This window comes from Exiguobacterium indicum HHS 31, assembly GCF_001939065.1.
Lineage (GTDB): Bacteria > Bacillota > Bacilli > Exiguobacteriales > Exiguobacteriaceae > Exiguobacterium_A > Exiguobacterium_A indicum.
In genome coordinates, this window is record NZ_MPSZ01000003.1 from 1 (window position 1) to 115,343 (window position 115,343).

General features: G+C 47.0%; 116 protein-coding genes, 1 tRNA gene, 1 other RNA gene, 1 pseudogene and 1 other annotated feature (1 of these 120 running past the window's edge). Of the genes and pseudogenes, 25 read left to right on the forward strand and 94 right to left on the reverse strand.

Features of this window, described 5'->3' with window-relative positions:
• Window positions 1–159: 159 nt before the first annotated feature.
• From ssrA to N179_RS09810, 13 genes are all read right to left on the reverse strand, one after another.
• Window positions 160–518: a transfer-messenger RNA gene (gene ssrA / locus N179_RS09745) on the reverse strand.
• A 58-nt stretch (window positions 519–576) separates the two neighbouring features.
• Window positions 577–1,047, reverse strand: a complete 471-nt coding sequence (gene smpB / locus N179_RS09750) for an SsrA-binding protein SmpB (RefSeq protein ID WP_075642801.1) — start codon at window positions 1,045–1,047, stop codon at window positions 577–579.
• A 32-nt stretch (window positions 1,048–1,079) separates the two neighbouring features.
• Complete coding sequence (rnr, locus tag N179_RS09755) at window positions 1,080–3,440, reverse strand: ribonuclease R (RefSeq protein WP_075642802.1); 2,361 nt, start codon at window positions 3,438–3,440, stop codon at window positions 1,080–1,082.
• Window positions 3,441–3,454: 14 nt separating this feature from the next.
• Entirely contained in the window at window positions 3,455–4,195 is a 741-nt protein-coding gene (locus tag N179_RS09760) for an alpha/beta hydrolase (protein ID WP_023469200.1), read from the reverse strand.
• A 101-nt stretch (window positions 4,196–4,296) separates the two neighbouring features.
• Window positions 4,297–4,530 (reverse strand): preprotein translocase subunit SecG, encoded by a 234-nt coding sequence (secG, locus tag N179_RS09765; RefSeq protein WP_023469201.1) that lies wholly within the window; start codon window positions 4,528–4,530, stop codon window positions 4,297–4,299.
• Between the two features lie 147 nt (window positions 4,531–4,677).
• Entirely contained in the window at window positions 4,678–5,595 is a 918-nt protein-coding gene (rbsB, locus tag N179_RS09770; RefSeq protein ID WP_058264676.1) for a ribose ABC transporter substrate-binding protein RbsB, read from the reverse strand.
• Between the two features lie 27 nt (window positions 5,596–5,622).
• A complete protein-coding gene (rbsC, locus tag N179_RS09775; protein WP_050678685.1) occupies window positions 5,623–6,591 on the reverse strand; it encodes a ribose ABC transporter permease in 969 nt (322 codons plus the stop codon).
• A gap of 1 nt (window position 6,592) precedes the next feature.
• Window positions 6,593–8,071 (reverse strand): sugar ABC transporter ATP-binding protein, encoded by a 1,479-nt coding sequence (locus N179_RS09780; RefSeq protein WP_075642803.1) that lies wholly within the window; start codon window positions 8,069–8,071, stop codon window positions 6,593–6,595.
• A gap of 12 nt (window positions 8,072–8,083) precedes the next feature.
• Window positions 8,084–8,473, reverse strand: a complete 390-nt coding sequence (gene rbsD, locus N179_RS09785; RefSeq protein WP_075642804.1) for a D-ribose pyranase — start codon at window positions 8,471–8,473, stop codon at window positions 8,084–8,086.
• Window positions 8,470–9,348, reverse strand: coding sequence for a ribokinase (rbsK, locus tag N179_RS09790; RefSeq protein WP_075642805.1), 879 nt, complete (start codon window positions 9,346–9,348; stop codon window positions 8,470–8,472). The genes rbsD and rbsK overlap by 4 nt, the downstream gene beginning before the upstream one ends.
• The gene (locus N179_RS09795) at window positions 9,345–10,325 is read right to left on the reverse strand and encodes a LacI family DNA-binding transcriptional regulator (protein WP_075642806.1); all 981 of its coding nucleotides are present in this window, start codon (window positions 10,323–10,325) and stop codon (window positions 9,345–9,347) included. The genes rbsK and N179_RS09795 overlap by 4 nt, the downstream gene beginning before the upstream one ends.
• A 198-nt stretch (window positions 10,326–10,523) precedes the next feature.
• Window positions 10,524–10,763: a hypothetical protein gene (locus tag N179_RS09800; RefSeq protein WP_075642807.1), complete on the reverse strand. Its 240-nt coding sequence runs from the start codon at window positions 10,761–10,763 to the stop codon at window positions 10,524–10,526.
• A 323-nt stretch (window positions 10,764–11,086) separates the two neighbouring features.
• Window positions 11,087–11,440: a hypothetical protein gene (locus N179_RS09810; protein WP_058264670.1), complete on the reverse strand. Its 354-nt coding sequence runs from the start codon at window positions 11,438–11,440 to the stop codon at window positions 11,087–11,089.
• Window positions 11,441–11,575: 135 nt separating this feature from the next.
• Here N179_RS09810 and N179_RS09815 point away from each other — a divergent pair, with 135 nt between their 5' ends.
• Window positions 11,576–11,896, forward strand: a complete 321-nt coding sequence (locus tag N179_RS09815) for a hypothetical protein (RefSeq protein WP_023469210.1) — start codon at window positions 11,576–11,578, stop codon at window positions 11,894–11,896.
• Between the two features lie 138 nt (window positions 11,897–12,034).
• Here the strand turns inward: N179_RS09815 and N179_RS09820 are convergent, their stop codons facing one another.
• The 10 genes from N179_RS09820 to N179_RS09865 all read right to left on the reverse strand — a co-directional run bounded on the left by N179_RS09820 (window position 12,035) and on the right by N179_RS09865 (window position 22,061).
• The gene (locus tag N179_RS09820; protein WP_230088506.1) at window positions 12,035–12,283 is read right to left on the reverse strand and encodes a hypothetical protein; all 249 of its coding nucleotides are present in this window, start codon (window positions 12,281–12,283) and stop codon (window positions 12,035–12,037) included.
• Window positions 12,284–12,295: 12 nt separating this feature from the next.
• Window positions 12,296–13,207, reverse strand: coding sequence for an acyl-ACP desaturase (locus N179_RS09825; protein WP_035396308.1), 912 nt, complete (start codon window positions 13,205–13,207; stop codon window positions 12,296–12,298).
• Between the two features lie 269 nt (window positions 13,208–13,476).
• On the reverse strand, window positions 13,477–14,769 hold the full coding sequence (gene eno, locus N179_RS09830; protein ID WP_023469213.1) for a phosphopyruvate hydratase: 1,293 nt from the start codon (window positions 14,767–14,769) through the stop codon (window positions 13,477–13,479).
• Between the two features lie 59 nt (window positions 14,770–14,828).
• Window positions 14,829–16,376, reverse strand: coding sequence for a 2,3-bisphosphoglycerate-independent phosphoglycerate mutase (gpmI, locus tag N179_RS09835; protein ID WP_075642809.1), 1,548 nt, complete (start codon window positions 16,374–16,376; stop codon window positions 14,829–14,831).
• Window positions 16,377–17,129: a triose-phosphate isomerase gene (gene tpiA / locus N179_RS09840; protein WP_075642810.1), complete on the reverse strand. Its 753-nt coding sequence runs from the start codon at window positions 17,127–17,129 to the stop codon at window positions 16,377–16,379.
• A gap of 27 nt (window positions 17,130–17,156) precedes the next feature.
• Entirely contained in the window at window positions 17,157–18,341 is a 1,185-nt protein-coding gene (locus N179_RS09845) for a phosphoglycerate kinase (protein ID WP_035396304.1), read from the reverse strand.
• A 121-nt stretch (window positions 18,342–18,462) separates the two neighbouring features.
• Window positions 18,463–19,470: a type I glyceraldehyde-3-phosphate dehydrogenase gene (gene gap, locus N179_RS09850; protein WP_023469217.1), complete on the reverse strand. Its 1,008-nt coding sequence runs from the start codon at window positions 19,468–19,470 to the stop codon at window positions 18,463–18,465.
• A 53-nt stretch (window positions 19,471–19,523) separates the two neighbouring features.
• Window positions 19,524–20,552: a sugar-binding transcriptional regulator gene (locus N179_RS09855; RefSeq protein WP_023469218.1), complete on the reverse strand. Its 1,029-nt coding sequence runs from the start codon at window positions 20,550–20,552 to the stop codon at window positions 19,524–19,526.
• A 115-nt stretch (window positions 20,553–20,667) separates the two neighbouring features.
• Window positions 20,668–20,928, reverse strand: coding sequence for a glutaredoxin family protein (locus N179_RS09860; RefSeq protein WP_023469219.1), 261 nt, complete (start codon window positions 20,926–20,928; stop codon window positions 20,668–20,670).
• The gene (locus N179_RS09865) at window positions 20,919–22,061 is read right to left on the reverse strand and encodes an RNA polymerase factor sigma-54 (protein WP_075642811.1); all 1,143 of its coding nucleotides are present in this window, start codon (window positions 22,059–22,061) and stop codon (window positions 20,919–20,921) included. Before N179_RS09865 ends, N179_RS09860 begins: the two co-directional genes overlap by 10 nt.
• Before the next feature lie 153 nt (window positions 22,062–22,214).
• Here N179_RS09865 and N179_RS09870 point away from each other — a divergent pair.
• A tRNA-Arg gene (locus tag N179_RS09870) sits at window positions 22,215–22,290 on the forward strand.
• Window positions 22,291–22,472: 182 nt separating this feature from the next.
• A pseudogene (clpP, locus tag N179_RS09875) lies at window positions 22,473–23,057 on the forward strand (ATP-dependent Clp endopeptidase proteolytic subunit ClpP); the annotation flags it as partial.
• Window positions 23,058–23,179: 122 nt separating this feature from the next.
• Here clpP and N179_RS09880 read toward each other — a convergent pair.
• The 11 genes from N179_RS09880 to hprK form a co-directional block, all read right to left on the reverse strand.
• The gene (locus N179_RS09880; RefSeq protein ID WP_023469221.1) at window positions 23,180–23,416 is read right to left on the reverse strand and encodes a hypothetical protein; all 237 of its coding nucleotides are present in this window, start codon (window positions 23,414–23,416) and stop codon (window positions 23,180–23,182) included.
• Window positions 23,417–23,498: 82 nt separating this feature from the next.
• Window positions 23,499–24,455, reverse strand: a complete 957-nt coding sequence (gene whiA / locus N179_RS09885) for a DNA-binding protein WhiA (RefSeq protein WP_023469222.1) — start codon at window positions 24,453–24,455, stop codon at window positions 23,499–23,501.
• Window positions 24,452–25,450, reverse strand: coding sequence for a gluconeogenesis factor YvcK family protein (locus N179_RS09890; protein WP_055968917.1), 999 nt, complete (start codon window positions 25,448–25,450; stop codon window positions 24,452–24,454). The genes whiA and N179_RS09890 overlap by 4 nt, the downstream gene beginning before the upstream one ends.
• Window positions 25,450–26,319 (reverse strand): RNase adapter RapZ, encoded by an 870-nt coding sequence (rapZ, locus tag N179_RS09895; protein ID WP_055968920.1) that lies wholly within the window; start codon window positions 26,317–26,319, stop codon window positions 25,450–25,452. The genes N179_RS09890 and rapZ overlap by 1 nt, the downstream gene beginning before the upstream one ends.
• Before the next feature lie 111 nt (window positions 26,320–26,430).
• A complete protein-coding gene (trxB, locus tag N179_RS09900) occupies window positions 26,431–27,393 on the reverse strand; it encodes a thioredoxin-disulfide reductase (RefSeq protein WP_023469225.1) in 963 nt (320 codons plus the stop codon).
• Window positions 27,394–27,454: 61 nt separating this feature from the next.
• Entirely contained in the window at window positions 27,455–28,939 is a 1,485-nt protein-coding gene (locus tag N179_RS09905) for a tetratricopeptide repeat protein (protein WP_035396300.1), read from the reverse strand.
• Between the two features lie 96 nt (window positions 28,940–29,035).
• The gene (kapB, locus tag N179_RS09910; protein WP_023469227.1) at window positions 29,036–29,416 is read right to left on the reverse strand and encodes a sporulation phosphorelay system protein KapB; all 381 of its coding nucleotides are present in this window, start codon (window positions 29,414–29,416) and stop codon (window positions 29,036–29,038) included.
• Window positions 29,417–29,446: 30 nt separating this feature from the next.
• Window positions 29,447–29,929 (reverse strand): acyltransferase, encoded by a 483-nt coding sequence (locus N179_RS09915; protein WP_035396297.1) that lies wholly within the window; start codon window positions 29,927–29,929, stop codon window positions 29,447–29,449.
• The gene (gene ppaX, locus N179_RS09920) at window positions 29,913–30,569 is read right to left on the reverse strand and encodes a pyrophosphatase PpaX (protein ID WP_035396294.1); all 657 of its coding nucleotides are present in this window, start codon (window positions 30,567–30,569) and stop codon (window positions 29,913–29,915) included. The genes N179_RS09915 and ppaX overlap by 17 nt, the downstream gene beginning before the upstream one ends.
• Before the next feature lie 3 nt (window positions 30,570–30,572).
• The gene (gene lgt, locus N179_RS09925) at window positions 30,573–31,406 is read right to left on the reverse strand and encodes a prolipoprotein diacylglyceryl transferase (RefSeq protein ID WP_023469230.1); all 834 of its coding nucleotides are present in this window, start codon (window positions 31,404–31,406) and stop codon (window positions 30,573–30,575) included.
• Complete coding sequence (gene hprK / locus N179_RS09930) at window positions 31,406–32,341, reverse strand: HPr(Ser) kinase/phosphatase (RefSeq protein ID WP_058713327.1); 936 nt, start codon at window positions 32,339–32,341, stop codon at window positions 31,406–31,408. The genes lgt and hprK overlap by 1 nt, the downstream gene beginning before the upstream one ends.
• A gap of 126 nt (window positions 32,342–32,467) precedes the next feature.
• Between hprK and N179_RS09935 the strand changes: the two genes are divergently transcribed.
• Window positions 32,468–32,851, forward strand: a complete 384-nt coding sequence (locus N179_RS09935; protein WP_023469232.1) for a hypothetical protein — start codon at window positions 32,468–32,470, stop codon at window positions 32,849–32,851.
• Window positions 32,852–33,087: 236 nt separating this feature from the next.
• Here the strand turns inward: N179_RS09935 and N179_RS09940 are convergent, their stop codons facing one another.
• The 16 genes from N179_RS09940 to N179_RS10020 form a co-directional block, all read right to left on the reverse strand.
• Window positions 33,088–34,197: a DUF4097 family beta strand repeat-containing protein gene (locus N179_RS09940; protein WP_075642812.1), complete on the reverse strand. Its 1,110-nt coding sequence runs from the start codon at window positions 34,195–34,197 to the stop codon at window positions 33,088–33,090.
• Between the two features lie 100 nt (window positions 34,198–34,297).
• Window positions 34,298–37,153 (reverse strand): excinuclease ABC subunit UvrA, encoded by a 2,856-nt coding sequence (gene uvrA / locus N179_RS09945; RefSeq protein WP_075642813.1) that lies wholly within the window; start codon window positions 37,151–37,153, stop codon window positions 34,298–34,300.
• Between the two features lies 1 nt (window position 37,154).
• On the reverse strand, window positions 37,155–39,122 hold the full coding sequence (gene uvrB, locus N179_RS09950; protein ID WP_075642814.1) for an excinuclease ABC subunit UvrB: 1,968 nt from the start codon (window positions 39,120–39,122) through the stop codon (window positions 37,155–37,157).
• A gap of 205 nt (window positions 39,123–39,327) precedes the next feature.
• Window positions 39,328–40,491, reverse strand: a complete 1,164-nt coding sequence (locus tag N179_RS09955; RefSeq protein WP_075642815.1) for a PDZ domain-containing protein — start codon at window positions 40,489–40,491, stop codon at window positions 39,328–39,330.
• A 22-nt stretch (window positions 40,492–40,513) separates the two neighbouring features.
• Window positions 40,514–41,938, reverse strand: a complete 1,425-nt coding sequence (locus tag N179_RS09960) for a S41 family peptidase (protein ID WP_075642816.1) — start codon at window positions 41,936–41,938, stop codon at window positions 40,514–40,516.
• Between the two features lie 94 nt (window positions 41,939–42,032).
• Window positions 42,033–43,418 (reverse strand): M23 family metallopeptidase, encoded by a 1,386-nt coding sequence (locus N179_RS09965; protein WP_075642817.1) that lies wholly within the window; start codon window positions 43,416–43,418, stop codon window positions 42,033–42,035.
• Between the two features lie 40 nt (window positions 43,419–43,458).
• The gene (ftsX, locus tag N179_RS09970) at window positions 43,459–44,358 is read right to left on the reverse strand and encodes a permease-like cell division protein FtsX (protein ID WP_055968941.1); all 900 of its coding nucleotides are present in this window, start codon (window positions 44,356–44,358) and stop codon (window positions 43,459–43,461) included.
• Window positions 44,348–45,034 carry a cell division ATP-binding protein FtsE gene (gene ftsE / locus N179_RS09975; RefSeq protein WP_023469240.1) on the reverse strand — a complete coding sequence of 229 codons (687 nt, stop codon included), beginning with the start codon at window positions 45,032–45,034 and terminating at the stop codon, window positions 44,348–44,350. Before ftsE ends, ftsX begins: the two co-directional genes overlap by 11 nt.
• A gap of 195 nt (window positions 45,035–45,229) precedes the next feature.
• Entirely contained in the window at window positions 45,230–45,601 is a 372-nt protein-coding gene (gene cccB / locus N179_RS09980) for a cytochrome c551 (RefSeq protein ID WP_023469241.1), read from the reverse strand.
• A 115-nt stretch (window positions 45,602–45,716) separates the two neighbouring features.
• Window positions 45,717–46,586 (reverse strand): YitT family protein, encoded by an 870-nt coding sequence (locus N179_RS09985; RefSeq protein WP_023469242.1) that lies wholly within the window; start codon window positions 46,584–46,586, stop codon window positions 45,717–45,719.
• A gap of 97 nt (window positions 46,587–46,683) precedes the next feature.
• Window positions 46,684–47,187, reverse strand: coding sequence for a GNAT family N-acetyltransferase (locus N179_RS09990; protein ID WP_075642818.1), 504 nt, complete (start codon window positions 47,185–47,187; stop codon window positions 46,684–46,686).
• Window positions 47,187–47,954 carry a class I SAM-dependent methyltransferase gene (locus N179_RS09995; RefSeq protein ID WP_075642819.1) on the reverse strand — a complete coding sequence of 256 codons (768 nt, stop codon included), beginning with the start codon at window positions 47,952–47,954 and terminating at the stop codon, window positions 47,187–47,189. Before N179_RS09995 ends, N179_RS09990 begins: the two co-directional genes overlap by 1 nt.
• A 60-nt stretch (window positions 47,955–48,014) precedes the next feature.
• Entirely contained in the window at window positions 48,015–49,115 is a 1,101-nt protein-coding gene (gene prfB, locus N179_RS10000; protein WP_023469245.1) for a peptide chain release factor 2, read from the reverse strand.
• 68 nt (window positions 49,116–49,183) lie between these two features.
• Window positions 49,184–51,703 carry a preprotein translocase subunit SecA gene (gene secA, locus N179_RS10005; RefSeq protein WP_023469246.1) on the reverse strand — a complete coding sequence of 840 codons (2,520 nt, stop codon included), beginning with the start codon at window positions 51,701–51,703 and terminating at the stop codon, window positions 49,184–49,186.
• A 216-nt stretch (window positions 51,704–51,919) separates the two neighbouring features.
• Window positions 51,920–52,483: a ribosome hibernation-promoting factor, HPF/YfiA family gene (gene hpf, locus N179_RS10010; RefSeq protein ID WP_023469247.1), complete on the reverse strand. Its 564-nt coding sequence runs from the start codon at window positions 52,481–52,483 to the stop codon at window positions 51,920–51,922.
• A gap of 279 nt (window positions 52,484–52,762) precedes the next feature.
• Window positions 52,763–52,963 (reverse strand): cold shock domain-containing protein, encoded by a 201-nt coding sequence (locus N179_RS10020; RefSeq protein WP_023469248.1) that lies wholly within the window; start codon window positions 52,961–52,963, stop codon window positions 52,763–52,765.
• 252 nt (window positions 52,964–53,215) lie between these two features.
• Between N179_RS10020 and N179_RS10025 the strand changes: the two genes are divergently transcribed.
• The 8 genes from N179_RS10025 to N179_RS10060 all read left to right on the forward strand — a co-directional run bounded on the left by N179_RS10025 (window position 53,216) and on the right by N179_RS10060 (window position 60,145).
• Window positions 53,216–53,722, forward strand: a complete 507-nt coding sequence (locus tag N179_RS10025; RefSeq protein WP_023469249.1) for a competence protein ComK — start codon at window positions 53,216–53,218, stop codon at window positions 53,720–53,722.
• 94 nt (window positions 53,723–53,816) lie between these two features.
• A complete protein-coding gene (locus N179_RS10030) occupies window positions 53,817–55,658 on the forward strand; it encodes a hypothetical protein (RefSeq protein WP_075642820.1) in 1,842 nt (613 codons plus the stop codon).
• A gap of 11 nt (window positions 55,659–55,669) precedes the next feature.
• On the forward strand, window positions 55,670–55,960 hold the full coding sequence (locus tag N179_RS10035) for an EscU/YscU/HrcU family type III secretion system export apparatus switch protein (protein WP_053454192.1): 291 nt from the start codon (window positions 55,670–55,672) through the stop codon (window positions 55,958–55,960).
• On the forward strand, window positions 55,957–56,349 hold the full coding sequence (locus N179_RS10040; RefSeq protein WP_023469252.1) for a flagellar export chaperone FliS: 393 nt from the start codon (window positions 55,957–55,959) through the stop codon (window positions 56,347–56,349). Before N179_RS10035 ends, N179_RS10040 begins: the two co-directional genes overlap by 4 nt.
• Window positions 56,346–57,233 (forward strand): flagellin N-terminal helical domain-containing protein, encoded by an 888-nt coding sequence (locus tag N179_RS10045; protein WP_023469253.1) that lies wholly within the window; start codon window positions 56,346–56,348, stop codon window positions 57,231–57,233. The genes N179_RS10040 and N179_RS10045 overlap by 4 nt, the downstream gene beginning before the upstream one ends.
• A 16-nt stretch (window positions 57,234–57,249) precedes the next feature.
• Window positions 57,250–57,690 carry a YaaR family protein gene (locus N179_RS10050; protein ID WP_023469254.1) on the forward strand — a complete coding sequence of 147 codons (441 nt, stop codon included), beginning with the start codon at window positions 57,250–57,252 and terminating at the stop codon, window positions 57,688–57,690.
• Between the two features lie 24 nt (window positions 57,691–57,714).
• Window positions 57,715–58,383 (forward strand): DUF2225 domain-containing protein, encoded by a 669-nt coding sequence (locus tag N179_RS10055; RefSeq protein WP_023469255.1) that lies wholly within the window; start codon window positions 57,715–57,717, stop codon window positions 58,381–58,383.
• A gap of 28 nt (window positions 58,384–58,411) precedes the next feature.
• Window positions 58,412–60,145: a GGDEF domain-containing protein gene (locus N179_RS10060; protein WP_023469256.1), complete on the forward strand. Its 1,734-nt coding sequence runs from the start codon at window positions 58,412–58,414 to the stop codon at window positions 60,143–60,145.
• Between the two features lie 38 nt (window positions 60,146–60,183).
• Here N179_RS10060 and N179_RS17050 read toward each other — a convergent pair whose 3' ends face one another.
• The 17 genes from N179_RS17050 to N179_RS10140 all read right to left on the reverse strand — a co-directional run bounded on the left by N179_RS17050 (window position 60,184) and on the right by N179_RS10140 (window position 77,247).
• Entirely contained in the window at window positions 60,184–60,360 is a 177-nt protein-coding gene (locus tag N179_RS17050; protein ID WP_023469257.1) for a hypothetical protein, read from the reverse strand.
• 27 nt (window positions 60,361–60,387) lie between these two features.
• Window positions 60,388–60,774, reverse strand: a complete 387-nt coding sequence (locus N179_RS10065; RefSeq protein ID WP_235515938.1) for a hypothetical protein — start codon at window positions 60,772–60,774, stop codon at window positions 60,388–60,390.
• On the reverse strand, window positions 60,738–61,106 hold the full coding sequence (fliS, locus tag N179_RS10070) for a flagellar export chaperone FliS (protein WP_023469259.1): 369 nt from the start codon (window positions 61,104–61,106) through the stop codon (window positions 60,738–60,740). The genes N179_RS10065 and fliS overlap by 37 nt, the downstream gene beginning before the upstream one ends.
• A 12-nt stretch (window positions 61,107–61,118) precedes the next feature.
• On the reverse strand, window positions 61,119–62,771 hold the full coding sequence (gene fliD, locus N179_RS10075; protein WP_055968961.1) for a flagellar filament capping protein FliD: 1,653 nt from the start codon (window positions 62,769–62,771) through the stop codon (window positions 61,119–61,121).
• 21 nt (window positions 62,772–62,792) lie between these two features.
• Window positions 62,793–63,149 (reverse strand): flagellar protein FlaG, encoded by a 357-nt coding sequence (locus tag N179_RS10080; RefSeq protein ID WP_055968964.1) that lies wholly within the window; start codon window positions 63,147–63,149, stop codon window positions 62,793–62,795.
• A gap of 136 nt (window positions 63,150–63,285) precedes the next feature.
• Entirely contained in the window at window positions 63,286–64,320 is a 1,035-nt protein-coding gene (gene pseI / locus N179_RS10085; RefSeq protein WP_055968968.1) for a pseudaminic acid synthase, read from the reverse strand.
• A 5-nt stretch (window positions 64,321–64,325) separates the two neighbouring features.
• The gene (locus N179_RS10090) at window positions 64,326–65,774 is read right to left on the reverse strand and encodes a bifunctional UDP-2,4-diacetamido-2,4,6-trideoxy-beta-L-altropyranose hydrolase/GNAT family N-acetyltransferase (protein ID WP_055968971.1); all 1,449 of its coding nucleotides are present in this window, start codon (window positions 65,772–65,774) and stop codon (window positions 64,326–64,328) included.
• 7 nt (window positions 65,775–65,781) lie between these two features.
• The gene (locus N179_RS10095; protein WP_055968974.1) at window positions 65,782–66,525 is read right to left on the reverse strand and encodes a cytidylyltransferase domain-containing protein; all 744 of its coding nucleotides are present in this window, start codon (window positions 66,523–66,525) and stop codon (window positions 65,782–65,784) included.
• 9 nt (window positions 66,526–66,534) lie between these two features.
• The gene (gene pseC, locus N179_RS10100) at window positions 66,535–67,716 is read right to left on the reverse strand and encodes a UDP-4-amino-4,6-dideoxy-N-acetyl-beta-L-altrosamine transaminase (RefSeq protein ID WP_055968977.1); all 1,182 of its coding nucleotides are present in this window, start codon (window positions 67,714–67,716) and stop codon (window positions 66,535–66,537) included.
• A 16-nt stretch (window positions 67,717–67,732) separates the two neighbouring features.
• On the reverse strand, window positions 67,733–68,701 hold the full coding sequence (gene pseB / locus N179_RS10105; RefSeq protein WP_055968980.1) for a UDP-N-acetylglucosamine 4,6-dehydratase (inverting): 969 nt from the start codon (window positions 68,699–68,701) through the stop codon (window positions 67,733–67,735).
• 50 nt (window positions 68,702–68,751) lie between these two features.
• Window positions 68,752–70,662, reverse strand: a complete 1,911-nt coding sequence (locus N179_RS10110; protein WP_055968983.1) for a motility associated factor glycosyltransferase family protein — start codon at window positions 70,660–70,662, stop codon at window positions 68,752–68,754.
• Between the two features lie 144 nt (window positions 70,663–70,806).
• Window positions 70,807–71,625, reverse strand: coding sequence for a flagellin N-terminal helical domain-containing protein (locus N179_RS10115; protein WP_055968986.1), 819 nt, complete (start codon window positions 71,623–71,625; stop codon window positions 70,807–70,809).
• 215 nt (window positions 71,626–71,840) lie between these two features.
• Complete coding sequence (locus N179_RS10120; RefSeq protein ID WP_055968989.1) at window positions 71,841–73,124, reverse strand: methyl-accepting chemotaxis protein; 1,284 nt, start codon at window positions 73,122–73,124, stop codon at window positions 71,841–71,843.
• A 163-nt stretch (window positions 73,125–73,287) separates the two neighbouring features.
• Window positions 73,288–74,796: a peptide ABC transporter substrate-binding protein gene (locus tag N179_RS10125; RefSeq protein ID WP_075642821.1), complete on the reverse strand. Its 1,509-nt coding sequence runs from the start codon at window positions 74,794–74,796 to the stop codon at window positions 73,288–73,290.
• Between the two features lie 94 nt (window positions 74,797–74,890).
• Window positions 74,891–75,128: a binding site (T-box leader), on the reverse strand.
• 62 nt (window positions 75,129–75,190) lie between these two features.
• The gene (locus N179_RS10130; protein WP_035396226.1) at window positions 75,191–75,583 is read right to left on the reverse strand and encodes a hypothetical protein; all 393 of its coding nucleotides are present in this window, start codon (window positions 75,581–75,583) and stop codon (window positions 75,191–75,193) included.
• Window positions 75,584–75,870: 287 nt separating this feature from the next.
• Window positions 75,871–76,701 carry a GNAT family N-acetyltransferase gene (locus N179_RS10135; RefSeq protein ID WP_075642822.1) on the reverse strand — a complete coding sequence of 277 codons (831 nt, stop codon included), beginning with the start codon at window positions 76,699–76,701 and terminating at the stop codon, window positions 75,871–75,873.
• Window positions 76,702–76,764: 63 nt separating this feature from the next.
• Complete coding sequence (locus N179_RS10140) at window positions 76,765–77,247, reverse strand: hypothetical protein (RefSeq protein WP_023469277.1); 483 nt, start codon at window positions 77,245–77,247, stop codon at window positions 76,765–76,767.
• 136 nt (window positions 77,248–77,383) lie between these two features.
• Between N179_RS10140 and N179_RS10145 the strand changes: the two genes are divergently transcribed.
• A complete protein-coding gene (locus N179_RS10145) occupies window positions 77,384–77,887 on the forward strand; it encodes a hypothetical protein (protein ID WP_023469278.1) in 504 nt (167 codons plus the stop codon).
• Between the two features lie 79 nt (window positions 77,888–77,966).
• Here N179_RS10145 and N179_RS10150 read toward each other — a convergent pair whose 3' ends face one another.
• Window positions 77,967–79,232: a HAMP domain-containing sensor histidine kinase gene (locus N179_RS10150; protein ID WP_075642823.1), complete on the reverse strand. Its 1,266-nt coding sequence runs from the start codon at window positions 79,230–79,232 to the stop codon at window positions 77,967–77,969.
• Entirely contained in the window at window positions 79,229–79,885 is a 657-nt protein-coding gene (locus N179_RS10155; protein WP_075642824.1) for a response regulator transcription factor, read from the reverse strand. Before N179_RS10155 ends, N179_RS10150 begins: the two co-directional genes overlap by 4 nt.
• Before the next feature lie 130 nt (window positions 79,886–80,015).
• Here N179_RS10155 and N179_RS10160 point away from each other — a divergent pair, with 130 nt between their 5' ends.
• The 5 genes from N179_RS10160 (at window position 80,016) to N179_RS16950 (ending at window position 86,260) form a co-directional block, all read left to right on the forward strand.
• Window positions 80,016–81,167 (forward strand): hypothetical protein, encoded by a 1,152-nt coding sequence (locus N179_RS10160; RefSeq protein ID WP_075642825.1) that lies wholly within the window; start codon window positions 80,016–80,018, stop codon window positions 81,165–81,167.
• A gap of 199 nt (window positions 81,168–81,366) precedes the next feature.
• Window positions 81,367–84,189 (forward strand): sensor domain-containing protein, encoded by a 2,823-nt coding sequence (locus N179_RS10165; RefSeq protein ID WP_075642826.1) that lies wholly within the window; start codon window positions 81,367–81,369, stop codon window positions 84,187–84,189.
• Between the two features lie 86 nt (window positions 84,190–84,275).
• Window positions 84,276–85,157 carry a YitT family protein gene (locus tag N179_RS10170; protein ID WP_035396207.1) on the forward strand — a complete coding sequence of 294 codons (882 nt, stop codon included), beginning with the start codon at window positions 84,276–84,278 and terminating at the stop codon, window positions 85,155–85,157.
• Window positions 85,158–85,180: 23 nt separating this feature from the next.
• The gene (locus tag N179_RS10175; protein ID WP_023469284.1) at window positions 85,181–86,077 is read left to right on the forward strand and encodes an alpha/beta hydrolase; all 897 of its coding nucleotides are present in this window, start codon (window positions 85,181–85,183) and stop codon (window positions 86,075–86,077) included.
• Window positions 86,078–86,092: 15 nt separating this feature from the next.
• Window positions 86,093–86,260, forward strand: coding sequence for a hypothetical protein (locus tag N179_RS16950; RefSeq protein ID WP_158024760.1), 168 nt, complete (start codon window positions 86,093–86,095; stop codon window positions 86,258–86,260).
• Window positions 86,261–86,317: 57 nt separating this feature from the next.
• Here N179_RS16950 and N179_RS10180 read toward each other — a convergent pair whose 3' ends face one another.
• The 14 genes from N179_RS10180 to N179_RS10245 form a co-directional block, all read right to left on the reverse strand.
• Window positions 86,318–87,142 carry a squalene/phytoene synthase family protein gene (locus N179_RS10180; protein WP_023469286.1) on the reverse strand — a complete coding sequence of 275 codons (825 nt, stop codon included), beginning with the start codon at window positions 87,140–87,142 and terminating at the stop codon, window positions 86,318–86,320.
• Between the two features lie 196 nt (window positions 87,143–87,338).
• Window positions 87,339–87,563 carry a carbon storage regulator CsrA gene (gene csrA / locus N179_RS10185; RefSeq protein WP_023469287.1) on the reverse strand — a complete coding sequence of 75 codons (225 nt, stop codon included), beginning with the start codon at window positions 87,561–87,563 and terminating at the stop codon, window positions 87,339–87,341.
• Window positions 87,563–88,003 carry a flagellar assembly protein FliW gene (gene fliW / locus N179_RS10190; protein WP_035396203.1) on the reverse strand — a complete coding sequence of 147 codons (441 nt, stop codon included), beginning with the start codon at window positions 88,001–88,003 and terminating at the stop codon, window positions 87,563–87,565. The genes csrA and fliW overlap by 1 nt, the downstream gene beginning before the upstream one ends.
• A 4-nt stretch (window positions 88,004–88,007) precedes the next feature.
• Window positions 88,008–88,586 (reverse strand): DUF6470 family protein, encoded by a 579-nt coding sequence (locus tag N179_RS10195; protein ID WP_023469289.1) that lies wholly within the window; start codon window positions 88,584–88,586, stop codon window positions 88,008–88,010.
• A gap of 13 nt (window positions 88,587–88,599) precedes the next feature.
• On the reverse strand, window positions 88,600–89,577 hold the full coding sequence (gene flgL / locus N179_RS10200) for a flagellar hook-associated protein FlgL (RefSeq protein WP_035396201.1): 978 nt from the start codon (window positions 89,575–89,577) through the stop codon (window positions 88,600–88,602).
• A gap of 18 nt (window positions 89,578–89,595) precedes the next feature.
• Window positions 89,596–91,149: a flagellar hook-associated protein FlgK gene (gene flgK, locus N179_RS10205; RefSeq protein WP_055969021.1), complete on the reverse strand. Its 1,554-nt coding sequence runs from the start codon at window positions 91,147–91,149 to the stop codon at window positions 89,596–89,598.
• 12 nt (window positions 91,150–91,161) lie between these two features.
• The gene (locus N179_RS10210; RefSeq protein ID WP_055969024.1) at window positions 91,162–91,569 is read right to left on the reverse strand and encodes a flagellar protein FlgN; all 408 of its coding nucleotides are present in this window, start codon (window positions 91,567–91,569) and stop codon (window positions 91,162–91,164) included.
• A gap of 121 nt (window positions 91,570–91,690) precedes the next feature.
• Window positions 91,691–91,939 (reverse strand): flagellar biosynthesis anti-sigma factor FlgM, encoded by a 249-nt coding sequence (gene flgM / locus N179_RS10215; protein ID WP_023469293.1) that lies wholly within the window; start codon window positions 91,937–91,939, stop codon window positions 91,691–91,693.
• Between the two features lie 36 nt (window positions 91,940–91,975).
• Window positions 91,976–92,317 (reverse strand): hypothetical protein, encoded by a 342-nt coding sequence (locus tag N179_RS10220; protein WP_083639939.1) that lies wholly within the window; start codon window positions 92,315–92,317, stop codon window positions 91,976–91,978.
• An 81-nt stretch (window positions 92,318–92,398) separates the two neighbouring features.
• Window positions 92,399–92,803, reverse strand: coding sequence for a ComF family protein (locus tag N179_RS17150; protein WP_241492574.1), 405 nt, complete (start codon window positions 92,801–92,803; stop codon window positions 92,399–92,401).
• Window positions 92,804–93,033: 230 nt separating this feature from the next.
• The gene (locus N179_RS10230) at window positions 93,034–94,245 is read right to left on the reverse strand and encodes a helicase-related protein (protein WP_158024761.1); all 1,212 of its coding nucleotides are present in this window, start codon (window positions 94,243–94,245) and stop codon (window positions 93,034–93,036) included.
• Between the two features lie 183 nt (window positions 94,246–94,428).
• Window positions 94,429–95,271 carry a DegV family protein gene (locus N179_RS10235; RefSeq protein WP_023469297.1) on the reverse strand — a complete coding sequence of 281 codons (843 nt, stop codon included), beginning with the start codon at window positions 95,269–95,271 and terminating at the stop codon, window positions 94,429–94,431.
• 130 nt (window positions 95,272–95,401) lie between these two features.
• Window positions 95,402–96,097: a response regulator gene (locus N179_RS10240; RefSeq protein WP_023469298.1), complete on the reverse strand. Its 696-nt coding sequence runs from the start codon at window positions 96,095–96,097 to the stop codon at window positions 95,402–95,404.
• On the reverse strand, window positions 96,094–97,266 hold the full coding sequence (locus N179_RS10245) for a sensor histidine kinase (protein ID WP_023469299.1): 1,173 nt from the start codon (window positions 97,264–97,266) through the stop codon (window positions 96,094–96,096). Before N179_RS10245 ends, N179_RS10240 begins: the two co-directional genes overlap by 4 nt.
• Window positions 97,267–97,363: 97 nt before the next feature.
• Between N179_RS10245 and N179_RS10250 the strand changes: the two genes are divergently transcribed.
• The 3 genes from N179_RS10250 (at window position 97,364) to N179_RS10260 (ending at window position 99,493) form a co-directional block, all read left to right on the forward strand.
• Window positions 97,364–98,005, forward strand: coding sequence for a YigZ family protein (locus N179_RS10250; RefSeq protein WP_023469300.1), 642 nt, complete (start codon window positions 97,364–97,366; stop codon window positions 98,003–98,005).
• Between the two features lie 71 nt (window positions 98,006–98,076).
• Window positions 98,077–99,102: an LCP family protein gene (locus N179_RS10255; protein ID WP_244150229.1), complete on the forward strand. Its 1,026-nt coding sequence runs from the start codon at window positions 98,077–98,079 to the stop codon at window positions 99,100–99,102.
• Window positions 99,077–99,493 (forward strand): GNAT family N-acetyltransferase, encoded by a 417-nt coding sequence (locus tag N179_RS10260; protein ID WP_075642828.1) that lies wholly within the window; start codon window positions 99,077–99,079, stop codon window positions 99,491–99,493. The genes N179_RS10255 and N179_RS10260 overlap by 26 nt, the downstream gene beginning before the upstream one ends.
• A gap of 60 nt (window positions 99,494–99,553) precedes the next feature.
• Here N179_RS10260 and chrA read toward each other — a convergent pair whose 3' ends face one another.
• The 6 genes from chrA to N179_RS10290 form a co-directional block, all read right to left on the reverse strand.
• Complete coding sequence (chrA, locus tag N179_RS10265) at window positions 99,554–100,705, reverse strand: chromate efflux transporter (RefSeq protein ID WP_075642829.1); 1,152 nt, start codon at window positions 100,703–100,705, stop codon at window positions 99,554–99,556.
• Window positions 100,706–100,757: 52 nt separating this feature from the next.
• Complete coding sequence (locus N179_RS10270) at window positions 100,758–101,864, reverse strand: DUF418 domain-containing protein (protein WP_075642830.1); 1,107 nt, start codon at window positions 101,862–101,864, stop codon at window positions 100,758–100,760.
• Between the two features lie 54 nt (window positions 101,865–101,918).
• Window positions 101,919–102,962, reverse strand: coding sequence for a glycosyltransferase family 4 protein (locus tag N179_RS10275; RefSeq protein ID WP_023469304.1), 1,044 nt, complete (start codon window positions 102,960–102,962; stop codon window positions 101,919–101,921).
• Between the two features lie 85 nt (window positions 102,963–103,047).
• Complete coding sequence (locus N179_RS10280; RefSeq protein WP_075642831.1) at window positions 103,048–103,857, reverse strand: SLAP domain-containing protein; 810 nt, start codon at window positions 103,855–103,857, stop codon at window positions 103,048–103,050.
• Window positions 103,850–106,225 carry an accessory Sec system translocase SecA2 gene (secA2, locus tag N179_RS10285; RefSeq protein ID WP_075642832.1) on the reverse strand — a complete coding sequence of 792 codons (2,376 nt, stop codon included), beginning with the start codon at window positions 106,223–106,225 and terminating at the stop codon, window positions 103,850–103,852. Before secA2 ends, N179_RS10280 begins: the two co-directional genes overlap by 8 nt.
• A 212-nt stretch (window positions 106,226–106,437) precedes the next feature.
• Entirely contained in the window at window positions 106,438–106,839 is a 402-nt protein-coding gene (locus N179_RS10290) for a Rok-like winged helix domain-containing protein (RefSeq protein WP_023469307.1), read from the reverse strand.
• Between the two features lie 301 nt (window positions 106,840–107,140).
• Between N179_RS10290 and N179_RS10295 the strand changes: the two genes are divergently transcribed.
• On the forward strand, window positions 107,141–108,667 hold the full coding sequence (locus N179_RS10295) for an N-acetylmuramoyl-L-alanine amidase (protein WP_041255198.1): 1,527 nt from the start codon (window positions 107,141–107,143) through the stop codon (window positions 108,665–108,667).
• 149 nt (window positions 108,668–108,816) lie between these two features.
• Here the strand turns inward: N179_RS10295 and pgmB are convergent, their stop codons facing one another.
• The 3 genes from pgmB to N179_RS10310 all read right to left on the reverse strand — a co-directional run bounded on the left by pgmB (window position 108,817) and on the right by N179_RS10310 (window position 111,114).
• Window positions 108,817–109,479, reverse strand: coding sequence for a beta-phosphoglucomutase (pgmB, locus tag N179_RS10300; protein ID WP_023469308.1), 663 nt, complete (start codon window positions 109,477–109,479; stop codon window positions 108,817–108,819).
• Between the two features lie 183 nt (window positions 109,480–109,662).
• The gene (locus N179_RS10305; protein ID WP_035396186.1) at window positions 109,663–109,995 is read right to left on the reverse strand and encodes an Asp23/Gls24 family envelope stress response protein; all 333 of its coding nucleotides are present in this window, start codon (window positions 109,993–109,995) and stop codon (window positions 109,663–109,665) included.
• Between the two features lie 57 nt (window positions 109,996–110,052).
• Window positions 110,053–111,114: an acyltransferase family protein gene (locus N179_RS10310; RefSeq protein ID WP_075642833.1), complete on the reverse strand. Its 1,062-nt coding sequence runs from the start codon at window positions 111,112–111,114 to the stop codon at window positions 110,053–110,055.
• Window positions 111,115–111,156: 42 nt separating this feature from the next.
• Between N179_RS10310 and N179_RS10315 the strand changes: the two genes are divergently transcribed.
• Together N179_RS10315 and N179_RS10320 are read left to right on the forward strand one after the other, a co-directional pair.
• Window positions 111,157–111,897 (forward strand): SGNH/GDSL hydrolase family protein, encoded by a 741-nt coding sequence (locus tag N179_RS10315; protein ID WP_023469311.1) that lies wholly within the window; start codon window positions 111,157–111,159, stop codon window positions 111,895–111,897.
• A gap of 344 nt (window positions 111,898–112,241) precedes the next feature.
• On the forward strand, window positions 112,242–112,709 hold the full coding sequence (locus N179_RS10320) for a hypothetical protein (protein WP_023469313.1): 468 nt from the start codon (window positions 112,242–112,244) through the stop codon (window positions 112,707–112,709).
• A 59-nt stretch (window positions 112,710–112,768) separates the two neighbouring features.
• On the opposite strand, the gene N179_RS10325 is transcribed toward N179_RS10320, so the two are convergent.
• Both N179_RS10325 and N179_RS10330 read right to left on the reverse strand, forming a co-directional pair.
• Complete coding sequence (locus N179_RS10325) at window positions 112,769–113,365, reverse strand: alpha/beta hydrolase (RefSeq protein ID WP_075642834.1); 597 nt, start codon at window positions 113,363–113,365, stop codon at window positions 112,769–112,771.
• Window positions 113,362–114,300 carry a VOC family protein gene (locus N179_RS10330; protein WP_058264638.1) on the reverse strand — a complete coding sequence of 313 codons (939 nt, stop codon included), beginning with the start codon at window positions 114,298–114,300 and terminating at the stop codon, window positions 113,362–113,364. The genes N179_RS10325 and N179_RS10330 overlap by 4 nt, the downstream gene beginning before the upstream one ends.
• A gap of 176 nt (window positions 114,301–114,476) precedes the next feature.
• On the opposite strand from N179_RS10330, the gene N179_RS10335 reads away from it, so the two are divergent.
• On the forward strand, window positions 114,477–115,343 hold the 5' portion of the coding sequence (locus tag N179_RS10335; RefSeq protein WP_047393127.1) for an ABC transporter ATP-binding protein. 27 nt of this gene lie beyond the right edge of the window; 867 of the gene's 894 nt are visible here — the first part of the coding sequence; it begins with the start codon at window positions 114,477–114,479; its stop codon lies beyond the right edge, outside the window.

A 115,343-nucleotide genomic window follows, 5' to 3' on the forward strand; every position in this document is an offset into this window, starting at 1 on the left:
CTAAATTAATAACTACTAACTAACTTAACTAGTATAGACTATACTAGTATTACTAATTAATTAAAGTTATAATACAACTAAATTATTTAATTAAACGTAACTAAAACTAAACTAGTATTAGTAGTTTGTTTTGACTTTTTGAAATCCTAAGACTTCAGGGTATGGAGACGGTGGGAGTCGAACCCACGTCCGAAGGCATCGTATACTTAAGCTTCTACGTGTGTAGTCAATTTATTGGGATCTCGTCGTCAGGCTGCCAATTGACAGGCGTCCGTCCGACCAGTCTGATTCCATCTCTTCTCTTTCCCTCCAGACGGAAAGGTCCAAGCGTAGCCTGTTTAAAGTGAGACCCTAGAAATCAGCCGACCAGGCGACAGCTGCTAGGATCCGCAGTTGCTATTACGCTGCTGCGAGTTGTGTGTTAGTTTTGCCAGTTATGGCTGGTGCGTTTTAACGAGGCCGACCCCTCGACACGCCACAGAAGACCGAACTACCCCCGTCGAATCCGTAACGTCCCCAAGATAATAAATTGGGGCTTTCCGAATACTAATATTCTAGCAGAAAAGTGTTACGGGTTCAATACTTTTGCTTATCACGAAGTGCCCGCTCGATATCACGCTTCGCATCCTTCTTCTTCAGGTCTTCGCGTTTATCGAATTTTTTCTTCCCGCGTCCGAGTCCGATCAAGCATTTCGCGTACCCGTTCTTGATGTAGACTTTGAGCGGTACGATCGTATAACCGTCCCGTGAGACCGCACCGATCAAGTTCGCGATCTGTTTCTTGTGCAGCAACAGTTTTCGTGGGCGGAGCTGTTCATGGTTGTACCGGTTCCCCTGTTCGAAGTGGGCGATGTTCGAGTTCCAAAGAATCGCTTCTCCCCCGTCGAACCGGACGAATGCATCCCCGATACTGATCTTTCCTTTACGGACCGATTTGATTTCCGTTCCCGTCAAGACGAGACCGGCTTCAATCGTATCCTCGATCGCATAATCGAACGAGGCTCGTTTGTTGTTTGCTAAGACTTTCGAATCTGTTCCCTTTGGCATGTTCGTTCACCACATTTCCGATGCGGAAGCGCTTATTTGCGCTTCCGTTTCTTATTCGAGACCGCCTTATGGAACGGCGGTTTATCCTTTTTATCTTTCAGCGCGAAGCCTTTGCCTTTTGACTGGTCCTTCGACTTGCCTGGACGTTTTGACTTGCCACGACGATCATCTTTCTTCTTGTCGTCACGTTTTTGTCCCGGACGTCCACCGCTTGAGCGGATCGTCTTCGACTCGAACCGTTTCTTCGGTTGCCGTTCTGGCATCCCGACGACGCTGAAGTCGATCGTTCGTTCATCGATGTTGACGTTCGTGACCTTGATCTCGACGACATCCCCAATCCGGAACTGTTGCTTCGTCCGCTCACCGATCAGCTGATAGTTCGCTTCATCGTAGCGATAGAAGTCATCCGTCATCGCTTGGATGTGGACGAGTCCTTCGATCGTGTTCGGCAATTCGACGAACATTCCGAAGTTCGTCACGCCGCTGACGACGCCTTCAAACGTCTCACCGATGTGTTGCTCCATATATTCTGCTTTCTTCAACGCATTCGTTTCTCGCTCGGCGTCAACGGCACGACGCTCGCGTTTTGACGAATGATCGGCGATTTCCGGTAAGATTTCCGAGTAACGATCTTGCGTCTTTTGTGACTTGTCGTTATATATGACATATTCACGGAGCAGACGGTGAACCATTAAGTCTGGGTAACGACGAATCGGTGACGTGAAGTGCGTATAGTAGTCTGTCGACAGACCGAAGTGACCGATCGGTTCGATGTCGTATTTCGCTTGTTGGAGCGAACGGAGCATAACCGTACTGACGACCGCTTCTTCTGGCTCCCCTTCGACAGCGTTGAGGATCGATTGCAACGTTTTCGGTGCAACTGACTCACCCTTGCGTTCGACGTTGATCCCGAAGTTACCGATGAACTTGAAGAACGTATCAAGACGTTCAGCTTTTGGCTCATCGTGAATCCGGTACATGAACGGCAGTTTTTGACGCTGAATGTGCTCCGCGACCGTTTCGTTCGCTGCGAGCATGAACTCTTCGATCAGCTTCTCGGCGACCGACCGTTCACGAAGAATGATTTCACTTGTTTTGCCTTCTTCGTTGACGAGAACCTTCGCTTCTGGGAAGTCGAAGTTGATCGCTCCGCGACGTGAGCGACGTTCGCGCAGGATTGCTGCGAGTTCCGCCATCTTATCGAAGTATTCGACGAGATCTTGGTACTTCGCAATCACTTCTTCATCTTCGCGTTCGATGATTTTCCGGACGTCCGTGTATGTCATCCGTTCCGTCGTCTTGATGACACTCTGGAAGATCTCATGGTTGACGACAGCTCCGTTCGCATCGATTTCCATGATACAGCTGAGCGTCAAACGATCGACGTGCGGGTTGAGCGAACAGATTCCGTTCGATAGACGGTGCGGAATCATCGGGATGACGCGGTCGACGAGATAAACACTCGTTCCGCGCTCACGCGCTTCTTCGTCGAGTGCTGAATCTTCTTTGACGTAATGCGAGACGTCGGCGATGTGGACACCAAGCTCGAAGTTGCCGTTCGCTAACTTTTTTACGTGAACCGCATCATCGAGGTCTTTTGCGTCTGCCCCGTCGATCGTCACCGTCAATTCGTTTCGTAGATCGACACGTCCGACTAGATCCTTCTCATCGATCTGATCCGGTACGGCGTTCGCCTCAGCGATCGCTTCCGGTGAGAAGTCGACATTGATGCCGTGCTTATGGACGATCGACAAAATATCGACGCCTGGGTCATTCTTGTGACCAATGATTTTCAAGACTTTTGCCGTTCCGGCGTAGCGACCGTCCGGATACTTCGTGATCCGGGCGAGGACTTTATGACCATCGACGGCACCAAGTGTATCGTCGTTCGCGACGACCGGTAAGAACGTTAGCTTCGTATCATCCGGTTCGATATAAGCGATCGATTCGATCCGTCCTTTGGGACTGACGAACGTTCCGACGAAATCAGCTGGTCCGCGTGAGAGAATCTTGAGCAGTTTCCCTTCACGACGGTCACCGCCGTTTGACTCGGCAAACACTTTGACGAGGACACGGTCGCCGTTATAGACGTTCTTCAGTTCCGGTGCCGGTAAGAAGATATCGCCTTCTGAGCCGTCTTCCGGTGAGACGAAACCGAACCCGCGTTGGTGGACGGAAATCTTCCCTGCGACTTGACCGATTTGCGCGAGCGTTCCGTATTTGTTCGAGCGTGTCCGGGCGATCAACGCTTCGTCTTCCATCGCGTTCAGCGTTCGGATCAATTCCTTGAATGCTTCCGTATCCGCTAGTTCTAGTTTTTTCGTTAATTGATCAATCGACAACGGACGTTCTTCCGTCGTGATGACCGTTAGTATTCGTTCACGTAATTCCAACGTGACACCTCCAGTTACTTGCTCCAGTTCAATGACTCCAGGAAGTCCAAGATGTCAGAGTGGAGCTGGTCTTTTTCTTTGTCGAGCGTAATGACGTGACCTGAGTTCTCATACCAGATCAGCTCTTTTTGGAAGGCACTGACTCCATCATGGATGATGTTCGCGGAGTCGGTGTTGATCATGTGATCATTGCGCGCTTGGACGACGAGCGTCGGTGCGTAGACGTCCTCGAGCGAATCGCGTGTCTCGCGCAGCAGTTCCTGTAAGTCCTTCAAGGTCGGCATCGGTTCGAAGGACGCCATCTCGTGGTCGATCTCTTCTTGCGATTTGCCTTCTCGCTTCTTGAATTCTCGTGCGTACTCGGTGACTCCTGCATACATGACTTCTTCACTTTTGATGTAGGCGGGTGCACACATCGGGATGACCGCTTTGACCGGACGGTTCATCGATAACTTCAACGACATGACGCCACCGAGCGACAGTCCGCAAACGGCGATTTCGTCATAACCTTTATCGACAAGTTCCTGATATCCGGCAAGGACATCCTGCCACCAGTCGGCTGGCCCGGTCTTCGTCAGCTCTTCGGGTGGGGCAGCGTGCCCTTTATATTGTGGTGCGAGGGACGTATAGCCCTGCTTCTGTAAATAGCGACCGAGGATGCGGACATCCGCGCTCGATCCCGTGAATCCGTGTAATAGTAAAACGGCACGTGGGCCGGCTTCGAAAAAGAATGGTTTTGGTAAAGTGATTTTCATAAAATGATTCCCCCTCTAACTCTATACCCCATATCCGGAAAAAATGAATATCGAGAAATACAAAAAACGACAGCGCGATCATACGGCTGTCGTTTCAATGCTCACTTATAAAAAGCGACGAGTAACGCCAAGATGAAGAGTAATGCTCCTAAGATAGACGCCACACGATTTAGGACCGCATCCAAGCCACGAGCTTTTTGGCGACCAAATAATTGTTCTGCTCCACCCGTCAATGCTCCGAGTCCGGTCGTACGACCCGACATCAATAGAACGACGATGATGAGAAGAACGGAAACGACGATGAGGCCGACAAGAGCCACGTTATGAATGATCATCGATGATCCTCCTTCAGTAATATACGCTTCTTTCATTATAGAGAAAAACAAGTACGGGAACAAGGAATAGATTTAGGAACTTTTACCTGCCTGCTCCCCCTGACGAAAAAGAGACACCTGAATCGTCGACTCAGGTGTCCTGTCTTCTTATTGTTTAATCAATTCGAGGTCGACTGGGATGTTCTTCTCGACTGTTTCACCTTTGAGGTGCTTGATCGCTGTCTCGACACCCATCTTCCCGATCTCAGTCGGTTTTTGAGCGATTGTTCCTGCCATTTTTCCGTCTTTGACAGCTTTGACGGCATCATCCGTCGCATCGAAGCCGATGACTTTGACATCGTTCAGACCCGCTGCTTTTAATGCTTCAACCGCACCGAGTGCCATCTCATCATTGTGTGCGAAGACGGCTTTGATGTCTTTGTTGTTCTGGAGGATGTTCTCCATGACCGACAAGCCTTTTGCCCGGTCGAAGTTTGCTGCTTGTTTTGCGACGACGTCAAGTTTACCGTCGACTGCTTCATGGAACCCTTTACCACGGTCGCGTGTTGCGGATGCTCCTGGAATCCCTTCGAGCTCTACGACTTTTGCTTTGTCGCCGACGAGTTCGATCATATATTCACCTGCTTGTTTCCCACCCGCGACGTTATCTGACGCGATGTGTGCGACGACGTCGCCTGCTTCTGCATTCCGGTCAACTGTGATGACGGGGATGTTCGCATCGTTCGCTGTTTGGACGGCTGCACCGACTGCTGCTGAATCCGTTGGGTTGATCAAGATGAGATCGACTTTCTTTTGAACCATGTCTTCGATGTCGCTTGCTTGTTTTGCCGCATCATCTTGTGCATCTGCGACTTGAAGAGTTGCACCTTGTGCTTTTGCTTCTTGTTCTGCCCCTTCTTTTAACGAGACGAAGAATGGGTTATTGAGGGTTGAAATCGAAAGACCGATCTTGAAGTCCTTCGTCTTCTTCTTCGCATCACCATTGTTGCTGCCTGGCTGTTCCGTCGAACAGGCGGCTGCGAAGACCATTAGTGCCATCATGACGACTGCAAGTAGTTTTTTCATCTGTAGATCCTCCTTTTTGAGTGTGGGTTACGCTGCTTGTTTCCGGTCCGCGAGTACCGCGAACAAAATGACTAAACCTTTGACGACGAGTTGGAAGAACGAGGAGACACCAAGCAAGTTGAGTCCATTGTTCAGTGTTCCGATGATCAAGGCACCAATCAAGGTACCGACAATCCAGCCACGACCACCTGACAGGCTCGTCCCACCAAGGACGACCGCTGCGATGGCGTCGAGTTCATACGATGTCCCCGCCGTCGGTTGTGCCGAGTTCAGACGGGACGTCAGGATGATGCCGGCAAGTGCTGCCATCAACCCTGAGAGTGAGTAGATCATGATTTTGACTTTATTGACTTGAATCCCCATTAACTTCGCTGCTTCTTCGTTGCCACCGATCGCATACGTATAACGACCGAACGTCGTCTTCTTCAAGATGAAGTAGAGGACCGCGAAGGCGATCAACATCGTCAGGACCGGTACCGGGAAGATCCAGAAGTAACCGCGTCCGAACAATTCGAACCAGCCACCTTGGCTCAGACCAGTGATTGGTTTCCCGTCCGTATAGACGAGCGTCAATCCGCGGAAGATCGTCATCGTCGCGAGTGTCGCGATGAATGGTGCGACTTTTCCGAGTGAGATGACCATCCCGTTCAAGGCACCCATGACGGCTCCGACGATCAGACCAGCCAGAACAGCAATCAACGCTGACGTTCCGTCCGTCATCAGACCCGCGACGAAGGCGGACGAGAGCGCGAGAATCGATCCGACTGATAGATCAATCCCACCCGTCAGAATGACGAACGTCATCCCGAAGGCAATCAAGGCATTGATCGAGACTTGCCGTAAGATGTTAAATAAATTATTCAGTGTTAAAAAGTCCGGTTCCATGATCGAGACGACGAGGACGATCGCGAACAATCCTGCGAGTGGTCCAAGCTTTTGTCCGATCCCAAGACGTCTCGGTTTTGCTTCCGTTACCTTGCCTTGCATCAATTCCATATCATTGTCCTCCTGTCGCAAGTGTCATGATGCTTTCTTGCGTCGCTTCCTGTCGTGTCAACATGCCGCTCATCTTGCCCTCTCGCATGACGTAGACCCGGTCGCTCATCCCGAGAATCTCCGGGAGGTCCGAGCTGACCATGATGATCGCGACACCCGCCGCAGCGAGTTCGTTCATGATGAGATAAATCTCTTTCTTCGCCCCGACGTCGACACCACGTGTCGGTTCGTCGAGGATCAAGACTTTCGGTTGTGTCCCGAGCCACTTCGCGAGGACGACCTTCTGTTGGTTCCCACCGGACAGTGACTTCGCCGGCTGGTCCATCGAACTGTGCCGGACCGAGAGCGACTTCAAGTATCCTTCTGCGAAATCACGTTCTGCCTGATCCTTGATGACACCGGATCTTGATAACGAACGAATCGTCGGCAGTGAGATATTCTCACGTAGTGAAAAGTCGAGGAACAAGCCTTCGCCTTTACGGTCCTCGGTCAAAAAGCCGATGCCTTGGCGGATCGCATCGTACGGCGTCTTAATCTTCAGCGACTGTCCGTTCAGTTCAATCGTCCCGTCTTTCAGGCGATCGACCCCGAACAATCCGCGCATGACTTCCGTCCGCCCCGCGCCCATCAAACCAGAGAAGCCGATGATTTCACCCGCCTTGACGGAGAACGAGACATCGTAGAACCGTTTCCCGCTCGCCTGTTTGACTTCAAGGACAGTCGCACCGATCGACACGTCACGATCCGGATACCGTTCGCCCATCTCACGACCAACCATCTCTCGGACGATCTGTTCGAACGATGTCTCAGGAATCGCGTGCGTAGAGACGGAGATCCCGTCCCGTAAGACGGTAATCCGGTCACAGAGCTCGAAGATTTCCTCCATCCGGTGTGAGATATAAACGATTGAGACACCTTGATTGCGTAGTGCCGTCGCGACGCTAAATAAGGCACGAATTTCCCGCTCCGTCAGTGCGGCTGTCGGTTCATCCATGATGATGACCTTCGCGTCCGTCATCAGAGCTTTTGCAATCTCGATCATCTGTTGTTGACCGACTGATAACGTCCGAGCGAGTTGATCGACGTCCATGAAAACATTCAATTCGGCGAGTTCTCGTTCTGCCTGGCGCTTCATTTCCCCTTGCTTGAGAATCCCGAAGCGTGACTTCAACTCCCGTCCGAGGAACAGATTCTCCGTCACCGTCAAATCCGGGAGGATGTTCAGCTCCTGGTGGATGAAGGCGATCCCCGCTTCTTCGGCAAGTTTCGGATTCTTATATTCGACGTCCTGTCCATCGACGCGGATTGTACCTGCGTCCGCTTTATGGACACCGGTCAAAATCTTCATCAGCGTCGATTTCCCGGCACCGTTCTCTCCCATCAAGGCATGGATCTCACCCGCAGCGAGTTCGAAGTCGACACCTTTGAGGACAGGGACGGGACCGAATGCTTTTTTGATACCTGTCATCTCGATACGCATCGCATGACCCCCTTAAAAGATTACGCCGGAATGGAAGATGACATTTGCGTACGGTGTCGCTTCCCCGGTCCGGATGATGACCTTCGCCTGCTGTGTCTGTTTCTTGAATTCCTCGTGCGTGACGAACGTCGTCTCGATCTTCATGGCTTCTAGTTGCTCGAGCACGTTCGGGTTCGCTTCTTTGATTTCCGTCGCCAGTGTCAGCTGTTCAATCGCCATGTCACCGGCGACGACACGGACGACGTCGAGGAATGATGGTGTGCCGAGTTCCAGTGCTAAATCAATCCGTGCGACCCCATCTGGAATCGGTAAGCCGCAATCGGCGATGACGATCGTATCGGTATGACCGAGATCAGTCAGGACTTTGCTAATATGACTGTTTAAGATACCGTTCTTCTTCATGCGTCTCCCTCCATCTGTTCCCGTGTCGGCATGCCACCTTGAGCGCCAAGCGCACGGATTGATAAGCCTGCTGCACGGTTCGCGAAGCGAATTGCTTCGACGAGCGATTGTCCTTCCGTTAACGCAACGGCTAAGGCACCGTTGAACGTATCCCCTGCTCCTGTCGTATCGACGACGGTCGTCTCGATTGCTGGAATCGTCACGATCGACTCTCCATCGTAGAAGCGTGCGCCTCGACTGCCTTCGGTCACGATCAATTTATTCGGGTATTCCATGAGCCAATGTTCGATCGGTTGGTCTTGTCCGAAGATCAAACCACATTCATGTTCGTTTGGCGTTAAGTATGTGACGTGTTTAATCAATTCCGGACTGAGTGACATCGCCGGTGCTGGATTCAAGACGACTGGAATACCGGCTGCATGTGCTTCGCGAGCCACGGTCTCGACCGTTTCGATTGGAATCTCGAGCTGGAGTAAGATGATTTCACTGGCTGCGAGAATCGGTGCGAGTACGTCACTCGTAAACTGCACATGTTGATTGGCAGACTGAACGACGACGATCGAGTTATCGCCTTCAGCGAGCGTGATGTGTGCCGTTCCCGTCCGTTCACCTTCAATCGTTTGCAAGTGCGACGTCTGCACTCCTTGCGTCTTGAAGTTTTCGCGGATTGCTTCGCCGTTCGCGTCACTGCCGACGCAACCGATCATTTCGACCGTACTGCCGAGACGCGCGACTGCGACCGCTTGGTTCGCACCCTTTCCGCCCGGTACGGTATGAAAGGCATCCCCGATGACTGTTTCGCCTGCACCTGGACGGCGTTTACTTTCGACGACGAGATCCATCGAGATACTACCGATGACACTGATTTGTTTCATGTTTCCTCATCCTTCCGTTTCGTCGTTTCCCGTTCGATGATCTCAACCGTCAACTCATGATGAACGGCGGCAATCGGTGTGCCTTCAATCCGCTGAATCAAAAGTTTCGCGGCCAGCTCTCCCATTTGGTAGATCGGCTGCGCAATCGTCGTCAACGGTGGTGAAATCATTTGTCCGAGTTCGATGCCGTCGTAGCCGATCACTTGTAGCTCGTCCGGAATCGTAATCCCGCGCTCCGCAGCGACTTGCACCGTTGCTGCAGCGATGACATCACTCGCAGCAAAGATCCCGTTGCAATGATAGTGATCAAAGAGATAGTTCGTGGCATCAAGCGCCCCTTGAAAGTGGAACGGTGACTCGATGCTTGCAACGAGATGCGTTCCAGCAATTTCTTCGAAGCCATCCCGTCGTTTCTTGATCGTCGGGAGTTTCGATGGACCACTGATGACGGCCAGTTCCGTCGCACCAGATGCAAGTAAAAATGATGCTGCCTTCTTCCCGCCTTCGTATCCGTTTGACGTCACCGTCGGAATCGCTCCTTGTAACACACGGTCTAACGCTACGACCGGCACTTCGAGTTCTTCATAGTTCGGATTGTTCGAGTAGTTCGTCGTGATGATCAATCCGTCGACATGCATCGCCTCTAGTGACTTAATATATTCGCGTTCTTTCTGAAACTGTTCGTCTGTGTTACACAAAATGACCTGAAAACCATGTTGATGTGCCATATCTTCCACAGCCCGTGCGAGTTGTGGGAAGAATGGGTTCGTGATGTCTGGAACGATCAAACCGATCAATCCGGATCGTTTTTGGAACAACGATCGTGCGACCCGGTTCGGTCGATAATCCAATTGTTTGATTGCCTGAAGCACCGCTTTACGCGATTTCTCACTGACATAACCCTTTTCATTCATGACGCGTGAGACCGTCGCGACGGAGACATGTGCCGCTTTCGCTACTTCCCGGATGGTCGACATGTTTCGCCACCTCTTTCTTTTGATAACGCTTACAACAATCATCATATTGTGTAACCGGTTACACATCAATCTTTTTTCTTTAAAATATATTTTATTTTTTTCGAGTTCTTGGATTGGACCATAAAAAAGAAGCCTGACGCGGCTTCAGACTTACGATCACTCCATATGATCATGCACTTGAACACTCTGAATCATGTCTTAAATAAAGACAATCAGTGAAAGACCAATCAAAATATTAATGAATCCTAGCCCATCCGTCGCTTTCGTGTATAATGACGGTTTATCTTTTTTGACACTGTCATTCAGAAACATTAATGTCACGGCAATGACTGTCTTTACGCCGAGTGGCGCATTGAGAAAACTATCGGAGTACGTAAATAAGTTATTCATAATGTAGACACTGTTCAAAATGGACAAACCAAACAACACTTTATGCATGAAACTCACTCCTATAATCACCAGGATCTTACGAAACCAACTAAGATCTAATTTCGCTCTCTTTCTATTATAGAATATTCTTCCAGTTACTCTTCCTTACACTATTGAAAGAAAGTATTTGGAGGTATACGCAAATACACCGTAAGACAGCGTCACGCCAGCTTACGGTATATTGATTGTCAGATTAGATAGCACTAGACGATTGATTTTCAGAAAAGACGGAGACTCCTGCGGGAATAGCGGAATAGGTAAGACCCCGCAGGAGCAAACGCGACGAGGAGGCTTGCCTTCCGCCCGCGGAAAGCAACGTCTTGGGCGGAAAATCAATGAATATCTTCGCTTTGATTCTTTTTATTTTTCTTCTCTGTATACAAACGTCGAATCAAAGCAACAACGAACGCAATGATTGCTAGCGGCTCAAACAAATAAATCAATAGGAACGTGACATCGATGACGGCATCCTCCGGATTATAACGGATGATATAGAGCGCACCGGGTAAGATGGCAATCAGTCCGCCAATTCCGAGTGCCGTTCCCAAAATCAGACTCTGACGCGAAAACCGGCTCGTGATTTGATACAAACCGATGAATAGTATGAGTTCCGTAAAATAGATGAGGCGCAACGGGATGTCACCAATCGACGTATCAAGCCCTAAAAACAAAAACCGAAATAGCATGTCGATTCCCCCTTCCCTCTAGTTCTACCCCGAACAGCGTCCTCGTAATGCTTGATTTCCAGTTTCCCTGCATATCCTCGCTTCAATTAGGGAATAGCTAGAGAGTTACAGTCACATACAGAGAGTTGGGATCGGATGAAAGAAGAACACTCGATGAGGGTCGTCAGTTGTCTGAATGATTATTTCGAACGTCATCAGCAGCCCCTTCAGGTCGATCTCTTACGAGGTCTACCACCTATCGTGCTATTGTTGCGCGATGACGCGAAACGTGCCTTTCCGAAGGAAGCGAACTTGCACGATGAACTGTTACAAGACATCAAACGTTTGATTCAGGAATGTTTGGATCCCGATACACTGCGCGAATTGGGAATCGATGTCGATCTCCCGGACTTTTTCGTGACCCGTGCACCGCTTCATTCTGCCCATCATTATCTCGTTACATTCATCGAAGACTGACTTCATGTTAAAAGCAGCTATTTCTTCTTTCACAAAACATGTGAAGCAAGAGATAACTGCTTTTTTTAGGGATAATAAAAAACCGATAGCGCCAAAGCACTACCGGTTTTGCTTCCCTTCACGTATGGTAAAGACGACTTAATTCTCAACCTCAAGAATCGCTTCGATTTCAGCTTCTACTTCTTTGTTGACCATTTGCGAACGTTTTTTACGTAATTCGAGATCCATCTCCTGATCGATGAATTGATTCGTATGCTTGTCGAAGCAATCAAAACAGATCGGATAAAAATCTTTCGCTTCTTTGTTCAATGAGTTGAATTCCCACGTGTCGAGTTCCAAGTAACTGACTTGGTTGTTCGTTTCAGTTCCACAGATTTCACACTTCATCTTCATTCCCCCTTACGCGTCAATCTTCGCTTTTTCGAGTTGGCGTTCCTGACGTTCCTTGATACGCTTCAAACGTCCATGATACTTCATGATGTTCGCTTGAGATTGTTTCGCTTCGTCAGTTGTCGGTTCTAAATCAGCGATGCCCCAGAATTTGACGACGACGTCTAATACTTGGTCGAAGTATTGGAGTGGTCCATAGTTCGTATCAACAGCAATCGTCTTCATCCGTTCCGTGAAGTCAGGCATGACAGCACCTGGCATCGAGAAGTTGATGATGACGTCTTCGAAGAAGACGATGAAGTTCGGGTCAAGCTCTAGGTGTGCTTTGACCGTGTCACGATAGAACGCATAATGCAGTGCTTCATCCTTCGCTAGACGACGGAGTAGCGTTGCTAAGTCTTTGTCGTGTGCCCCTGCGATTTTCGCGACGTTGTTATAGAAGACGAGTGTCGCTAACTCTTGCAGTGACGTATACGCCATCGTTGCTAGCGGGTTCGTGAAGTCCGGGAACCAGCCGTTTTCAACGACGCGTCTTCTTAATTGATGAAGTCGCGTTGGATTGACGTTTCGCGTGACGAGTAAATACGTCTCGAGTAAGTTCGAGTGCTGATCTTCTTCTGCTGTCCACGTCCGGACGAAATCATTGATGACTTCCATCGAGTTCTTGAACGTATAGTCTAAGTGCGACGTATACCACGGTAAGTTGACTTCTGTCAGCAATGCCGTCTCGATTGCGACGATGACACCTTCCGGAAGCGTGACTTGGCTTTCATCCCAAGGGACACGTTTGAACGACATCGCCTTATCCCACGGAATGAACTCGTGGTAGCTCCAGTCGATGTTGGCTGAACGCTCCTTGTGAAGTCGGTATAACTCTTGAATGCGTGGTTCTAAACGGATATCTAAATCTGAATTTAACATGATCGTATCTCCTTTAGACGTATTTGTCATCTGCATCGAGCAAGATGTAATTAATGCCTATAACTATTTAATTTGCACTTATTTATGAGTATAACATTTTAGTCATCTACTAGGATGAATCAATTTTTTGACAGTTCAGTATAGTTTTGATGACAAAAGTGCTTTTCATGTTTGACATTGCTTGATATACAAAAAACCTCCTATCCGTGTGTACGTATCACACGAATAGGAGGTTTTCCTTATAGCTTGTTCAAACGATCAACCTGAAATTACTTCTTGAGGTTGTAGAATGATTTGATTCCGTCGTAGACAGCAACGTCTGAAAGCATGTCTTCGATGCGGAGAAGTTGGTTGTATTTCGCGATACGGTCTGTACGTGAAAGTGAACCAGTTTTGATTTGACCAGCGTTTGTCGCAACAGCGATGTCAGCGATCGTTGAATCTTCAGTTTCACCAGAACGGTGAGAAACGACAGCTGTGTAACCAGCTTTTTTAGCCATTTCGATTGCGTCGAATGTTTCAGTCAACGTACCGATTTGGTTAACTTTGATGAGAATCGAGTTCGCGATGCCTTTTTCGATACCTTCAGCAAGTTTCTCAGTGTTCGTTACGAACAAGTCATCCCCAACGAGTTGGACTTTGTGTCCGATACGATCTGTAAGAAGTTTGTGACCATCCCAGTCGTTTTCGTCACAGCCATCTTCGATTGAGATGATTGGGTATTTGTCAACGAGTTGTGCGTAGAATTCAACAAGCTCTTCTGTTGAAAGGACTTTGCCTTCGCCAGCGAGGTTGTATGTTCCAGCTGCTTTATCGTAGAACTCAGAAGAAGCGACGTCCATTGCAAGGTAAACATCTTCGCCTGCTTTGTAGCCAGCTTTTTCGATTGCTTCAAGGATAACTGTGATTGCTTCTTCGTTTGATTTCAAGTTTGGAGCGAATCCACCCTCGTCACCAACTGCTGTGTTAAGACCCATTCCGCTAAGAACTGATTTCAACGCGTGGAAGATTTCAGCACCCATACGAAGTGCTTCTTTGAATGTTGGAGCACCGACAGGCATGATCATGAACTCTTGGAAGTCCACGTTGTTGTCTGCGTGTGATCCACCGTTGATGATGTTCATCATTGGTGTTGGTAATGTTTTCGCGTTGAATCCACCGAGGTATGTGTAAAGTGGAAGACCAAGCTCATCAGCAGCAGCACGTGCAGCAGCCATAGAAACACCAAGGATTGCGTTAGCGCCGAAGTTACCTTTGTTTTTCGTACCATCGAGATCGATCATCTTTTTGTCGATTCCAGCTTGGTCGAAGACATCGTAACCGATGATTTCTGGTGCGATTTTTTCGTTGACGTTGTCAACAGCTTTCAAAACACCTTTTCCGAGGTAACGTGCTTTGTCGCCATCACGGAGTTCGACTGCTTCGTGCTCACCAGTTGATGCACCTGATGGTACGAGTGCGCGACCGAAACCGCCATCTTCTGTATAAACTTCTACTTCTACTGTTGGGTTACCGCGTGAATCAAGAATCTCGCGTGCGTAAATCTCTGTAATCATTGACATTTAAATTCGCTCCTTTTGTGTGTAAGAAATATGTGGTGTAGCTACTTCGATCGACGGGATTATTTCTTCAATACGATCGATTTACCAGTCATCTCTGCTGGTTGGTCCGCCCCGAGGAGATCAAGGACCGTTGGTGCGAGGTCAGCGAGTGCACCTGTGAGTGGTTCAAGGAGTTCAACGTCCTCGACCGTCACGATACATGGCACGGGTTCTGTCGTATGCGCCGTCATCTTACTGCCGTCCGCATTGAGGACTTTATCCGCGTTCCCGTGGTCAGCCGTGATGACTGCCGCGCCGCCTTTGCTGAGAATCAAGTCAACGACTTTCCCAAGACACTCATCGACAGCTTCGATCGCCTTTTTCGTCGGCTCGAGCATACCCGAGTGACCGACCATATCCGGGTTAGCGAAGTTGAGGATGATGGCGTCGTGTTTGTCCGAGTTGATTGCGTCGACGAGGGCATCTGTGACTTCATAGACGCTCATCTCCGGTTTCAAGTCGTATGTCGCGACTTTTGGTGAAGGGATCAAGATCCGATCTTCCCCTTCGTATGGTTCTTCACGTTGTCCGTTGAAGAAGAACGTGACGTGCGGATACTTTTCCGTTTCCGCGATGCGTAGCTGTTTGAGACCTTGTTTTGACAATGTCTCACCAAGCGTGTTCTTGATGTCTTCAGGCGGGAAGACGATGTCCGTATCAATCGCATCCGAGTACTTCGTCATCGAGACGAGTAGCAGGTTCTTCGGTGCGTTGTCCGGAAGTTCGAATCCGTCGAAGCCACCTTTTTCTTTGTAGACTTTCGAAAGCTGAATCGCACGGTCAGGACGATAGTTGAAGAACACGATCGCATCGTTATCGTGGATCGGTGCGACTGGCGTACCGTCTTCCTGCACGACAACAGTTGGTTCGATGAACTCATCCGTTACGTCTTGTTTGTACGAAGCTTCGACCATGCCGATTGGATCCTTCGTCGTTGGACCTTCACCGAACGTGATGGCGTCATAGACTTTCTTGACGCGTTCCCAACGGTTATCGCGGTCCATCGCATAGTAGCGACCAGAGATACTCGCGAATTGTCCAACATTCAATTCATCCATCTTCGCTTGCGCGTCACGGAGGAAACCAGCGCCCGATTGTGGGTCGCAGTCACGACCGTCCGTGAAAGCATGGAGGTAGACTTTTTCGATTTCGTGAAGTTTCGCGAATTCGAGCACTGCATATAAGTGGTTGATGTGACTGTGGATCCCACCGTCAGAGACCAAACCGAAGATATGAAGCGCTGAACCGTATTTCTTCACGTGACCTGCCGCATCGTTCATCGCTTGACGCGAGAAGAACGAGCGATCCTTGACCGCGTTGTTGATTCGGGATAGCGATTGATAGACGACGCGACCTGCACCGATGTTCAGGTGACCCACTTCTGAGTTCCCCATTTGACCTTCAGGCAAACCGACGTATTCGCCTTTCGCATTCAACAACGTATGCGGGTATTGACCCCAGTAACGGTCGAAGTTCGGTTTGTTTGCCGCCGTAACGGCATTTCCGAACTCCTCGTCACGCATACCAAAACCATCAAGGATGATCAGTGCGACTGGACGTTTTTTCATTTAAATCGCCTCCAACAGTTTGAGGAACGATCCTGTCTCAAGACTTGCACCGCCGACGAGCGCGCCGTCGATGTCTGGTTGAGCCATATATTCTTTGATGTTTTCCGGTTTGACGCTACCACCGTATTGGATGCGGACAGCTTCTGCTGCTTCAGCACCGAATTCAGCTGCAACGACGTCACGGACGAATTTACAAGAATCTTGTGCATCTTGTTCTGTCGCTGATTTACCTGTTCCGATTGCCCAGACAGGCTCGTAAGCGACGACGAGATTTTTCACTTGGTCGACAGTAAGACCTTTGAGGCTGTTTGCTGTCTGTTCACGGATGACGTCTTCGAACTTGCCGTCTTCACGCTCTTCCAGTGTTTCACCTACACAAACGATTGGAACGAGACCGTGCTCGAACGCTTTTTTCGCTTTGCTGTTGATGAACGCATCTGTTTCGCCGAAGTACTCACGACGCTCAGAGTGACCGAGGATGACGTATGTCACGTCGAGTTCTTTGAGCATGAGCGGGCTGATTTCACCAGTGAAGGCACCGCTCTCTTTGTCGTACATGTTTTGAGCACCGATCTTAAGATCCGTACCAGCTGCTGCTTCTGTCAAGTGTGCCAAGAATACTGCTGGCGCACAGACGGCTGCGTCGACTGTCGTCGAAGCAGGTACAGCTCCTTTGACTTCCTCAACGAATGCGACTGCATCCTTGAGCGTCAGATTCATCTTCCAGTTACCTGCGATAATTGGTTTACGCATTGAGAAACACTCCCTTGTGAACTTAGATTACTTGTCGTTTAGCGCTTCGACACCAGGAAGAGCTTTCCCTTCCATGAATTCGAGACTTGCTCCACCACCTGTAGAGATGTGGCTCATTTTGTCAGCAAGACCGAATTTCTCTGCCGCAGCAGCTGAGTCGCCACCGCCGATGATTGAGTACGCATCGCTGTCCGCAAGAGCTTGCGCGACACCTTTTGTACCGTTTGCGTATTTATCGAGTTCGAATACGCCCATCGGTCCGTTCCAGACGACGAGTTTCGAGTTCTTGATTGCCTCTGCATAGAGTTCAACCGTTTTTGGACCGATATCAAGTGACATGTGATCTGCTGGGATCTCTGTGATGTCACGTGGTCCGACATATGTTTCTTCTCCGAATTCCTTCGTGATGACACAGTCGATTGGCATGAGGAACTTAACGCCTTTTTCTTCTGCTTTCTTCATGAATTCCTTCGCTTGGTCGATTTTGTCGACCTCAAGAAGTGAAGTACCGACTTCGATACCACGAGCTGTGAGGAACGTGTACGATAAGCCGCCACCGATGATCAACGTATCGACGATGTCGAGTAAGTGATCGATGACACCGATTTTGTCCGCAACTTTCGAACCACCGATGATTGCCGTGAACGGGCGATCTGGGTTAGAAAGAGCTTTACCGAGAACTTGAAGTTCTTTTTCGATGAGAAGACCGGCAACTGCTGTGTCGACATGGTGTGCGATACCTTCTGTCGATGCGTGTGCACGGTGTGCTGCGCCGAACGCGTCGTTGACGAAGACGTCAGCGAGTTTCGCGAATCCTTTAGCGAGCTCTTCGTCGTTTTTCGTTTCACCAGGGTAGAAGCGGACGTTCTCTAAGACGACGACATCGCCGTTTTCGAGTTTGCTGACTGCTTCTTCTGCAACTGGACCGTATGCTTCTTCAACGAGCTTGATGTCTTTACCAAGCAATTCGCTGAGGCGTGCTACGACTGGTGCAAGTGAGAACTCAGGGTTCTTTTCGCCTTTTGGACGACCCATGTGGCTAGCGAGAATGACTTTTGCTCCGCCGTCGATCAAGTGTTTGATCGTTGGGAGTGCAGCACGGATCCGTGTGTCATCCGTGATTTTACCGTCTTCCAACGGTACGTTGAAATCTACGCGTGTAAATACGCGTTTTCCTTGTACATCGATGTCGCGAATCGATTTCTTATTCATACATTCGTCCTCCGTCTCTTACGTATAGTGAGGGGCGAATGCCCCTCCCGCTTTTTTCCGCAATAAGAGCGGAGACTGATATCGTTTCCGCTCTTATTCAATTGCTATTTAATTGCTCGAATTACTTAGCGATTTCTGCGAAGTGTTTGAGTGTACGAACGAGTTGGCTAGTGTAAGACATTTCGTTGTCATACCAAGCAACTGTTTTAACGAGTTGTTTGTCGCCGACTGTCATGACTTTCGTTTGTGTTGCATCGAAGAGTGATCCGTAAGAGATACCAACGATGTCAGAAGAAACGATTTCGTCTTCAGTGTAACCGTAAGACTCGTTAGCAGCTGCTTTCATTGCTGCGTTGACTTCTTCTACAGAAACTTTTTTGTCGAGTACAGTTACGAGCTCAGTGAGTGAACCTGTAGCGACTGGTACACGTTGTGCAGATCCGTCAAGTTTACCTTGAAGTTCTGGAAGAACGAGACCGATTGCTTTTGCAGCACCAGTTGAGTTTGGAACGATGTTTGCTGCTGCCGCACGTGCACGACGGAAGTCACCTTTAGGGTGTGGAGCGTCGAGTGTGTTTTGGTCACCAGTGTAAGCGTGGATCGTAGTCATGAGACCTTCAACGATTCCGAACTGATCTTGGAGAACTTTAGCCATTGGCGCGAGACAGTTTGTAGTACAAGAAGCACCAGAGATAACTGTTTCAGTTCCGTCAAGGATTTCGTGGTTCGTGTTGAAGACGACTGTTTTCATGTCGCCAGTTGCAGGTGCAGAGATAACGACTTTTTTAGCGCCAGCTTTCAAGTGAAGCTCAGCTTTTTCTTTGTCTGTGAAGAAACCAGTACATTCGAGAACGATGTCAACACCGAGCTCGCCCCATGGGAGTTCTTCTGGGTTGCGGTTAGCAAGTGTTTTGATTTCTTTACCGTTGACGAGGAAGTAACCGTCGTGTACTTCAACTTCGCCGTCGAAACGACCTTGAGTCGTATCATATTTGAGAAGGTGTGCAAGCATTTTAGTGTCTGTAAGGTCGTTGATCGCGACTACTTCGATTCCATCGAATTGAAGAATTTGACGAAGTGCCAAACGTCCGATACGTCCAAATCCGTTAATACCAACTTTTACTGCCATGATAATTTTCCTCCTTTTAATGTAAAGCGAGTTATCTATTATTCAAAAGGGGGTTACCCTTTCAAAATCGAAGCTGCTGCGCCTTCATCCGTAATCAGGATGATGTCCGGCGACTGTTTGACATAGGCGTTGATCGCTTCTGCCTTCGAATGACCACCTGCGACGACAATGACGTGTTCGACTTGCTTCAAGTCAGCCAGTTGGAGACCAACTGTCTTGACCCGGTGCACGATGTTACCGTCTCGGTCGAAGTAATATCCGAATGCTTCCGCTACTGCCTGTTCATGTTCCAGTCGGGTCAGGAGATCTTCAGACGCGCGACGGCGTTTTGCCATCGTTTTCGCCTCACCAATTCCATGTACCACGATTGAAGCACCTTTAATCATTTGAAGCACATTTTTTATGCTCGGCTCTTCGATCATCTTGACGAACGTCTCTGTACTGACCATGTCCGGGATGTGAAGCAGATGATAATCACTTTGAGCGCGTGATGCCATCCGTGAGCATACTGTGTTCGCTTGTAATTCGAGCGTTTCTCCCAGTCCTCCGCGTGCCGGAACGAACGTCATTGGACGGTGTTCCTTGTCTGGCGACATCATCGCCGCGACGGATGCCATCGTTGTACCGCCTGTGACAGCGATCGTATTGTGATGGTCTGAAGAAAGCTCTCGTTTGAGTCGTGCGACGGTTGCCCGCCCCATGTCTCGCTGTACCCAGAAGGTTTCATCGGAATCACCCGGTACGATGACGACGTCACGTACTCCGAGTCTCTCTTTCAAGGCTTTCGCCATGTCTGAGATCCCTGCGAGTTCTCCCATGATGCTGTGCATGCTGCGAAGAACATTTCGTCCTTCATCCGTCAAGGACATCCCCTGCGTCGCGACCTCTAGGAGGTCTTGCTGCTTCAAGAAGTCGACTTCCCGCCGTAAGACGCGTTCCGTCAAGCCAAGGCTCGTCGCAAGCGTACGTCGTCCGATCGGTTGCATCAGTCGTACATAATGAAGGATGTCGTAGCGTGTCTGCATTTCTTCGATCAGATCAGGCACGATTCGTTTTTGGATCTGGACTAACTGCCGAATCATGTATTTCCCTCTCCTCTCAAGTAGCTGGACGCTTTCTGTCCCGCATGTCATAACGTGTCCCACTTGGTACACCGTTATCATAACAGTCCATTTCTCGCCTTGCAAGTCTCGTTTCTCAAGTTTTTTGAAGTAAGCGGTTTCTTATCGTTTCCGTCTCGAATTTGCCATAACTCCAGATTTCCTCGTCATGCATGACGACCGGAATCTCGTATAAGAATCGTAGACTGAGCGCTTCATCCTGATCGATGTTGACTTCCTCGAACGTCCATTCCGGAAACTCATCGAGTACGAAGTCGAGTAAGATGGCGGCCTCTTCACATAGCGTACATCCCGGACGTGAATAGAGTGTTAAGTGTCTGTGTCGTTTTAATCCCATTCTGATTGCGCCTTCCTTTGCTGCATCGTTTTTTTCGTTAAACCAAGCGCTGCCCGGTACTTCGCGACCGTCCGCCTTGCGACTGTCAAACCGTCTGCTTGCAGACGATCCGTCAATTGCTGATCACTTAACGGACGATCGCTGTATTGAATGTATTCGGCGATCCGCCGTTTAATCAAAAAACTCGAATCTCCGGTTGTCGTCCGTGAGACGAACAAGTCTTCTAGAGCAACGAGACCATGGACCGTCTCGACGTACTTCGCAGCAATCGCTCGACCAATCGTTGACGGATGATGCCCCGTCGCCTCAGCGACTTGTTTTTTCGTCAATGGCTCAAGATGCAGTTCTCCTTTGAACCAGCGTTCTTGTCGCTCAAGCAAAACTGAGAGGATGGCATGCATCGTGACACGGCGTCGTTCGTACGCGCGCAAAAAAGGCGTTGCCTCTTTTAGTTCGAGCCACGTCTGATCCGTATCGAGTGTCATCCAATCGATCTGAAGTTTTCCATCTAACAGGTGAATCCGTGCTTCTGCAATGACCAATCGTTCTTCTTTAGGAAGATCCGGTGTCCGGCTCAGGCGTGTCAATCTTTTTCGCAACCGCGCTCGATCCGCCTCACTGTACTGAGCGAATACCTGACTCGCCGGTTCATGTCGCAACCGATCCGTTAGTCCGATCAATTCCGCGTCGTCAAGCTCGATCGCCTGTAACCATTGGCACTCGCGCTCCGAGCGGGCAGCGATGCCAACTGGTTCACATTGTTGTAAGAGTGTCCGTGCTTCTGTAATCGTTGCGACATCGGTCGAGAAGGATGCAGCGAGCTGCTCGTCCGATGTCCGCAATAAACCGTCCGCTTCTAAATACACGATGAGTTGTTCCGCCATATATCCTATTTCCTGTCTGACTGATTCTAAACGTATTTGTGCAAGAAGCTCGTCTTCGTAGGAAGCCAAATGTCCTGCCATCTGCTCGACCTCTAGCGAAACCTGATTCGGGTAATGACGATGCAACCGTCGTTTCAACCGTCGCCATTCCTCCTCGAGCTCAGCTGCTGGTTGCTCAAGTACATGTAACTGATACTGTTGTGACGCCGATAACGTCATCTGTTGCGTCTGTTCCTGGCGTTGATCCATCGATTCCCCTCCCTCACTTCTTATTATAGAAGAAACGTTTTAAGAAACGTGCTCTGAACCCCTTTTGAGTCGCCGGAGAAAAGAAAAGTCCTGCTTCCCTATTGCTTTTCTGAAAAAATGTCGCTATACTATTAATTGTTCAGTACATCAGATGCACCCGTAGCTCAGGGGATAGAGCACTGGTTTCCGGTACCAGGTGTCGGGAGTTCGAATCTCTCCGGGTGTACCATTTATTCAACTACAAGGCAATGCCAGCAATGGCATTGCCTTTTTTCTATATTGATATGTTTCATTTGCCCTTGTAATGGAAAAATACCTAAAAGTCGCATCGTATCTTTTGACCAATATTGACCAAAGGATTATGATAAGGATAAGTCGAATAGGAAGCTACATACCAACTATAAGGAGGCAAAGACTATGTTAATTCCAACAGTCATCGAACAAACAAACCGCGGGGAACGTGCTTACGATATCTACTCACGTTTGCTAAAAGACCGCATCATTCTTCTCGGGAGCGCGATTGACGACAACGTCGCCAACTCAGTCGTTGCCCAACTTCTGTTCTTAGCAGCAGAAGATCCAGATAAAGAAATCTCGCTTTACATCAACAGCCCAGGTGGTTCGATCACTGCCGGTATGGCGATTTACGATACAATGAACTTCATCAAGCCACAAGTCTCAACGATTTGTATCGGTATGGCAGCATCGATGGGTGCGTTCTTGCTCCAAGCAGGCGCAAAAGGAAAACGTTTCGCGTTACCAAACGCTGAAATCATGATCCACCAACCGCTCGGTGGCACACAAGGTCAAGCATCGGATATTAAAATCCATGCGGAGCGTATCATCAAAATGCGTGAGCACCTCAACAAAATCATGGCTGAAAACACAGGACAACCACTTGAAGTCATCGAACGCGATACAGAGCGTGACAACTTCATGTCAGCACAAGCTGCTGCTGATTACGGTCTCATCGACCGCGTCATGGAACGTGCATAAGTCATTTAAAGTGTCTCCTTCGGGAGGCACTTTTTTTGTATCCATAGAAAAGCGAAGTCTTGTCCATTCATCCGTACATAATAAAAAAACCTCCCGTTCCTTATAGAACGAGAGGGCGATGATCAGTCGATCAAGTCTGTGATGTCTGAAACGATGTCGTGGTTTTCACGAATCAGCGAGTAGATTGCGTTCGCATGTGGCGAAAGCTCTTCTTCTGCTTGTAATTGTTTCAGGAATAAAGATGTTGCGAATGCAACGAGTGTGCTTTTCGGTACACCGATTGATTTTGCTTTTTTCGTTAATACTTCGTCAAACTTCGCGTCTACAGTGAGCGAAATACGTTTCTTTTCGTTAGCCATTTCAAAAACTCCTTAATTCGAACATTTAGTTGCATCGACTATATATTATAGTAGACTATGGTTCATCCCGCAAGCGACCCTCTTATAAGGCCCCTGTCATCGACTCTCCATTCCGTACTTTTTCAGCGATTTGATCAATCTTCCGCAACCGGTGATTGATTCCTGATTTTGAGATGGAGCCGCTTTCGACCATCTCCCCGAGCTCTTGTAACGTGACGTCTTGATGTGTCACGCGCAAAATCGCGATCTCCTTCAACTTATCCGGTAAAACATCGAGTCCGACCGTCCGCTCAAGGAACTTGATGTTCTCGACTTGACGTAATGCCGCACCGACCGTTTTATTGAGGTTCGCCGTCTCACAGTTGACGAGACGGTTGACCGAGTTACGCATGTCTTTTAAGATTCGTACGTCCTCGAACCGTAGCATCGATTGTGTCGCATCGACGAGTTTAAGGAAATCGGAAATCTTCTCGCTCTCCTTGATGTAGAGGATGTGTCCCTTTTTCCGTTCAATCGCCTTCGCGTTCAAATCAAAGACGTTCGATAGACCACGGAGCGCTGCATTATGCTCTTCATATAAGCTGAAAATCTCCAAGTGATATGACGACGTCGCTGGATTGTTGAGCGAACCCCCGGCGAGGAATGCCCCTCGTAAATACGCCCGTGCTTTTCGTTCGTCGTTTAAGATCGTATCACTGATTGAACGAATCATCGTGAACCCTTCCCCTAAAATTCCGAGGTCCTGCAAAATCTTGTCTGCTTGTTGCTTAACACGGACGATATAGACATTATTCTTTTTCAGACGCATTTTTTTCCGCACGAGTAAATCGAGATGGACTCCGTACGCTTTTTTCAACAGCGAATAAATCCGGCGCGCAATCGAGGCATTTTCAGTCGAGATATCAAGTGTCAGACCACGTCCGAGCCCGAACGAGATCGCACCGTTCATCCGGGCAAGCGCCGCGAGTTCCGCCTTCATCTCGTGATCCGTGATTGGAATCTGCGTTAATTCTTTTTTGACTTCTGAGGCAAAGCTCATGTCAGCTCCTCCTTCCCTTCGAGTTGACGCATCCGCCGAATCGATAGTACTTTTCGCATGACGAGGCTTGCGACGGCATCTGAGTCATGGCGAATAAAATGATGATTGTAATCGACGATATCATCTGCAAGCACTTCAACGCCTGCGAGCTCGAATTGTTTTTCATTATAGGTGACGATGTCGGCATGATCCTTTTGATACTTTTTCAAGTAACCGGCATCGATCGACTCATTATTGACGATGATCGTATCGACGACGCCTTGACCGAGAAAACGTTCGAGCGTCGATAAATGCTCATTGGCTGTAAATGCCGTCGTCTCGCCTGGTTGTGTCATGACGTTACAAATATAGACGACTGGAGCCAGCGATTGCTGAATTGCTTCCCGGATCTCATCAATCAAGACGTTCGGGATGATACTCGTATAAAGACTTCCTGGTCCAAGGACGATCACATCAGCATCGAGAATCGCTTGAATCGCTTCCGGTACCGGACGGACATCTTGTTCTTCAAGGAAAATCCGTTCAATCTTCTTACCGACCGTCGGAATCAGTGACTCGCCTTTGACGATCGTCCCGTCCTCGAACTCGGCACATAACGTAATCGTCCGTTCCGTCGCCGGATAGACTTTTCCTTCTGCGTTCAACAGTTGTCCCATGACACCGATCGCTTCGACGAACGAACCGTTACAGAGTTGTGTCGCTGCCGTCAGCATCAAGTTGCCGAGCGAATGCCCATGCAATCCTTCACCGGTCTCAAACCGGTACTGCATGATTCGGTCCATCAAGGTTTCCGATTTCGACAAGGCGACGATGACATTGCGAATATCGCCTGGTGGCAACATATTAAACTCCGTCCGCAGACGCCCAGAACTGCCACCGTCATCTGCGACCGTAACGATCGCTGTAATGTCGAGCGGGTAATGCTTCAGTCCACGAAGAAGCGTTGAGAGTCCTGTCCCGCCACCAATGGCGACGACTTTACGTTCCCATTTCATCACTTCTCCTCCTTCGCATGCACATAATCCCGGTGATTTGTCTCGATGTGATACTGCGTCGCGAATTCCTTGCTGATGGCTTCCGCAAACGTGATCGACCGGTGTTTCCCGCCTGTACAGCCGAGGGCGATCACGAGTTGCGACTTTCCTTCCCGCTCATATTGCGGAATCAAGAACTCGAGTAGATCAACGAGTTTTTTATAAAACAGCTTCGCTTCCGGCCACTGCATGACGTAGGACGCCACTTCCTCATCGAGTCCTGTCTTTGGACGCAGTTCCGGAATGTAGAACGGGTTCGGTAAGAACCGGAGGTCAAAGACAAGATCGGCATCAAGCGGTAAGCCATGTTTGAAGCCAAACGACATGACGTTGACTGTAAACGGAATCCGCTCTCCTGTCGTAAACTCTTTCAGCAAACGTTCTTTTAAGGCAAGTGGTTTAATGTCACTCGTATCGATCAGCATTTGTGCTTTATCACGGAACCCTTCAAGCAACGTCCGCTCACGTTCAATACCGATCAGTGGTGAGTCAGTTGGTGCAAGTGGATGGGAACGACGTGATTCCTTATAACGGCGTACAAGGACGTCGTTACGCGCATCGAGATAGAGCATCCGAGTCTGTAAGTTCGTCTTTTTCAAATCCTCATAAACGACAAAAAAACTATCAATGAAATCACGCGCACGTGTATCGATGGCAACGGCGATTTTAGGACGCACTTGTCCGATGACTTCGATGAGTTGTGGCAATAACGTCGGTGGTAGATTGTCGACACAGAAATAGCCTAAATCCTCAAAGCTGTTCATTGCGACTGTCTTTCCAGCCCCACTCATACCCGTGATGATGACAAGTTGCGGTTGATTCTGTTCCATCTTTTCGCCCTCCAGACAACAGTTCCGTGTGTATTTTTCGCTTCTTTCTCAGTATATCATAAAAAAAGAGCCAGCTTCACTGAAGATACCTTCAATGAAACTGGTTCGTTATTACGCGTGTGAGGATTCTTGTAATTCTTCAAGCAACGCTTCGATGAAGTGCTGTGCATTTTGTGCGGCAATCGAACCATCGTTTGTTGCTGTAACGACTTGACGAAGTGTTTTTTCACGAACGTCACCAGCAGCAAAGATTCCTTTGATGTTCGTTTCCATCGCTTCGTTTGTCACGACGTAGCCTTGGTCGTTCAAGATACCGAGATCTTGGACGTAGCCTGTGATCGGGTTCATCCCGATGTAGATGAAGACACCATCGATCGGATGCGTCGTGACGTCAGCTGTTTTTGTGTTGATCAGCTCAATGCCGCCGACTTTCCCGTCTTGTTCGTTAATCTGTTTAACCGTATGGTTCCAGATGAAGTCGATTTTCGGGTTGTCAAACGCACGTTTTTGAAGAATCTTTTGAGCGCGGAGCTCGTCACGACGGTGTACGATCGTGACTTTTTTCGCGAAGCGTGTCAAGTAGACGCCTTCTTCCACCGCAGAGTCGCCTCCACCGATGACGAAGAGTTCTTTTTCTTTAAAGAACGCGCCATCACAGACAGCACAGTACGAGACACCGCGACCGCCGAGCTCTTCTTCACCCGGTACGCCGATTTTCTTATATTGTGCACCAGACGCGATGATGATCGCCCGTGCGTAGTAATCTTTGTTGTGTGCATGAATCGTTTTGTATGCTTTACCGTCTTCGATGCTTCGAACGTCTCCGTACGCATATTCTGCGCCGAATGCTTTCGAGTGGTCGAACATTTTTTGCGAGAGATCTGGTCCGAGGATGCTATCGTATCCTGGGTAGTTTTCGATATCTTCTGTGTTCGCCATTTGACCGCCCGGAATCCCGCGTTCGATCATCAATGTCGAAAGGTTCGCACGTGATGCATAAAGTGCGGCTGTCATCCCAGCAGGTCCTGCCCCGATGATGATGACGTCATAAATTTTTTGTTCTGTTTCCGCCATGATTCCACCCCATTTATCGTAATCGTTGTAGTTTGAGTATAGGTGAGAATCGCCTAAACGTCTAACACTTTGCTTGTAGCGGTGCCAACATCCGTTCATGTGTCCGGATCATCGATGCGACGTGATCGAACGAACAATCGACGAGTGATGCACATTCCTCGATCAACATCCCGTCCCGTAAATCATGGAACAGATAAAGCAGTGATGCAGCAGATGCTTCAATCGAATCAAACGATTCCCCACTTAAGACGAGCTGTGCGAAGCGTTCATAAAAATCCCCTTCGAGACTCATCCGTTCTTCGTCTGAAACGAACCGTTCCGCAAGACGGATTGTCTGCAATGCCCGATGAATGCGTTCATCCACGACATCAGTCCGTCCTTCCATCTCGATGACAATCTGTTCCGTCAATAAGAGGACATCTTCCTGGTCTGTCACTTCTGGCATCATCGACAATGCAAGCCGTGCTTCAGCATCGTTCAGTTTGCCAAGAAGAAGTGCCGTGAAAATCCGCGAGACATCATCTTCCGTCTTCAGCGCTTGGATGAGTGCCGAGCGAAACTGCAGGTTGTGCCGGATGTCATACGTATCCGTCTCTTCCTTTAACGCTTGTGCTTCGTCCGACTTCAAGAAAGCGGCTGCTTCTTCGACGTGTCCTGTCTTATAGGCAGAGATTGATAACCAGTGACCAAAGAGTGGGTCTCCTCGGTATCCGCGACGCTCGAGCAACTTCAACTCTTCATAGGCGATATCGTATCGTCCGATGATCGCAAGCGTTGATGCGACCTTATAACGTGTCTCAAGGTGCACGGAACGCACGTGTTCGAGTTGACGAGAGAGACGGTGCGCCTCTTCGTCCTGACCCATCTCGTGTAACAAGACGAGCGTGTTACAGAGGGCATGCAAATTCCCCGGATTCCCTTCAAGGACCCGTTCAAGGGAAGCGAATGCCTGATCATTCTCTCCTAAATAGAACTCGACGATCGCGAGGTTGTTGTAGGCAGGCCAGAACGTCGGGTACTGGGCAATCAGTCCCGTCAACGTCTCCTGTGCCGCGAACAGCATCCCTTTATCGATCTGGCGTTGTGCCTGACCGTGCAGACGAATCAATTCATCCTCTTCGTCGTCTTCCATCTCTTGTTCGAGATCAATCAGTTCCACGAGTGCGGCCGATGCCTCCGCGTGTTTGCCGTTTGGTGCTTGCTCTAAATATTCCATCGCATGTTGTCGCGCTTCTTCGTAAAGTGAGACGTGTGCGTAGTTATTCGCTAAATAAAAGAGTGCTTCCGTATTTGATGCGTCGAGTGCGCGTACTTGTTTCAAGACATCATTCGCATGATTGATTTCTCCTGTCTCGAATAAGACACGGGCATAACGGAGCAAATAACGGATGTCCGCTGGCTGAAGTGTCGTCGCCTCATCTAAATGATAGACGGCTTCGTCCAGTCGCCCTTCCCGGTGCGCCTTCCGTCCGCGGAAATAAAAAAGTTCCGCTTGGCGCGCTGTTATCGCAAAGGGGTCTGCTTTGTATTTGGTTAATTCCATCATGATTCAAGCCCCCATAAATAGTAAACTGGTTTCGTAGTTGCAGACACAAGAATACCCTATCTCTAGGAGGCATGCAACAGAAAAAAACGCCGGAGTTCATCCCCAGCGTTTTGCATAAATCGATTCCAGTTCTTTGTAATTCTCTAAGCATTTTCGTACAAAAGCATCCGTCTCTGGATTCAGTCCTTCAAGACGTGCCACGTCCTTGTCATATGCCTGCCGTAAGCTCGTCGCATAATCGGGAATCTCTCCGTCATACGCATAAACGACTGCGGGCGAAACCGTGATCTTTTCGTGCTTATGCAAGGCGGTCCGGATATGGAAGAGTGGAACATCGACTTGGTTCGGTTGGTGAAGATCTCCTTGAACGGGATGCTTCTCAACAGCCAACACCTCAACGACGAGACCTTGTGGACGTTCGGCGAATAATCTTCCGAAATACTTTCCTGTCTTATACGTAAAGCGGATGTGCGTCATCTTTTTTCCTTCTTCCTTCTCACAGTTTTGTCACATTTCGTGCCGGCGAAGCGGCTGACTCGAGACGCGTTCATTCGGCGCAATGTCCCGGTGAACGACCGATCCGGCACCAACGACAGCACCATCTCCGATCGTTACGCCCGGTAGGATTGTCACGTTTGCACCGATCAAGACGTTGCTTCCGATGACGACGTCACCTAAACGATACTCCGTCGTCAAATATTCATGACAGAGAATCGTCGTATTGAAGCCGATGATCGTATTGTCACCAATCGTGATCCGCTCCGGGAACATCGTGTCCGGCATCACCATCAAGGCAAGTGCCGTCTTCTCCCCGATCTTCATTCGAAGACATGTCCGGTAGAGCGCGTTCTTAAAACGTAGCGACGGAGCGAACCGCCCGATCGTGATGATCGTAAAGCACCACATCACTTTAAAGAACGACACCGTCCGGTACATGTGCCAGAGTGGATTCGTCGTTCCGACCTGAAACCGATCAGTTCGCCGCGCCATTTTGTTCCTCCAGCCAAGCCGCAAGATGATCCATCGAATCAATGATGACGTCCGGCTCGAGTGCCTCTAAGTACGCGCGTCCTTTGATCGCCCAACCGACCGCGACTGTCTTCAGTCCCGCGTTCTTACCACCGAGAATGTCCGTATCGTTGTCACCGACCATGATCGTTTCGTCTGCTGTTGCTCCAAGCAACTGCATCGCTTTTTCGAACGGCTCGACGGCTGGTTTTTCTTCCGTTACGTCATCGGCTGCGATGACCGCGTCAAAGAGTGACGTCAATCCGAACAACTCGATACCGCGGAGGGCGACACGACGACTCTTCGACGTCACGACCGCCATCTTGTATCCTGCTTCATGCAGACGACGCAATCCGTCAAGCACACCTGGATACTCGAGCACGAGCGCGTCATGCATCGCGATGTTGTAGCTACGGTAAAAAGCGACCATCTCTTTCCACTGTTCTGCATTCATCGCCGAGAACGATTTTTCTAGCGTCGGACCGATGAACGGAAGCAGTTCCGCTTCCGTGAACGTCCGGTCCGGATAATAGTAACTAAGCGTATGCTCGAAGCTTTTTAAGATCAGTGGATTCGTGTCGATCAACGTGCCATCTAAATCAAACAGTAGCGTGCGAATCATCGATTACTTCGCCTCCTTTTTCGAACCGTCCAAGTAACGAACGGCGTTGCGGCGAACGACCATCATGATCACACCGAAGATGATCAGACAGATTGAGACGATTTGCGCTGTCCGGAGTCCATCCCCCATCATCAGACTGTCCGTCCGGAGTCCTTCAATATAAAAGCGTCCGATTGAATACCACACGAGGTAACCGAGGAAGACATACCCACGACGTGGATTGAACTTCATCCGCCAGACGATCAACAGAATGACACCGATGATGTTCCAGATGCTTTCATAGAGAAACGTCGGTAGGTAGTACGTCCCGTCGATGTACATCTGGTTAACGATCCAGTTCGGTAAGTGCAGCGTATCTTGTAAGTACGACCATGTCGTTTCGCCACCGTGTGCTTCTTGGTTGAAGAAGTTACCCCAGCGTCCGACGGCTTGTCCGAACAAGAGGGATGGTGCCAAGATATCAGCGATTTGCCAGAACGAGATCTTTTTCTTACGCGTATAGATAATGACCGTCAAAATCGCACCGATGATCGCACCGTGAATCGCGATCCCACCTTGGCGGATATTGATGATTTGGTCAAGATGTTGACTATAGTAGTTCCACTCGAACGCGACGTAGTAAATCCGGGCACAGATGATACTGATCGGAATCGACCAGATGACGACATCGACCGCATACTCTTCGTTAAAGCCGATCCGCTTCGACTCGAAGATTGCAATCAACAGACCGACGACCGCACCGAGTGCGATGACGATGCCGTACCAGTAAATCGGTACAGGACCGAGTTCAATCGCCACGCGGTCAAACGTTGGTTGTACAGAGGCTAAAGTTCCCATCAAAGACCACCATTCCCATCTTCAATTGCTTGCGCGAGACGTCCCGCGAATTCTTCTGCTGTGTTGATGCCCATGTTCTTCAGACGATAGTTCATCGCTGCGACTTCGATGATGACAGCGAGGTTTCGTCCAGGACGGACGGGAATCGTCAGGAACGGAATTTCCGTATCGATGATTTGGAGTGTCTCTTGGTCCAGACCGACGCGGTCATAGACTTTCGATTGATCCCAAATCTCGAGGTTACAGACGAGGCTGATCTTCTTATGCGAGCGAACCGCACCTGCACCGAACAACGTCATCACATCGATGATCCCGATTCCACGAATCTCAAGCAGATGTTGAATCAACTTAGGTGCTGTCCCAACGAGAATCCCGTCACCAGTTTGACGAATCTCAACTGAGTCATCTGCCACTAGGCGGTGACCCCGCTTAACGAGTTCGAGTGCCGTTTCCGATTTACCAACACCACTTGCACCTTTGATGAAGACACCGACACCATAGATATCGACGAGGACACCATGCATCGCCGTCGTTGGTGCGAGTTCCGCTTCCAGGAAGTTCGTGATCTGTGACTCGACCGATGTCGTATGCCCTTTTGTCGTCAACAGTGGCACGTTCGTCTCGTCTGCGGCTTGGATGATCGCTTCCGGTACGTCGAATCCACGTGTGATCAAGATACCAGGTGTTTCATCCGTACAGAGGATGTTCGCTCGTTCGCGTTGTTCCTCGTACGTTAAATTATTGAAGAACGTCAATTCTGTTTTTCCGAGAATCTGGAGACGTTCTGCCGGGTAATAGGCATAATAACCGGCAAGCACAAGGCCAGGTCGGCACAAATCAGCCGTCAGAATCGGACGATGTAAGCCCTCTTCTCCCGTGACGATGTGGAGATTGAATTGTTTTACGATTTCAGCTGTTCGCACTTTTGGTTGCACGCTTCGTCAGCCCCTTTCACTTGAAGTATTGTACCATATTTTTATTCGATTCATGGAATTGGATTAGAAGCATGATTTCTTGGGAATGGAATAAAGAGTTAATATTTTGAAGGAGGTTTTGCCGTGATGTCAGGCGGTGGTATCGGATTGATTTTAGTCATTATCTTATTTGCGGTTCTAGCGATTGCTGGTTTCGTCTATCTCATTATCTCACTGATTGATATGTGGAAAGCGTATTCGCGTAATCAAGATCAAACTGCTCTCTTATTCTTTATCATCTCAATCATCGGAATCTTCATCAGTGGTTCATTCATTTCCTACGTCCTCGCGATCATCTTCTATTGGAATCGCGCACGCGGAAAGAGTTGGCTCGGAATCGGTCTGATTCTCGTTTCGATCGTTCTTGCAATCATCGGTGTCATTGCCTTACTCTCGTTCGGTTACGATATGAATAATATCGAGAACATGAACTTCGACGAGCCGATGATGGATCAGGATTACGATTATTGATGTAGGCTACACCCATCCTTTTCAGTAAGGATGGGTGTTTTTGTATATGCAGCTGACGTCTGCCCGTTTGCGTGACTCCTACAGGAAAAAGCGCGGACATCCGCGCTGTCAGAGACAAACGAGACCCGGCTACTCGTGTAGCCGCGGCTTGTGTCTCGCCTGAGGAAAGCATGCAAAGCGGATACGACGTCATAAGAAAAGCGCAACCTCTTTTTCAAGAAGTTGCGCTAGTATGCTTATAAAGCTTGTGGGCTGAGGTGAACACCGTGCGTGACCGAAATCGTACCTGTCTTCGTATCGGCTTCAACCTCGATTTTTGGTGAACGACCGCGACCTGATACGAAATGGAGCTTCCGGTTGACGATCTCTTTTTGATCCCGGATTAATTCCATGTCATCGAGGTTGCAGTTGAGACCACCGAAGTTCGTCTCAAGCTCACCGTAGACTTCTGCGCCGTGCGGCAACATCAAAGCGATGCTTCCAGCAAGGGACGAAGCTTTGACCTTCGCGTTTTGTACGGTCTTCAGCTCACAGCGGACGTTTCCGTTCGCTGTTTTCAGTTCTGAACGTTCGAAGACACCTGTCGTGATGATTTGTCCGTTGGCTGTCTTCGCCTTCAAGACTTTCAACTCCGACTCTTCGATTTCAATCGAACCGTTCGCTGTCGATACTTTGACATCCTCACTGAACAGATCGCGGACGTTGACTCGACCGTTTGCTGTCATCAGTTGAGCGGATGTCGTATCAAGTGACGTCAACGAAATTTCCCCGTTCAGCGTCTGTAAGACGAATGATTCGTAATGACGGCGTGGTACTTTCAGATGGACTGTCGCACGGACACTCTTATCCTTCAAACGGATCGAGAGTGTGTTTGCTGAGACCGCGTGTTGAACAGCGGCTTGAAGTTGCTCAAGCGCCTGTTCTTCCGTCACCTGTTGGCGGCGGAGTGGACGTCCCGTCACTATCAATTCGCATTCTTCGAGATCACTCGGTTCAACGACCAAGTTCGCATTGAACAAATCGACGTGCACGGTCTCACCGCTGAACGGGAATTGTTTGACGTAGGTGACGTTCGGACCGGACGCCTGATTAAGCGAAAGATCACTGTCCTTGATCCGGCTGACGAGATTATCGAACGCTGACATGACTTTCGTCGTCAGCGAATCGACGGAATACTGGTCGACCCGATCATATTGTTCTGGTTCATCGACGTACTTATGTTCACTGGCAGAAGTTGCACGTTCGTCGATCGCTTCGAGCCGCTCGAGTTTATCGAGTGCCTCATCAATCGTTAACTTTCCTTCTTTGACTTGCTCCAATATCAATTGACGCATATCTTGCTTCATGAACCGTTCCCTCCTATTCTTGAACCTCAAACGTGTGTTACATGATACTTTCGTTTAAGTTCCCTTAGTTCCTCCCTACGAATCCTCATCCACAAAAGTTTCACGATTCAATTCGTGCCGCATCGCGTTCAAGGACAGGTGCGAGGTATCGTCCCGTGTAGGATGCTTCAACTTCAGCGATGTGTTCCGGTGTACCGGCAGCAACGATTGTTCCGCCATCGTCGCCCCCCTCAGGTCCAAGATCAATCAAGTAGTCGGCCGTCTTGATGACATCCAAGTTGTGTTCGATAACGAGTACCGTATCGCCATTGTCGACGAGACGTTGTAAGACTTTCAGGAGACGCGCGATATCATGGACGTGGAGTCCTGTCGTTGGCTCATCGAGGATGTAGATCGTCTTCCCAGTCGAGCGCTTATGCAACTCGGACGCCAGTTTAACACGTTGTGCTTCCCCGCCGGACAGTTCCGTCGCGGGTTGACCGAGACGCATGTACGTCAGACCGACGTCAGCGATCGTCTGCAGTTTCCGCGTGATTTTCGGAATGTTCTCGAAGAAGGCGAGGGCATCTTCAACCGTCATCTCAAGCACGTCGGCAATCGTTTTGCCTTTATATTTCACTTCGAGTGTTTCGCGGTTATAGCGTTTCCCGTGACAGACTTCACACGGAACATAGACGTCCGGTAAGAAGTGCATCTCAATCTTGATGATCCCATCGCCACGACACGCTTCACAACGTCCACCCTTGATGTTGAAACTGAAACGTCCTTTTTTGTAACCACGGAGTTTCGCTTCGTTCGTCGAAGCAAAGACGTCCCGAATGTCATCGAAGACACCGGTATACGTTGCCGGGTTCGAGCGCGGTGTCCGACCGATTGGTGACTGATCGATATCGATGACCTTATCGATTTGATCCAGACCGGTGATCCCTTTATGAGCACCCGGTTTTTCTTTCGCCCGGTTCATCTCGTGCGCAATCGTCTTATAAAGAATTTCATTGATCAACGTCGATTTCCCGGATCCCGAGACACCTGTGACGGCGACGAACAGACCCAGCGGAATGTCGACATCGACGTTCTTCAAGTTGTTTTCCGATGCTTTGTGGATATGAAGCATCCGACCATCTGGCTCTTTGCGTGTCGACGGAACAGGAATGAACTTCTTCCCGGACAAGTATTGACCAGTCAACGAGTTCGCATCCTGCATCAACTCTTCCGGTTTCCCGGCTGCCGTGACGAATCCACCGTGATCGCCGGCACCAGGTCCGATATCGATCAAGTAGTCGGCTGCCATCATCGTGTCTTCATCGTGTTCGACGACGATCAGCGTATTGCCGAGATCACGCATCGCCTTCAGCGTATTGATCAGACGATCATTATCACGTTGGTGTAAACCGATCGATGGTTCATCGAGAACGTAGAGGACGCCCGTTAGACGCGAACCGATTTGTGTCGCAAGACGAATCCGTTGCGCTTCCCCACCGGACAACGTACCCGCTGCGCGTGAGATCGTCAGGTAATCGAGACCGACGTTCTCAAGGAACGACGCCCGTTCGTGAATCTCACGAACAATCATCCGCGAAATCGTCTTATCCTTCTCACTTAATTTCTCCGGTAGTTCGTCGAAGAACATGACCGCTTGTTTGACAGACATCTTCGTCACTTCACCGATATGGTGATCGGATACTTTGACGGCGAGCGATTCCCGTTTCAAGCGGTGTCCTTTACACGTCGGACATGCCTTCTTCGCCATATAGCCTTCCATCTGTTCCCGAATATAATCAGACGACGTCTCCTTGAAGCGACGCTGTAAGTTGTTGAGGACCCCTTCGAAGTAGAGATTCGTATTTCGGACCATCCCGAAGTCATTCTCATAACGGAAGTGAATCTCTTCCTTCGTGTTTCCGTTCAAGATCGTTTCGCGATGTTCTTCTGACAGCTGTTCGAACGGTGTATCCATATCGATCTTGAAGTGATCACAGACCGCTTTGAGTAATTGTGGATAATACTGCGAACTTGTCGGTTCCCACGCCACGATTGCCCCTTCGTTCAATGACTTATCAGGATGCGGCACGACGAGATCGACATCGACCTCAAGCTTCGTTCCGAGACCGTCACATGACGTACAGGCACCAAACGGTGAGTTGAACGAGAACATCCGTGGTTCGAGTTCGCCGATTGAGAAGCCACAGATCGGACAAGCGTGATGCTCACTGAACAACAATTCGTTGCCATCCATCGTATCGACGATGACCCGACCGTCCGCGAGGCGAAGTGCAGTCTCCAGTGAATCCGCAAGACGGGCTTCGACATCTGGTCGCACGACGACACGGTCGACGACGACTTCGATCGAGTGTTTCTTGTTTTTCTCAAGCGTGATCTCTTCGGCGAGATCCATCGTCTCTCCGTTGACACGAACGCGGACGAAGCCTTCCTTCTTCAAATCGTCGAGCACCTTGACGTGAGTTCCTTTTCGTCCGGAAACGATTGGCGCGAGAATTTGCAGACGCGTCCGCTCCGGTAACTCCATCACTTGGTCGACCATCTGACTGATCGTCTGGCTCGAAATCTCGATTCCGTGATTTGGACAAATCGGTTTACCAATTCGTGCGTACAATAGACGCAGATAATCATAGATTTCTGTGACCGTTCCGACCGTCGACCGTGGGTTTTTACTCGTCGTCTTCTGGTCGATTGAAATTGCTGGACTCAGTCCTTCGATCGTGTCGACATCCGGTTTATCCATCTGTCCGAGGAACTGACGGGCATAGGCTGATAAACTTTCGACATAACGTCGTTGTCCTTCCGCGTAAATCGTGTCGAAGGCAAGCGACGATTTCCCTGACCCGGACAAACCCGTCAAGACGACGAGCTGATCGCGGGGAATTTCGACATCGATGTTTTGTAGATTATTGACGCGAGCGCCTTTGATGATAATCTGATTCTTCTTTTCTCCCAACTTAGGCACCTGCTTTCAATTCTAATATGAGGTCGCGGAGCTCAGCAGCTCGTTCAAACTGCATGTCTTTCGCCGCTTGACGCATCTCTTGATCAAGCTGTTCAAGCAACGTTTCGCGCTCCGGTTTTTTGAGTTTGTTGAACTTCTCGAGTTTTTCGACGGTATCGTCGCTCTCGATCGTCGTACTGATGACACCACGGACGTCTTTTTTGATCGTCTGCGGCGTAATGCCATGTTCTTCGTTGAACGCCATCTGGATCGCGCGACGGCGTTCCGTCTCATCGATCGCGCGTTGCATCGAATCGGTGACTTTATCAGCAAACAAGATGACGTGTCCTTCCGCGTTCCGCGCCGCCCGACCAATCGTTTGAATCAGCGAACGGTCCGAACGCAAGAAGCCTTCCTTATCGGCATCGAGAATCGTCACGAGTGAGACTTCCGGAATATCGAGTCCTTCTCGTAACAAGTTGATCCCGACGAGGACATCGTATTTCCCAAGCCGCAAGTCACGTATGATTTCAATCCGTTCCAGCGTCTTGATCTCCGAGTGCATGTAGTTGACCTTGACACCATTCTCTTTCAAGTAGTCGGTCAAGTCTTCTGCCATCTTCTTCGTCAGTGTCGTCACGAGAACACGTTCGTTCTTCGCGACCCGGTCACGGATGTTATCCATCAAGTAATCGATTTGTCCTGTGATCGGATGAATCTCGATCGTTGGATCAACGAGACCGGTCGGACGGATGATTTGCTCGACCATCTCTTTTGAATGTTCGAGTTCATACGGTCCTGGTGTCGCCGAGATATAGATCGCCTGACTGACTTTTTCCTCAAACTCCTCGAACCGTAACGGACGGTTGTCTTTTGCCGACGGAAGACGGAAGCCGTGATCGACGAGGACTTGTTTCCGTGCCTGGTCTCCGTTGTACATGCCGCGAATTTGCGGAAGCGTGACGTGCGATTCATCGGCAACGAGTAAGAAGTCTTTCGGGAAGTAGTCGAGCAACGTATACGGTGTTGCCCCTTCCGGCATCAAGTTTAAGTGACGCGAGTAGTTCTCGATTCCGGAGCAATAGCCCATCTCCCGCATCATCTCAAGATCATAGTTCGTCCGTTGTTCGAGCCGTTGCGCTTCAAGCAACTGATTGTCTTCACGTAACTTCGCAAGCTGGACCTCTAGTTCCTTCTCGATGTTCGCGATTGCTTTCTGTAGACGGGTATCCCCCGTCACGAAGTGGGACGCCGGGAAGATTGAGATGTGCTCGCGGTCCGCAACGATCTCACCTGTCAGCGGATCCATGTCACGAATCCGTTCGATCTCGTCACCGAAGAACTCGACCCGGACACACTGTTCGTCGCGTGACGCCGGGAAGATTTCGACGACGTCTCCGCGGACGCGGAACCGTCCGCGCTGGAAGTCGATGTCGTTACGCTCATACTGAATGTCGATTAGACGACGGAGCATCTCGTTACGCCCCATCTCATTGCCGACACGCAGTGACAAGACGTGGTTGTTGTACTCTTCCGGGTTACCGAGACCATAGATACACGAGACAGACGCAACGATCAAGACGTCCTCCCGTTCGAACAGGGCGGACGTCGCCGAGTGACGTAGTTTATCAATCTCGTCGTTGATCGAAGAGTCCTTCTCAATGAACGTATCCGTCGATGGGACATACGCTTCCGGTTGGTAATAATCATAAAAACTAACGAAGTATTCGACCGCATTGTTCGGGAAGAATTCCTTGAACTCCGAGTAGAGTTGTCCCGCTAGTGTTTTGTTGTGGGCAAGGACGAGCGTCGGTTTCTTGATTTCCTTGATGACGTTCGAGACCGTGAACGTCTTCCCGGTACCGGTCGCCCCAAGCAACGTCTGATGTCGTTCGCCTTGTTTTAGCCCAGTCACCAATTTTTCGATTGCCGTCGGTTGATCACCGCCTGGCTCAAATGGTGAAACGAGTTCAAAATCCATCGTTTGCTTCCCCCTCATCACGTAAAAAATCTATTTTTATTGTACCACTTTACGAACAAACATTCGATTATGAAGTGCTCCTTTTAGGAAGTTACCCTTTTTTTCGAAAATGCAAAAGTTTCTTTTTGCTTCGAGTGTTGATCCTCGATTTTTCTGCCGACAAAAAAATCCCCGTCACGGCTGTTCCGTGACAGGGATGTACTCGTTAATGCAAGGACCGCACTTTAGTGCGACCATGGACCGGCTCGTTGACGAACAGAATACCAAGTTCATGATGATCTTGTTCATAGAAGGCACGTTGCGCAAACCGGATGTCGCCGTTATGGTTCATGACTTCAAGACGCAGATACGGTTTGTGTTTTTGGATGGCTTCGTAGAACGATGTTTCCGAATCGACCTTCTCACCATTGACTTTATAAATCGCTTCGCCCGGAATCAAGCCCATCTCGGCAGCTGGTTTATCAGGTAGCGTTCCGAGAATGACGGCACCACGCGTTCCATTGAGGAACAATGGGGTCTGTGCCCGGTTCAAGCGTTTGACCCGCTGATGCAATAGGATGTGCAGGACGAGCAACAGGACGATCCCGTACAGCCATTCAGCTTGTCCGGTGACGTATGCAAGAACCGTCAATAGAATCGCGACGAGACTCGTAATCAAACGTCCTTGAACGAGCGGACGCATCAATTCTTTCGGCAACTTACCCGTAAAGAGGAAGCTGAAGCCGATCGGTAACCAGAGAACGATTGGAACGAGTTCTGGGAAGCTGTAACGTGGCCACCAGGCTTCAAGCACGTCGCCCGGAACAAAGACGAGCAAAGGCAATAGCCAAAGTTTATTCGCTGACAGCCCACCGATGAAGCGACCACGCTTCGAAACGACGAGTGACGGTGACAGGCGTCGCTTTCCGCGCCACCAGACGAGGAGACATTCCGCGACAAGCGTTAACGTCGCAAGCAATAAAATCATTTTCGGCTCAACCGCTCGAACCGGATCAAGACGTGAATCCACTAGGAACCAGCCGGCAAGTCCAAGCAAAACGATCGGCCAAAGCGGTACGTTCAAGCGAACGATCCCGACCAACAGCAGGACGCTCGAGAGTCCAAGTAACAACAGAGCGTATTGCGGCGTCAGCGTCAATCCGAGCCAGCCGCTGACGACGGATAAGACGAGACCAATTAGTAACCCGGGTAAAAGTGTTTCGAGGACATCGCTTCGTTTACCGTGTGTCCGGGAGCGGAACAATCCGCGTTCCCGTTTGACACGCCGGATGCCGATGACCCAACTGACAAGGAGTGCTAACCACAAGGTCGGACTGGCGATGAGACTAATCGCGGTCCAACCAATTTCATCGAGTAATTCCACGCGCATTCAGACCTCTTTCCATTCCTTATTATTGAGCAGCGACCTCGAGTGCTTTTTTCCGCTGGACGTCATTCTTATCGTCCTCGAGTTTCTTCAGGAGACGCGTCTCCATCTCACCCGCTGTCTGCTGATCGATTTTTCCAGTGACATCAAGCTTCGCATCCTTTTGCAAGGCTTCGACGGCTTTCTTCATCGTGTCACCGAAATACCCATTTTGTCCTTTTGGCTCGTAACTGATTGCTTCGAGGACGAGGTGAGCATTTTCGACTGATTTTCCATAATCGCCGACTGCGAGTGACTTTTGATCAGTCAGGATCTTCGTGACGTTGAAGTACGCCGGTTGCTTGACTTCAATCGTCGGCTTAACGCCTTTTTTATGAATCCAGTTGCCGTCCGGTGTCAGCCATTTGTTCGTCGTTAACTTCAAATCGCTACCGTCCTTCAAGTCATAGGCACTTTGGACGATGCCTTTACCGAACGATTTCGTACCGACGACCTCAGCCCCGGCACCTTCCTTTAGACCGGCTGCCAGAATCTCGGACGCGGACGCTGATCCGCCGTCTTCGAGCACGACGATGTTATACGGTTTCTTCTCGTCTGCCTTCCCGAATTCCTGCTGACGCTCTCCCTTATTGTTCTCGACTTGATAAATCGGAACGTCCTTCGGAATAAACGGTGCAATCATGCTTGAGACAGCCGTCAAAAGACCACCCGGATTTCCGCGAACGTCGATGACGAGTCCATCGATATTCTGACTCTCGAGTTTCGCGAGCCCCTTCTCGAACTCTTTAGCCGTCGGTTCTGAGAACTGTGTCACTTGCAAGACACCAATCTTCTTCCCGTTGACGTCCTCGGTCGACGTATAGACCGTCTCAATCGGAATCGTATCCCGTTTGATCGTGATGTCCATCGCGTCTTGACCGCTACGTTGAATCGTCAGGACGACGTTCGTTCCTTTTTCACCACGGATTTTCTTGACCGCCTGATCCGTCTTTTGCCCTTTCGTCGACTTGCCGTCGATTTCTAAGATGACGTCACCCGGTTTGATCCCGGCTTTTTCAGCGGGTGATCCCTTAATCGGTGAGACGATAACGATCGACTCGCCTTTTTGTTCCAGTGTCGCACCGATCCCTTCAAATGAAGACGATAGATTCGTATTGAACGATGCTGTCTCCGACTCATCCATATAGACGGAATACGGATCGTCAAGCACTTCCGCCATACCGGATAACGCACCGTCCAGCAGTTCTTTATCCGTTACGTCTTCTAGATAGTTCTGTTCGATCATTTGACGGACCTGATCAATTTTTTTCCAATCACCCGTCGCATTCGCAGACGACGATGACGTCGAGACAGAATCCGTTCCGCCAGCCGCTAACATTCCGACGGCGCCTGCCCCTAAACCAAGCCCGAAGGTACTGACCGCGATGACTGCTGTTGTAGATTTTTTCACGCTTGATTCCCCACTTCCGTTAAAAAACGCATTATTTTTTTCAGTATAGCAAAAAAAGATAGGTTACCCTATCTTTTCAGTATTCTATGGGATGTCAAAAGATGTACGGTGCCGGGTCGACTGCATTCGGTTGACCGGCAGCCCACTCTCCCTTATGCAATTCGAAATGCAGATGCGGTCCTGTCGACCAGCCGGTTGATCCAAGTGTGCCGACGATTTGACCGGGCATGACCGTTTGACCGGCTTTGACATCGATTGACTCCAGGTGGGCATAAACGGTCGTATAGACCTGATCATCAATTAAATGAGTCACCATGACGACATTGCCGTACCCCGTCGCACTGCCTGCACGCAAAACAATTCCTCCGGCTGCCGCATGAATCGGTGTCCCTTTCGCATTGACGAGATCGATTCCCTTATGAATCTCCGGCTTTCCAGTCAACGGATTGTTTCGTGGACCGAACGGTGATGAGACATAGCCTTGCACCGGTAAATGAAATGGACGATTCGAATCGACGTCTGCTGGTGTATCGGGTGTTCCTGAAGGTACTTCGACTTCAGGTACGGGTGGCTTCGTTTTCTCAGCATCCGCTTCCTGTTGTTTCGCTGCAGCAGCACGCGCAGCTTCGGCTTGTCGTTTGGCTTCCGCTACTCGCTTCGCTTCGGCTTGACGTGCTGCCTCGATTGCCCGTCGCTTTGCCTCTTCTTTTGCTTTTCGTTCTGCTTCTTTCAGTGCAGCCAGTTCATTTTGAATCAACTGTCGCTGATCAGCGAGAATTTCTGCTTCTTCAGCTTTTGAGAACTGCTCTTGTTGCAACGCTTTTACCTTCGTGTTCAACTGGACGACCAGCTTTCGCTTCAACTCCGATTCCGCGATGATTTGCGTCTGAAGGACAAGTAATTTCCGTTGCTCCCGCTTCAGACTTTCGAGCAACAACGCTTGATCGGATCGCTGTTCGTTCAACTGAATGACGTTCGCCTTATATGTTTGCAGGACATCATCATCTTGCTTCATGATCTCACTGACTGTGCTGAAGCGCGAAATCAAATCACCGAAGTCTTTCGCGTCAAGCAAGACCTCGATGTAGGTAACGTCTCCCTTTTGCTGGACGGCACGTAAGCGACTTCCCAGTAAGTCTTCTTGTTGATGTAGTTCCTTCAACGTTTCGGAAATGGCTTCTTCCGTCAGACGTAATCGTTCCTTAGATGCAGCAACAGCCGCTTGTTGATCGGCTATCTTACGCGCTAAATCATCCAAACGGCTGTTGACTTCATCCAGTTGCGCACGGGCTTCCTTGCGCTGCTGTTTCGTCAAGATCAACTTCTCTGATGTCTGATTCTGTGATCGTTCCGTCTCTTTTAGACGGCTTTCGACCTCCTGTTGTTCCTTCAACAAATCTTCTTTCGACGTGGCATGAACGGACACGCTAGTTCCAATCAAAGCTAAGCTCAGGACGACAGAATAGAATCGGACTTTCATGAGAAGCATCTCTCCTCTATTTTATTTTTAAATGAATCGATTAAATCTTTAAGAAACGACCAAGTGACGTCGTCGATCCCCAGACACCGATGAATGCACCGAGACCGAGTAAAATTAAGACGACCTCTAGTGATAATTGTCCTGGCGGGACTAGTGAGAAGATTCCTTCGTTAATCGTTGCCAGTTGAGGTTGAATCGCATTGTACGATACTTCATAACCAAAGTAGACAACGACAATCGGGATGATGGCACCTAATATCCCCATCAACAACCCTTCAACAAAGAACGGTGCACGGATGAATCCGTTTTTCGCTCCAACGAGACGCATGATCTCGATTTCCCGACGACGAGAGAAGATCGTGACTTTGATCGTATTTGAAATGAGGAACATTGCCATGAACGTCAAACCGACGATCAGGATGATTCCACCGATCCGAACTCCTTCAAGGAAGTTAAACATCTTTTTAACATAATCCTTACCATATTCGACATTATATACATTTTCCATTTTTTTAACGGAGTTTGCAAGTGTTTCTGTCTCTTTTGGTGAGGTAGCTTTGACGATGTATCGATCGTGAAGAGGGTTATCCTTTTCAACGGACCGGTACGCTTGTGATCCTTCGCCAAGTTGCTCCTTGAAGCGGTCCAGTTCTTCTTCTTTCGAACTATAACGAACAGAGGAGACGCCTGGCATTTGCTTCAACGAATCGCCGAGTGAATCAATTTTTGCTTGGTCTGCTTCCCGTTCAACAAAGACTTGGATCTCGACATCTTTTTCGACGTTATCAGAAATCTTGTTGACGTTGAACATGAGCATTGCGAATATTCCTACGAGAAGTAGTGTGACGGTAACGGCACTGACTGAAGCGAATGTCATCCAGCCGTTCCGGACGAGACCTTTTGCCCCTTCCCGTAAATGACGGAATCCATTAAACTTCATAGCCGTACATTCCTTTCTCTTCGTCTCGGACGATTTTTCCACCGTCGATCGCTAAGACACGATGACGCATCTTGTTGACGATGTCTCGGTTGTGTGTCGCCATTACGACCGTTGTCCCACGGCGATAGATCTCTTCGAATACTTCCATGATCTCCCATGCAGTATCCGGGTCCAGGTTTCCTGTCGGTTCATCGGCGATGACGAGTGACGGACGGTTGACGATGGCTCTCGCGATCGAGATTCGTTGTTGTTCGCCCCCAGATAATTCATCCGGATAGTTCCGTTCCTTATGCTTGAGCTTGACGAGATCGAGTACCTCGAGCACCTTCTGGCGGATTTGTGACTTGTCTTCTCCTACGACCTCTAATGCGAAGGCGACATTTTCATAAACCGTCAATGACGGGAGTAGTTTGAAATCTTGGAAGATGACGCCGATTTGGCGACGAAGTTCGGGGATTTGACGGTTCTTCAACTTACCGACTTCGATTCCTTTAAATAAAAATGAACCGCTCGTTGGTTTCTCTTCGCGGTACATCATTTTCATGAATGTTGACTTACCCGCACCCGACGGACCGACGATATAGACGAATTCGCCTTGATCAATCGTCAAATCGACCTCACGGAGTGCCGTGACGCCGTTCGGATAAATCTTACTGATTCGTTGCATCTTGATCACGTACTTCACATCCTTACTTATTTACTGATGCTGAATGGATAGGTCTAAAAACCTACCGACCACCATTATAACAGGGACGAAATTGAACGCACATTACAATCAAATGTCATTTCAAGCGATGATACCATAAAAAAGAGGTACGAGATGACGAACACATGTCGTGTCTGTCATCTCATACCCCATCATATCCCATAATTACTTTTTATCCGCGAGCCAGTCAGCAACGGCAACGATTTCTTCATCCTCTTTGAGGATTCCAGCAGGCATTTGCCCTTTCCCGTTCTTGATGATCTCTTGAATCTCTTCTGAAGAGTACTTCGAGCCGACCTTCGTCAGATTTGGTCCGACATTTCCTTCAAGGTTGTTCCCGTGACACGATGCACAGTTGTTCGCGAAGATTTTTTCCGCATCAACAGCTGTTTCCGTCTTCGACGAATCATCGTTCATCGTCGACTCTTCCTTCGTACTTGACGAATCGCTAGAGCTGGAGTCGTCACTACCACCACATGCTGCGAGTGCAAGCGTTGTTCCTAACCCTAACGCGAGTAACAAGTTTTTCAGCTTCATCCGGATATCCCCCTCTTGTAAGTATCTAAGTAAACACTTCTGACCTAGTTAGAGTATAACCGTTATCCGGAAGAGTTAAGCATGATTTCACAAAAACTTCACGAGTTTGGAACAATTACGGCACATTCCGGTAGCGTTTGTCGTCCGTAAAACCGAGTCCCAGCACCTCGTGCGCCTCGCTGACGACGAGGAACGCTGACGGATCGATGTGTTTGACGATCTCTTTAAGCGTTGTGATTTCTCCTTGGCGGACGACGACCATCAGCATCGGTTTCCGTGTCCGCGTAAACGCACCTGCCGCCTCGATCTCCGTCGCTCCGCGATCGAGCGTTTCGAAGATTTCCTTCACTAACGCTTCCCGTTGATCGGAGATGATATAAGCGAGCTTGTCGTTCGTGATCCCGAGTTGGACGACGTCGATCATCTTGATTGTGATGAACAAGGCGACGAGCGCGTACAGTCCGATCTCAAGCGAGAAGATTGTCGCTGCACTGATGACGATCGTTCCGTCGAGCAAGGCGATACAGAGATGAAGCGGCAATTTCGTGAAGCGATGCAAAATTTGCGCAATCAAATCCATTCCCCCGGTCGAGGCACGTCCCCGGAAGATCAGACCGAGTCCGATCCCGACACCGGCACCACCGAAGATCGCGGCAAGCATCGGATTCATCGTCGCAGCCGGAACATCGAACCGCTCGTAGACAAGGATGACGACCGGTAAAAAGATCGACCCGACGAGTGATTTGACACCAAAACCCATCCCGAGGATCATCCACCCGATCGCCAACAAGACGACGTTCGCGACGAGTTGGAACAAGCCGGGTGAGATCCCGAACAGATCGTTCAAGACGATCGATAAGCCACTAACGCCTCCTGAAGCGAGTTGATTCGGTGCTAAAAATAAACTAAAGGCACTTGCGACGAACAAGGACCCGATTAACAAATACGCATAATCGCGCACGACTTCCTGACGTGTCGATGTCATGACATTCCATTTCCCCTTATCGATTGATTCTCGTGTTTCATTTTAGCGGAAAAGTCAGACAACGACTAGAGAGGCGGAACAACTCACAGTGTTCCCTTTATACCGCACTAAAGGGGGGACTGTAGCGGACGATGCCGCTGACGCTACGCAACCCATTCCGTTCGAGTGCAAGGACGAGAAAGACTTCTGGCGGAACGGGGAACGGTGGCTCAATACCGTAGTCGATCGCCCGTTCGAAACCAAACTGTGGATAGTAGCTGTCGTGACCAAGCACGACGATATGTGATTCACCGGCATCCCGTGCATCCTCGATCACCTGGCGGATCAACTCAGAACCGATGCCCTTTCGTTGCCAAGCTGGCAACACACCGACCGGCGCTAAGGCAAGTGACGGGATGTCACCGATATGGATTCGGCTCAAGAGGACATGACCGACGATTTCTCCTTTGTCGGTCATCGCGACGCGACCAAAGACCGGTTGCGCGGCTTCGTCCTCGCGTAACGCATCCACGAGGTTCGCTTCGCTCGGTTGTTCGAACGCTGCCTCATGGACAAGCCGGATTCCCGCTGCATCCTTGAAGCCTTCTTTACGGATAATCATCAGCTATTGCTCCCTTCGAGTGGTTTCGTTGCGAGTAGCGTGAACTCGGACGGGATGTTCTCACCGTTCCAGCCACGATGCTCGTCGAATCGTTCTAATGTGAATCGCGTCGCGATGACGCCGTTTAAAATCTCACTCAGCGTAAAGTAACGGACGGAGACGTCCGGAAAATCGATTTGTTCCGCGTCTGGAAAATGTGTCTTATACGCTAAGTCACCCGCTTGCAACGCTTGATCGAAATAACGCGGTCGATACGTCAAATCCGCATCGATCCAGCGTCCGACCGGGTGAAAATCGCTAAGGATCAACTGCCCACCGGGTCGCAAGATTGTAAACAGGATCTGCAGAAAACGCTCGAGATCCGCAAAGTAATGCAAAATCCCGCCTTCTAAGTAGAGGAGGTCAAACGTATTGCGATATCGTTCAAGATCGATCGCGTAGAGATCCCCGACGACATAGTGGATTGATGTCTCAGCATGGTGCGCCAGTTCAAGCGCGTACTTGGCATTCTCCTCTGAAATATCGAACACGGTGAAGTCTGCTCCGAGTAACGCTAACGGCACCGCCTTGCGTCCGTTCGAACCACAGATGTTCGCGATCGTCTTCCCGGCGATGTCCTCGAAATCATGTCGATGTTTCTTCAAGCATGCGGCTGGATCTTGTTTGATGATTGCAGCATACTCTGCCGGTGTTCCGTCACGCTTTTCCCAAAATTCATATGCCCGGTACTCCCACGCTTGTTTGTTGATCCGACTTTGCTCCTGCATCACTATTCCTCCTTTGACGGTCAAAAAACCAGTCGAACATCGTCCGACTGGTTAGTTGTCTTACATATTCATGAGACGGAGGTACGCATCGATGAAGCCCATGATGTCACCATCCATTGCCCCTTGCGTGTTCCCGACTTCGTAGTTCGTCCGGTGATCCTTGACCATGCTGTATGGGTGGAAGACGTACGAACGGATTTGGCTACCCCATGCGATATCCGATTTTTCACCACGGATCTCGTCGAGCTTCTTTTGTTGCTCTTCGATTTCGCGTTGGTAGAGTTTTGCTTTCAACATCTTCATCGCCGCTTCACGGTTTTTGATCTGCGACCGTTCTTGTTGACATGAGACGACGACGCCTGTTGGAACGTGTGTGATCCGGACAGCCGAGTCCGTCGTATTGATGTGCTGACCACCGGCACCAGAGGCACGGTACGTATCGATCCGTAAATCTTCCGTACGGACTTCGATGTCGATGTCATCGTTGAATTCCGGCATGACGTCACACGAGACGAACGATGTATGACGGCGACCTGACGAGTCAAACGGTGAGATCCGGACTAAACGATGGATCCCTTTTTCGGCTTTTAAATATCCATAGGCATTGTGCCCTTGAATACGGAGCGTGACCGATTTGACACCCGCTTCATCACCCGGTTGGTAGTCCATCGTTTCGACTTTCCAGCCTTGCTTGTCGCAGAAACGTTGGTACATCCGCAACAGCATCGATGCCCAGTCTTGCGACTCGGTACCACCTGCACCTGGGTGCAACTCGAGGATCGCGTTGTTCGCGTCATACTCGCCGTTTAAGAGGATTTGTAGTTCGAAGTCTTCGAACTTCTTCTTGAGGTCACCAAGTTCTGACTCGAGCTCTTCTTGAAGATCCGCATCCGGCTCTTCCTTGATCAATTCGTACGTCAAAGCGACGTTCTCGTGACCTGCTTCGAGTTCTTTGTATTTGTCGACCATCGCTTTTAAGCCGTTCGACTCATCGATGACTTTTTGTGCTGATTCCTGGTTGTTCCAGAAGTCTGGGTACGTCATCTCGTTTTCAAGTTCTTCGATCCGAGCAATCTTCGACTCGAGATCGAGTGATGCCTTATATTCGTCGAGTTTCTTTTCCATCCACTCGGCGGTGTTGCGAATTTCTGCTAATTCCATGTGTTCCACCTTCTCTTTCCGTGAAAAGAGGCAGGAATCTCCTGCCTCTCTTTCAGTCGATTCATCACTTATGCCTGACGGCCGTGACAGTTCTTATATTTCTTACCGGATCCACACCAGCACGGATCGTTGCGTCCGATTTGGTCGTTTGGATTTTTCCGGACCGGCTTTTTCTTGACCGCTTTATCTTCCTTACCCGAAACCGCGACTTCGTCTTGGACGACTTTTTCGCGTTTGAGGTTTGGATCGAGATCTGCCCGAAGGACGAATTGTGTCACTTCTTCAGCGATCGCAGCGTTCATCGCATCGAACATCATCGAACCTTCCGATTGGTATTCACGGAGCGGGTCGTTTTGACCGTATGCCCGGAGGTGAATCCCTTCACGGAGTTGATCCATTTGATCGATATGGTTCATCCAGTGTTGGTCAACGGCACGAAGAACGATGACTTTTTCGAACTCATCGAATGCTTCGGCTGGTACTTCTGACCGTTTGTGCTCGTAGTGTGCGAATGTCCGCTCTTTGAGCAACTCGATGATCTCTTCGCGTTCTTTTCCGAAGAGGTCGCTTTCCGTGACCTTCTCTTCGATCGCAAGCGTCTGGTTTGCCCACTCCGCAAGCGCACCGATGCTCCACTCTTCCGGGACGAACTCGACCGGCGTGTACTGATGAACGCCTGCTTCGATCGTCTGCTCGATCATCGGACGGACGATATCTGACACGGAACCCGCATCGAGAATCGCTGCCCGGTCCGCGTACATGACTTTCCGTTGGTCCGCCATGACGTTATCGTAGCCGAGGACTTGTTTCCGCGCATCAAAGTTGTTGCCTTCGACGCGTTTTTGAGCCGATTCAACGGCACGAGACACCATCCGGCTCTCGATTGGTTGTGAATCATCCATTCCGAGACGGTCCATCATCGACTGCAGCGAATCAGAACCGAAACGACGCATCAATTCATCTTCAAGTGAGAGATAGAATTGTGATGCCCCTGGGTCCCCTTGACGACCAGCACGACCACGGAGCTGGTTATCGATCCGGCGTGATTCGTGACGTTCTGTCCCTAGGATGAAGAGACCACCTTTATCTAAGACACCTTCACCAAGCTTGATGTCGGTACCACGACCGGCCATGTTCGTTGCGATCGTGACCGAGTTCGCTTGACCGGCGTTCTCGATGATTTCCGCTTCACGTGCGTGGTTTTTCGCGTTCAAGACTTCGTGACGAATGCCACGTTTCTTGAGGATGTTACTGAGTAACTCCGACGTCTCAACGGCAACCGTACCGACGAGGACAGGTTGTCCTTCGCGGTGGGCGCGTTCGATTTCGTCTGCGACGGCAGCGAACTTCCCGTTCATCGTTTTGAAGATCAAGTCCGGCATATCGTTTCGGACGACGGGTTTGTTCGTCGGAACCGGTACGACGTGCATGTTGTAGATGTTACGGAATTCTTCTTCCTCCGTCTTCGCGGTACCCGTCATCCCGGCAAGCTTCGTATACATTCGGAAGAAGTTTTGGTACGTGATCGTCGCAAGCGTCATCGATTCGCGTTGAATCTCGACGCCTTCCTTCGCTTCGATCGCTTGGTGCAGACCTTCTGAGTAACGACGCCCTTCCATGACACGACCTGTGAACTGGTCGATGATCATGACTTCGTCTTCACGCACCATATAGTCGACGTCGCGGTGCATGACGGCATTCGCCCGCAGTGCGAGGCTCAAATGATGGTTGAGTGAGACATGCTCGAGACCAAACAGGTTATCGATGCCGAAATATTTCTCAGCGCGGTCGATCCCTTGCTCCGTCAACAGAACACTCTTCGTCTTGATGTCGACCGTGTAGTCTTCATCTGCTTTCATGATTTTCGCGAACGTGTCCGCTTGCGAATAGAGCGCTGTCGATTTCTCGGCAGACCCTGAGATGATGAGCGGTGTCCGCGCTTCATCGACGAGGATTGAGTCGACTTCATCGACGACAGCGTAATGGAGCGGTCGTTGTACACGGTCTTCTTTATACAGGACCATGTTGTCACGCAAGTAGTCGAAACCGAACTCATTGTTCGTTCCGTACGTGATGTCACAGCTATAGGCTGCTTGTTTTTCCTGACGCGACATGCTTGAGAGATTCAAGCCGACCGATAGACCAAGAGCCGCATAAAGAGGTTCCATGATGTCACGGTCACGTTTTGCAAGATATTCGTTGACGGTAACGACGTGAACGCCGTTGCCAGCGAGGGCATTCAAATAAACAGGGAGTGTTGCGACGAGTGTCTTACCTTCCCCGGTCTTCATTTCGGCGATATCCCCGTTATGCAGGACATATCCACCGATCAACTGAACGCGGTAGTGGCGCATGCCGAGCACGCGTGTCGAAACTTCGCGACAGACCGCGAAAGCTTCCGGTAAAATATCATCTAAGTCTTCTCCGTTAGCGAGACGCTCACGGAATTCAACGACTTTTCCTTCGAGTTCTTGATCCGATAACGCACCGATTTGTGTCTCGAATGCTTCCACAGCGTCTGCTGCTTTTTCGGCTTTCTTCAGGACACGTTTCGTTGGTGCAAATAATTCTTTTAGAAAATTAGCCATGCCTTACAGTCCCCTTACTTCGAACGATTCTTTGAACGAACAGAATTCCGAGATTTTTCCTTTATTCAGTGTACCGAATACGACGTCAAATTTCAACAAGCGGACCGAGTAGCGGTCTCGGTCTTTCGTCATAGAGCAAACGTATCGTGTTTAAAAATAGTTTTCCATCATATCAAAAAGGGACTCGCCCGTAAGAGCGAGTCCCTGTTGCATTCATTATTCTGGTTCAATCAAACCGTAACGACCATCCTTACGACGGTAGACGACGTTCGTGTTGCCCGTTTCTGCGTCTGAGAAGACGAAGAATGCGTGTCCGAGCATGTCCATCTGAAGAATCGCTTCTTCCGTGTCCATTGGTTTGAGTGTGAAACGCTTCGTCCGAACGAGTTCGAGTTCTGCCTCGTCCTCTTCATAGACTGGCGCTTCCGCTTCCGGTCCTTCGAGCGTTTTGAAGTACTCTCCGATGCCGCCTTCTTTAGCGCGTCCTCTCCGGTTCAACTTCGTTTTGTGTTTCCGGATTTGACGTTCGAGCTTATCGACGACGAGGTCGATTGCTGCATACATATCGCCATTGATATCCTCTGCGCGGAGCAAGAGGTTTGGCATTGGAATCGTCACTTCGACTTTTTGCTTCTCATTGTTGACTTTGAGATTGACATAAGCCGTTTGCGCTTCCGTAGGAGTTGTAAAATAACGAGTTAACTTTTCAAGCTTTTTCTCGACGTAATCCTTGAGAGCATCTGTGACGTCCAAGTTTTCACCGCGAATGTTGTAGATCATGTAAACTCCTCCTTAAGTAACCGGTTGAACCTATGAATTCGAGATGATCCAGTCGTTTCCTTCTGAATATTCGAAATTCTTTGGTTCGTTTTTATTATAGCACGATAAGTGAAGGAAGACCATGAAAACGATGACATTCTCATGAACGTTCACTTCGATTCTTAGCGTACGATAATATTGAAGCATGTTGATGTTAACGTATATACCCGTTTCAAATGGATTCAAAACAAAAACCGCTTTTAGGCGGATGGCCTAAAAACGGTGGCGGCTGCTATTGGATTAGATCTTTGAAACGTTCGCAGCTTGTGGACCACGATCGCCTTCAACGATTTCAAATTCCACTTCTTCGCCTTCTTCAAGTGATTTGTAGCCATCGACTTGAATCGCTGAGAAGTGTACGAAGACGTCTTTCGCGTCAGACGTTTCGATGAATCCATAACCCTTTTCAGCATTAAACCATTTGACTTTACCTTGTTCCATTCGAATTCACGTTCCCTTCGCAAACCAGAGTACGAGAGCAAGCTCTCACGAATTAGTCTATCAAAAGAAGGAATTATTGACAATTAAAAATTCTGATTATTTAGAAACCATTACCACGTAATTATCAATTTCCACCAAGACATTGTTCTATATTTCAAAAAATTACATTGTCATTACATTTGTAATATTGTATTATATCGTTAGTAATTACCTGTTTTATCCATTGTCCCATTTGAGGAGGATGTAGTCGACATGCGACCATTCCATAATGATGAAAAGTATCGAATCACGAAGCGGACCGTAGCGATCTTACCTTGCTACGACATGATGAAGCAGTCCATCATCGTGCTAGAAGATGGTTCTACCATCATGACGCCACTTCGACCGTATCAACTGTTGCAATTATCGTGCAGGCAGTACAATAGTTCTATTGAGGAACGGATCGTCACCGCAAAACGTGTCGCATCCGTGAAAGGAAAAGTCCCGATTGTCATCGAACCGTCACTCGGCCTCGTCTTTTTCCCTACCAAATCACCGAAACGTGATGATTGCGAATGGTACGCTTGGAGTCATATGATTGATGTCCTCGAAGAGGATGGACAGACTAAGCTGAAGACCCGCAATGGCATGATCCTTCCCGTGAACGCCTCTCCTTACATCGTCCGCAACCAAATGAAAGCAACAGGTGAGCTTATGGCTCGCTATCAACAATTGAACGCGATGACATTAGAGGAACGCTTTAATGCAATCAAATCTTGAAAAAACGAAGGTTGGGCGATATTTTCGCTCAACCCTTTTTCGTTTCTGCCGATATATAATAAGATGATGTATTTTGAAAAAAGGAGGACGTTTGATGAATATCCAGTTGAATCCAGCTCGTTCGACGGTACCTGCCGGACAAACCGTTCTTTCGGAGACGAAGACATATAAAGGAACCGTCTTGGAACAAACAGGACCGCATACGGCGCTCGTTCAAGTCGGACGGGATAAAATCGAGATGACATTCACTGGAGAAGTTCCGACAGGTGATTTCCAGTTTAAAGTAAAAGGTCAAACGGCGGAAGGTTATCTGATCGAACAGCTACCAGCTGTCTCAGGGACTGACGCTGAAACACCGTCCGCCGTCTCGATTCCGTCAAACGTCGATCCTGCTTTACTCGAAGGCGTGCCAGCAGAACTGAAACCGGCTGTCGCAAAACTTCTTGCGAGCGGTCAGTTGCCTCAAACACCTGAAGTCGTCGCCCAACTGGTCACGGCCCTTCAAGGCAGCTACAAGGATCTTGTCCTTGAACTCGTCTCGCGTCCTGATAACGCGCTTCCACCGGAAGCAGAACTCTTGATTGATAGTCTGTTAGCGACGACCGAAGAATTTGTCGATGTCCTTCCGGAACGCGATGCCTTACGCGACCAACCGACGTTTGAAAAAGCCGTTGCGCTTGACGTTGCACGAGTCACCTTACCGACGCAGCGTGATATCGAAGCTGCGACACCGCTGCATATGCGTCAGTACATTGAACATTTGCCAGCGAAGGAACGTCCCGCACTCATTACAGCGCTTGATCAAGGGGACGTCGAAACGGTCCGAAAACAACTGACACCTTACTTCCCGCAAGCTCCACTTGAGCCGAAGACGAGTGTCCGCGAACAATTGATTGGTCTGACGGCCCGTGCCGCAAGTCCGGTCGAGCAAGCTACTCCGATACGGTCGGCTCTGACCCTCGTCCGAGAGGTAACACCTCGTTTAGCGGAGGTGACGAACGACTTCAAGAGCCAACAGCGAACGATCGTGTCGCAACTGCGACAAATCGAACCACTCGTCGAGTCCCGCCCAGTGCAAATGGTTGCTGTCATCGAAAGTACGGCACACCGCTTGAAGCAAATGTTCCAGCAAACGGACGCGATGTTGCATACGACGATGCGGGATGAAAAACAGTTGATCCACTTTTTATCGAAGCTCGAACGCGGTGCTGAACTCGCTTCCCACGGTCGGGGAACAGAAGCGAAGGCACTACTGCAAGAAGTCCGGACGGGCTTTGAAGCCTTCCGCTACGCGCCAGCGAACGTTCGTCCGACCTATTTACCGGAATGGAACGCGTCAAGCACTCGAACGCCAAACGACGCACCGGCAAAACTCATACCGTATGAACCGAAACAAAACAGTCCGCGAGTTTTACAAGAAACGGTTCAAAAAGCACTGCAGCTGCAAAGCGCCGAGTTGAAGCTCGCTGCTCCGACTCTCAATCCGGAAGCTTCGAAACTTCAGTCATTCTTGACGACGCAACAGCAAATCAATAAGCCTGACAATCAACAGCAGTTGAATCAGATTCTGTTATCGCTTCCGGTCCAGATCGTCGAAGCGACAGCCGGTCTTCATGTTCACCTTCAAAACAAGCGACCGGATGAAGTGATCGACTGGGAAAACAATACGTTGTACGTCCAGCTGAACACGAAACGTCTCGGGGATATCGGCGTACGCGTCGAAACCGTCAATCGGAAGATGCAAATCACGATCGAAAACGATCTCCCGATTCTCGAGCGACTTGCTACACCGTTTCTTGAACGAACGACGGACGCCTTAGAAGCGACCGGTTATCAGGATGTTCGGATTCAGTTCCGACCGTTCACGAAAGAAGAACGTCAAGACGTTGCTACGCAGAAGGATGAGACGCCAAACGGGTACGATTACCGGATTTAAAGGAGGAAGCCATGTACCAGAAAATCGATTTGAAGCACCGAAAATCTGCTGCCGTTCTGCGTTACGATGAAGCGTCCGGACAAGCACCTGTCGTTGTCGCCCGCGCGACAGGACAAGCGGCAGACCGGATCTTACAGGAAGCTCGAGCCAACGGAATCGCTGTCGAACACGATACCTCATTACTCGGTCACCTGCTCGATCTCGACCTCGGGACCGCGATTCCACCGCAACTCTATGACGTCATGGCAGAACTCCTCTTATTGATCGAAGAACTGGACCACGCGAAAGGACGACAGACATGACAGAACAAGAACTGTATCAGATGACCCCACAACAATTGACGGAAAAAATGTTACAAGGACTCGTCTTTCAGTATGAACAGGCGATCACGGCGATTGAAGCAAAAGCGTTTGATCACATGAATGAACGTCTTCAAAAAGCCTATGCGCTACTGACGAAGCTCTCAGAAGGACTGCATGACGACGGCGGAATTATCACGTCTCAACTCGAAGCGTTGTACTTCTACCTCGGTCAACAGACACTGCTTGCTTACACAGAACATCACGTGCTCACAGAAGCACTTTTTCTTGCTGAAGAACTGCTGGTTACATGGCAAGCAGCAAGTACAAATAAGCGCCCGCTCGCTCGGGCAGCCCATCATGCAGGATATGAAAGGATGGCATACGAATGAAAATCTCAAACAATGTCCAAGCACTAAAGGCGTATCGTAACCTGACGGCGAATCAATTGAGTATTAAGACGACGATGGACAAACTATCGAGTGGACAAAAAATCAATCGGGCTGCGGACGATGCAGCTGGTCTCGCTCTTTCTGAAAAGATGAGGAATCGCTTGCAAGCCCTCGATAAAGCGGAACAGAACGTCCTTGACGGAATCTCGATGGTACAAACGTTAGAAGGTGGTATGACTGAAACACATAGTCTCTTGCAACGGATGCGCGAACTTGCCGTCCAAGCAAGTAACGGAACACTTGCTCCTGAAGACCGTTCTTCACTTCAATCAGAAATTGACCAGTTGACGAATGAAGTGACGCGCATCGCGAAGACGACTCAGTTCAACGGAAAAGATATTTTGACGGGTGACTTCAGTGAAGGAAAGAATGCTATCTTCATTCAATCGAATGCTGGTGCAAATGAAGGAATTTCAATCACTGTAGAAGACATGCGTGCATTATCACTTGGAATCAGTACCACAGTACGCCCTTCACCAACAAGTGCACAGCTATCAGAGACAAGTGGTTCGATAGAATACTCACTGAGTGTAATGACTCGTGAAAGTGCTGATTCAGCTATTTCTTTATACACCAAAGCGATTGATAGTGTCTCCAATCAACGAGCAAAACTTGGGGCTATCCAAAATCGCTTCGAAGCAACAAACTCCGTCCTCGGAATAAGTCGTGAAAATCTGACAGCATCTGAGTCGCGAATTCGCGATACCGATATGGCACAAGAAATGATGGAGTATGCAAAATATAATATCCTCAACCAATCCGGTATGGCCATGATTGCGCAAGCGAACGCGTTACCACAAGGCGTCTTGCAACTACTCAACTAAGAAGGGAGTGTCAGTTATGGACATTCGCCGCATTCAAGAAACCCAACGGCTCCAGGTAGCTCGGTCCGGTACTCGGGAAGTCGAGGCATCGACGACCTTCTCTGCCTTAATGCAGGATAAACGAGAACATAAAGGTTATGAACGTCTTCAGCAAAAGTTACTGCTTGTTGAAGAACATGGTCAACTCCTCGCTGAGAGTCATACGATCGAAAACCTAGAGAGCTACAAGGAGAAGATCAAGGACTTCCTGAAGGATGCACTGGATCAGTCACAACAACTAGAAGAGAAACGCGGCTTCAATCGTCGCGGACGAACAAAAATCTATAAAGTCGTCGAACAAGTCGATACGAAACTATTGCAATTGACGGACACCGTCTTATCCGGAGAATCAAGACGACTTGATATTTTAGATCAAGTCGGTGAAATCAAAGGCATGCTTGTCAACGTCTTTGTCTAATCCGACAACACGAGGAGATTATCCATGCCTGAGTTATATTCAAAAAAATGTAAGTGTACGTATTGCTTAAAAGAAACAGAGACGAAGCGTGTCTTGTCGCGTCATATTCGGGTCGAGCGAACGGATTTTGATAGTTTCGTCCATTACCAAGGATCGAACCCCTACCTGTACGAACCGATTCAGTGCTCCCACTGCCGCTTCATCTTTCATGAGTCGTTTGAAAAGTTGCGGACGGACGTGCGTCAGACGCTCGAAGAGCAAATCTTGCCGACGCTCCCAGTGTTACCGTTCGCAGCCACAGAACGAACGATTGAACAAGCTTTACAGTTGTATAAATTAGCACTCTATACCGCCCAAGTAACGGGACAAAAAGAAGCGATTCTTGCCATGCTCGGCGTCCGGATCGCTTGGATGTACCGGATACTCGGTGACGAAGCACAAGAATTGCAGTGGATGGAACGATCGGTCACAAAGTACGAAGCCCTGTATCTCAACTATACCGATGCGGTTCGTACCGGCATTCCCCACGATGTCCTGTTATTACGCATCAGTGATTTGTATGCTGTCTTAAAACGGACAGATGATGCAAAACAATGGTATGGTCTCATCTTCCAAAGTAAGATCGTGTCGGACCGGACAAAAAAAGAAGCACGGGAACATTGGGAATTGTACCGTGAAACACATAACGTCTAACGAAACTACATAAAAAGGAGGATCACGCATGCGACACATGTCTCGCGTCCAGTGGTATGTCATCGTTACCTACATTGCCATTCTCGGATCAAGCTGGTTTCATGCTGGTCCGATTTTTGCTGTCTTCAGTACGATTGCTGGACTCCTCTACTGCTCATGGGTAGCTCGTTCGTCCGGTACGTTACCGATTATCCGGCGAGCAATCGAGTGGTTCACGATCGGTATCACCTTGAACTTTGCCTTCAGCTTCTTACCAACTGCCTGGCATCCACCGGAGCTCGATACCGTCGTCAACCTGACGATTACCGGCTTTTTTATCCTGACGGCACGGACATTCGCGAAACAGATTAATTGGACGACGGTCCGGCGCTTACCGCTTCTTTACGTCGACGGGATTTTACTCTTCGGTATGACATTCGTCTTCGGCTATACGATCATCTTACGGTATATACCGGATATTGCTCGTTCTTCCATTGAACTCGTTGGGATGAGCGGTTTTGCACTTAGCTTCATTGCACAACTGTTCTTTTTCTTCTTACTTTATACGACCGGCTTACACAATAAATCGCATCGGTTACTGATTCAATCGATGCTGTTGTTCATCTTTGCAATTTTCGGTTACTATACGTTTTTCATCCGGAATCAGCTCGACATCGCCAGCTGGTTCTTCCCGTTGTATCCGGTCAGCTTATACGGTCTCTTGCAGTATTATCGAAAAACACACTCGCCCGAAGCCTCTGAACGATGGACAATCTCGTATCTTCCCTACCTCAGTCTCTTAATCGTCGTCGGTGGGATCTCGTATGTGTCGATCCCATCTACCATCTACTGGAGTAGTCTCATTGGTCTCTTCTCGCTCTTTTTCGTACGCCAATTTTTCTCCGAGCGTCAAAACACACGACTCTTGCGTGAGTTGGGCCTCTCGGAAAATGAGTTGTTGCAACGCGTCAACGAAAAAACGGAGCGCCTTGAACTGCGAAAGGAAGAGTACCGACGGCTATTTTTGAATCATCCGTACCCAATCGTTCGGATGGATGCCAACGGTCATGAAAAAGCGATGAATCCGATTGCGGAACAGTACTTTCCTGCCGGACAGCTTCCGGATCAACTGATGGAACAGATCGTTCCGATCAGTTGGCAAGGAACACCAATCGAACATCAACTAATGCAACTCGACGACGGGCGCGCTTTTGAAGTGACCGTCATTTCGATTCCGCGCGAGCATGACTTCTACATCATCTTAGCGGACCGAACACATGCTTTGACAGAAGAACGGATGCTACGTTCGCTCGGATACCAGGACGCGCTCACTGGATTACCGAATCGTCGTTACTTCGAGGAAGTTCTATCAAATGAATTACCACATTGGCAAGAAGGATCGTTATTGTTCATCGACTTAGATGGCTTTAAAGACATCAATGATCAGTTCGGTCATGACGCGGGGGACTTCGTTCTACAAGAGACCGCAAGACGGCTAGAAGCGGACCTACAGGAAGCGGAGATGGCAGCACGGCTTGGCGGTGACGAATTCATCGTCTTCTTGCATCGGAATCGAGCGGACACGATCCATTACGCAGAAAGTATTCTCAAGCATCTGAATGAGGTATTTCTTTATCAAGCGCAGACGATGCACGTCACGCCTTCGATCGGGATCGCACGTTACCCGGAAGATGGAACGACGACGAGTCTTCTACTGATTCGTGCTGACGAAGCGATGTACACCGTTAAACAAGCAGACAAAAATGCCTATCGCTTCAAATAAAAAGAACGGAATCCGCAGATTCCGTTCTTTTTATCGTGTCATGATTCACGGCGATACTTTTCTTCCTCATACACATCCGGTTGTTCCGAAATCGGACGCTCGAGCGCTTCCCACGATTCGGTCTCGACATCCGGTTCAATGAACTGATCATACGAACCGTCCGATTGGAAATAGGTTTGTGGGACACGGCGTTTACCCTGCTCTTGTTTCTTCACGAAAGATTCCTCCCTCACGCAAAAACATTACTGACGCGAATCAAAATACGGTGAAATCGTACCCTCGACCTCTTCATAGGGGTCAACATAAGACCGACGATTTGTTTGTTTCTTTCGAATGTGACCTAATTGTAATCCTAATTTAGCTGTTTCAGCAGATAATTTCAAGTCAATTTGTCGACTATCATCAACTAGCTCCTGAATGATCGTTTGATTGGCTTCAGCCAACAAGTTAGAATGTGCTGCAATAAACGCTTCGCGTTCATCAAGTAAATGTTGAATCTTACTGATCCAGTCATCATAACTTTCATCGTTAGGTTTTTGATCAAGTAATTCCATTAGTCGTTTCGTCTTGAGGCGAAGCGGATCAAGCGGGCTCATCGTTGCTTCGCGAGTTTCATCGCTTCTTTCCAAGTCTCACGGAATTCTTCTGCAAATCCAATGACTTCATCAATCGCAACGATATCATTCTTGATATTCGCATCGATTAATCGTACTTGCATATAATCGTATAAAGCATTTAAATCTTTTGACAGTGCAATCGACTGATTAAGCGTCAATTGAAGTTCACTGATGATCGCTTGCGCCTTTTGAATATTTGTATTTTTTTGTTCAATCATTCCTTGTTCAATTGCTTGCTTTGAAAGCATCGAAAATTTAATCAACCCTTCGTATAACATAAGCGTTAAATCTTGAGGTAACGCAGTAGTTACTGAGTTTGTTTGATAGGATGCGTATGGGTTCATCTAATTCTCTCCTTACTGTCCTAAATAGGAAGCTAACGATGCAGATTGGCTATTCGCCTGATTCATTGCTTTCTCCATAGCTGCAAAACGACGATAATATGAATTTTCTTTAGTGGTCAACATATCATTTAATCTTTTAATTCGTGAATCCATTTCAGTCATTTCACGTCCCATGGAATACGTAGGAGATCCAGCCCCTTCGAAACCAGCAATACGTGTAATATTAGTTCGTGCGTCAGCAGCTGCATCGCGTATTTGAGGAAGTAGACCTTTTTCTGGATTCGTAAATAATTGATAAACCTCTTCAGGATTGCGTTCAATCGCAGCTTTCAATTTTTCTTCATCTAATTCAATTTTGCCGCCATTCGTAAAATCAGCACCTGTCGCTAAACCGATTTGATACAGTTGGCTCGCTTCTTTACTGTTTGTCGTTGCTGTAGATGAAGTCCATTTTCCTCTTAACGAGTCCATGGCACCTCGAACGATCGTATCACTTTTGAGCATGCCACTCATTGCTTTCTCTTCCCATTTTTTTATCTCGTCTTCAGACAGTTCATCTCTTTGGGCTTTTGTTAAAGGCGTAAAGGTACGATAGCGCTCTTCACGTGTTTTCTTGTTCATCAAATCAATCGTTTCATTATACTTATCAACGAAACCTTTGATATTATCAAAAATCTTTTGAGTATCAGTCGCTGAAGATAAATTTACTGCCTTTCCATCTGTAAATGCTGATTTCAGTGAAATCGTCAGATTATCGATGGTGAAGGTATTTGATGATTGAATTAAATCAATACCATTGACCTTCACTAATGCATCTTTTCCAGCAGTATTCGATGGTAAATTGAATAATGTTTTCGAGGCACTATCCGTGAATTCAATAATTGAAGAAGACCCTGTCGACTTCCCAGTAATGGATATTTTTCCTGATGCCTCATCAAAGAACGCACTGACACCCGTTTTAGCTCCGTTTAAAGCACTAATCACATCTTTAAATGTAGCACCTTGATCAAGAAAAACAGTTTGTGGCTGTCCCGTAGAAGAAGTACGCAATTGTATTTGATACCCAGCTTCATACTGAACAGTTGCTCCTTCCGGAATAACGACTCCATCATCAAATGTTATTTTCCCAGTCGAAGCATCAAATGTATGAGCAAGTGTTAACGTATTACCATCCTTATCCTTAAAAGAAGGAGCATTGTTTGGTAAAGGCTTAATGGTAATCTCCTTTGCCGAAGTAGATAATACCTGACTTCTTTTTCCGACATCCAATCCTAGTGTAGAAACTGCTGTCGTATTTTTAACAGCACTTCCTCCATTACTCACTGTTGCTACATGCGATGGTGATGTTGCTAATTGTGTGACAGAATCAATTGAGATAGCGGTATTTCCACTAGATGGTCCACTGACGACCGTAGCTTTACTTTCATCTGAAGAAGTCGCCTTTTTAGCATAAAAGTTACGACTAAATATCAAATCAACTGCACTACTACGCAAAGTCAAGAGAGAGCGGTTAATTTCACGATAAGCATCTCGTTTCCATTCCGTCACTTGCTTTTTCTGCTCTAAGCGATCGACTGGCACACGCTCCGCCTGCATTAACTGCTTGATTACACTATCAGTATCAATCCCACTTGCTAAACCACCGAATCGAATAGGTGATGACATAGTACTCCTCCTTTTGATGTGTTAAATTCGTTGATCAAAAAGATGATTGAATTCCATGAAAGCAGCAAAAAAATCCAATGACTTCTTGCTAGGAATCTCACGAATCACTTCATTTTTTGAATCAACAATTTGAATATAGTAATCGTTTAATTTTTCATGTTTTACGAATTTCAATCCAGTACGTTGCTGTTCCAATACGCTATTCGCTTTTTCCACAGCTGTTTCTAGTTTTGTAATATGCTGTGGAGTAGGCAACACGACGACTCCTTCTTCAGCGAGTCGATCCTGATTTGCCTCAACGAACACATTTTTAGTTTGTTCATAAGGTAAAACGGAAGACGGCAAATGGAGCCTTACTTCAGATAAGGTCGGATTCATAGATTTCTCCCTCACGTTTTTATTCTCATGTTTTATATCGACCAAAAAGTATTTTTTTTAGTTTTCTTTTTTGTTCTCTAAATCGTTAAAAATAAAAAAGAGGTAAAACATACCTCTTAAAAAATATTAATTCTATTTAATTTATTTGATCCCATTGAAGAGGAGTTCCACGTTCGATATCATATCGCGCTGTTTTTCCCATGATAGAAATCATATACTTAGGGGGTAATCCATGTCCCGGTCGAATTGATTTCACATGCTCTTTTGTAAAAGTTTCGCCTGCTTTTATATCTTTTACGACAAAAAGAGATCGTGAAAAATTACGATTTTTCACCTTTTTTTCATTTAGTTGGTAGTCTATTTTCCCTAATGATGCTTCTGCATCACGCACAGCATCAACCATTGCCTTAAACTCTTGTGGATCAAGAGAAAACGAAGCATCTGGTCCTCCGATTGCTTTATCAAGAATAAAATGCTTTTCAATTACTTTAGCACCTAATGTCGTCGCAACAACTGGTGCTATGATCCCTAATGTATGATCAGACAATCCGACTTCCACATCAAATGTTGCTTTCATGTTCTGCATAGTTTTTAAATTCGCTTCTTCAATTTTAGCAGGATAAGACGAAGTACATTTTAATAAAATAATTTCTTCATTACCAGCTCGTTTGCAAGCAGCTATCGCCTCGTCAATTTCTTGCATCGTCGCAATACCAGTCGAGATGATGACTGGTTTTTGTTTAGAAGCAACATATTCAATAAGAGGTACATCCGTAATTTCAAACGATGCAATTTTATATGCGGGCACGTTGAGACTTTCTAAAAAATCTACGGCAGAAGAATCAAAAGGACTTGAAAAACAAATAATTCCTATCTCTTTGGCATAATCCATTAACTCCTTATGCCATTCCCATGGCGTGTACGCTTCTTTATATAAATCGTACAGCGTTCTTCCGTCCCAAATCGTTCCTTGATTTAATTGAAAATATTGATTAGAGCAATCAATCGTGATTGTATCGGGTGTGTATGTTTGTAATTTAATCGCATCTGCTCCTGCTTCTTTCGCTGCCATCATTGTCTTTTTTGCAATTTGAATGTCATTTCCATGATTTGCAGATAGTTCAGCAATGATAAATACGCCATTTGAAATATCTTTATTCGCAATCTTCATTAGTCTTATCCCCTAATCTCGTACGTATATTGAGAAGCACCATTTAAAATTGATTGTGCAAATGATCGTTTGAAACCAACTCTTTCAAAAGTTTTTATAGATGCTTTGTTTTCATCTGAAATCCAAGCAAATACTTGTGAAACATTAGGAAATTTTTGCTGGAGGTAATCTATACTTTGGTAAATGAGAGTTTTGCTTAATCCTTTACCTAAAATAGATTGAGCTAGACTAATACTAATTGTTGCTGATTTATCATTAATTTCATATCTTATTTGACCTACTAATTGATCAAACTCGTCAATAACTACTAAAAACAAATGAGTTTTAGAATTTATTGTTTCTTTGAACCACTGGATATGAGATTCCCATTCAATTGGTCGAGCATTCAAAGAATATTTTCGAACATACTCTTGATTAGATAGTTCAAAAACAAAAGCACAATCGCTTTCTTTCGCAGTTCTAATACTTAGTCGATGACTAGTTACTTCTTCGTAACATAAAGCATTAATAATTCGTTCTGAACCTAGTCCATCTATCAATCCATCTAGTCGTTCCATGATTTTTTTACGAAATGGTATCGAAAACATCCGCTGCAATTCTATCTCAAATTTCTCAGAAAATTTTTCCTCTTCCCAACAAAGTATCGTTTGAATGAGTTGTTTATTTCTTAATGAGCTTAGATTTCCTCTTTGATTATCTGCAATTTGTATCGGAATGAACGGTGTAGAGGTTGCAATCAATTCGTAAATAGTTTGCCCGGCTGCAGTAATTGCAAAATCCGAAGCAATCATTAATTTTTGCATTTCGTGACTCGATAAATAATTATGTAAAACGATATTCCTATATTCCTGAATCAATCCTTCTCCGAAATGCGACGAATCTAAATTCCCTAACACAATATTAATTTTACATTCCGGATCAATTTCGTTGATTTTTTTTAATATCGTTCGAATTAATTCTATTTGATTCGTTCCACCCATCGTTAATAGAATTTCATTAGTCTTCTGAACATGCTTTTTGTTGGCAATTGATTTATAAGCGTCTCTTAATATAATGTATTTGCTACCTATTAGCAGATCTCTAGTTTCTTTTGTAGCTTGAAGAGAGGCTCGTACAACAATTCCTTTAGGATATTCAATTCTTGACATATCGTCTAGGTATAATACTTTTTTTGAATGTTCACTAACGAATTGACAGACTTGTTTTGAAGCAATATATGAATCCACAATATAATGAACAGATGTTTGAATATTATTTCTTAGATATTCGAAAGAAGTCCAATCAACAATGGAATAATTTCGATTCTGTAAAATATCGATATTAAGAAGTTCACTATTAATAATCATTTCGACATCAATTTTCCTTTTTACTAATTCATCATATAGTGAACTGCACCTCGAAAGATGTCCATAACCAGTTTTCTTTCCTCCCTCAGTCAGAATTACGACCTTCATTTCCATCTCATCCTTTTGATTTAATTTCTTTTTGTTGAATATGCATATTAATATCATTCAACTTCTTTTCTTGCTTAAAAACATCTAAAATATCATTTAGATAGAAGTCGTGTTTTCCATAATAAAGCCGTTCATAGATTTCGTTAATTAGTTTAAAATCTTCTGGAGTATCTAATGTCCATCTGAACATAGAGTAGTTAACTGGATTCTTCAGCAATTCTACTTTTGAAATATGTTCGTACATAAATGGTGTTACATGTTCACGTTGGTAATCAAAATCGGCTTTCTCAAAAGCCTGTTGTAATGCTTGGAAAGAAAAAATTTCTGCATCTAATCCCCTAGGAAAAGTCCTATCTTCGATTTTTTTACCAACATTCGTAGCGATTTCGCAATTTGATTCATGATATTTACGGACTAATTCATTCAAAACAATAGGATCAACTAAAGGGCAATCCGAAGTAATCCTAACGATATGATCAGCATCACTTGATACTGCAGCTTGGTAGTAACGTTCTAGTACGTTTTCAGAACTTCCACGAAATACCTTTACCCCATAACGTTTAGCTTCTACTTCCACTACATCATCTTCTTTTAAAATTGTAGTTGCTACAATAATTTCATCTATTTCTCTCGCTTGTTGTACGCGTTCAATCACATGATTCAAAACCGTCTTCTCTTTTAACTTCATCATGATTTTTCCAGGTAATCGTGTTGATCCCATTCTCGCTTGAATGATTGCTACTGTTTTCATCAGGTCTCTTCACTTTCTATAATGATTCAGAATTTTTATAACTGCGGTAATGACATCATTAATATCATCTACACTCATTTTAGGAAAAAGTGGCAGTGTCAAAATTTCTTCGTATAATTTCTCAGCAACTGGATATGTCTCTTTACCGTATCCAAGTTGCTGATAGTAAGGCATCTTGTGAACAGGGATATAATGAACGTTGACACCGATATTTTCTTTCATCAGCTCTTCGTAGATCACTTTTCTAGAAACTTTCATTTTTTCTGATTGAAGTCGAATAATGTATAAATGCCAACTTGAATCACCGTCAGGATGTTGAGCAGGAATACGAATCTCATCCCTACTTTCAAATGCTTCATTATATAAAGAAACATAATGTTTTCTCCTCGATAAGAAGCGATCTATCTTTTTTAATTGATTTGCTCCAAGAGCTGCTTGTATATCTGTCATTCGATAATTGAAACCTAAAGACTGCATTTCATAGTACCAAGGACCATGAGGTTCGGTCATTAACTGCTGATCTTTGATAATGCCATGTGAACGGAATTGTAATAATTTTTGATAATAGACGTCATCGTTAGTCGTAATAACACCACCCTCACCCGACGTGATGTGCTTTACCGGATGGAAGCTAAACATCGTCATATCACTTAATCCACCAATGCGCTTCTTTTTATACGAAGCACCTAACGCATGTGCAGCATCTTCAATAACGACTAAATTGTGTTCTTGAGCGAGACGATGAATTTCATCCAACTCAGCTGGTTGTCCAGTAAAATGGACTGGAATGATTGCTTTCGTTTTTGATGTGATTTTTTCTTCAATTTGCTTAGGATCTATATTGTAGGTACTATCATCGATATCAGCAAATACTGGAGTTCCTCCCTGATAGAGTACACAATTCGCACTGGCAGCGAACGTCATAGGGGTCGTAATAACTTCATCCCCTTCTTGAATTCCTGCGGCAAAGCATGCGCCATGTAAAGCTGCCGTTCCATTTGAAAAAGAAACTGCATACTTTGCTCCGACGTAATTAGCAACTGCTTCTTCAAACTCCAATATGGCAGGTCCTGTTGTCAAAAAATCACTTTTTAATATCTTTACGACAGCCTCGATATCATCATCTTCAATCCATTGTCTACCATAAGGTAAAAATGTATCTCTTACTGGTACTTGGCTCACTGTAAACATCTCCTCATCAAGCTATTCAGTCTGTCACTAGTGCCCGTAGATCTTCTACACTCAACCAGTCATCGTTCACATTACTTATGTAAGTAAAACCTTCTGGAAGAGATGTGCCTCCATTCATATGTTCATTACTCCACCATGGGAATTCTGGTTGAATTACAAAATGGTCCGCATATTCTAGTGTATGGCGAGCATCATCTTCGGTAATCATTGCCTCATGCAATTTTTCTCCAGGTCGAATACCTACGATTTCAGTAGTACATTCCGGCGCAATCGCTTTAGCTAAATCGAGAATATTCATACTTGGGATTTTAGGAATGAAGATTTCTCCACCTTTCATTCGTTCTAAGCTATCAATCACGAATTGTACACCTTGATCTAAAGTGATCCAAAAGCGTGTCATGCGCTCGTCTGTAACCGGAATGACCGTCGCCCCATCCTCTTTCAATTTTTTAAAGAACGGTACCACACTACCTCGACTACCAACTACATTTCCATAGCGAACTACAGAAAAGCGAGTTTCTTTATCTCCAGCATATGAATTTCCCGCAACGAACAATTTATCAGAAGCTAATTTCGTCGCACCATATAGGTTGATTGGACTCGCCGCTTTATCTGTACTTAAAGCAATGACCTTTTTTACACCGCGATCAATAGCAGCTTCTATGATATTCTGTGCTCCATGAATATTTGTCTTAACTGCCTCAAATGGATTATATTCGCATGCTCCGACATGTTTTAACGCTGCCGCATGGATAACAATATCGACGCCATCAAAAGCACGATATAAGCGATCCTTGTCTCGAACATCTCCGATGAAAAAACGAACTCTCGGATCCGTAAATTCTTGAGCCATTTCATACTGCTTTAATTCATCACGACTAAAGACAATGACTTTTTTTACGTTTTGTTTAAGTACTGATGCTATAAACCTTTTACCAAATGAACCTGTTCCACCCGTAACTAATATCGTCTGATTCGTAAACATTTTTAAATTCTTCCTCTCTCATGCAAAAATGCATCAGTTAAATATTTTTGTTACCTTATCGTTTCTACGCATGTTTGCTTAATGGTATAAAGTTGATTTTCTAGTTCTTGAATCGATTCAACCATCCGTGACAAAATAGAAAGACGCATTGCACTTGTCCGATTATATCGATTATGAATTTTTATTTTGTTTTGAATGATTAACAAATTAACTAGTTGCAGCGGCATTATATGTGTACGGAAAAAAGGAGCTTCAATCATCGCATCCCAATCAAGTAGTATTTTTTCAAATTCATCTACGGTTACTGCTTTTTTATACATGGTACGCTTCAATCGTTTTTCAAGTGTTTGTAAGCGTTCTAAAATACTATCTAATAATTCTTGAACATATTGGATTGATGCGTCTAGTTCTAAAATATTCTTGTTATCCACTTTTTTTAGGTTGCGTTTTTTGATTAAATTTGTTTGTAATGATTTAAGTGATTGATAGGGTACACCTTCAATAAGGGCACCTTTTTCCGCATAGTTAACTAATTTTTCTGATAAGCCACAGTTTAATTTGATTAAAGCTTGATATCCACTTAAAAATCCAAATAAGATTGGTGTCGTCTTTCCCATCTGACCATTATTTAAAGGAACATCGTATAACGTTTCATGCATTTGGCCATCTGTAGAAGAAACCTGTTTAACAGAAGCACTATAATATTCGCCTTTCCTTAATGCTAAATCCTGTCCAATTAATCCAATAGAATCAAATCCTAAATAATTTGCAAAGGCAACTGCTGCTAATGCCACAGTAGGGTAAGAGGTAAATGATGTTTTTGAATACGCCAACAATTCTTGTGATATTTGTGAATCTGCATATGGAATCAACAGCCCTTTTGCGCGTTGTGGTATCTGATGGTTTACTTGTAACGAATAAACTAATGGGACATCTAATTCAATGTCTTTAAAGAAGTGAGCATTTGCTTCTCCTGCATCAATCGAAACTACAAAATCAGGACGAATTCCATGTTCATACAATACTTTTACCGTCTGACCAATCGCAATAATGTAATATGCGTTCTGTGCTTGTTTAAGATATGGAATAGCTTCTTCTAATGAAGGTCCCCCTGCGATCATCAAAGCATTACTTCCTATATATTGATGTTTCAAACAGCTAACATCTAAAATATAATCTGATTTTCCACTTAAGTACTTAGCATTTCGAAACGATTCTTGATACCAACTTTCTGTATATACTTTTCGTGTCGTTAAATTGATTAAGCTTTCTCCCAAATAGTTTCTAACCAATTTTAAAAGTTCAAGCAATACTTGGGTATCTTTGTAAAGAGGATGTTTGATGACTTCCGTTTTCAAACCAACAAAGGATTGAAACTTTGATTGCAATAACATCTTACTATCGTCTTTTGAATCAAGAAACGATAGTACCATATCGGTTTTCACATTTGAAGGTAAGTTGAATGGATCGATTGTAAGAACATGATAACTTTTTAACAACTCTTTATGAATCATTCCACTTCCATATCCTAAAAGAATGATTGCTTCTGTATCATCATTAATTTCTAATTGTAATTGCTTTAAAGTTGACGTTGTTTCATTTATAAAGTAATAACTGTCGTCATGTTGCTTCACAAGAGCCATTTCATTCTCGTGATATCGAAACGGATAGACGATTTGCTTCTGATGTTCAACTGCTAATAACGATTCGTATTCTGTAATTAATAATTGTAAATTATCGTAGACTACATTAGCATACAATGATTGATTATTTTTCTTTATAGATCGAAGCTCCAACATATTTTCCGCCGTTCTAATACCATTAGAATGAATCTTTTCCCCAAACAGCCGAATCATTTCAACAATTTCGTCGAATAAATCCCATTCTTTGTTTTCACCAAGTACGGAAATCTGATTCGAAATCTCTCGAAGTTCTTTTACTATGTTATGTAATTGTGACATAATTAACTCCTTTATTTTTAAAAAATATATCCATATATAGTATACATTTTCAATGTATGAATATCGATAAACTAACAATTTTACAAAAAAAGAGAGACAGACGAAATGTCTGCCCCCTCTTTTTTAAACGGATCAAAGTTATGATTAACGTAACAACTGAAGTACAGCTTGTGGCTGTTGGTTCGCTTGAGCAAGCATAGCTTGAGCAGCTTGGTTCAAAATGTTGTTTTTCGTGAAACTCATCATCTCTTTTGCCATGTCTACGTCACGTACACGAGATTCAGCAGCTTGAAGATTTTCAGATCCAACATTTAAGTTGTTAATTGTGTGTTCAAGGCGGTTTTGAGTCGCCCCAAGTTTTGAACGCTCAGAAGATACTTTTTCAATCGCAGTGTTGACTGTAGTAATAGCGCCATCAGCACCAGCTTGAGTAGAAATATCAACTCCTTGTACACCTAAACCAGTCGCTGTCATATTTGAAATTTTTAATTCGATATTTTGAGTAGCATTAGCACCAATGTGGAATTTAAGTCCGTTTGCTGAGAAACCGCCGCTCATCAATGTTTTTGTGTTGAACTCTGTATTGTTTGCAATCCGTGAAACTTCACTTGTGAGTTCTGCTACCTCTTTTTGAAGCTCAGCACGGTCTTCATTTGTGTTCGTATCGTTTGATGATTGAACTGAAAGTTCACGCATCCGTTGAAGGATCGAGTGTGTTTCATTCAATGCGCCTTCAGCTGTTTGAATGAGTGAGATTCCATCTTGTGCGTTACGTGAAGCTTGATCCAAACCACGAATCTGACCGCGCATTTTTTCAGAGATCGCAAGACCTGCTGCATCATCTCCAGCACGGTTGATACGGAGACCAGAAGAAAGTTTCTCCATTGATTTACCAGAGTTAACTGTGTTAGCACCCATGTTACGGTGTGCGTTCATTGCATTAAGGTTGTGATTGATAATCATTGTAATTTCCCTCCATAGGATAAGTTTTTTGTCTCTTTGAAGATCCGTCTTCTCCGAGATGTGCCCCCTGGCCGGCCCAAGGGCGACACGGTAGAATTAGTCGATGACTGCTTCCACCCTATATATCGTCGTCCCTCCGAAATGTTTAATGCTTTTTTCAAAAAAATCCAAAAAAAATCGTACATCCTGTTTTAGGATGCACGATTTCTCATCAATCAAAGACGCGTCGCGCCTGTTTCTTCCTGTAATTGCTCCGCTACCGCAACTAGTTCTTCCATCGCGCCGTTGACTTCACCGAGCGAAGCTGCTTGATGGCTTGACGCTTGTAGGACTTGCTCCGCGTGTTTTGATGCTTCCTCGACCATCGCGAGGATATTCGCTGTCGTTAGACCGACTTGATCAATCTCTTGATCCGATTTGACGACGAGTTGGTCGACCGATTTCACGCGTGAGTAGACATGCTCCGTCGAGTGATGGATCTCTTCGAATGACGAACCGGCCTGCTCGACGAGCCCGACACCTGTTGCGACTTCATTTTGGACATCCGTCATCGCATTCGCTGTATCATTGACGAGACGTTTGACGCCTGAAATCAAATCCGTAATTTCTTTTGCTGATGTTGCCGTTTGTTCTGCGAGCTTCTTCACTTCTGCTGCAACGACAGCAAAACCACGACCTGCTTCACCCGCACGAGCCGCTTCGATCGAAGCATTCAAGCTGAGTAAGTTCGTCTGAGCAGAAATATCACTGATGACGTCCGTAATGCGTGAGATTTCACCTGTCATATCCGTCAATCGACCGTTGAGCGTCGCTGACTGCTCCATCTTCTTCGAAATCATATGCATCGCTTCGACCGAATCCGTCGCGAGGGTTTTCCCGTTCTGCGCTTCCGTCTGCATGACTGTCGCTGATTTCAACGCTTCGTTCATTTCTGCTGCGACTTCATCCATCGTCCGCTTGACCGCACCGAGTGCATCCATCGATAGGTAAGCTTGATCGACGTTTTCGTTCATTTTGGCGGATAGTTCTGCCATCGCTGAACGAATGCTTTCGCCAGACGCGTTACCTTCTTGAACAGCCGCTGCGATTTCTTGCGCTGAAGCCGTCAGTTTATCGCTTGAGCTCCCCATCTGTGTTGCTTGTTTGCGGATATGTAAGACCATTACTTCAAGCTCATGCATGAGCTGATCGACTTCATCTCCACGTTTCGCTTCTTCAAAGTCAACGTCGAAGTTGCCGTTTGCGACTTCGCGTGCTGTCTCGGTCGCCTTTTCAATCGCTTTGATTGGCTGACGGAGAATGAGTTGTGTCAACGTCGTTCCGATCAAGGAGAGGAGAAGACCGATACCCGCCCCAATCCAGATCGCATTCGTATCCGCGACATCAAGCCCACGGTGTAGATATAAGACGAGTTGTGCTGAGATACCACTTGTGATGGCTGAGATCACCAATACCCAAAAGAACAATCGTAACTTCAAGTTTCTTCGAAATCTTTTCATAACTGCGACTTCCCTTCTTGGTTCTTCTTTTCACCGTTCTCTCTATCGGCTGATGATGAAAGCGGTTTTAGTGAATTGACCTGATTTCAGAATAAAATTACCAAATCTCTCCCATGCAAAAATCCTCTTTTCCTTGTGTCATCAGGAAAAGAGGATACGGGTGTCAGTTACGGGTGATTTCGACGTATTTATAGGAAATATCCGTTCCGACATTGTGTCGCGCGAGATTCTTCACTTCTGTGTTTTGCAAGAAGGCATTCTTCCGTTGGTAGACCGGTGAGATCGCTTGATCATCAAGCAATACGCTTTCGGCTTTACTGAGTAATGCAAGACGCTTATCCTGGTCGAGCTCACTTTCAGCCTGTTTCAAGAGACGGTCATACTGCTTGTTCGAGTAGTCCATCATGTTGAATGGGTTACCTGTCGTGAACAAATTCAAGTAGGTCGTCGCGTCCTGATAATCCGGTGCCCAGCTCGCGAGTGACAAATCGTAATCCCCTCGCCCTTCACGCGCGAGACGCTCTTTCTTCGGGAGTGACAACAGTTTCACGTCGACATTCTGCTTCTTCAACGCGCCTTGGATGTACTCGCCGATTTTTTTCGAGACGTCGTCATCTTCAATCAACATCGTCAGTTTAAGATTTTGGTTTGCGAGCACTTTGTTCGCCGCTGTTGCATCATACGATGATTCGATTTGGCGTGTACTATCGTACTTCGGATCAAGTTCTTGCGGCACGATGTAATCCGCTGGCAGTGAACCGTTTCCGAGCAATGTCTCCGTCAACGCCTTTTTATCGTACGCCGCGTCGATTGCTTGACGTGTCTGTTTATCTTTTAACGCGTTCGTCTTTTCATTCATCCGGATGAAGAACATCCGCGAATCGCTGAACGTGTTGTACTCTTTTTGATCCTTGTACGTAACGACGTTCTCCGAGTTGAGTGGTGCGACATCGAGTTCGCCTGACTCGAATAGGTTGATCGCAAGCATCGGATCCTTGATGATTTTAACGTCGACTTCATCGATTTTGACGTTTTTCCGGTCTGCATATTCAGCGTTTTTCGCGAGCGTATAACCTTGTTCCGCTTGATATTTCTTGAATGTGAACGGTCCGTTGTAAACGTTCGTCTTTGGATCCGTTCCAAACTGGTCGCCTTCAGCTTTGACGATGTCTTCCCGGACTGGCATATACGTGCCAAACGTCGTCATGCTGAGGAAGTATGGTGTCGGACGTTTCAGTTCGATTCGAAGTGTCTCGTCGTCGACCGCTGTCGTTTTTTCGACTGGCTCGAGCAAGTAAGCGAACGGTGAGTTCGTTTTGATGACGCGCTCGAACGCATAACGGAAGTTCTCTGCTGTGACAGGCTTTCCGTCCGACCATTTCGCATTCGGGTCGAGCTTGAACGTATAGACTTTTCCGTCTTCAGACACACTATGTGATTTCGCTGCCGCCGGAACAAGTTCGTTGTTCGCGTCGAAGCGATAGAGTCCTTCGTAGATTTGGTTGAAGATGTTTGACGTGATAGCATCTGCCGGATCAATCGACAGGAGATCATAGCTCTCCATCGTATGCAAGACCTTCTTATCTGCTTTTTTCTCTTCTGCTGGTTCTGTCGTTGCACATCCTGCGAGTAGGACTGCCGTGCTCGCCGCTGCGATCAATGTTTTTTTCATGTGTCGTGCCTCCTGAGAAATATGATGAGCGTTGGATGATTCGGCATTTGACGTACAAAAAAGACGCCCTCTACGCATAGCTACTAGCTAATGCATAGAGGACGCCTGTATCCGCGCGGTGCCACCTCTGATTGAGACGAAGAATCGTCTCCACTTGTCGCTGGTCCAACAACCAGCTAGCCCGGTAACGGGGGCAACCGTCCTGTCTACTCGAAGGTTCAACAGGCTCTCAGCGGTCCATTCTCGTTCAGCTTACCGTGTCAGGCTCTCACCATTCCTGACTCGCTTGGTCGGCAGTGTTGACGATACTTACTCCGCGTCGTCGATGTAATTGATATGGCTTAACTTGTTGTTTACTTTACACGGCTTGTTTTTCGCTGTCAACGAAAAAAACTCAGAACGGATGGTCTTCTTGTTTTTCTTGCTCGCGACGGACCGGACGTGGTCGAATCGGTTCGACGTGTTTGACATGTGTTCGCGTAACGATTCGGTTACTGAGTGCTGCGTCAAGTAAGATTGTAATCGCTGCTGCCATGTGTAAGAACATCCCGACGACCGGAATGACCCCGACCGTTGATGCGACGATCCCGACGATATTCCCTTTTGAGACGTTCCCGGCACGTGCCGTCAATACGACGACGACGATGTGAAACGCGAGCATCAACCACAGGGCATTGTAACCTGAGAAAATGACGATTGAACCACCTAAAAGCGGAATCCCGAGCACCGCTTCCATTCCACCTGATACCCATTTCAACGTCCGCAATGAATCCTGTCGACTCTCCATGACGTCGCCTCCTCTTTTTTTCCATATGTCTAGTATACGACGGATTAAAGAAAAGGTTCCAACGTTTTTGTTTAGTTTCTGTAATAATAACCATAAAAAAAGCAATCGACGAATGTACTCAAGTCTTGCTCCCTTTCCTCAGGCGAGACACAAGCCGCGACTCTTTCGCTTCAAGCAAAGAGCCGGGTCTTGTTTGTCTCTGACAGCGCAAATGCGCTTTTTCCTGTAGGAGTGGAGCAACTTGAGTATCCAGCATGCACTGGAATATCCGTCAATCGCTCATTATTTTAAACCGCCAACACGTGGAACTGATAACCACGATGCACGACGAATCCCGCTTCTTTGTAAAGATCGAGTGCCCGGTCGTTATCTGTTTCAACATCGAGTTCAAGCTGTGTCCGACCGGTCCGGAACAACGCTTGAACCATCAGCTTCAGCATCTTTTTGCCGTAACCATTGCCTTGCGCTTCTGGACGAACCGCAAACGCATGGATGCTCGCTTGCGTATCGGAAGCAAGGTAGGCACGGATGACACCGACCGGTTTGCCGTTTGCGACACCGATGAAGGTGATTCGGTCGTCGGATTCGATCGCTCGATAGATTGACTCCGCTTCTTCGTCCGTGTTCCCGAACGATTTACCGAGCGTCTCAACGATGAACGGACGATCGTCTGCTGTCGCTTCACGTAATTCGAAATCCGGATCGGCTTTTAAGAACAACTGTGCCTTTTTTAAAACCATGTTGTACTCTGTCATCCGGTACTCAGCACCTAACCCTTCGAGGACAGCTTGACCTGACTCACTTGCGTCGTCAATGACGAACGTAAATGCTTCGACGCCTGCTTTCATTGCCCGCGCACGTGCCGCTTCGACAAGTGCCGTGAAGACACCTTGTTTCCGATAATCGGGATCGACGAAGACGTTCAATTCCCATTCCGTCGGTAAGTACGCGAACGCTTGTAAATATCCAATCAATTGCTCGCCATCATAGATTGCGAAATCGTTCTCGCCAACCCAATCGGCTGCGACCTTTAATTCAATACCATCGTGATCGTTGACACATTTTTCGAGTTGTAATACATCTGTTGTTTGTTTGACGTCTGTGACGTTCCATTCCATATTCATTCACCTCATTTTCAACTATACCGAACGAACAAAAGAAGCACTAGCAAAAGCTAGTGCTCATTGCAGTTTGAATGTCTTCATCATCTGCGGGACGTCCTTGACGATCAAGTTCTCGATCGCTTTCTTGCCGACAGCGCCTTTGACGGCTTCCGTCGGTAAGACGTAGTAGTACGTTTTACTCCCTTTCGTCCCGAGATATGTACCATATCCGATTTCACGGTCGAACTGTTTTTTCGAGAGCTTCTTCGGCTCATAGTTCAAGTTGACGAGCAGTTGGTCCGCTCCTTTAACTTTATAGTACAACGCGAACGTGCCGCTCCGCGTGATGACACCGTATTTCGACTTGACTGTCTTGTTCTTGACGAACTCAACTTTATCTTGTTGGATCGCCTTTTTCAAAACATCTGTCGTCTTGACTGTATAGCCGAATGTCTTGTTTTCGACGACTCCTTTGCTATACGTCACGTTGCTTGCAGCAAATCCCGTCACCGGAGTCAGACATGCTCCGAGTAAGACCCCTGTCATTGCGATTCGTTTCATGCTGACTCCCCCTAAAATGATTGATAGTAATGGATTCCCTTTTGTGAAATAGGTAAACTCTATTCTCGAAAAAGATTTGACGGAATTGTCTAAATTTCTTACGATAGGGATAACGAAACGAAATGGGGTTAAAGCGATGACTGAACAAGAACAATTAACGCAAGAACAGCTCGATAACTTGCTCAAGAATGCGTTTGCAATGCAGGTTCCGATCCTCGAGAAGTTCATGAAGGATACACACGATCGCTATGCACTTGCAACGACGTCGTTCAAACGTGACATGGAAGCGATGAAAGAGACGGAATGGCATCAGTTCTTCGCGAGTAAACTGTTACCACACTTCTTCCTCGAACACCTCGGATTCGGTGCCTCGTTCCGCTTCAACGGACACGATAAGGAAGTCGATCTTCCGGAAAACGTCGTACCGGTCCGTAATGATGCCGATGAGCAAATCGATAAAGTCGTCCTTGGGGTCAAAAAGGCGATGCAAGACGAGCACATCAAGAACCACGATCTTGTCGCGAACTTCTATAAGGAAACACTCGAACTCGCTTGCCAGATGGGAAGCCGTGTCGGGATGAGCGATGAGTTCTATACTCTCGTTAAACCAAGCCTCGTTCATGCGAATGAAGGCGAATAATCGTTGAAATTCAAGAGAGGTCAGTTCCGGAAAGCTTTCCGAGAACTGACCTCTCTTTTTGTGTAACGAATTGGTTCAATCAAAACCGAACGTAGAACACCGCTCCCCCACCACTTCGGTCGCGAACACCATAATCGAACTGATGACTATCAAGAATCATCCGACTGATCGCAAGACCAAGTCCATGACCGGCACTGCCTTCTTGTTTGACGTAGACGTCCCAGATCGTCGCCCGGTCTTCTGCTCGGACTCCCGCTCCTTCATCCTCGACCGTCAATTCGTCATCCGTTAAACGAACGGTGACCGTCCCGCCGACGGGTGAAGCAAAAAGAGCGTTCAGCAAGAAGTTGATCAGAACACGTTCGAACATGCGTGAATCAAGGGACTGCCTCACCGGCTGAAGGTCCGTCGCCAGCATCAGTCCTTGCTGCGTGGACGTCCCGCGCAGGCGTTCGACTGTCGCAAGCGCGAGTTCATCGAGTGCCACATCCGTTCTTTCAAGCGGCATCCGTCCACCAGCAAGCTTCGAATAAAGCAACGTCTCATCAATCAGATGACCGAGTCGATCCGTCTCCTCGATGATGCTCGTCGTCACGTCGGGCAGTTCAGCGACGGGAATGACACCTGCCGCGAGTGCCTCGGTCTCGTTTCGAATGATCGCAAGCGGCGTCCGCAAGTCGTGGGTGATGCCGGCAATGAACGTCTTTTGCAGATGATCCTTTTGTTTCAATTGTGTCTGCATCTCGTCGACCGCGTCAATTAACTCCCCGACTTCATCCTTCGGTCGTGCTGGCAAGACGACGTCTGTCTCGCCGGCACCAATCTTTTGGGCGACGGACCGAAGCGTCACGATTGGTCGCGTCAGGTGCCGTCCCATGTAATAAGCGAGCAAGGATGCCAGCAACAACGTCACGAGTAACGCAAGTCCAATCGCAATGTAAACCCCGTCGAGGGCGCTACTTGCTAATGGCGCTTGCCGGACCGTCGTAATCCGCGTTCCGTCAACGGTCAGCTGATATGTCAGCAACCGTTCGTCTTGCACTTCGATGACGTCTTTTTTCTTCAGCCCATCTAAAAGTGGTAACCGTCCCGCTGGTCCACGCGCACCGATCCGTTGCGTTAATCCATCGGTCGTCAAAAAACCTTGAATGTCACGCGGAATCGGCGTGTCGGCTTCAATCGCCTGTTTAATGATGTTCGCTTCCCGCGCGAGTTGATCGTACCGTTCGCCTTCCGCGAACCGATTGACGAGGAACGCCGTCAAGACGAAACTGAGGACGCCCATCACGAGCAAGGGACCGATGACGGCGTATAAGAATTTTCGGATCAAAGGACGTCGTTTCATTCAATCGCCTCCAATCGATAACCGACCCGGTGCACCGTCTTCAATTGTTGTTTAATGACGGGCAACTTATCCCGTAATTGTTTGACGTGCGTGTCGACGGTCCGGGTATCGCCACCGAATGCGTAACCCCAGACGTCGTCGAGAATCTGATCCCGGCTGAGTGCCTCCCCGAGATGTTCGATGAAATAGAGTAACAGTTCGAATTCCATCTTCGCGAGACTGACCGCCCGCTCACCTGTTTTGACTTGGCGTCCCTTCTCATCGATCGTCAAGTCACCGAACGCATGACGAGCGACCGGACGGACTTTTAATGCCCGTTCGAGCCGGATCGTCAACTCCTTCAGGACGACCGGTTTGACGAGATAATCATCGGCACCGAGTTCGAGTCCAAAGACGCGATCATCTGCCTCGCCGCGTGATGTCATCATAAAGACGACCGGCGGCTGAACTTGTGATTTGATGCCTGGTACGAGTGACCAACCGTCACCGTCCGGTAAGCGGACGTCGATCAAAACGGCATCAAACGCTGTCGTCAAGCACTGTTTCGCCTCTGCTAACGAACCAGCAATCGTCACCTCATACGCATGGTGACGCAGAAAACGTGCCGTCACTTGCGCTAATTTTTGTTCATCTTCAATCAATAGTACGTTCATCATCATCCCTCCACTCTTAGTGTAGCGCCTTTTTGCCCGCATTTGCCTTTCTTCGCAGTTTCTTTGCAACTTCCTCACAACTTCTCTGTCGTCACCCTCTACCATAAAAGGTGAAAGGAGTGATCATCCCATGACATTCAAAAAACAATGGATCACTGCATTGACAATTAGCGCATTAACGGTCGGAGGCGCGTCAGCATATGCTGCGACGAACGACGACTCGAGCACGACAAAACAAGCGAAACACGGGCACCACTTCGAAGGTATGAAAAAACACGACATGACGCTACTCTTGAAAAAATTGAACCTGACACAAGCTGAGGCAGATGCTGCCCGGGAGAAAGGACAATCAATCGCCGATCTCGCGAAAGCAAAAGGGATCTCGTTCGCTGATTACAAGAAGGCGGAACTCGCAGCAGCGAAGGAACAACTGGCAAGTCTCGTCAAATCAGGCGACTTAACGCAAACGCAAGCAGACGACATGCTGAAGCGTCAAACGGAACGGTTCAGTGGCGTCAAGAGCTACGATGAACTCAAAGACAAGATGCCGATGGGTCGCCACGGTGGATCCGGTTTCTTCAATGAATCATTGATCGCCGATGTCCTGAAGGCACTTGGACTGAGCCAGTCGAAATTCGACGCAGCGAATCAATCACTTGCTGCTTATGCGAAGGCACAGTCGATCAAATTCGCCGACTATAAAAAAGCATTGCTTGCAGCGCAGACGAGCGAACTCAATCAACTCGTCAAAGACGGGAAGATGACGAAAAAACAAGCAACGGAAATCAAGTCTCGTCTGACTGAGGAATATAAGGACGCGAAGAGCTACGACGATCTTCCCGATCGCGGCGAACACGGCAAGCGTGGTGACCATGGATCAGGTGGCGTATTCGGCGACTCGACGTCAGCGATCCTAAAAGCACTTGGACTCGATGAAGCGAAGTTCAAGGAGGCGAATCAACCCTTACCTGAATTCGCGGAAGCAAACAACATCGCGTACGCCGATTTCGAGAAAGCCGTCCTGACAGCACAAACTGCTGCGATTGATCAACAAGTCAAAGATGGCAAGCTGACAGAAAAACAAGCGAAACAAATCAAGGAACACATCCAGTCCCGCGCAGATAAGGTCTCAAGCTACGCTGACCTCAAAAAAGGTCCAGCACGCGATGGTCATGGTCCAGGACACGGACATGGTCCGGATGGTGACATGCCAGGCGCACCGGATCAAGGAGCAGATGTGGATCCGAACGCCAGTGACACTTCGGTCGATTTAGCGATTTAACATATAAAACGAAGCTCATACCGTTGAGCTTCGTTTTTTGTCGTACTTGACCTCTTAATTTTGAAATAAAATTGCATCGTTTTCTAACTTTCCATTCGTTTTTTTGAAATAATAGTCTATTGTTTAAGGAATCATTGCAACGATCCTCCCCTTCATCCGATAGTAAGACTGAAGCGTTACTACGTATGGAGGTGAAGAGATGGCGTTTTTTGAGGCCATGAAAACAATCCGACGATCAGATACGGCACCGATTCATATCGGTGGGCTTGAAGTATCTCGTCTTGAACAATCAGAAGCCTTTTTCCATCATCAAACCGATGCGATTTTTGTCTTTGATGCTGCTGGTACGATCATCTATTTCAATGAACATCTTCCAGAAATCCTAGGATACTCGGAACATACCTTATACGAGCACTTTTCCGTGTTTAATCCTCCGGATCAAATGGAGGCGGTCTCGCAATTTTTCCAGCGTGCGTTACAAGGGGAAACGGTTCATTATACAGCAAGAGGGTTGCACGCAGACCAACATCTCGTCACCTTAAAGATCACGAACATGCCGATTGAACAGGAAGGACATGTCATCGGTGTCTATGGCGTCGCACGTGATGTGACACGTGAAAAACAACTCGAAGAAGACGTCTCGGAAATTCGCTCCCAACTGGAGCTGACCGAGCAAGTGCCTGAGTTAGTCTTATTCTATTATGACTTACGGTCGCATCAAATCGAGCCTTCACCGTCACTTCTCAAGTTTCTCGGGCTAAGGGAAGAACAGTCATCAATCGAGCAACAACGGTTACTCGAACGGATTCATCCTTGGGATTTTGACCCGCTCCGCTTTGAGATCGAGCGCATGGCAGCAGGAAAGCAGGACCAGTTCGAACAAGAGCTGTCCTTGTTGACGTCAGACGGTTCGTATCAATTGTTGCGCTTGAAGGCAGTACGTCGCGCAGGCCATGCGCATCAGGCTTCAATCGTCTTGTATGACTTATCGGAAATCGATGCGGCTCGTCAACAATTGAAGATGGAACGCGCACAAGCCCGTGACATTTATGAGGCTGTGAACGCGGCGATCTCACAAATTGATTTGACGACCGGACGGATTTTATTTCATTCGCAAGGTTTTTTGCACATCTACGAGGAGTTACCAAAAAATTTGATTTTAAATGATACGTGGTTATTGTCGCGAATCGATCCTCGAGATCACGATGCGATGCGAAAGTTCATGCAACGCTTGTTACAAGGGCATGCCGGAACACTTCAGTACCGTCTCCGTTTTCCCGATGGACGGATCAAATGGGTCGAGGATCAACAAATTCCAATTTTTCACTCTGACGGATCAATTGCGTATTCCAACAGCATCTTGCATGATATCACGTTACAAAAAGCGTACGAAGAACAGTTACGGCAACTCGCTCTCCGAGACGTCGTGACCGGTCTCCCGAATCGCCAAGCACTGATTGAGACGATTGAATCGTGGCAAGCACGCACTGTTCCTTTTTTCGTTCTCTCGGTTTCTTTCAACCGCATTACGGAGATCAATAACGCGTTCGGTCACGGTTCCGGCGATCAGTGGCTCCAAGCGACTGCTGCCCGCTTAAACGATGTCAAACCGGACGAGGTCTTTCTTGGTCACCTCGGTGGGGATGAATATGCACTGCTCGTCTCGACCGACTATGAACAAGATGTCACGCCGTGTGCGGAAAGACTACTTACGATCTCGACACAACCAATTTCAATTGAACCCTACGCCTTGTTCGCCCGGGTTTCGATCGGCATCAGTCGCTATCCTCAAGACAGCACGGACGCCGTTGAGTTATTAAAGCATTCTTACACAGCACTCCGCCGCTCACGACGCGACGATCACAGTGCGTTTCATCATTATGCTTCGAATCTCGATATTGACTATTATCGGCGCTATCGTTTGGAGCAAGACTTGCATTATGCCATTGAACGTGATCAGTTGTTCCTCGAGTACCAACCAAAGGTCGATAGCTGGACGGGGAAGATCGTCGGAATGGAAGCCTTGATCCGCTGGCAACATCCAGAATGGGGACGAATCCCGCCGAACGACTTCATTCCGCTCTCAGAAGAAAGTGCGCTGCATATCGACATCGGGGACTGGGTGCTCGAAGCAGCCTGCCGGCAGATGAACGAGTGGTCCAAGACCGGTGCCTCTCTCGTCCCGATCTCGATCAATGTCTCACCAAAGCGGCTGTTGATTCCAAGATTCGAGCATCAAATCGAACAGACCTTAACACGATATGCGCTCGATCCGACCCTGCTTGAACTTGAGATCACAGAAGCGGCCCTCATCATGGATGATCCGATGACGAGTCGGACACTTGAATCGGTCAGTGCCCTGGGTGTCCGGATCGCCTTAGATGATTTCGGTAAAGGTTACTCTTCGATGGTCTATTTGCAACGTTATCCGATCGACGTCATCAAAATCGATCGTCAGTTCGCGACGCACATTTACGATGATGCGAAAGCACAAGCGATTGTTAAAAGTATCTTGTATATGGCGAACGAATTTAACCTACATGTCGTAGCAGAAGGCATCGAAACGATTCAGCAGCTCGATACGTTTCGGATGCTCGAATGTCCATGCATCCAAGGATATCTCTTCAGTCGACCTGTTCCGAGTGATGTGATGGAAGGCTTTTTAATTCGAGAAATTCTCTATCCGATCGAGGCTTGTGCCTTATCGAGTGATACGGTTCCACGGTTTTCCGTTCCCGGAAAGATCCGGATGCTGACACATCATACGGAGTCCTTCACGCTCGCTTTTTCTGACTTACAGGCACATCAGACAAGTACGAAGGTCTTGTATTTCTCGACTGAGACACCCCTTCCTTCACATGCAGCGACGTGTGAGATTCGATTAAACGAAGGGCTGCAACTCGTCACCTGTACTGTCACGATCATCGGTCAGCAAGACGGACAATATATGGGGGAATATACGAACGAAACGGAAGCCGAACAGATCATGCGCTTCTTCCAATCGTTACGTTACACCCCTTGACTCACTCACGAAGACGTTCACAGACGTCTTCGTGCTTTTTTGTTATAGTAATCTTAAAGTAATTTACTCTAGATGGGAGGAATGACATGCAGTCCCCACTACCGATAAAACATCATCGTCGTTCGACGAAAGGTCAACTCTTTCGACGTCTCCTCATGCTAACGATCGGTGCCATCATCTTTGCAATCGGTCTGAAAGGATTCTTAGTTCCGAATAACATCATCGATGGCGGAATCGTCGGGATCTCGATCATCGGCTCGAAAGTCACGGACACGACCCTCGCCTTTTGGTTATTCTTCCTGAATATCCCGTTTATCTTCTTCGGCTACAAACAGATCGGGAAGACGTTCGCCCTATCGACGTTATACGCGATCTTCATCATGGCGATCGCAACGAAACTCCTCGAACACATCGGTCCGTTGACAAGCGTCGACTTACTCGCGACCGTCTTTGGTGGATTGATTCTCGGAATCGGTGTTGGCATCGTCATCCGTTCGAGTGGATCACTCGATGGAACGGAGATTCTTGCTGTCTCGTTTAGCCGATCGACACCGTTTTCAGTCGGAGAGATCGTCATGTTCTTCAACGTCTTCATTTTAGGAGCCGCTGGTTTTGTCTTTGGATGGGACCGAGCTATGTATTCCTTGATTACATATTTCGTCGCTTTCAAGACGATCGACGTCGTCATCGATGGACTCGATCAATCGAAAAGCGTCTGGATCATTTCCGAGAACTATGAAGAGATTGGTCTTGCGATCATGGATCGTCTCGGACGAAGCATGACATACTTAAATGGAGAAGGTGCCTTTACGGGTGATGGGAAAAAAGTGATTTTTTGTGTCATCAGTCGCTTGGAAGAATCAAAGTTGAAAGACATCGTTCGTGACTTTGATGAACAAGCCTTTATTGCGATCGGCAACATCCATGATGTCCATGGCGGTCGCTTCAAGAAAAAAGATATCCATTAACCGAACGAAAGGAAGGAACGCGGGTGTGGAAAAAACATCGTAAAAAAATCATTGCTACCATCATCATCATCGTCACCTTAGTCGTCGTCATCATTGTTGGTATTTCCGGTTATGTCGGCTCATCCTTGACACAACCAGAGCGCGAGGCACTGACAACAAATCCGAAGAAGGCAGAAAATCTAGACTATGAGGACGTGACATTTCGGTCCTATAAAGATCGGACCCGCTTATCCGGCTGGTGGATGCCGAGTGAGGATGCAAAGTTAACAATCGTCTTTGCGCATGGATACGGGAAGAACCGAGAGCAAGAAGATGTTCCGGTTCTACCGCTCTTTAAGAAATTTCATGATGCCGGCTATAATGTGTTGACGTTTGATTTCCGGGGTTCCGGTGAATCGGACGGCAAACGCGTCACTGTCGGAGCCAAGGAGCAAGACGACTTGTTGACGGCTGTGCGGTACGCGAAGTCACGTTCGGCGAAGCCGGTCGTGCTCTATGGTATCTCGATGGGCGCGGCGACTTCGCTCGTCACCGCTCCGAATGCCGATGTCGTCGGCGTCATCGCCGATAGTCCATTCAGTGATTTAGAAAACTATCTCGCCACGAATCTTCCGGTTTGGAGCGGGCTACCGAATTTCCCGTTCACACCGATCATTCTAGAAATCACACCTCCGTTGACAGGACTCAATCCCGAACGCGTCAAACCGGTCGAATCCGTCCGACGGATTGATTACCCGATCCTGTTGATCCACGGGAAAGATGACGATGCGATTCCAGTGACGGAAAGTATGAAGATTCAAAAGGCAGCGCCACGATCGGAACTTTATGTGACAGAGAACGGCGGTCATGTCCAGTCGTATGCCCACGATCGAAAAGCCTATGAAGAGAAAGTACTCGCGTACTTAGCTGACTTGCACTGATGGGAGGAAATCGGAATGCAGCAACTCTCCGTGTTCTTGACGTTTTTCATCGCACTGACGATCATGGGGATCGGTTTACTCGTTTCGCGTCGCGCCGGGTATCGGTTCCCTTACGGACGAGCGGTTCTTCTCATTTGGATCGGTTCCGCACTGATTGGATTGACGATGTATATCTTACGATGACAGACAAAAACAGCCGCCCGCTTCCTCTATGGAAACGGGCGGCTTGTTCGTTTGTGCTTATCGTTTTAGTACAGCAGCTCCGACGATCTTCAAGACTTCCGGACGACTGAGTTTCTCCTTCCCTCTTGCAAGGGCATCCAGCGTTCCATGCGCGAGTGCAAGTGGAATGTGACAGAATTCATAAATCGTCGTCTCCTTCGGAATGGACGCAAGGTAGGCGTCGGCTTCTGCGAGATTCTCACGCGCATAAGCAAACATCGTATCCGTCGTCCAACCAGGTGGGAAGTAACCGACACCACGCTCCGCATCCTCCTGTTGGTTACGCAGAATGTTGACGGCTTGTAAACCACGACCAAATCCAATCGCTTGTTGCTTATCCGTGACAATGCCTGCTTTCCAGTACCAAATGTCTGACAGCATCACACCGACAAGTCCAGCGACATAATACGTGTACTCATCGAGATCCGCTTCTGTTTTGACTGTCCAGTCGCGCTCTGCCCAGACCGCCATTCCTTCTGCCATCTCCGCCGTCGAATCGAGGACCTTCGGACGAATTGCGGCCGGACAATAGGCGATCCACTCCGGTAGACGGAGTGTCACTTCCGGCAGATGCGCCGTGTAAGGCGCGATCAACTCGAGATAGGCCGTAGCGGAGAACGTGCCACGCATCATCAATGCCGTCTCACGTAGTAACGTCGTCTTGATGTCCGTCGCTAGTTCTTCATGGTCTTCGATCTCATCGATGGCACGCATGCATAGATAAGCAGCACCGACCGCTTCCTGTAAGTCTTGCGATAGTCGACTAATCGGGATATAGAAGGTGCGACTCGTCGCTTTTAGTACACGGTTCGCGTCTTTTTTCAGCTGCTTCGTCTCATTCATTCCTGACAACTCCCTCTTTGATTCAAAAGGTTTCTTTTCTTCTCCATTTACTATACACGATTCAACGCGTTTGAGCATTTATTTCATGATAAGAAAGACTCCCTGCACTCGTATGATACGTGCAGGGAGTCGATTTGTATTCTTTTTTCCAGAGAATGCCTGAATCACGAGAGGATACACTGGCATTCACTTGACCTTACTTTTCTTGTTGTTTCAAGAGTTGTCCGATCAACCCTGTACTCCGTGATGCTTCCGTATTCTCTTCTTGGATGGCTAAATAGACTTCCTTCCGATGGATGTCGACTTGTCGCGGAGCACGGATTCCGAGCTTAACTTGATCTCCTTCAATTGCAAGAATCGTCAGTTCGATATCATCTCCGATTTGAATCGCTTCGCCGTTCTTTCGTTTTAATACGAGCATCAGCGTCCACCTACTTCTGTCAGACTTCCAATCTTTTGACGATTCGGATATGTATCTTCTAAGATGATTTGTTTCGCGAGACGCTGTTTCGTTTCCATAACAAATGGTGCCCGTAAGTTCGTCGTCGATTCCTGGAAAGGCTCACGTAACGTCACCGTCGTGTATACAGCGACTTGCGCTGTTTCTTCGATACTCAACTGTTCTTTTGCAGAATCCGTTAATTCAAAGACATAGTCCGGATCGATCCAAAACGGATTCGTGACGATGAATGCGCATTCCGGCTGATCAATGGATTGGAAGGACCAAAACGGTACCCCTTCTCCAAACGGCAACAAGACGAATTGTTTGGCATCCGGAAACCCCGGTAATTCAGAAGCGAAGGTAATGATCTCACTTGGCTCGATCGTAATCGCCCCAAAAAAATCTGTTTCGATTTGCATAATATTATCCTTTCTCGTCGTATATGCCGCCCACTGGCCACATATCTAGCTGATTTCGTTCCCGGAGGAAAATGTCTGTTTTCCCTTCCGTGACCTCTAATTCCGGACGATGCGTCGTGACATCGATGACCGGCTTACGAGCAGTGTAACGAACATTCACTTCAGCCGGTGTGAAATTAATTTTGACCCGGTCCAAACTCCGAGGAATGAAGCCCATCGTCGTCACTTCTGCTGGAGGCGTATCGTTCATCTTCGCAATCCGCGCGATGACCTCGCCTTTTTGCTCGATCCGCATCAACTGATCTCCTTCACTCGCGACGCGTCCCGTTCCTTCACGTACCATTTGTTGACCAAGATCCGCATACCGTCTGACGGATTCGAATGCTGGGATTCGTCCCATCTCGATCCAAGCTTGCGACGAATCGATTTCGAGACGAGCCGCTACAGTTTCAATCGTTAGCTCCCCTTGCGGTTGTTCAATCGAAAGATCAGCCGGACGTTGCGTTTGCCGCATCTCAAGTGGTGTCGTCTGCATACCGATTTTAGCAGAGGTCTGTCGCATCTCTAAGTGAGGAAGATTCATCCCGGTTCACCCCTTATCGAAGAAAATCAAGTAACGATGGTTGGATGATGCGTGCTCCGGCACTGAGTGCAGCACGGTGCAACGTTTCATGTGACTTCAGTTCCATAATGACCTGTTCGGTTTCGATGTCTTCGTTATCAGACATGACAGTTTTTGCGATGATTTCTTGATCTTCTAAGCGCGACGCATTTAGTTCTAGTCGATTCACGCGTGCCCCTAAATCCGAACGTACTTCGACCGTTTTGTTCAACATCGCCGTTAAATCTTTCAACATGCCGGATAATTCGGTTCCGTTATTTGTGCTACTGCCAGGACTTCCATCTGCTTTTGTACCACCGAGTGCATTAAATAACTTCTTTAGCGTCGTGAACGTATCTTTTCCAAACACACCACCGTCACCACCATCTGTAGGTGTGACGTTGACTTGTACCTTGATTCCTGAAGACACTTCATACTCGATCTTTCCGTCACTTGTTCCGAGGGTTTCTGTAAAAATCTTATCAACGTCTGCGGTATTTACAGTGTCTTTTAAAAATGCTTTCAGTTCTTCCATATTGATGAACGGTTGATCCGTTTGTGTACCGTTAAAGATTTGCTTCTCGTTATATTTCGTATTCGCCAGTGTCCCGATGTGTTCAATCAACTGTCCAACTTCGCTTTGGATGGCTTTCCGCTGTGTGCCATCATACGTATCGTTTGCTGCTTGTGTCGTCAATTCGTTGATCCGGCGCATGGCAGACGTCACTTCATCTAAAGCAGAATCGGTTAGGTCCATCCAGCCTGTCGCTTCATCGACATTTTTCTTGAACTGATCGACTTCCCGGACTTCTGTCCGGTACCGGATCCCCTGCATTGCAACGACTGGATCTTGAGACGGCTTTTGAATTTTTTTACCGCTAATTAGTTGTTCTTGTAACGTACTTAGTTTTTGGTAACTCGAAGATAAATGACCAATATTCGTCTTCGTCAGCATCGTTTGTGTGACCCGCATGTCCTCATTCCTTCCTTATCAGCGACCGACTAATCCCATACCGTTAATGATTTTATCGAGCATTTCATCGACCGTCGTGATGTTTCGCGCCGCTGCGTTATATGCATGCTGGTACTGAATCATCATCGTCATCTCTTCGTCGAGTGAGACTGCTGAGACTGACATTCGGCGTTGATCGGCATTCTCCATCAAAACACTAGCATTTTTTCCTAGGTCAATCGTTTGGCTTGTCGCTACCCCCATGTCACCGATGATCGATTGATAGAACGAACCGATCGGAGCACTTAAATCACTCAATGATGTTGTTTTGATGTTGGCTAAGATCAATGCCCCAGAACCATCCCCGATATTTCCGTCTCGTGAACTCATAATGTTCGAAAGGTCTTTCCAAATCGTATCTCCGACTGAAATCGTTCCGGCCTTGACCGTTCCACCATCTGAAGCAACAAAAAATTCATTTGTCCCATACGTATTGCTGACAGTTCCAGAAGCATCCTTGGATTTAATGAAGTTTTTTGAATGAGCATCATTAAATTCCTTCGCAAAAGCAGCAGCCATCTTATCTAGATTATCGAGCATCTTAGGATATTCACCTGTCAGTGTCGTTTCACCATCTCTTTGGTAACCGTGCATTTGTAATAAAGCCCAAAGTTTACCGTTTGAAAAGCTATTTGATGCTGTGAATAAAACTGGTCCTGTTGTAGTGTTGTATCCAGTGATTGCTTTTGTCGTAGGATCCGTCGTGAATTCGATCGAACGTGCTTTTGTATCCGTCTTCATATTGACGACCTCAGAGGTGACCCCGCCAGGCATGATCAGCTTGACGTTTACACGACCTTCCGCAATCTTCGCCGCATTCCCCATGTTGCCTGAGATGATGTCCGATGCATCGATTGATTCCTTTTCGAAATCTACATATGTCGATAATTCATCGAAGTAACGATCACGTTCATCGTATAAGTCGTTTGGCAAGACGCCAATCGGTTCAATTTCGTGAATTTGTGTATTGACGTTATAGATTTTCTGAAGGAGATCATTTACTTTTTTCGTCGAGACGTCTAGTTCATTCTTTAAGTCCCCTTGTACCTTCGTCAAAGAAGTCGCTAAGTAGTTGAATGTCTTTGACACGGTATCCGCTTGCTGCCGAACGACGCTTCGCGCTCCCGAGTCTTGCGGGTTCTTTGACAATCCTTGTAACGATGCCCAAAAACTATCGAGTGTTTTCGCGAGCCCCGTTTCAGACGGTTCGTTGATGATATCTTCCATTCGCCCGAATGCTGCTGCTTTCGTTGAATAGTACGCATACTTCGTCGATTCATCGCGATATTGTTTATCGACCATTACGTCACGTAATCGCTCGACGAGTTCTCCACGGACACCGGTTCCGAATTGAACGTTTTTTCCGCCGCCTAGGGAGACCGAAAGTTGTTCCGTTGTCGCTTGGACGAGACGCTGTCTTGAAAATCCTGCTGTTCCGGCATTTGATACGTTATTTCCTGTCGCTTGTAACGCCCATTGACTCGTCGTCAGCGCACGACGTCCCGTTTCAAGCCCCATGAATGTTGAACCCATTCGACTTCCTCCTTATGCATTTCGATTGAAGTGTGTCCGGTCAAACGTCGATTGACCATATGTAAAGTCATCCGCTTCCGGTACGAGCAATTGCAAATGCCATTCGATGTAATGTAACGATTGTTCCAATAACTCTGCGTTCAGCGCATTCGCTTTTCGCAGTTGCCCCATCGTCGCTAAGAGAGCACGAAGCGTTTCGACATCTTCAGGGTGTGACGCGATCCACTCCGTCATCGTCACGGTTCCCATGTATTCGATGCGTTCTTGCTCTAATGTCGCGATGCGTTTTAGCAAAACGGGTTCTTCCTTGACGATTTTCGAAAGGCGACTCATGTCGTTTTGAATCAATGCCTCTTTTTTCGAGAGTGCGAGCGCTAGTAACGCTTCATGCGCCTCCGTCAACTGTCGGATGATTTCCATATCGTGTTTGCTCCTTTTATCATGAGTCCGACTACTTTACTACCTTGCTATCGTTTCATATAAAAAGCGACCCGCGCATCCGTGCCCCGAGTCGCTTCTAATGTCAGTTTCATTCACCTTATTACAAGTTCAAGAAACGTTCCGCGATTTTATTCGCATCCGGTTTATAGGTTCCATCCTGAATGGCTTGTTTAAGGGAGGCAATTTTATCTGCCCGCGATGAAGTCGTTCCTTCGAAGCGCACGCGTGCTTCTTTTGAAATCGTCACTTCGTCTGTTCGATTCATTCGTTTTGTTTCGGTTCCTTCTACGGGTTGATTTCTTTCATACGTCTTGGGCATGTTCACCCATTTAGTCGAATCAATTCGCATGTGAACACCTGCTTTCTAGATTACGAGATTCTTGATTTAAGTTCGATACGTTCTCGGTTTCGAAGGGTCCACAGAATCTTGCATCGCTTGGGCGAGGTCACGTCGCAATTTTTCACGACAGTCAGCACAAATCGTCCCTTCATGAGAGGGTTTTCCGCAACTCTCACACGTGATTTCCATTTGAGAAATCTCAGAAATCAACAAGCGCCCTTCCTTGATATAACGAAAGACGGTCTCGCGTTTGACTCCTGTTTGTATCTCGACATCATTCGGTGAAGTTCGGACTTTCCGCCGCTCTCGCAAGAATTCGCGTACCTTTTCGAAATTCAGATGATCTTGACGCATACACGTCGGACAAAGATCAGAAGATTGTTTCATGAAAATTTTCCCACAAGATTTGCAGTTTACTACATCCATTTCCTTCACCTCATTCAGAGTATCGGCAGGAATGACGAAATATTAAATACTCCGAAATAAAGTTACTGCAGAAATTTCACTTGCGCCCGCTTCCTTGAGACGCACCATCGCTTGCCGGAGTGTTATTCCTGTTGTGTAGACATCGTCGACCAGCAAGATATTTTTCCCTGCAACTTCTTTCGTGACATGAAATGGATTCGATCGTTTAAGACGTTCTTCTCTTGATTTCCTACTCTGTGGTGTCCCTTCGTCGCGCTTTAATGCTAAGGTGACCTTCCCATTCATTCGTCTAGCGATTTCTTCTGCTTGATTGAATTTTCGCTCAGACAAGCGGTCACGGCTAAGCGGAATCGGAACGATCCATCCTCTTCTCATTTTTACCTTCTTCAACTCATCAGTAAACATCCGAATTAGGACAGTATCTCCTAAAAATTTATAACGATGCATGAATGCCTTCGCTTCCTCATTGTAAAGATACATCGTACGGGTATGAAGTGGTAAACCGAGATTTTGCCATCGTCGACAGTCCTGACAGAGATCGATACCTGGTTTGCCACAGTCCACACATCCACCACTTTTTACAAATTTCATTTTACAGGGATTACAAATGTTTTGGCTAGTCCACATATTACTCAGTTCCCAGTTAGGTATAAAGTCATGCTGACAGCATAAACACTTCATGAAGTCGTCCATCGATTCGCTTTTTGAATCTGATGGATGGCATAAAATAGGGCATCCGACCGATCATTGGCGAAAAATGAAATATCCCCGTCCGGGTAAGCCGCATCTCGTCCGACACGACCACTGATTTGAATCAAGGCTTTCGTACTAAACCCTTGATCAGCATCCAGGACGGCCACTTGTACGTTAGAAATCGTCACGCCACGCTCTAAAATCGTCGTCGTGAGCAAAATACCGTTCGTCGTACGAAATGCTTGGATTTTCTCAATGCGGTCCGGATCTTCCGCGTGGACGGTCGTCACATCAATACCGACTTCTTTCAATCGTGTTTGCCATGCTTCGAGCGCTGCGATTCGGGGGACGAACACGAGACGCGGTTGCTGTTCATACTGATGCAACCACTCAACGATCGACTGCATCGTAAACGGTGACTTCAATCGGGGAACCGGTAAAGGATGTCCATGATAACGCCGCATTAATCGTACTGTCGGATAGCGACGATGCCACATCGATGGCGTCGCACTTAATAAAATCAACGCTGCTTTTTGCGTCATCGCCCGTTTGACGTATCGATGTAGCGTCCAGTTCATATGAAACGGAAAGGCATCGACTTCATCTAATAAGACGACATCAAAACAAGACCGGTAATGAATCAGTTGATGTGTCGTGCTGACCGTGATTTCACCTAAGAGAAGACGATCCGCTGATCCACCATATAAAGATACGACGTGAGCAGTCGGAAATGCCTGTTTGATATGATGCGTCAATTCACGGACGACATCCGCACGTGGCGCCGTCACAAGAACACGCTTTCCGTTCGCCAATGCTCTTTCGATACCGGGGAAGAACATCGGTGTCTTCCCTGCTCCACAAACCGCGTGAACTAGCAACCTTCCACCACGGAGAATCGTCTGTTCGATAGCCGTCGCGACAGTCGTTTGAGCAGGTGTCAAACGAATCGGTTGATGCTGTGCTGGATGTACCGGATCGAGCGGACGGGTATCCGTAATGAGCTGATCACATGTGCGCAACTTCCCATAAGCAATGCATCGTCGACAATAATAGCAACGTTTTCCGCACGTGCAAGGGCCTTTGACCGGAAAGGCTCCACACCGCTGACACGTAAACGTCACGGCTGGAATGAGTTGATGCGTCGACAATCGGGTTTCCATCTGTTTTGCTGAAATCCATCTCCCGCGTATATCCATTGCTTCACTTCCTTCGTTTCCCATTTGCTTCATCTTGACGGACGAATGGGAAAATCGACAACGTATGCTGTATAAGAGATGTATGGATGGAATACGCGGTTTCTCAAAAAATAGTTTTGCTATCTCATATATCTGGACAAGAAAAAACACATTGACGATAGAGTCCGTCAATGTGTTTTCATCTTATTTTTTGTACCATGTGATACCGATCGCACCCGGTCCGAGGTGTGTACCGATGACTGGACCAAATACACTCATCTCGATTTGCGCATTTGGAAACTTCGTCTGTAAGGACGCAATCTCCTGTTCTGCTTTCGTAGAATCTTCTGCATGAATGACGCCGATTGTATACCCGGTTCCGTCTCCCTCGATATCTTCGTGCATCATCTCTTCGATTCGGTTGACGGCTCGCTTGAACGTTCGAATTTTTTCGAACGGAACGATTTTTCCGTCAACGAAATGAAGAACGGGTTTAATCTTTAAGAACGAACCGACGAATGCTTGCGCGACACTGAGACGACCTCCGCGTTGGAGGTGTTCGAGATCATCCACGACAAAATACGCACGAATGCGCTCTTTTAGTTCCTCTAAATGATGGACGATCGTTTCCGCCGTGGCTCCTGCATCTCGCAAACGAACCGCTTCTTGGACGAGAAACGCTTGCGGCATACAGGAAATACGTGAGTCGATAGGATGGACGTTCACATGATCAATCATCATATTGATCGTGTGCAACGCTTGATATGTCCCACTGATCCCGCTTGAAAGGGTGATGCCAATGATATCCGTTCCTTCTGGCAGTTGTTCAAACGTCGCAACGAGATCTCCAATATTCGGCTGTGAAGTTGTCGGAAGGCTACCCGTCCGAATCCGTTCATAAAAATCAGCAACCGAGATATCAAATCCTTCCCGATAAGCCTCCCCTTCAAAGATGACGCTAAGCGGTGCGACGTGCACTTGATGTTCTTCACAATACGTTGTTGGCAGATAGGCAGTGCTATCCGTTACGATCACAATCTGACTCATCCGTGATTTCCTCGCTTTTATAGTTCCGTCGTGACGTATACTTTCATACGTCACAATCGTTTATAAGTGTAGCACTTCTGAGTGGATAAAAAAAGGAAGATGGGAGTCCTGCTCCCGTCTTCCTATCCGTTCATACGACGACGACCCATCCACGGCGAATCGCTTCGACGACCGCACCGGTGCGGTCTGGAACGTTCATTTTCCGAAGAATCGAAGATACGTGGTTTTTAACTGTCTTTTCACTGATATATAATGTATCGCTAATCGCACGGTTCGAGAATCCATCTGCCAGTAGCTGCAAAACTTCACATTCACGCCGTGTCAATACGTGCAGTGGTGCTTCAGCCACCTGACGTTCAACCGGTTGTGACGCCATCGTTTGTTTCATCTTCATGAGACGTCTATATTCCTGAAGTAGATTTGGTGTCACTTTCGGGTGTACATATCCACCTTCACGATAGACGGAACGAATCGCGTTGACGAGTTCATCCGTCGCCATCTCTTTCAATAAATATCCGACGGCTCCCGCTCCTAAGGCGTGCATGACATATGTCTCATCATCATGGATCGATAAGATGATGACCCGAACTTCCGGGTGTACTTCCATTAAACGTTTCGTTGCATCGACACCGTTGACTTGTGGCATATTGATATCCATCAATACGATGTCTGGTTGGTGTGCTTCGACGAGAGGAATGACATCTACGCCGCTCTCTCCTTCCGCTACGACTACGAACTCTTCCTCGAAGTCAAGAATTCGTTTTACTCCCTCACGGAATAACTGATGATCGTCAATGATGACTACTTTCACTTGCTCGTTGTTCACAGTGTTTCCCCTCTCGCTTCGGATTCCTCGATCGGAATCTTTACCTTGATGACCGTCCCGCCCCCAGGGTACGTTTCGACCTCGAATTCTCCATCGATCAATTCAATGCGTTCACGCATCCCGATCAATCCAAACGACTCGTCATGTGAGTCGACGATCGAGTCGAAGTCGAATCCGACTCCGTTATCCTTTACGTGAATGCGAATGGAATGTTGATATTGTTCTATGATAATACGAATGTCCTTTGCATTGGAATGCTTCACGGCATTTTGGACAGCTTCTTGAACGATCCGGAAGACCGCGACCTCATAGGTGGAGTCAATCCGTTCGCCACCGCCTAGATATTTAAATTGAATCTCAATATTCGAAATTTCTTGCATATGTCGTAAATACCGCTCAAGCGTCGGGACGAAACCAAGATCGTCCAACGTCATTGGACGGAGATCATAAATAATGCGACGAATGTCCGCTAATCCGTCTCGAATCAAGACACGAAGACGATGAATTTCCTCAAAAGCAGCTTCTGCTCCATTGTGTTGATGAATTTTTTCAATCAGATCCGCCCGAATTAATACGTGCGCCAATGTCTGCGCTGGACCATCATGCATTTCGCGAGATAACCGCCGTCGTTCGTTTTCAGCAGATTGAAAAACTTTTAAGCCCATTTCCTGTTTTTGCATCGCTTTTTCGTACTTCTCATTCATGACTTGCATATCGTCCGTCAAAAAATTCAAGACAACGGATACACGTCCAATCAGCATATCCGCTCGTTCGATTGTTTCGTCTAACTGAATGAGACGACGTTCCAACTCATCACGCCGCTTCCGGCAATTCATCTCATCCCGTTGATTGATAAACGACTCCAGTTGTAGTGAGTTCGCTGTTTCATAGGCTTTCCGAACATCTTGCTCCGAATAGTTTTCGAAATTTTTGCTGACGATGACTAGTCGTGTCTTGGCATCCTTAATATGACGTTCTAGTCGCTCTGCTTCTTTTATATAATCATGGACACGAACTTTCAAGTCGCGCAATTCTTGCTGGATTTCAGCATATTGCTCTCTCGAATCCTCCGTGATCCGAACGATCTCTTCGCGACTTTCCTCTACGACACCAATGATGTTTTGTACGATATCATTCAACGACAGTCGCTCCTTCATTTCATGCGTCATCGTGACTCCCTCCGGTCCTTACCACTCAAATGGTTGTCTCTCTCTCTGAACGTCGTTATGCTAGAAAGAACTAGTCAACGAGGAGGACATTAATAGTATGACATTATCTCATTATTATACAGTAAAAGAAAACGGTTTCCACGAAATCATTATTCAAAAGTCTCGATTCATTACATATATTTCTCGCATTTCTTCCGAAACAGAGGCACAAGACTTCATTGCGCAGATTAAAAAGAAGCATCATGATGCAAATCATAACTGTTCTGCGTATGTCATCGGGGAACAAAATCAAATCCAAAAAGCGAGTGATGATGGTGAACCTAGCGGAACAGCAGGCGTCCCGATGCTTGAAGTACTGAAAAAAAGAGATTTACGCGATACCGTTGTTGTGGTCACACGTTATTTTGGCGGCATTAAGCTTGGTGGCGGTGGATTAATTCGTGCCTATGGCTCAAGCGTCTCGGAAGCATTGAATGCAATCGGCGTTGTTGAACGGATTCAGCATCAAGTGGTAGAAGTGCACATTGACTATACGTGGCTTGGAAAAATTGAGAATGAACTTCGATCAAGCATTCATCCAATTGATCAGATTCATTATTTGGATCAAGTTCAAGTCGATGTCTTAGTCAAAACGGCAGATGTTCCTACCTTTATTGAATGGATGACAGATCTGACGAATGCGCAAGCCCACTTCCAAGAAGGTGCTTTTCGCTACCTCGAACGTGACATTCTTTCCTGACCTGCTATACTGATTGTAAAGATTCCGAAAGTTTTTTAATAATTCTGTTAAGTAAGGAGTACTTGAAATGGATGAACCGATACGATCACGGTCAAAGAAAAAAAGAAGCGTTCTTGGTTCAAGCGTCTTGTTTTTTATTTTTGATCATTTTAGTAACTGGCGGTGCAGCATTCGCTTACGTCGCCAACAAGACTCTTCAAACGGCTAATGAGACAAAAGTCGACTTAGCACGTGGAGACAAGTCAGAAAAACGTGAAGCGGCAGTCGACTTGACGAAGGACCATTTCTCCGTCTTGCTTGTCGGAACGGATGAACGTCCCGGAGACACATCTTCTCGCGCTGATACGATGATCATCGCCACATTCAATAAAACAGATCAAACCGTAGACATGGTCAGCATCCCTCGAGATTCTCTCGTACAAATCCCTTCTGTCGGATATGAAGATAAAATCAACCATTCGTATGCTTATGGAGGAATTGATTCAACGATTGAGACAGTCGAAACGTTGTTTGATATTCCTGTAGACTATTACGCCTCCATCAACTTTAATGGTGTCGTTGCTATCGTCGATGCGCTTGGCGGTATTGATGTCGACGTCAAACTACCGATCGACACACTCGACTCTTCCGATAAACGAAACAGTATCAAACTCGAACCTGGTCAGCAGACACTCAATGGGGAAGAAGCGTTGGCCTACGCCAGAATGCGTTATGAAGACCCTGAGGGTGATATCGGACGTACAAAACGCCAGCAACAAATCGTACAAGCGATTATCGAACAGTCGACTTCCTTCGGTTCGATCACGAAACTCAATGACTTGATGGATGCTACAGGCGATAACTTCAAAACGAATATGTCACTAACGGAAGCCTTCCAGCTACAACCGTTCGTCAAATCACTCGGATCCATTAATCGTATTGATTTAACGGGATCAGATACGAAAATCAATGGCGTCTATTACTATCAAATCGATCCACTTTCACTTGCCGAAGCTAAAACAACATTAAAAGAACAGCTCAATTTACCTGCTGATGACGCTACTGACATGACGACATCAGAAGAGGCGACGGATGATACGACGACTACGATCAACTGATCATGCAGCTTTGCTAGAACTTCAACGTCTTGCTTATCGAGTCGAAGCGCGTCTACTGGAAACAGTAGACTTTCCACCTTTATCGGAAACGATCGATGACATCGAAGCGGAGCAACCGAACGGGTTCGTTTATCTCTTGCATGATAGCGTAGTCGGTGCGATCACATATGTTGATGGAACGATCACGCGCCTCGTTGTGAATCCGGAATATTTTCGCCAAGGCATCGCCCAATCCTTACTGCACCACCTGCTTCAGCATGATCACGTGAAGCATGTCATGACAGGTGCGCGTAATCTTCCTGCCCTTACGCTCTACGCTCGTTTTGGCTTTACGGAAGTCCAACGTGAGTGGCGCCACGATATCGAACTTGTCTTTTTGACTCGAATTTAAAGCTTCATTAAGCGAAAACAAAGAAGCAGCAGACGCCTGTCTGCTGCTTCTTTGTGCGGTTTAAAAGAATAGGAATCCGAGAACGGCTCCAATCAACACGATTCGTAACGGCGACTGTTTATAAAAACGAAGTAAACAGAACAAACCGAAGGCAATCAAGAAATCAAGACCACTCTTGATGCTTGACGTAAAGATTGGATCATAAAGAGCGGCAAGCAAGATACCAACGACGGCAGCATTGACGCCAATCAAGATCCGACCGACCGATTGATTCTTCCGAATACGATCCCAGTACGGTAAAACACCGATGACGAGTAGGAATCCTGGTAGGAAGATCGCGAGCGTCGCAAGAATTCCTCCAGAAACACCAGAAACGATCGTACCGAGATACGTCGCGAACGTAAAGAGTGGTCCTGGTACCGCTTGTGCAGCGGCGTAACCAGCAAGGAACGTATCCGTGTTCATCAATCCAGGTACGAGTGTCTGCTCAAGGAATGGCAAGACGACATGTCCGCCACCAAAGACGAGGGCACCGGCACTGTACATAATACTCGTCAGTTGGACGGTTCCCGTCGTTGCTTGAGCGAGAAACGGTGTGACGGCAAGTAAGACGAAGAATAAGACGAGTGCCGTGATGCTAAGTAGGCGTGGTACGCGAATCGACAAGGACCCACCCGTCTCCGTCTCTTCTTTAAACCAGAAGAACGCAAGAAGACCTGCGAGCAACAAGACACCGACTTGTGCCAGTGGATGTGCGATCAAGAGTACGCCTGCTAGCGCCAGTAGCATCAACGTCATCCGTTTGACGCCTGTCGCAAGTTTCATTCCCATGCCAAGGACGGCGTCAGCAACGATTGCAACCGCAACGAGTTTCAAGCCATGAATGAATCCGGCTTCTGCGACATCGAACTGTGTCGCAAGAATCGCGAACAGAATCAAGGCGATACTCGACGGTAACGTAAAGCCGACGAAGGAAATGATCGCCCCTGCTACGCCTCCACGGATCAAACCGATTCCCATTCCGACCTGACTCGAAGCGGGACCCGGGAGGAATTGACAGAGCGCAACTAAGTCAGCATATGCTTTCTCATCAATCCATTTTTTCCGTTTGACATATTCTTCATAAAAATACCCGAGATGGGCGACCGGACCTCCGAACGACGTCAGTCCGAGCTTGAACGATACAAGAAAGATTTCAATTAAACGATGCATGTTTCACCTCCATCCTTCATTCTACATAAAAGATGTTAAGTTCTTGTGAACTTCAACGATTTTTCTTTCCATAAGTCCCTTTTCGCCACAATTTCTCCATGGGACCTTGCGGATGAAACTGGAGATATCTGTTTGAAGCAACACCTTGTGCGATCAAAAGCAGGAAAACGAGTAACAGTCCTTGCCATAACGGTGTCGTTCCATGTTGTCCACTGAAGAAGACGAACACGGTAAAGACGACTGTATGCATCAAATAATTCGTCAATGCCATCCGTCCCAGTCCAGCAAACCATTGCATGCGTCCAGCACGAACGAGTAGCGCAACGGCACAAGCATAGGTGATCGCAAGCGTGCGTCCTGAGAGCCAGACGTAAAATAGATTGATGGATCCGTCTGGTACGTCAGCATGCGCCTGTATGATTCCTGCAAATGATGGAAGTGTCAGGAGTAAACTAATTCCAAGCGTCCACCACAGGAAACGATTCGTCGGTGGCGCTGTGCTGAAGCGTTCCATCAAATAGGCTCCAATCAAGAACAGGGATAAAATTTCTGGCCAAATGACACCAGAATTCATGAGGGCTTCCGGTAATTGAACTGTCGCGTGATGTGATAAAAATCCGAGGAGATCGCGCGATGCGACGAACGACTGAAGTGTCTTATCTAGCTCGACGACGGGAGTGTCGCCCAATTGACGAGCCCCAAAGAAAATAAGTAGGTAGAGCAAAAGGGCATAGATTTGAAATGCTGCCGCAAACAAAAGCTTCGTGATCGGCTTTGTTTTTATAAATAACAATAAGATAAAACCGGTCAACGCATACGTATGTAAAATATCTCCCTGCCAAATACATAAGTGTAGTAGTCCAATGACGAGAAGAATCCCGAGACGTCGTGCAAAAATTGTCTTCGGTAATCCTTTTTGCTGCAAACGCTGGATGAACAGATAAAAACCTGCTCCAAACAAGACACTAAACAGCGTATAGAATTTTGTCTGGATGAAGAGGTCAAACACCAAACGAATCGCTTGATCGACGTCTCCCATCATCGCATTCGGTCGATCGCCAAGAAAACTTGGCATGTTGACAAATAGAATGCCACATAAAGCAAATCCCCTCAAAATATCCAAGTACTGAATGCGTTCATTTTTATTTATTTCTTGCATTTTCTCATCTCCCTTAAAAAAAGACCGCACATTGAGATGAGCGATCTTTTTAAATCATTTCGTTGTAAGACGTTCTAATAGTTTGAGAATCGGTCGATATTTATCCCCTAACAAACCCAATGATTCGACTAAAATATCTAGTACGATCAATAAGATAACGAGAGAAATAAAAGCACCGAGCGAATTCGTTTGCGAAAAGAGGATTGCCGTCATTCCGAACACACCACAAAGTCCATAAATCACTAAAACGGCTTGTCTCATCGTAAATCCTAAATCGAGTAAGCGGTGATGCAAGTGCTCTTTATCGGGTGCGAACGGCGGTCTCCCTTGTAACATACGACGCACGATAGCGAACAGCGTGTCTGAAATCGGAATCCCGAGCAAAATGACTGGTACAGCAAGTGAGAATAAAGTTACATTTTTGAATCCAAGTAGGGAAAGTACGGCCAGCATATATCCAAGATACAGCGAACCCGTGTCTCCCATGAAAATTTTTGCCGGATAAAAATTATGAAACAGAAAACCGAGCGTACTCATAAGCAAGAGGATCGCAACGATCGTCACGTAGACGTTCCCTTGAATCACAGCTAAACTAATTAGCGTCAACAAGACGATACTCGATACGCCAGCAGCTAGTCCGTCTAAACCATCAATCAAATTGACGGCATTCGTGATACCGATGACCCACAAGAAGGTCAGTGGCACACTCCACCACCCGAGATACAGCTGTTGATCAAACGGCAAATTGATGAACTCGATTCGAATCCCACCATTTAAAACAATGACTGCCGCTACGATCTGTCCCATTAACTTCAGCCTAGCATTCAGTTGAAAACGATCATCCAACATACCGGTCATGATGATCACGAAACTACCGACTAATATATGAGTCGCATATGGACTCGATGGTTGTAAGATAAAGTATCCGATCATGAATGAGATATAAATCGCAAGCCCACCTAGACGTGGCATGATTCGAACATGTACTTTTCGTGCATCCGGACTATCCACCGCGCCCACTGCAATGGCAAAACGTTTGACAACGGGGGTAATCAGCAATGCAGCGATGAAACAGACAATGGACGCTGTCCATAACATAATAACATCACGCTCCTGCGCGAATTATACCACATTCTTCTTCCAAAAATCGTTCGTTCCCATTCTGTAAACAAAAAGCATAGGCTTATGCTTGTGCGACTCGGAATTGCAACACGTCTTGGTCTTGCCACTCCGTCACGTCTAAGACGACTTTGATTGCAAGGGTCGTTTTAGCTTCGATTGGGGACGTTAACGCTACCTGCAATGTCTGCAAGATTTGTTCCCCGTTCATAAGTTGTAACGGAAGCGTTCCGAGTTGAATCGCCTGTTCATATCCGTTTCGAATCAAAAACAATCCTGTCATCCTATTTTCGTTCTTCTCGTTCCAAACATTCATGACATTGACTTCTTCATTCTTCAACGTCGGGGTTGAATAGAATGTCTGACGTACACGTCGCGCTTCAGCATCAAGGAAGTCCGATGGAATCTCGAGATCATGCGTCTCTTCTAAACTAAATAAGAGACGAATCTTTTCCGGGAAATTTTCTTCATCCGTTAAGAAAAGTTCTTCCTCGGAAAAATCAAGCCAACATGGCATACTACTCATCGGTACGAACTCCGGAATATCTTCCGTCGTCAAAACCTTTCTGCCAATCAGACGATTGGCTTCGTCTAACACGAGTAATGGAAGACCATCTACATGAAAACTATTTTCTAATGTATTTCGAAACAACGCGACGATTGAAATCGGCGAGGAGGATAGGTCCACTTGCAGCGCTTCGACGGACAGTTGATTTAACTCCAAGTCTGGCAATTGATTAGCATGGTAACGGAAAAGATATTCATCTTCTTTCTCGATCAACATATCTTCTGTAAAAATCAATCGAGGCTTATACAGTCCTGTATTTTCTGGTGTCTCTGCTTCTAAAATGATTTGTTTTCTGCGATTAAACATCTAACTCCATCTCCTCGATTTCTTCATCTAGCATGATATATTCGGACAATCGTTGTAAGACATAGGCAACGGGATACTCGATTTCAGCAATCGTGTAGTTAAAGATTTCAAAGCCTTCCTTTTCGTACATCCGAACAGGCTGTTCCTGACCGTAACTCCGAAGATGAATACCTTCTTTTAGCGTATTCATCGTCGTCAAATGTTCCGTCCAGTGCTCTTCGATCGATGCCAATAGCTGATCTCGGATCAGCTCGTCTACTGCAGGATTCTTTAGTTCCTCTATCCATTTTTCACGACGAGCGGAAACAATGTTCACATAATACGCTTTGACCTCTTCCGGCTGTTCTAAATCATCTGGAAGTGGTACTTCGTCGTTTAGTAATTCGTCCATCGCGAACTGGAACTCTTCCTTTGGCCACTCTTCCGGTACGAGTTCTGCAGAAAGATAACGATCCACGATACGTTCGATCGTCCGCTCGACCATTGGTAGTACCATATCTTGAATGTCTTCTGCATCTAGTACTTGGTTACGGATCGCATAGATGACAAGACGGTGCTGATGAAGGACGTCATCGAGTTTAACAAGTTCCTCTCGAATCGAATAACCTGTCCCCTCGCATGTTTCTTGCGCATAGCTCAATAATGCTTGTGCTTCTTTTAACGTAACCGGTTCATGCTGACTCGTCTTCACTTTTTTCAAGACTTTCTCCAGTCGATCCTTTGCAAAACGCCGGACGAGGTCATCTTCGAGTGATACGATGAATTGACTTTTACCTGGATCTCCTTGACGTCCTGAACGTCCTCTTAGCTGGTTATCAATCCGAACCGACTCATGACGCTCGGTACCGATGACAAACAACCCACCTGCTTCTTTCGCAATCTCATCCAACGTAATATCTGTCCCTCGTCCTGCCATGTTCGTCGCGATCGTGATGCGTCCGTGTTGTCCGGCTTCACGAATGATGTCAGTTTCTTGGTCGACCGTCTTTGCATTCAGGATTTGGTACGGTAACTGATGTGTATCTAAAGCTTCAGCTACGGCAAATGATTGTTCGATGGACGTCGTTCCGATCAATACGGGTTGCCTTCTTGCATGTGCTTCCTTCGTCGCACACGCCACAGCTTCATATTTCTCCTCTTTCGTTGCGTAAATGATGTCAGAAGAATCTTCACGGAGTTTCGGGCGATTGGTCGGGACTTGTACGACATCCATTCCGTATGTCTTTAGAAGCTCTTGTCGTGAAGTTTGTGCCGTACCTGTCATGCCTGAAACAAGCTCGTACATCCGGAAATAATGTTGAATCGTAACTTGGGCCGTCGTTTTATTTTCTTCCGTAATGTCAATGCCTTCTTTTGCTTCAATGGCTTGATGGAGCCCATCCGACAAACTTCGTCCTTCCATGATGCGTCCTGTAAATAAATCAACCAACTCGATTTTCCCATCTTTTACGATGTAATCAACGTCTCGTTTCATGACGATGTGAGCACGCAAGGCTTGAACCATGTAATGATAAAGTACTTGATGCTCAGCTGCGAAGAGATTATCGATGGCGAAGTTCTCTTCGATGATCGAAATTCCTTTATCCGTAAGCGAAACTGCTTTGATCTCTTCGTCGTATTCGTATGCATCCGTAGGAAACTTTGATACGATCAGCTTCGCGACGGTTTGTAATCCTTCGTGCACCGAGCCCTTACCTGCCATGATGAGTGGTGTTTTCGCTTCGTCGATTAAAATACTATCGACTTCATCGATGATGGCAAAATGATGTTTTCGTTGTACACGGTCTTCCTTCCGATTGACGAGATGATCTCGCAAGTAGTCGAAGCCAAATTCTGTACCGACTCCATATGTAATATCTGCGCCATAGGCCGCACGTTTCTCATCAGGTGACAGATCAGGAACATTTAGTCCGACTGTTAAACCAAGAAAACGGTGAATTTCTCCGATCTGATCCACGTCTCGTCGTGCCAAGTAGTCATTGACGGTGATGACATGAACCCCTTTACCACTTAAGGCTTTTGTAAAACTCGGTAACGACGCGACTAATGTTTTTCCTTCCCCCGTCGCCATTTCTGCGATATGACCGTCTAGTAACGCAAGACCACCAATCAATTGAACATCGTAATGACGCATGCCTAACGTACGAACACTTGCCTCTCGGACAAGAGCAAATGCCTCCGTCTTCAGTTGATCAATCGTCTCACCGGCTTCGATGCGTTCCTTTAGGTGGATTGTTTGATTTTTTAATTCATCATCCGTCATCGCTTGATAACGACTTTCTAACGCATTGATTTCTTTTACGATTTTCATATAGTTCTTCAGTCGCTTAGACTGTTCGTTGAATGTATTTTTTACGAGTTGAAGCACTGTTTTTCTCCTCTCCCCACGTCCACGTGACGTCAGGTCCGACAATTTTTTCATCTACGTATCCATTATATCAGTTAAAAAATGGAACAGAAGAGATAAAAACCATTTTTAAGAAAATCATTTACTTATTTTAAAAATAAATCTTTATTTTGGAATTCATTCAACAAAAAAAACGCCTTTCTTTAAAAAAGAAACGACGTTTTTTGAAAAAACTACATAAAAATCGGAACTTCTGCCGATGAATCATATGTATAGATTCCACGACCCACTTTTTGAATCGCCGGGTTTGCCTGTTCAACTTTTGCCATGAGCTGATAAATGTTACTGATTTGGTGACGATAACGAAGTTCGAGTTCCATCTGAATATCTCGTGCTGACATCGACTCGCGTTCGCGCATCAAATCACTGATTTGGTGTACGTAAACTTCCAGTGGATACCGCTGATTCACTCTTCGTTGTTTCAATGGACGCTCTAGTGCAACAGAAACTTCCTGTGCATGATCTTGATTCGTTCGACTTAATTCAGCTACTAAGTACTCTGCTCTTCGTTGAAGACGACGATATTCTTCTTCGATTTCCATCAGCTCTCTGTAAATATGTTCATTCGGATCCATACTTTTTACCTTCTTTCTTGTATTGATGACACAATAATATTTCAATTATGTTTCAATTGTATGTTTTTTGAAATAATATTACCATTTATTTACCTTTTTGTTATATGATTTCTATGTTATTTTAATTTTTTTGTAATATTGGCAATTTTTTATCTGTTGCTGATTTCCATTTTTATCTTAACAGAAAGGAGCGAACCTAGAACATAAAATTATTGTTTTTAATATATAATTTTAAATCTTTCTTCATTTTGTCATTTTTATATCCTGTTTTACAATACTAAATTTAAAAGGAGAGCACACTATGCCTACTAAAACTTCCGTCTTGATCGCAAGTATTGCTTCGGCCGTACTTTTCACGGTAGCCGCCCCAACACCCGAGGCATCTGCTGCTTCTATCACGAAAGCTACTTATCAAACAACAGATGCATTGAATCTTCGCGCTTCTGCTACTACTTCCTCTAAAAAATTGTTGACGATCCCTAAAGGAAAATCAGTCGTTTCTTCGTATAAAACAGGGAACTGGTACAAAGTCTCTTACAGTTCTAAGACGGGTTATGTCTCGGGAAGTTACTTGAAGAAGAAAGCGGCCGTTAAAGCTAGTACTGTCGGTACATCCTTTACGAAGACGAACTACACGACGACGGATTCGTTGAGCCTTCGTAAGTCTGATTCTGCTGCTTCGACTAAATTATTGACGATTCCTAAAGGAACAACACTTTCCTCTTCTTACAAGAAGGGAAGCTGGTATAAAGTATCTTACAAATCAAAAACCGGTTATGTTGCTGGTTCTTACTTGAAAAAGAAAGCGGTCGTCACAGCAAGTGCTACCGGTACGACATTCGCGAAAACGAACTACATTACGTTGGACGCTTTGAATTTACGTACATCGAATTCTGCTACCTCAGCTAAACTACTAACGATTCCTAAAGGAAAGATCGTTACCTCTTCGTATCGGAAGGATAACTGGTACCAAGTGTCTTACGGTAGTAAAAAAGGCTATGTCTCAGGAAGTTACTTGAAGAAAACGACGTCTTCTTCTGCTTCTTTACCACCTGTCGGATCTGCAGCTGATTATTCAGGTACGACGATGTATGTTCTCGTTCCTTTTAATGATTCATTGACATTACGGTCTGGTGCAAGTTCGATCAGCCCTTCTATCGGTACACTGCCACGTGGTTCCGTTGTTACGGTAACGAATGCTTTACATAAGACAAAAGGATTCGTCGCTGTCAAAACATCTGATGGACGTTATGGATATGTCGAAGCGACGTATCTCTCGCTCTTCCAGCCTTCTATGTCTGCTCGTCCACTCGTCGTCTTAGATCCTGGGCATGGTGGACATGATGTTGGTGCCGCACGATACGGTATTTATGAACGTGATATCGTCATGTCAGTCGCTAAACTCGTAGCCGAGCGCCTATCTAAAACAGTCGATGTGAAGTTGACACGTTATACGAATGATTACTATCCTTCGTTAACAGATCGTAGCGTCATCTCGAACGCCCATAAGACAAACATCTTCGTCAGTATCCATATTAATGCTGCATCTTCAACAAGTGCTTATGGCGCTGAAAACTTCTATTACAGAGGTAATGCATCTGTTGCTCTATCACGAAATCTCCAAAACAATCTTGTTAACTCGATTGGATTACGTGATCGTGGTATTAAATTCGGGAACCTCGCTGTTCTTCGCGGTACGAATGCACCCGCTACATTAACGGAACTTGGTTTCCTATCCAATGCTAATGACCGGGCGAAACTCGTTTCTCCTTCTTATCAGCAACGCTATGCTGATGCAGTAGCAAACGCGATTCTTTCTTCCCTCTAACCAAAAAATAACGCTCAGCCGAATCATACGGCTGAGCGTTATTTTTTTTGAAAAAAGAAGAGATTCAGGGAAATCACTTCTTTTTCTGACACATAAAAGAAAAGAGAGGTTGATTGCGATTCAATCATCAGGGAATGAATGAATCTCAGTTAGCGACTAGCGAGGATTTGCTCAAGGGAAAGCAAATCTGTCGAATCGACACGATAGTCTGCCTCATGGAGCGCCGACTCCGGTCCTACACCGACGGCATACATACCGGCAGCGTGGATGGCAGTGATGCCCGCTGTCGCATCTTCTACACCGATGCAACGGCTTGGTTCGACGTCGAGCGCTTCCGCAGCACGGAGAAACACTTCAGGGTGTGGTTTCGATTGTGCAACAGTTGCAGCATCTACGATGTCATCAAAATAATGTCGAACCTTTAATGCCTCGACGACCATCAGCGCATTTTTAGAAGCGGACGCCATCCCGATTTTCAGCCCAGCGTTTCGGATTTCATCAAGGAATGCAGTGATTCCAGGAAGAAGATCCTGTTCAGAGATGTGCTGGATCAATGTGACATAGTGTTCGTTCTTCTTCGCAGCGAGTGCTAGCTTCTCGTCTTCCGAAAAAGCATCCTGTTTTCCACCGAGCGCAAGGATACGCTCGAGTGAATCCATCCGGCTGACACCTTTTAATGTCTCATTGAATTCCCGGTCGAACGGGATATCCAAATCCTCTCCTAATTGTTTCCACGCTAAGTAGTGATACTCTGCTGTATCCGTGATTACGCCGTCTAAATCAAAAATGACCGCTTCGATCGTTGGTGCCATCCGACATCCATCCTTTCATACATCGTCCATGAAAGGCAAGAAATCGAATGACACGTTGTGCAAACGATTGCACTTGCCTCACAAACAATTTTACTAATTCTCTCATCTCTTTGCAAGCGTTATCAAATGTTTTACTTAAAAAGAAAAACACCTTGCGATTTCAGCAAAGTGTTTTTCGTCCTGTTATCCTTTTAAGAGACCAATCACTCGGACGTTGATTGCTTTCGGTTGGAACGCGAGCATGTTCTCCATGTCTTGCGCAATCCGTTCCTGCACTTTCCCCGCCGTCTTGATGATCGACATTCCGTACTTGATATGAACAGACAAACTGATCGTAATCTCGCCGCCGACATCTTCGACCTTCACGAGTTTAACCATCTGTTTCTCTTGCAGTTTTGAATCATCTGCTGTGAAGGCGATCCCTTCCGTTTCTTGAACGGCTACGCCTGCGATGACCTCGATGACTTGTTGCGAGACGTTCACGACACCGTCTGCGTTATTTAAATTATACGACATTCCTTCCACGCCCTTCGTCTTGTAATCCATCTATCTTAAAGTGTAAAGCATTCCGTCTTATTTTGAAAGGTCTTCCCGTTTCTCGACGATTGGACGAATATCAATCTCAATCAAAGGACGGAGGACACGAACGACGAGCGGGTGTATGATGATACCGACGATCAGCAAGGCAACGCCAATCATGATCAGTAACGCTAGCCACGGTTGCGGTACGAATGCATCCGTCACATATTGGCGCCACGCCATGACGAAAAAGACGTGAAGCAAATAGACATAGAGGCTGAGTTCCCCCGCCCGTGTGATGAGCGGAAGGCGACGCATCGGAATCAACATCATGAAACCAAGGGAAGCCGCAATTGACAAGAAATAAATGACACTATGTTTGATGACACCTAACCAGGCATCGCTATCGTATTGATCAACATAAGGGAAACGATGCTTGAAGGCATTCGCAAAATCAACGATCTCTTGTGGTGTGTCACGCCACGCTTCAAATAACAAAAAGCCCATGACGGCCACAAATGTGATCCCACCGATTAAGCGGACGTTCATCCGTCGCTTAAAGTTTTTCGGCATTTCAAAGATCCGGATGAATTCGTGTTCTGATAAATAGTTTCCGAGTAAGAAGTACGGATAGAACATGATCAACTTACGAAGTGCTAAGAAGCCTGTATTCTCAAGCTCAAAACCATATAATAGAGCGAACGCGAGACCGAACCAGACGTAGCCGCGTAAATGGACGACATAAGGCGTCACGATATACCAGACGACCATGACGAATAAATACCAAAGTGCCCAGTATGGCCGTAATAGATGCGTTCCAATGTTTTCTCCTGAGAAAATCGGGTTTCCTTCCCCGAGTGTCGCCCAAGATCCGATCAAGATCTGCCAGACACAATACACCGCGAAAAGCTGGATGACACGTAAATACTTGTTTTCGCGGAAGAAATAACCGCTTAAAATAATGAATAATGGCATATGAAACGAATAAATCAATAGATAGACCGTTTCGAGTAATTTTCCATCATAATCAAACCGTAAATCTGTCAGCATGTGACCGATGACGACGAAAATGACAAGAAAACCTTTAATATTATCAAACCACGGATTCCGATTCATGTTACACTACCCCTTATACTCCCTCGAAAGGAACGAATGTTTATGAAAAAGACACTCCTGATTCTATCCATCGTCTTGAACGTCGTTCTCCTTGCATTGTTACTGGGACGTAAACCGCTCGAACTGTTCGAAAGCGTCTTACCTGCAACGAGTACGACTCCAGTCACGACATTCCAATACGATAAGAATCCGAACTATGTCCGTTTGAATAGTCTATTCCATACTTATCAATACCCAAAATCAGCGAACGCTGTCATGTTAGGTGACTCGATGACGAATTTTGCCGATTGGCGCATCTTGATGGATGATCCGACAATTATTAATTTCGGGATTCCTGGCGATACGACAGAAGGCTTTTTGACTCGTCTCGACCTAATTCTCGAGATGAAACCAAAACGCGTCTTCCTGATGGGTGGTATTAATGATATCCGTCACTATACGCCGATTCCACAAATTACCGAGAACATGACGACGATCGTGACGACACTTCGAAAAAATAACATTGACGTCGTCGTTCAGTCAACCGTTCCTGTGGCACCGAAGTATTCAGACTCCGTCCGAATCAACCGTGATGTCGAAGCGTTGAACCGGAATTTACAAAATCTCGCTCAATCGCTTAAGGTTCCATTCGTCGACTTACGACCTGTCTTGACGAATAAACAAGGATATCTTCAGAATCGCTTGACGTATGATGGATTACATCTCGTCGGTGGCGGTTATCTACGCTGGAGCGATGCCCTGAAACCTTATGCATTGCAAGCAGATATAACAGCAAACAAATAATCGATGGCACATCAAAAAAACGGCTCATCCCGATGATCAGGATGAGCCGTTTTTCGATTCTTAATCTTCTTGGTTCTTGACACCCATGTACGCTGCGACACTCGATGCTGAGAAAACCGCAACGGCAACGATACCGACAGCAATCCAAATCACTTGATCCATCATTTCTTTATATCCCCCTTTATGTAACCGCTCACTTCTACATTTAGCGTACACGAATTTCGTCAAGAAAGAAACACATTTTCCATGTCTAATGACTAGACGATTCGGGAAAAAGTAACTATAGTAGAAGGACAACTACAAATTGTCAGAAAATTCGATTATTTAACAAGGAGGTGTTTCTGATGGCCACTTCATTGCTTACGCCGAAAGTGACGTTACGACATCGAAGTACTCTCAACTTTGGATATTGGCTTGTCATCGGATGCATAGGATGGGGGATGCTTGCCCTCGTCACGAATGTTGGTACCGTTATTAGTCGTCTTCCTTTATATGAAAGCATTCCCCTCGCCATCCTTGTACTTGGTCTCACAGGTGTCGTACTAAAAATGGCGCGTGACGAGTGGTGGATTCGTTATCTCGAACGTCAGACCCAGTATTACATCGGACACGAGACCGTGACCGGTTGGTGTACGACGATTGATAGCATGTGGCTGATCCGTAAGACGATGCGCCGTGAACTTCGCTTGCTCTACCGACAACTTGCCAAGACGAAAGCATCGGAAGAAGTGAAACAGACGCTCGCCCTCCAGCTCGTCGAACGTGGTGTGCTCATCGTCTATTCTCGACCAAAAAGTGATCATCCTGCTTGAAACGAAAAGAGGACTGCCCCATCATCTTCTATGAAAGAAGAAGATGGGACAGCCCTTTTTTACTGTTTCAGCCAATCCGTTGCTGCTTCAATCGTTGGCATGACGAGTTGGTGACCATTATTCGACCACGTGACGTCGACTGATGCACCAGCTTGTTTCAAGAGTGCTGATAACTCTTCCGTTTCCTGAGCCGGACAGATCGGATCATTACTACCTGCACCGATGAAGACGCGCACGTCCGATAGGTCAGGTAACGTCACACCACGACGTGGTACCATCGGATGCAACAGAATCGCTTGTTTGAACAAAGCTTCTTCGAACAACATGTTCGCCGCGATGTTCGCCCCGTTTGAGTATCCGACTGGAATCAGACGATCGAGATCAAAACTACGCTCTGTTGCTTGATCACGTAAAAACTGAATTAAACGTGCTGTCCGTAAAGCGAGGTCTTCTTCATCGAAGATGCCTTCCGCGAGTCGTTTGAAGAATCGTGGCATCCCGTTTTCCGAGACTTCTCCGCGGACGGACAAGTAGCCTGCTTCCGAATCGAGCAACGAGACGAGCCCGACGAGATCTTGTTCCGTTCCACCTGTGCCATGTAAGAATAAAAAGATCGGTGCGTCTGCTGTTTTTGGTGCTTGGTATAAATGAATCATACGAGTCTCCCCTTCGGTACAGTAATAGGTGTTACATGATTTGTGATCGCCGTGCGATGTGCTTCGAATTGTTCCGGCAACTTCAAGTCTTCTCCGAGCATCTCAAACTCTTCATCGATTGCGAATCCTGGATTGTCGGTCGCAATTTCATGGAGGATCCGACCGCGGTCATGGAAATAGATTGATGTGAAGTAATTACGGTCCTTCACTTCAGTCGTCAGCAAACCGAACGCGTTGATGGCGTTCATCCAGTCGAGTTGTTCCTTTTGATCCGTTGCCCGCCACGCGATATGGTGAACCGTTCCCGTTCCCGGACGACCGACTGGCATTTGACCATGAACGACGTCAACGACATTCCCGAACTCGCCTTCTGCGATATATCGGTCAACGGTTTCCGTCCGTTTACTGAGTGTCAGCCCGAATGTGTCTGTCAGTAATTTTGCTGTATCTGATGGATCCCGCGACAGTAACGTCGCTCCGGCGAATCCTTTGATCGCAACCTCACGCGTGATGCCATCGATTTCATAGCGACTGTCTGATCCCGCCTCGCGTTCGACGAGTTCAATTTGGAGACCATGTGGATCTTCGAAGGCGATCTGCTGCTCTCCGAAACGAACCGTCTCTTCAAACGAGACGTTTTTTTCTGTCAGTCGCGCTTTCCAAAAATCTGCTGCACCGACCGGAATCGCGTAAGCTGTCGTTCCGACTTGTCCGGCACCTACTTTCCCTTTTGCCATGCCTTTAAACGGAAAGAACGTGATGATCGTTCCCGGTGCTCCGGATTCATTTCCAAAATAGAAGTGGTATGTTCCTGGATCATCGAAGTTGACCGTTTTTTTGACGAATCGTAGTCCGAGAATGGTTCCGTAAAAATCGAGATTTTCTTGTGGATCGCCGACCATTGCTGAGATATGATGGATGCCTTGCGTTTTCATATGATGCGTTCCTCCTTCAGTCGTATCTATTAACACAATAATAGTAACTAAAGAACAAAAAGTAAACTAATAAGCCTTTCCTCGTTTTTCTGGAACCTTTATCCAATTTAAACCGTAGGACACTAGGTAACAATGATACACTTGTCGTGCAACAGACGTCTTTAAAGGAGGTTCATATGTTAGAAATAAAACACATCACGAAGCGTTTCGGCGATTTTACAGCCGTAGATGCTCTGACGATTGAGGTGCCACGCGGGCAAATCTTTGGTTTGCTTGGTGCGAACGGTGCCGGGAAGACGACGACCTTCCGGATGCTGCTCGGTCTACTGCAACCAACTGAAGGATCGATCACCTGGAACGGAGAGCGCATCCCGACTTCAAAAATCGGATACCTTCCGGAAGAACGAGGGCTGTATCCAAAAGTCCGCGTTGATGAACAACTTTTGTTCCTCGCAGAACTCCGCGATATGAAACGGAAGGATGCGAAACGAGCGTTGACGGAATGGCTCGAGTATTTCCAAATTCCGCAGTATGAAAAAATGCGCGTCGAACAACTCTCAAAAGGAAATCAACAAAAGATTCAGTTGATCTCTGCTGTCCTACATAAACCTGAACTGCTGATTTTAGATGAACCATTCAGCGGACTCGACCCAGTCAATGCGGAACAATTAAAACGTGCCGTCAAAAAATTGACCGTCGACGGAACGACGATCGTCTTCTCGAGTCACCGGATGGATCACGTCGAAGAACTCTGCGAACACGTCGCAATCCTCGATCACGGTAAGCCGGTCGTTGCCGGATACCTCCCTGACATCAAGGCGGGATACGGAAAAACACGTGTCCTTTTGACGACAGATGCCCCACCACTCCTATGGGATAGCTTACCGGGTGTCCTACAAGTCGAGTCAGACAACAATGGGCATATCGTCCAAGTCTCTTCAAAAGAAACGGCTGATCAACTTCTTCAACATATCGTCAGTCAAGGACACCATGTCGATCGTTTCGTCTGGGATCAGTTATCCCTGCAGGATATCTTCATCGAG

Bases quoted from the DNA above. Each gene is read 5' to 3' on its own strand.
- smpB (WP_075642801.1), bottom strand. From the start codon at position 1,047: ATGCCAAAGGGAACAGATTCGAAAGTCTTAGCAAACAACAAACGAGCC.
- N179_RS09760 (WP_023469200.1), bottom strand. From the start codon at position 4,195: ATGAAAATCACTTTACCAAAACCATTCTTTTTCGAAGCCGGCCCACGT.
- secG (WP_023469201.1), bottom strand. From the start codon at position 4,530: ATGATCATTCATAACGTGGCTCTTGTCGGCCTCATCGTCGTTTCCGTT.
- rbsB (WP_058264676.1), bottom strand. From the start codon at position 5,595: ATGAAAAAACTACTTGCAGTCGTCATGATGGCACTAATGGTCTTCGCA.
- rbsC (WP_050678685.1), bottom strand. From the start codon at position 6,591: ATGGAATTGATGCAAGGCAAGGTAACGGAAGCAAAACCGAGACGTCTT.
- N179_RS09780 (WP_075642803.1), bottom strand. From the start codon at position 8,071: ATGCGTATCGAGATGACAGGTATCAAAAAAGCATTCGGTCCCGTCCCT.
- rbsD (WP_075642804.1), bottom strand. From the start codon at position 8,473: ATGAAGAAGAACGGTATCTTAAACAGTCATATTAGCAAAGTCCTGACT.
- rbsK (WP_075642805.1), bottom strand. From the start codon at position 9,348: ATGAAACAAATCAGTGTCATCGGTAGTATCTCGATGGATCTCGTCGTC.
- N179_RS09795 (WP_075642806.1), bottom strand. From the start codon at position 10,325: ATGTCGACCATCCGGGAAGTAGCGAAAGCGGCACATGTCTCCGTCGCG.
- N179_RS09800 (WP_075642807.1), bottom strand. From the start codon at position 10,763: ATGCATAAAGTGTTGTTTGGTTTGTCCATTTTGAACAGTGTCTACATT.
- N179_RS09810 (WP_058264670.1), bottom strand. From the start codon at position 11,440: ATGCTATTTCGGTTTTTGTTTTTAGGGCTTGATACGTCGATTGGTGAC.
- N179_RS09815 (WP_023469210.1), top strand. From the start codon at position 11,576: ATGAAAGAAGAACACTCGATGAGGGTCGTCAGTTGTCTGAATGATTAT.
- N179_RS09820 (WP_230088506.1), bottom strand. From the start codon at position 12,283: ATGAAGTGTGAAATCTGTGGAACTGAAACGAACAACCAAGTCAGTTAC.
- N179_RS09825 (WP_035396308.1), bottom strand. From the start codon at position 13,207: ATGTTAAATTCAGATTTAGATATCCGTTTAGAACCACGCATTCAAGAG.
- eno (WP_023469213.1), bottom strand. From the start codon at position 14,769: ATGTCAATGATTACAGAGATTTACGCACGCGAGATTCTTGATTCACGC.
- gpmI (WP_075642809.1), bottom strand. From the start codon at position 16,376: ATGAAAAAACGTCCAGTCGCACTGATCATCCTTGATGGTTTTGGTATG.
- tpiA (WP_075642810.1), bottom strand. From the start codon at position 17,129: ATGCGTAAACCAATTATCGCAGGTAACTGGAAGATGAATCTGACGCTC.
- N179_RS09845 (WP_035396304.1), bottom strand. From the start codon at position 18,341: ATGAATAAGAAATCGATTCGCGACATCGATGTACAAGGAAAACGCGTA.
- gap (WP_023469217.1), bottom strand. From the start codon at position 19,470: ATGGCAGTAAAAGTTGGTATTAACGGATTTGGACGTATCGGACGTTTG.
- N179_RS09855 (WP_023469218.1), bottom strand. From the start codon at position 20,552: ATGATTCGGCAGTTAGTCCAGATCCAAAAACGAATCGTGCCTGATCTG.
- N179_RS09860 (WP_023469219.1), bottom strand. From the start codon at position 20,928: ATGGGATTAAAACGACACAGACACTTAACACTCTATTCACGTCCGGGA.
- N179_RS09865 (WP_075642811.1), bottom strand. From the start codon at position 22,061: ATGGATCAACGCCAGGAACAGACGCAACAGATGACGTTATCGGCGTCA.
- N179_RS09880 (WP_023469221.1), bottom strand. From the start codon at position 23,416: ATGGCTAACGAAAAGAAACGTATTTCGCTCACTGTAGACGCGAAGTTT.
- whiA (WP_023469222.1), bottom strand. From the start codon at position 24,455: ATGAGCTTTGCCTCAGAAGTCAAAAAAGAATTAACGCAGATTCCAATC.
- N179_RS09890 (WP_055968917.1), bottom strand. From the start codon at position 25,450: ATGAAATGGGAACGTAAAGTCGTCGCCATTGGTGGCGGGACAGGACTC.
- rapZ (WP_055968920.1), bottom strand. From the start codon at position 26,319: ATGGAACAGAATCAACCGCAACTTGTCATCATCACGGGTATGAGTGGG.
- trxB (WP_023469225.1), bottom strand. From the start codon at position 27,393: ATGGCGGAAACAGAACAAAAAATTTATGACGTCATCATCATCGGGGCA.
- N179_RS09905 (WP_035396300.1), bottom strand. From the start codon at position 28,939: ATGATGGAATTAACCAAATACAAAGCAGACCCCTTTGCGATAACAGCG.
- kapB (WP_023469227.1), bottom strand. From the start codon at position 29,416: ATGACGCACATCCGCTTTACGTATAAGACAGGAAAGTATTTCGGAAGA.
- N179_RS09915 (WP_035396297.1), bottom strand. From the start codon at position 29,929: ATGGCGCGGCGAACTGATCGGTTTCAGGTCGGAACGACGAATCCACTC.
- ppaX (WP_035396294.1), bottom strand. From the start codon at position 30,569: ATGATTCGCACGCTACTGTTTGATTTAGATGGCACGTTGATCGACACG.
- lgt (WP_023469230.1), bottom strand. From the start codon at position 31,406: ATGGGAACTTTAGCCTCTGTACAACCAACGTTTGACCGCGTGGCGATT.
- N179_RS09935 (WP_023469232.1), top strand. From the start codon at position 32,468: ATGTCAGGCGGTGGTATCGGATTGATTTTAGTCATTATCTTATTTGCG.
- N179_RS09940 (WP_075642812.1), bottom strand. From the start codon at position 34,197: ATGAAGCAAGATATGCGTCAATTGATATTGGAGCAAGTCAAAGAAGGA.
- uvrB (WP_075642814.1), bottom strand. From the start codon at position 39,122: ATGGATTTTGAACTCGTTTCACCATTTGAGCCAGGCGGTGATCAACCG.
- N179_RS09955 (WP_075642815.1), bottom strand. From the start codon at position 40,491: ATGCGCGTGGAATTACTCGATGAAATTGGTTGGACCGCGATTAGTCTC.
- N179_RS09965 (WP_075642817.1), bottom strand. From the start codon at position 43,418: ATGAAAGTCCGATTCTATTCTGTCGTCCTGAGCTTAGCTTTGATTGGA.
- ftsX (WP_055968941.1), bottom strand. From the start codon at position 44,358: ATGAAGTTTAATGGATTCCGTCATTTACGGGAAGGGGCAAAAGGTCTC.
- cccB (WP_023469241.1), bottom strand. From the start codon at position 45,601: ATGAAGCTGAAAAACTTGTTACTCGCGTTAGGGTTAGGAACAACGCTT.
- N179_RS09985 (WP_023469242.1), bottom strand. From the start codon at position 46,586: ATGACATCGACACGTCAGGAAGTCGTGCGCGATTATGCGTATTTGTTA.
- N179_RS09990 (WP_075642818.1), bottom strand. From the start codon at position 47,187: ATGATTATCCGTAAAGAAGGCTTCAAGGATGCAGCGGGAATCCGGCTT.
- N179_RS09995 (WP_075642819.1), bottom strand. From the start codon at position 47,954: ATGCAGGAGCAAAGTCGGATCAACAAACAAGCGTGGGAGTACCGGGCA.
- prfB (WP_023469245.1), bottom strand. From the start codon at position 49,115: ATGGAATTAGCAGAAATTCGCAACACCGCCGAGTGGATGGAAAAGAAA.
- secA (WP_023469246.1), bottom strand. From the start codon at position 51,703: ATGGCTAATTTTCTAAAAGAATTATTTGCACCAACGAAACGTGTCCTG.
- hpf (WP_023469247.1), bottom strand. From the start codon at position 52,483: ATGATCTACAACATTCGCGGTGAAAACTTGGACGTCACAGATGCTCTC.
- N179_RS10020 (WP_023469248.1), bottom strand. From the start codon at position 52,963: ATGGAACAAGGTAAAGTCAAATGGTTTAATGCTGAAAAGGGTTATGGA.
- N179_RS10025 (WP_023469249.1), top strand. From the start codon at position 53,216: ATGCGACCATTCCATAATGATGAAAAGTATCGAATCACGAAGCGGACC.
- N179_RS10030 (WP_075642820.1), top strand. From the start codon at position 53,817: ATGAATATCCAGTTGAATCCAGCTCGTTCGACGGTACCTGCCGGACAA.
- N179_RS10035 (WP_053454192.1), top strand. From the start codon at position 55,670: ATGTACCAGAAAATCGATTTGAAGCACCGAAAATCTGCTGCCGTTCTG.
- N179_RS10040 (WP_023469252.1), top strand. From the start codon at position 55,957: ATGACAGAACAAGAACTGTATCAGATGACCCCACAACAATTGACGGAA.
- N179_RS10045 (WP_023469253.1), top strand. From the start codon at position 56,346: ATGAAAATCTCAAACAATGTCCAAGCACTAAAGGCGTATCGTAACCTG.
- N179_RS10050 (WP_023469254.1), top strand. From the start codon at position 57,250: ATGGACATTCGCCGCATTCAAGAAACCCAACGGCTCCAGGTAGCTCGG.
- N179_RS10055 (WP_023469255.1), top strand. From the start codon at position 57,715: ATGCCTGAGTTATATTCAAAAAAATGTAAGTGTACGTATTGCTTAAAA.
- N179_RS10060 (WP_023469256.1), top strand. From the start codon at position 58,412: ATGCGACACATGTCTCGCGTCCAGTGGTATGTCATCGTTACCTACATT.
- fliS (WP_023469259.1), bottom strand. From the start codon at position 61,106: ATGAACCCATACGCATCCTATCAAACAAACTCAGTAACTACTGCGTTA.
- fliD (WP_055968961.1), bottom strand. From the start codon at position 62,771: ATGTCATCACCTATTCGATTCGGTGGTTTAGCAAGTGGGATTGATACT.
- N179_RS10080 (WP_055968964.1), bottom strand. From the start codon at position 63,149: ATGAATCCGACCTTATCTGAAGTAAGGCTCCATTTGCCGTCTTCCGTT.
- pseI (WP_055968968.1), bottom strand. From the start codon at position 64,320: ATGAAGATTGCGAATAAAGATATTTCAAATGGCGTATTTATCATTGCT.
- N179_RS10090 (WP_055968971.1), bottom strand. From the start codon at position 65,774: ATGAAGGTCGTAATTCTGACTGAGGGAGGAAAGAAAACTGGTTATGGA.
- N179_RS10095 (WP_055968974.1), bottom strand. From the start codon at position 66,525: ATGAAAACAGTAGCAATCATTCAAGCGAGAATGGGATCAACACGATTA.
- pseC (WP_055968977.1), bottom strand. From the start codon at position 67,716: ATGTTTACAGTGAGCCAAGTACCAGTAAGAGATACATTTTTACCTTAT.
- pseB (WP_055968980.1), bottom strand. From the start codon at position 68,701: ATGTTTACGAATCAGACGATATTAGTTACGGGTGGAACAGGTTCATTT.
- N179_RS10110 (WP_055968983.1), bottom strand. From the start codon at position 70,662: ATGTCACAATTACATAACATAGTAAAAGAACTTCGAGAGATTTCGAAT.
- N179_RS10115 (WP_055968986.1), bottom strand. From the start codon at position 71,625: ATGATTATCAATCACAACCTTAATGCAATGAACGCACACCGTAACATG.
- N179_RS10120 (WP_055968989.1), bottom strand. From the start codon at position 73,124: ATGAAAAGATTTCGAAGAAACTTGAAGTTACGATTGTTCTTTTGGGTA.
- N179_RS10125 (WP_075642821.1), bottom strand. From the start codon at position 74,796: ATGAAAAAAACATTGATCGCAGCGGCGAGCACGGCAGTCCTACTCGCA.
- N179_RS10130 (WP_035396226.1), bottom strand. From the start codon at position 75,583: ATGGAGAGTCGACAGGATTCATTGCGGACGTTGAAATGGGTATCAGGT.
- N179_RS10135 (WP_075642822.1), bottom strand. From the start codon at position 76,701: ATGGAATGGAACGTCACAGACGTCAAACAAACAACAGATGTATTACAA.
- N179_RS10140 (WP_023469277.1), bottom strand. From the start codon at position 77,247: ATGAAACGAATCGCAATGACAGGGGTCTTACTCGGAGCATGTCTGACT.
- N179_RS10145 (WP_023469278.1), top strand. From the start codon at position 77,384: ATGACTGAACAAGAACAATTAACGCAAGAACAGCTCGATAACTTGCTC.
- N179_RS10150 (WP_075642823.1), bottom strand. From the start codon at position 79,232: ATGAAACGACGTCCTTTGATCCGAAAATTCTTATACGCCGTCATCGGT.
- N179_RS10155 (WP_075642824.1), bottom strand. From the start codon at position 79,885: ATGAACGTACTATTGATTGAAGATGAACAAAAATTAGCGCAAGTGACG.
- N179_RS10160 (WP_075642825.1), top strand. From the start codon at position 80,016: ATGACATTCAAAAAACAATGGATCACTGCATTGACAATTAGCGCATTA.
- N179_RS10165 (WP_075642826.1), top strand. From the start codon at position 81,367: ATGGCGTTTTTTGAGGCCATGAAAACAATCCGACGATCAGATACGGCA.
- N179_RS10170 (WP_035396207.1), top strand. From the start codon at position 84,276: ATGCAGTCCCCACTACCGATAAAACATCATCGTCGTTCGACGAAAGGT.
- N179_RS16950 (WP_158024760.1), top strand. From the start codon at position 86,093: ATGCAGCAACTCTCCGTGTTCTTGACGTTTTTCATCGCACTGACGATC.
- N179_RS10180 (WP_023469286.1), bottom strand. From the start codon at position 87,142: ATGAATGAGACGAAGCAGCTGAAAAAAGACGCGAACCGTGTACTAAAA.
- csrA (WP_023469287.1), bottom strand. From the start codon at position 87,563: ATGCTCGTATTAAAACGAAAGAACGGCGAAGCGATTCAAATCGGAGAT.
- fliW (WP_035396203.1), bottom strand. From the start codon at position 88,003: ATGCAAATCGAAACAGATTTTTTTGGGGCGATTACGATCGAGCCAAGT.
- N179_RS10195 (WP_023469289.1), bottom strand. From the start codon at position 88,586: ATGAATCTTCCTCACTTAGAGATGCGACAGACCTCTGCTAAAATCGGT.
- flgL (WP_035396201.1), bottom strand. From the start codon at position 89,577: ATGCGGGTCACACAAACGATGCTGACGAAGACGAATATTGGTCATTTA.
- flgK (WP_055969021.1), bottom strand. From the start codon at position 91,149: ATGGGTTCAACATTCATGGGGCTTGAAACGGGACGTCGTGCGCTGACG.
- N179_RS10210 (WP_055969024.1), bottom strand. From the start codon at position 91,569: ATGGAAATCATCCGACAGTTGACGGAGGCGCATGAAGCGTTACTAGCG.
- flgM (WP_023469293.1), bottom strand. From the start codon at position 91,939: ATGCGAATTGATTCGACTAAATGGGTGAACATGCCCAAGACGTATGAA.
- N179_RS10220 (WP_083639939.1), bottom strand. From the start codon at position 92,317: ATGAAACAATCTTCTGATCTTTGTCCGACGTGTATGCGTCAAGATCAT.
- N179_RS17150 (WP_241492574.1), bottom strand. From the start codon at position 92,803: ATGCATCGTTATAAATTTTTAGGAGATACTGTCCTAATTCGGATGTTT.
- N179_RS10230 (WP_158024761.1), bottom strand. From the start codon at position 94,245: ATGGATATACGCGGGAGATGGATTTCAGCAAAACAGATGGAAACCCGA.
- N179_RS10235 (WP_023469297.1), bottom strand. From the start codon at position 95,271: ATGAGTCAGATTGTGATCGTAACGGATAGCACTGCCTATCTGCCAACA.
- N179_RS10245 (WP_023469299.1), bottom strand. From the start codon at position 97,266: ATGACGCATGAAATGAAGGAGCGACTGTCGTTGAATGATATCGTACAA.
- N179_RS10250 (WP_023469300.1), top strand. From the start codon at position 97,364: ATGACATTATCTCATTATTATACAGTAAAAGAAAACGGTTTCCACGAA.
- N179_RS10255 (WP_244150229.1), top strand. From the start codon at position 98,077: ATGAACCGATACGATCACGGTCAAAGAAAAAAAGAAGCGTTCTTGGTT.
- N179_RS10260 (WP_075642828.1), top strand. From the start codon at position 99,077: ATGATACGACGACTACGATCAACTGATCATGCAGCTTTGCTAGAACTT.
- chrA (WP_075642829.1), bottom strand. From the start codon at position 100,705: ATGCATCGTTTAATTGAAATCTTTCTTGTATCGTTCAAGCTCGGACTG.
- N179_RS10270 (WP_075642830.1), bottom strand. From the start codon at position 101,864: ATGCAAGAAATAAATAAAAATGAACGCATTCAGTACTTGGATATTTTG.
- N179_RS10275 (WP_023469304.1), bottom strand. From the start codon at position 102,962: ATGTTATGGACAGCGTCCATTGTCTGTTTCATCGCTGCATTGCTGATT.
- N179_RS10280 (WP_075642831.1), bottom strand. From the start codon at position 103,857: ATGTTTAATCGCAGAAAACAAATCATTTTAGAAGCAGAGACACCAGAA.
- N179_RS10290 (WP_023469307.1), bottom strand. From the start codon at position 106,839: ATGGATCCGAATGAACATATTTACAGAGAGCTGATGGAAATCGAAGAA.
- N179_RS10295 (WP_041255198.1), top strand. From the start codon at position 107,141: ATGCCTACTAAAACTTCCGTCTTGATCGCAAGTATTGCTTCGGCCGTA.
- pgmB (WP_023469308.1), bottom strand. From the start codon at position 109,479: ATGGCACCAACGATCGAAGCGGTCATTTTTGATTTAGACGGCGTAATC.
- N179_RS10305 (WP_035396186.1), bottom strand. From the start codon at position 109,995: ATGTCGTATAATTTAAATAACGCAGACGGTGTCGTGAACGTCTCGCAA.
- N179_RS10310 (WP_075642833.1), bottom strand. From the start codon at position 111,114: ATGAATCGGAATCCGTGGTTTGATAATATTAAAGGTTTTCTTGTCATT.
- N179_RS10315 (WP_023469311.1), top strand. From the start codon at position 111,157: ATGAAAAAGACACTCCTGATTCTATCCATCGTCTTGAACGTCGTTCTC.
- N179_RS10320 (WP_023469313.1), top strand. From the start codon at position 112,242: ATGGCCACTTCATTGCTTACGCCGAAAGTGACGTTACGACATCGAAGT.
- N179_RS10325 (WP_075642834.1), bottom strand. From the start codon at position 113,365: ATGATTCATTTATACCAAGCACCAAAAACAGCAGACGCACCGATCTTT.
- N179_RS10330 (WP_058264638.1), bottom strand. From the start codon at position 114,300: ATGAAAACGCAAGGCATCCATCATATCTCAGCAATGGTCGGCGATCCA.